The organism is Arenibacter sp. ARW7G5Y1, assembly GCF_003201775.1.
Taxonomy (GTDB): Bacteria; Bacteroidota; Bacteroidia; order Flavobacteriales; family Flavobacteriaceae; genus Arenibacter.
The window spans coordinates 1-115,343 of the sequence record NZ_QJJZ01000009.1; the positions used below are offsets into that span (position 1 = coordinate 1).

Genomic DNA, 115,343 nt, shown 5'->3' on the forward strand with positions numbered 1-115,343 from the left:
CCCCAGTTACCAAAAAGAACATTATAAGCAGCCAACTTTATTTCAACAGATGCCTCAGGTCGTTTTGGATCAACTTTCTGTTTATTTTTAGGCTTGCATGAAATTATTGCAATTACCACTAGGGTCAAAGTTGCTAGAACTGTTGATTTTGTCATGAATTCTCTTCTTTTTATTTTACCTGTTTCAATTGTTAATAATCAAGCTTGGATTCAATCTTTCAATGGAATAAAGCGTTGCAAATGTAAGTTGAAATTATCATGTTTGCCAGCACGAAGCAATATCGTAAGCTTTACCTAGTTGATATTTGTTTAGTTTTCCAGTTGTAAGTCCTTTTAAAATTTTCGATATAAAAGATTCAGAATACCGCCTAATTACTTTGTCATTTTTGAAGCCTTGGCCATGGAGTTGGGAATTAGCCAACAAAGCGTTTCTTTAATAGAGCAAAGTGAAACTATAGAGAAAGAAAAACTGGAAAAGGTGGCCAAAGCTTTGGGCGTTACCGCCGAGGCGATCAAGAATTTTTCTGATGAAGCGGTTTTTAATATTATTTCGAACACTTATAATAATTCTAGTAGTGATAGTTCTACCATTATGGCAAGTTCTCTGAATTATCAGCCGACATTCAATCCAATTGATAAAATCATGGAGTTGGTTAAAGAAAACAGAAAGCTTTATCAAGAATTACTAAAAGCAGAAAAAGATAAGGTGTCCTATCTGGAAAAGCTATTGAACAAAAAATAGATTTCTCTTTTTATAGAGAGCTTAGTATTTTAAGATCATACCCGATTTAATTCAAAAGGGAACCGGTTATGGTTTTCTTTTTTATTAAAGATCATAAGTTCTTTGCAACCAACGGGAGCAAAGCAAGATCGTCTTTGTTGCAACAAAGACACATCTTGAATTCTCTATTTGCCGTAAAAAATTGCCTAAAAATGGGGCTTTCGGAAGCTTTTGCCGTAAAAATCTAATATTAACCTAGACTTTTTTCAGTTAATTATTTGATAGTCAATATTATACATGCAGTAACACCGCTTCAGCGTGTTACCCTCTTGCTATTCTTAATATTAAAATTAAAAAACTAAATCTTTTTCGTGTTCTATAGGTTTTCTTAATGCGTAGTAAAATAAACATTTAGTATAAAACAAAAAAAGTCCCACCGAAGCAGGACTAAAGGTTTTCACCTACGGCATATAGCCTTATTGTGATAAGATTAAGGATTAGAAGTTTTAATCTTATGCTAAGATACTAAAAATTGTAAATATGGGTATTACGGAAAACTGTAAAATGTTAAAGTAAATTTTCTTATGTTTAGTAATAATAAAATGTAAAAAAATGGCAAGAATTTTAGGTTTGGATTTAGGGACAAATTCTATTGGATGGGCGATTGTTGATGATATGGATAATAAGATATTAGGTATGGGAAGTAGAATTTTTCCAATGGGAGTTGAGAATTTAGGAGAAGGTGAAGGAAGGGAAATTTCTAAAAACGCAGGAAGAACTGGTGCAAGAGGAGTTAGAAGACAATTTTTTAGAAGAAGATTACGAAAGAAAATATTATTAAAAGCACTTTCTGAAAATAAGATGTGTCCAATGATTGCTTCGGATTTTGAAGATTGGAAAAAAACTAAACAATTCCCAACTGAAAAATTAGCTAATTGGTTTGCCTTAAATCCTTATGAATTACGTCAAAAAGCTTTGAATAGAAAATTATCTTTTGAAGAAATTGGTAGAATTTTTTATCATTTAATTCAAAGACGTGGATTTTTGAGTAATAACAGAAAAGGTGAAACTGATGACGGAGCCATTTTTAAAGGAAACGAAAAAGAAGGTAAAATAGGAATTACCAAAACACAAGAAAGTATTCAAGATAAAACTTTAGGGTCTTATTTATTTGAAATTTATCCAAAAGAATATCAACCTTTTCAGAATAGTTTGGAGAGAATTCGTAATCGTTACACAACCCGTAAAATGTACATTGATGAATTTGAATTGATTTGGAATAAACAATCAGAATTTCATTCAAATTTGAATGAAGATTTGAAAACACTATTTGGGGGAAGAAAATTAGATGGCTATAGAGAAGATGGTATTTTATTTCATCAACGACCTTTACGTTCTCAGAAACATTTGGTTGGAAATTGTTCTTTTGAACCAACTAAGACAAAATGCCCAAAAAGTGCCATTCCATTTGAAAAATTTAGAGTATGGCAATGGGTAAATACGGTGGAGTACAACGGAAATAAAATTTCACTAGAAGAAAAAGAAAAAATTATAACATTCCTTTATACCAATGAAAAACCCAATTTTAAAAAAATAAGAAAAGTTATTGGGAAGGAAAGTGCAGAATATAAATTCAACTATAAAAACGATGATAAAATAGTGGGTACGCACACTATTTCAAACTTGTCAAACAAGAAGTATTTTGGTAATAAATGGTTTGATTTTTCAGAAAAGGAACAAGAGGATATTTGGCACACTTTGTATTTCTTTGATAGTAAATCCAACCTAAAAGAATACGCAGTTAAAAATTGGAATTTTACCGAAGCAAAAGCAGAGGCTATTTCAAAATTTAATGTAAAAGATGGCTATTCCAGCTTAAGCCGTAAAGCAATACATAACATTTTACCTTTTTTACAGTTGGGCTTTACCTATGATGTTGCGGTGGTTTTAGGTGGAATTAAAAATACTTTTGGCACGGATTGGGAACAATTATCAAATAAAAAAAGAAACTTTTTAATTAACAATGTTGAGGATATAGTCAGATTTAAAAGCATTGGCGGATTTATAGGAGTAATTAAGGATATTCTGCGAAAGGAGTATAATTTGTCCGATTCTCAATTGAGAAAATTATATCATCATTCGGCAGATATTACTATAAAGGAGTTATTGGAAAAATTGCCAGTTGGCAAAGATGCCGACAAAGAAATACAATCTATTAAAAACCCTATAGTTATTACAGCTTTATTTGAGTTGCGAAAATTGGTTAATGAATTAATTGATGAACACGGCAAAATTGATGTGATAAAAGTGGAAATGGCTCGGGATTTAAAAATTTCAAAGTCGCAGCGAAATAAAATTAGAAGTGAGCAAAAAAGATTGGAACGTGAGAACGATAGGGTAAAAGATAGATTGAATGAAGTAGGTATTCGAATAACACATGACAATCTTTTATTGTACAAACTTTGGGAAGAGTGTAAAAAAACCTGTCCATATACAGGTGAACCAATTTCTATAACCAAATTGTTTTCTGGTGAAGTTCAAATAGAACATATCCATCCTTGGAGCCGTTCATTAAATGATAGTTTTTCAAACAAAACTTTGTGTTATGCTGATGAGAATAGAAAAAAGGGAAACAAAACACCCTATGAATATTATGGAAATGACAATGCCAATTGGTCTGCAATAAAAGAACGTGCTTTAAAGTTGTTTTCTGACACCAAGGAATATCCAAATGCTTACCAAAAGTTTAAACGATTTGTACAACAAAAATTTGATGATGATTTTTCCACAAGACAATTAAACGATACCCGTTATATTAGTAAAGAAGCAAAAAACTATTTATCAAAAATCTGTAAAAATGTAATCGTCTCGCCTGGACAAGCCACTTCAAATTTGAGGCAAAAATGGGGCTTGAATTCTGTTTTAAATATTGAAAATACAAAAATAAGGGAAGATCATAGGCACCATGCAGTTGATGCATTGGTTATGGCTTGTACAAAAGTTTCGTTTGTGCAAGAACTTTCAAAATGGAATAGGTATAATAGAAATTCCGAATTGAAAAACTTCCCTATGCCTTGGGAAACTTTTAGGTATGATGCCGAAAAGGCAGTTGATAAAGTTTTGGTTTCCCATAAAAAGGTTTCAAATGATATTACCATTAGAATTCATATCACTGAAAAGAATGGTAAAAAATATGACAACACCGGTGTAGCAGCAAGAGGGCAACTGCATAAAGAAACTGTTTTTGGAAAGCGTAATTTTAACGGAGAAGAAGCTTTTCACGTGAGGAAACCGATTGATGGTTTAACAACTGTAAAACAAATTGAAAAAGTTGTTGATGAAACTACTCGCTTATTGATTTTAAAAAGGATTAATGAATTGGGGGGATTTATAAAAGATAAAGTTCCTGCAAATACTTTTTTTGTAGTGGATGAAAATGGGGTAAAACAGCCCCAAATTTTCTTACCTAATAAAAACGGTGAAGCTGTTCCAATTTTTAAGGTAAGAGTGAAAGAAAATATTGGTGGTGCGGAAAAGCTAAAAGAAAATGTAAATCAATGGGTAAATCCTAGAAACAACCACCATGTATTGATTTATAAAGATGAACAAGGAAACCTAAAAGAAGAAGTAGTGACTTTTTGGACGGTTGTAGAGCGAAAACGCACAGGGGATTCAGCCCATAAATTACCAATTGATGGAAAAGAAATAGTAACAACGTTACATATTAATGATATGTTTTTATTGGGTTTAAAAGAAGAGGAAATCAATTGGGAGAATCCAGATTATGAAGTTTTGAAGGAGCATTTGTATAGGATACAAAAGTTGTCTTCTAAATTTTATGAATTTAGGTTAAATACTGAAGCTTCAATTCAGAATAATTTTCAACCCTTTTATGTAAGAATCCATAGCTTTGGAGAAGGAAAAACAGGATGGCTAACATTTAATCCGATAAAAGTAAAAATTTCAGTTTCTGGGAAAATCCAAAAAGTATAATTTGTCCTCCCTCATTACAATCTTAGATTATAAAAAAAGTTCTTTGATATAAAGCTTAAAATCTATAAATGTGGTATACATGTAGCCTTCACTAAAAATCACGATATTGTACCATTGTAGAGAACGTGACAGGGAGGGGTTGTGGTTTGATTAAAGATTAGAAGTCACGATATTCAACAACTTATTAAGGTGTGCCTCTTCCCTGTTGTGGTTTGATTAAAGATTAGAAGTCACGATATTTTTATGCCTATACAGATAAGGACCTTGCTCGTTGTGGTTTGATTAAAGATTAGAAGTCACGATATTCGAGGATGAAGAGGAAGAAACGTTCTACAGGTTGTGGTTTGATTAAAGATTAGAAGTCACGATATTAGCAAATAAAGTATACAACATGCTTAACAGTTGTGGTTTGATTAAAGATTAGAAGTCACGATATTAAGAACCTCTATCGGTATCCATAACAGCGTGTTGTGGTTTGATTAAAGATTAGAAGTCACGATATTTGGGATGATGCCAGAGCCTTACATACCTTCGTTGTGGTTTGATTAAAGATTAGAAGTCACGATATTTAGTCCTAAATAAGACCCTTGCACGCATCCGTTGTGGTTTGATTAAAGATTAGAAGTCACGATATTCGTGCAATCAATTAAGACTTATGACAACACGTTGTGGTTTGATTAAAGATTAGAAGTCACGATATTCACAACTTTTGTTGCTAAAGACAACGCTGCGTTGTGGTTTGATTAAAGATTAGAAGTCACGATATTGATGATAGGTTTAAGGATGAGGAGGGCAATGTTGTGGTTTGATTAAAGATTAGAAGTCACGATATTTTTTGAAAAGGAAATGATGTTATCCATTCCGTTGTGGTTTGATTAAAGATTAGAAGTCACGATATTTAATTTCACCCAATCCCATACGTTGTTGACGTTGTGGTTTGATTAAAGATTAGAAGTCACGATATTCAAATCCTTCTCATATTGATTAACATCCTGTTGTGGTTTGATTAAAGATTAGAAGTCACGATATTAGTTGTCTTGTGGCCTTCTGGTAGTCAGCAAATTAAGAGGTAATATCGGGATAAAAAATGCTCCTTTTTAGCAGTGATAAGGCTAGATTGGGGCATTTTTTGGTTTAGAAAAAATGGCACTTAAAGAAAATTTGATATTATGCCATAAAAAGGGTACAAGAAGGCTATTTTAAAGGAGGCACTATTTTAAAATAATTCTAACTGCGTAGGTTGCGGCTCTGTAGGGACTTCAAGTTTTCCCCAGAAGTTTAGGGTATTTCCGAATTGTTTATCGGTAATGCGCAATATACTGACTTTGCCCAAAGGGGGCAGTAGGCCATGAACACGTTTTTCGTGTACGTCGGCACTTTCACTACTTGCACAATGTCTCATATACACCGAATATTGCATCATCGTAAAGCCATCCTTCAATAGATCCTTTCTAAAGCCGGATGCATTCTTGCGGTCTTTTGCAGTGTCGGTTGGTAAATCAAAGAATACAAATAACCACATAATTCTATAACCGTTTAATTCCATAGTTGGGGGAACTTGATCTTTTTCCGTTCTCCCGTATAGCATTGTTGTAGGGAGCTGGCAGTTTTTTGTAAGCCTACCATTAAGGGGCTTTTTTCACTTTTAAAATATACAGTGCGTGTTAGCAAATTAAGCATTTCGGATTTGATGGAAGTGTTTAGTTCTTGTATATCATAGGATTCTATTAGGGTGTACACCAGTTCATCTACCAATGGCCTGTATGGTTCCATAATATCATCTGCAAGGGCAAAGGCATTGTATTTATTTTTATGGTGTATTCCTAGGGTGTTCAACAAGCCGCTGCCAGATAATGCCCTAGCGGTGGCCGCCCTTAGGATAGCATAACCGTAGTTTAAAAAATTATTGGGGTAATTTCCGAATCGCTCCCTTTTAAATGGTTGTTCAAAAAAGGAACTCCAATAAGCACTGGCGGCAACCCCTTCCATATTGGAGGTATCACCGCTTAAAACCTTGCTCGATAAATAATCGAATTGATTTTTCTTTTGTGTCATCCTCTCGAGAAGTATACCCTGATTGTTTATTTTTTCCTTTACGGTTTGTTGCCATAACTTCTTTTTTAACGGTACACTGGCCTCCAATTGGTATTTGAACAATTGTTGTTGAATATGGTGTCCATCCAAATTAAGGAACATACCACTGGGCATATGGACCTTATTACAGATAATTATGGAGGTATTTTTTTCTATAAGATGATTGAGTGCAGGGATGCTAATAAAGGTTTCCGGGTGGTCTATTACCAAAAAGCCAATATCTTCCATTGGAATAGTAGCCGTTCGTTCTTCGGTTTCAATGAAAAGCTGTAGGTTTCGGCATATGATTTTAGCTTTCTTCTCTATTAAAATAGATCTTTTTATCATTTTTACGGTATTAGAAAACAAATAGGTTTTTTCTAAGATAGAATATTGAACCGCTCAAGTTTTACGGATTTTCGTAAGGACAACTGCCTCTTTTTTAACTATTTTAGTATCCTAATACATACTGGATGTTAAAAAATCTACTTTTTATATTCCTTGCCCTTCTTCACTTTAATTTTTATTCCCAGAAAGATAATATCAAACTGGTATCCTGGAACATACGGGATTTTGGACAAACAAAAAGCAGTGAGGAATTGGATGAAATTGCCGAAATTGTTCGGGATGTGGATATTATAGCCATACAGGAAGTAGTGGCCGGTTATGGGGGTGCTCAGGCCGTGGCAAAACTGACCGATATGTTGAACAGAAAGGGCAATAATTGGGATTATGTGATCAGTAACCCCACGAATAGCTCAAAGTATGTTACAGAACGTTATGCTTTTATCTGGAAAACCAAGCACATAAAGATCAAAAATAGGGGCGGGCTGGTTGCAGAATTGGATTCTCAAATAGATCGGGAACCCTTTTTATTGGATTTCTATTTGGGTAAAAGAAAGTTCAGTATACTCAATTTTCATTCAAGACCCTTTAATAAAGATCCAGAAAGTGAAATTAGGGCCTTGACCAAGTTTGTGACTAACACGGCCAACACAACTTTGATACTTGCAGGGGATTTTAATGTAGACGAAAAGGAAGCTGTATTTAGCGAGCTTAAAAGGAAAGGTTTTGCCGCTGCGGTTTCGAATCAAAAAACAACCTTAAAAAGAACATGTGATCAAAACGATTACCTCAATTATGCCATTGATAATATTTTTTATTCCAAGGAGGTCTATAAATTGGAAGGTAGGGTTATAGATTTTGTGAAGTTCTGTGAAAGTCTGGAAAAGGCAAGAAAAATATCCGACCATTTACCGATTTTCCTAAAGTTTAGTTTGAGATAAGGCTTTCTATATCTTCCTTCTTTAACAGGGTCTTGTTCTATTTTATAGCCTGAGGTGTTTGATTATTTATGGTCATTATTTTACACTCCATTTGGGAACATAAATTGTAAAAGCAAAAATACAACGGATAATAATAGCAATATATTTAATAAACACCCACTATTCTTAGTTTTGGAAAAAGTCTTACGGTAAGTTAAGCCAGGTATTCCGGTTCTTACCGAATATCCCTTTGAACTTAAACTTCCTCTTCCGGTTCTAAGACTGGGTGTTATTCCAGATTTGCTAATGTTAATTCCTAATCCTTTAATTAGGTTGACTCTTTTATTAAATCTGAATGCCATAGCTTATTCATTTAAAATAAAATCACGTATCACATTTTCTATATTTGAAGGTAAATCGGCTTGTTTTATTTCGAAATTGCTTACATTCATTTCAGTCAGCCATTTGGTCCAGTAAGTTCTTATAATATCTTCTTCATAAGGATTTTTGGCATCAGGATTTATACCCAATACTAGAACCTCAAGCTTATTCAGGTGTTTATTGGCCGTTACAAATCCGAAATCTTGTTGATCAAATTTGTCTTTCCAACCTGGTTTGTTAAATGTATAATGCTTTACATCTTGCGGAGTTAAATATGTTGTTCTATTTCCTTCCTTAATTTTGGTATCCTTATGGTAGATATAGCCATCCGTTAAAATTATTAGAATATTTCTGTAGCCATCAGTTATACAGTAATCGTTAACCTTATTCTTAAAAAAACGCCAAATATCAGAACCAACATAGTGGTTGTCTTTAATGGCAGCTTCGTAAATCAAAGTAGAGATACTGTCATATTTTTGACAAGTGGCTAAAATTCCTTTTTTTGTAACTGTGTTCTTATCAAAAGAAATTTTAAGTACCTCCAATTTTTTGTTTAGAGTTTTATCTGAAGGTTCTGGGTCAATAAATACTTGAATTTTGTCGTCTATTTTTATTAATTTTTTATTCATGATATGAGACTCAAAATTCTCTGCAATAGTTTTTAAATAGCCGATATCTCTTTGATAAAATTCCATTGCTGGAGCAGGATATTTTTCTGGGTTTATCCTGTCTGACAAATCCAAAAGTATACTAATGTTTAGATCATCTTTTGCTAAAACCTTTGGGAATTCATGTTTATGAATAAGCTCATCATACTTAGGGCTATCTTTACAAGAGACAACAGTAAAAGATAATAGCATTAATATTATTGAGGACTGGATATAATTTTTCATTTTATTAGTTTACTAGTTTGTATAAACGTCCTTCATAGTTTTCATCGGCAATATCATGTTCTTGCAAATGCTTTTTTTCTTCAGTAGTACAAAGAGATAATAATTCGTCTTTTCTTTTTAAATCGTCGAAATTATCAGCTATTCCAAGAAACCACCCTTTAACATATTCAGCATGATAAGTGAGATAGTGCTTATTGGAAAATACAAAGCCATCTATAGTTCGTTGTAAATCGTTTATTTTACCTTCAAATCCTGAAATTTCTTCTTTTATAGGGTTTAATTTTTCTATTTGAGATATGATTTCCTGTTCACAGTTTTTGATGTCTTCTCTTTTGGATCTTATAAATGTCTTGATTTTATCAAAGTTGTCATATTCTTTCATAATAAAATCGAAAACCAACCCCCAAATAATATAGACTACAAAACCTGCGAAAATAATACCCCAAAATTCAGCTTTTGTGAAAGCTATTTGAGCGTTAAAGTCAGGGGAATTAAGTGTCTTCTCTATATCATAAATTTTCTTTTCAATTTGATATGCTAGAATTGAGTCAAAAATAAAAGTAACTATAAACAAGGTCGCTATCTTAACATAGGAAAGCCAGTTTTTATGTTTTTGAAACATATGGATTAAATATCCCAATCCCATAAAGGCGAAAGGAATAGTCGCAACAAACACTCCTTCCAACCAACCATCTTCTATTGCTTTTGTTAAGGCATTGGCATCAAAAATTGCATTGGTAAGTTGGTCAGTATCAAATGTTTTAAAAAAGGCAGAATAGGAGGCAGAAATATAGAAAACTAGTAAATAAAAAGTGATAGGAATCAGGACAGCCAAACCAAGATAAAATTGTGCTTTTGGCTTCTTGTCAACATCCTCTACAAATTTTTCAGGATTATGCTTTACTTCCGATATTTCACTTTTAAAAATTGAAATCTTACTTTCCAAAGCAGCAATACATTCCTCGATAATACTTTTTACTGTTTTTCTTTTCTTTAATTCAATTTCATACTTACTTCTTTCTTGTACATAAGGTTCCTTTAATTCTTTCTGGAGCTTTTCATCTTCACGACATTTACCCTTATAATCCATATAAACATTTTGCAAACAAGCCTTGAATATTGTATGATTACCTGATGCTTGTTTTGATGAACCATAGCCACTTTCAAAAAATGAAAGTTTTATTTTTTTAACATCTTCCTCTTTAGGTTTTTCAATTTCCTGAGGAATACTTTTTTTTATGGAGAATATATTTTTTAAAGTACTCATATCATTCTTGCATTTTGGTAATTAATTCTTTTAAGGAGGTTTTTTCTTTTGCATTTTCCAAAAGAAACTCACATATACCATCAATGTTTTCTTCTAAAAACTCAAATTTCATACAATACTTTTTTAAGGTATTTGTTTCATCTTCCGTGACTATACCATCTGCCCAGATCATTAGAGCTAAATCATATAGATATTCAATCTTCTCATCTAAGGATTCGGGAACTAAAGACTCCTGTGAAGGGTTTAATAAAATTTCATTCAATTGATCTTTACTAAGCCCTCTTTCTTCTGCAAAATTGTAAAGCATCTTTAATTCAAGAACATTGAAATTATCATCTGCAAAAGCCATTAGATATAATCTTAAAAAGTGACTTTTTAATTCGGTTGATATATTCATTTTAACTTCTATTTAATTTTCACAAGCGATATTATCATTGTCTCTATCTAAATTGGAATAACAATCTTTATCAGTTTCAAATGTTGATTGGGCCTCTGCTTGCGTAGCGAAGTCTGAATATTTTTTGGACTCGCAAGTAGATTCTGAGTTACAGGAGAGACCTGTCAATGCAGCCAGTATGATGAGAAAAATACCTAAACAACCTTTTTTGTTATTTCTTTTAAAAATTTTATTTGATCGACCTTTGCTTACAAAATGTCCTTGAACATAGGTTCCATCTTTCTTAAAATATCCTTTTCGATAACTCATTTTAATACGAACTAAAAATTACTTTATGATAAGTCTATCACTTCTGCATTAGAAGCATCTCTTTTTACAGCGTCAATACCATCTTTGCAATTCTGTTTTGCATTATACATCTCGCTCGTCGCTATAACCTCTCCGTTACCTTTTGACCTTAGATTGAAGTAAAATTTACCGTTTGAACTTTTTTTGATTTCAAATTTTGGATTAGCCATGATTATTTTATTTATTAATTATTCAAACCTAAACTCTTTGGAAGAGAATACCTTACAGATTTCCGTAATAAAAAAAAGAACTGATGTTAATAGTTCTTTTTGATTGACGGTATTAAGGGTATTTTCTAATCCTCTGAACCATATAAGGTTCTACCCATTTCTTTTTATAACTTCATAGGGTTTTGTAAAACAATTAGAGAGTCCTCTAAGTGCTTTTTTGAAATGTTACTTTCCTATACATATATAGACTTAGGTGTCAATGAAGCTAAGATAAAAAGGAGTTAAGAATGTTACTATGATAAATAGTTTAGACATTCTTTAATTATACGGAGTTTTAGTGTGATTTATTTTTTAATCATACGTCACTTTCTAAACGGCGCAAACATGTTGTTCTAATGTTTTGTGTCTTTTGATGACTTAGGATCATTCCCAGGTTTAACCGTGTCAGAGTCTCTTATTTTACCATCTAAGCCATGTATTCTAACCTCTCCACCGCCAGAATTAGAAGATAATTCTTTTGCCCTTTTTTCGGCTTCTTTTTGTGTGTTGGCATATTCACTAACTTTTTCTCCTCCCTCTTTTTGAATTCTCCATTTATCTTTATTGTTGTCTTTTGAAACATGATAATTTGCCATAGTATTTAGTTTTGGTTATTATTTATTGTAGATTCAATTTTTACAGCCATTTTTATCACATGTAATCCTTTCTGAAGTATTTATCCAATGATTTGGATTTTCTGTTGTGTTGAACCCGCAACCTGTTTTCCCTCCTTTTGTTCCTGAATGAACTTCATTTGTTGGTGTATGCTTAACTGCCATAATATTTAATTTTAAATTAATAATATACAAACCTAAACCCATTAAAAAAGAATCCCTTACGGATATCTGTAAGGGATTGGTAATTTTTGAAAATAAATATGTATTCAAATCAGTCCATCACGGGTGAGTAGGGCAATTAGTTGGGTTGTATTTTTTGCTCCAAAATCATCAAATAATTTGCTCACTCTTTTATCAATGGTACTTTCGCTATTAGGGGTAATATTATGTTGTTTGAATTTTTCCGCGATTTCCTTTTTGCTTAGACCATTGGCCAGCTCTGTTAAAATAAGGATGTCAAATTCATCTAATTCGAATACATTGTTGCCGGATACCATGTTTATTTGAGGGGAAACATAGGTTTGGCCCTGATTCACCATGTGGATTGCTTCCACAAGTTCGGTTAAACTATGGCGTCCCTTACAGACATAACCATTAATTTTTTGTTCTTGAAAAAGGGATTTTATTTTGGCAGGATTGTCTTCCATAGAATTAACAATCACCTTTATATTGGGCTGAATTGCTTTTATGGAATTAATAAGATTTATACCCGAGGTAAGTTTACGGTCTACATAACTCTCCTTAAAGGACAGGTCCGTAATTAAAAGTTGAAAAGGAACTTTATTTGTAAGTGCTAGTTTAAGTCTGTTATACGCCTTATCACAATAGAGTTCTTCTTGTATTTCAGGGATATTCAGTTTGTGTGATAAGGTAGTTGCAATACCCGTATTGGTATCTTGAAAATCTTCGGCGATCAAAATTTTTTTGAACATAGTGTAGAACGTTTTTAATTTGGAGTTTTAATCTGGGCCTTAAATCCTTTGCCTTTTTCAGTTTCAAATATAATTGTTCCCCCAATTGCCCGAATACGCTTTTCTGTATTACGAAGTCCATTTTTATTCCCCAATTGTACTTTGGTAGCTCCTACACCATTATCGGAATATTGGATTTGTAAGAGATCCGACGTTTTTTTGAAAGTTATGTTTACTGCACTTGCCATACTGTACTTGGTCATGTTTATCATTAATTCCCTAAGCACTTTGTACAATGTTATTTTGGTCAATCCATTTACTGTTGACCAATCTATTTCCTTACTTCCCCTAAGGATTAATTTGACGGTCTTAGGAGTATGCGAACGCAGCATTTGCAAAAGTTCCTCCCTAAAGTTGGCGTCTAACTCTATCTCATTGATTTCCCTTGAAAAGTCCCTACTTTGATTATAAAGTCCTTCCAAAGTATCTAGTATGGTTGGTTTATCTGTATTATTTTGAACCATGATCATAGCGTGATTTAGTTTTCCTCCAAAGTCATCATGTAGTTTTCTGGATAATTCAGCCTCGGTTTCATATGTTGCTTCAAGTTTTGCAAACTTGTTTTGTTCCAATAAACGTTTGTTACGTTGTTTATAGAAGATGAACATAAAACCAATGATCATTAAAAGTAATGCCAAACCAAATAGAGCCAAGGTTTTCTGGTTGCGCTGTCTTGCTACATCCAGTTGTTCTTCCGCCTTTTCTTTTTGTAAAAGCAGTATGGATTCCAGCTTTAACCTATCATCGTATTTGTATTTGGCAAATTGGGTTTTCACCTTTAATTCTTGGGTGTAAAGACTATCTTGTAAAAAAATGTAGCGATCTCTAAATTCAATGTTTTTAGGAGTTAATTGTATAAGAAACGTTAAGGCATCTTTTTCTGCCTTGGGAATTTTAAGGGTTTTGGATAATTGTATTGCCAAATCAAAATAGGAAATCGCTTTTTTAATGTCGGTTTTTGAATAAAACGCACCTAAATGGGTAAAGCTGGCAATTTGTCCTCGCTTGTCATCATTCTTTACCCTAATTTCCAAGGCCTCCTTAAAAATTGCTTCCGCATTTGTAGTAGTATTGTTTAACCATTCTGCATAAGCCAAGTTGTCCATTGACCGGGCGTATTCTTTTGGACTTTTTAGCAGTAGTGTATCATGAACTATATCTTTAAGAATGCCAATAGCCTTTTCAAATTGGTTAAAGTCCGAGTGAGTAGCCGCTAAGTTGTTCTTATAGACCAACCTGTCCTCTTTAGAATCCGTAGTTTCAATTGCCTTATAATAATAGCCAATGGCATCATCGTAATTCATTAACTTTCTGTGATTGGTGGCCAAGGCATTATAGCAAGATGATAAGAATTGGATATCCTCTTCTGAGTTTAGAAACTGTATGGCCTCGGTTAAAGTTTCCTTACTTCCATAATGGTCATTCTGATTTTGTTGAATGAGACCCATGCTTAAAAGGTTATTTCCTACCCAACTACTATCCTGAATGTATTGAAAGTGACTTTTTGAAAGGTTATAATTGATAAATGCACTATCAGGATTATGGGTAATCTCATCAAAATAATATGCCCTTAAATAATGGTATCTTCCTAAAATGTATTTGTTTTCCACCTGATCGGCAAGCCTTTTTAGAAGATTACCAAAGATATTTAAACTATCGTATTGTTGCTGAGTATAATGAAGAAGGGTTTTCTGATAAAGTATTCTTAAAAATAAACTATCACTACCCATCATTTTTGCATAATGCAAAGACATGTTTACATCTGATTGCCTTTGGACTAGTGAACGATTCTTGTTTTTGGAAGCCTTGTAATAAAATATAATACTGTCCTGTATTCCTTCATTTTTTAAGGAATCTGTCCGATGACTATGTCGGCAGGAGCAAAGCAGACTAATAAAAAACAAAATTAATATTTTTCTCAAAATGCCATTTTCTCTTTAAATGTATTCAAAAAAATGAACCATACCTTAAGGTATGGTTCAAATCAGTAAAGATTATTTATTCTAATCTTCATCATCAGGTGGTGGAGGGGGGGGTTTAACTTGGCCATCATCCCCCTCGGTAGCTTGGTTTTCATATAATGAATCGTTCCCTGAGACAGAATCGTCGGTACAGGAAAATAAAAACATATTAAAAGCGAGTACCATTACGGCAATTATTACTTTTTTCATAATTTGTGATTTTGAGATTAAACAAAGGGGTTGCTGTCCGTGCTTTCGTTCGAAAGGTTTTTGGGTACAACAACCCGTTGAAAATGTTAGGATCGCTCCTTTGTTTTTGAGAAGTAGAAAATGTAATGCAGTAGTTTTAACTACTTCTCAACCGGCCAATCACCAACTGCATTACATATTTCCGTAAGAATGATTTTTGTACATTGGCTATGTTAGCTTTACACAGCGGTAAATCAATCTTGGGGCAAAGTAAATTGAAGATCAAAAAGGAATTGCAGACAAAGAATAGACTTGTGTCGGACATTTTTTGGACACTAATGATAGTAGGGGGTTTCAAGAGGTTGTGTCTATATGTTGTCTGGGAATAATTTGTATTTTTAGAGTAATGAACGAGCGTTTTATAAAAGAAATAGTTTGTGAGGCCTTTGAAAAAGCTAAGGGGAGTTGTGCCATACACTCAAAATATGCATTGTCAAAACATATTGGCGAGGCAGTCCATTTAAGCTCAAAAACCCTTGAAAGGGCATATGACAAATATGTTCAGGAGAAAAAGAAGGCTAAAGCTATAAGCGAGACTAGTTTAAATCTATTATGTGAATATCTTGGTTATACTAACTATGAGGGTTACATGACCGAAAAATCCAATGATGAAGAAAAAAGGAAGGAAATACGATCTATAAAAGTTAGGAAAGATGAGGAGAAAAAAGAAAATGGAGGAAGTGGGAAACCTAAATTTCCAATAACGATTGGTGTTGGTGTTGTATTTGGAGTTGTTTTGTTGGGTATATTATACTTAGGAGGCAGAAAGGAAATTCGCTGTATGACATGGGCAAAAAACCATTTTGAAGAAATATCCTGTGGTACAAAACCTTATTCTAAATATGGAACCGATGTTGTACCTTATGAAGAAGTAAAAATTAAAAATTTTAAGAAAATTGAGGTAAACATGGCAACTGAATTTTTTTCTCGAGTGACTCATAAGCCATTAATTTGGTATGTTAAAAATAAAGATGGAGAAATTGAATATTTTACCAGTCCTGGTCTTCATCCTCTGACCGGCAAAACCTTAGATGAAATTACTCCCTATATCATCCAAAAATATGTGCCACTTCATTCTAATAATAAGGATTCGTTTGTTGACTAAAGAAATGGTATGGGAATTGATTATTCAAAAAACAGTGAAGAACAATTAACAGATCGGAGATTAGTTTTGAGTTAATTAACTCGTATCTTTATAACACTAAAGAATAGCAAATAACATCTTTATAGTTCTTATTTGGTTTTGAGTGTACAAATAGGTGTGCAAAACGAAAAATAATATTGTAAAAAATTGTAAAACAGTGTTTTGGGTATAGGTAGTTAGGTCTGCCACCCCGACCAAGAAAATCCGATCACGAAAGTGATCGGATTTTTTGTTTTCCAATGCGTAGCGCCACTAGGTGCTAAAGTGTTGGAAAACAAAAAAAGACGCACAGGCACGAGCCTGTGCCGGATTGTCTTGAGCAACGATCCATAAGCAGGATCACCGAACGCAGTGAGGTAATCCTCAACGTACAACCAGAACCAATGCGTAGCGCCGTCAGGAGCTAAAGCGTTGGAAAACAAAAAAGACGCACAGGCGGGAGCCTGTGCCGGATTGTCTTGAGCAACGATTCATAAGCAGGATCAGCGAACGCAGTGAGGTAATCCTCTACATACAGTCAGGACCAATGCGTAGCGCCGCCAGGAGCTAAAGGGATCATGGATCGCTAAGGTTCAAGGAAAGGGATCTTCAAACTGTTTGGGTTATTTTTTATCAGATAAGGGCATAAAATATTCAATCGCATAGATATTGTAACTCGACATAATAAAGCAAAGACTATTTACTTTGAGTTTTGCTTAAGAACAGTTGGGTTTTAAAGATATACAATCGTTTTTCATTCATTCTATTATTTTTATATCTACCGATGTTCTGCTTTGCCACCCTGTTTCATCGATTACCGAAAAGGAACAATGGTAATCCCCGGTATCAATATTGTGGGGTATCGTTAGGCTGATACCAATTTCATAGTTGGTCAACCCGCCTTCTATAGAATAATTTTCTATAAAAATCCATGGATTTGTGGGTGTTTTTTTAGGGTCCAGACTGCACTCTCCATCTTGATCATCATGGGTGTGATGGTCAAAATTGTGATGGATATCCAGACTATAAGAGGCCAATTCCGCATTATCAGAGACCATCGCCTTAAAGGAATAGGTCTCCCCTCTTACAACTTGTGAACAGGCTTGGGGAAACCCTTCATCATAATTGATGTCAATGGTTGGTTTTTGTTCATCCTTATCTGCATTCTCATCGGTGGTACAGGAGCTGACTACTAGGATAAGTATCGCGATGTAAAAATATTTTGTTGAAAATTCCATAATGTAAATTTTAAACCGCATGACATCAATGTGTCCATGTCATGCGGTATTGTTATAATATTATTATGCGGTAACGTCTATATGATCTTCGTACTCAAAGATATTCCCGTCTTCATCCTCAATGGTAAAAGTAACATGGTATTCGCCAGCTGGAGCTGTTGCGGGAACGTCGAAATGTTTATGGAATTCCGCTTCGGTCTCTTCGTGGAAACCATCCTCAAAAACTTCTTCATAGTCCCACTCTACTTCCCCGTCACCTATTGCAAGTCCATGGGCATGGATATCTACGCTTATATTATGTATACCATTAACCGCAGCAATCATATATTCAACATGAAAATCACTTCCTCTTGCCACTGTTTCATCCATATCAAAATCACTAATAGCGATAGGATCCAAGATGTCCAGATGTCCCTCAACCTCTGTGCTATTTCCAAGTTCATCGGTTACCGTTAATAAAATATGGTATTCACCTGCCGGAATGTTGGATGGAATATCGATATGTTCATGAAAGGTTGGGTTGATGACAAGATAAGAGGCATCTGTCCAAGTCAGTTCATAATCCCATTCCACTTCACCTTCGCCGACCACAAGATCATGGGCATGTATGTCTATAGAAATACTACTAACGATTCCTTCTGCGTTTATTGCCGCTTCCAGATGAAGGTCGGACCCCTTGTAGGCAAATGGTTCTGTGGAATGATCGCTTCCTTCTCCAAATTCGAAATCGGTAATTACTGGGGCCGCTGCATTGGTAGCACCGTCGTCATCACTACTACAAGACTGTAAAAAGAGTCCTAAAAAGGTGACAATGGCCAAAAATTTAAAATTTGATTTCAATGTGTTTGTTTTCATGTGTTTGATTTTAATTGTTATTAATTTATTTATGTTTACTATTTATTAAAAAGGTATTGTTACTGAGATGGATAGGTTTCTGCCAGGTTCTGGGACATCTATCAACCGGTAAAAACTGGTATGGTCATAAAAGTGTGTGTTCAACACATTGTTTAGTTTTACCCGCACGTCAAAAGGCTTGGCGCTTTTAAAAAGGTTCATTTGAGCTGTAAAGGACATGTTGAGCACCTGATATCCCTCCGTTACTTCTTCGGGAGGTACTATTTCATTTTGTGCTGCCGTAATCCTATAGTCTGCTCTTACTTGAGGTTTTCCAAGAAAGAGAAAGTCCTTGAATTGATAACTGGCCGAGAACAGTCCAGCCAATGGGGGTGAAAACGGAAGTGTAAAGCCCTGCTTGGGTCCACTTGTTTGCCTGGAATAAACGTACTCCGCAGAAGCATCCAATTGTAGATTTTTTAATAAAGTGGTACTTGCCCTGATCTCTCCTCCGGCTCTAAACACCTTGCTCTGAGTGTACTCATAAATCTGTAGGGTTTCATAATAATTGGAAGTTGGATTTAGGTAGATGAAATTCTCAAAAAAATTTACAAAGGGACTGGCTCCAAAACTAAATGAAGTAGTGGTATGGTCTATATCAAGATCCAATTGATAAGAGGATTCAGGGTCAAGATCAAGATTTCCCCTTTCGTACCGATACATATGATAATTTACGCCGTCCGAGGCCAGTTCGTTGGCCAAAGGCATTCTAAAGCTTTTTCCTAAATTGACTTTATAGGTAGTATTTTTATGTATGTAACTTATCCCAAGGGAAGCACTGATATTGCCGAAATCCAAGGTTTTGTTTTTGGCTCTCTGAAGATAGATGTAGGATGTTGATCCATCACTGTTGTTCACTGTTGAGGAATACCAGTCATAATGGGATTTACTTTCCAGCGCCCCATAGTCATAACGCAAGCCTCCTAATAAATGGAGATCTTGATGAACCTCGAATTGGTCATAGGCAAAAGCTCCAATGGTAAAACGGTTATATGCAGGAATCAAAAAGCCCCATCCCCCTATGTTATTGTCTTGATATTCCAAATTTACACCTGCTGCAACATCATGTCTTTGATAGGGGCTAAAGGAATCCTTAATATTTAGGGTGTAGGTATTTTTATCAAATATCCGTTCCTTGCTATCTGGTGGCGTTGGCATATATCCGTGTGGAACAGGTTCTGATAGTTCCTCCCTGTGGTTGTTTTGATATCCCAGGTCCAGTTGAAGGGTATGGTTTCCAATACCTACGGTGGTATTGTTGGTAATTTTAAAATGGTTTACCTTATGATAGGGTAAATCGATATCCCTGTTGGAACTATCGTAATCAATGCTGGAACTTCTGACCTCCAAGCCATGGGCATTGGCAAAAAAACCATTTTTGGCATTTACATTGCTAAAATTGGTTTCAGACTTTATGTTGCCTGAAATAAAACCGATTCCCAAGCTGGCATCAGCTTCCTTCCCGGCTGTATTCCTCAAGTTATTGTCATGCAGTTCAAAAATGTAATTCTCATAATTGATTCTATCCGCTGGCACTTTGTAATCGCCATAATCCCTATACGTTAATCGCCCGCGATAAAACCACTTGTTTTTACGCCCTTGTATGCCTGTTGAAACCCCCAAAAGATCATTATTGGTTTCTCCTAACATGTTTACCTCTCCCTTAAACGAATTTTTACCTGGCAATTTCGAAGCCTGAATATCTACCACCCCCGAAATGGCATCGGAACCATATTGCAATGAGGCGGGACCCTTTATAATCTTTACGGATTCGACCCCGTATTGGTCAATTTCCAAGCCATGGTCATTGCCCCACTGTTGGGCCTCGTGTTTTATACTGTTCTGTACTACGACTACCCTATTGAACCCCAAGCCCCTGATTACCGGTTTAGATTGCCCAGAACCAATATTGATGGTGCTTACGCCGGGTATATTTTTTAAAGTCTGCATCAAACTGTTTTCCCTGTTGTTTTCCAGGAAATCTTTAGAGACGGTGTGCGATACAGTAGCCAGTTCTTGGGCCTCCCTTTTATGGGTTTTACCATTGACTTCCACATCTTGAAGCTCGGTGACAGACTCCCTTAAGTAGACCTTTAAGGTGTCCATTTTTGGTCCTACCCTAATAGATACTGTTTCGGACGAGTAACCAATATGGGATATAGTTATGGAGTAGGTACCCTCAACTACATTTTTTATGGTAAATGTCCCGGTTGAAGAGGAAGTTGAAAAAAGGCCATTACCAAAAATATTGGCGCCTTCTATAGGCTGTAAAGTGTTGGCATTTACAACGGATCCTTTTATTTGGAAAGAATCCTGTGCAAACGTTATGGAGATTAGGCTAAAATATAGCCATACCCCCAGCATTTTATGGATCATGATTTAATTACTATAAGTTTGAACAATTGCCCCAGGGAGAGGGGCATTACAAAACCTATACCACTAATCCTATATGGAAATTGATAACTCTGTCTTGGTTTTTAGCAGCTAGCCAAAAGACCTTGAAGCCTACGATTGCTAATTGCAAAAAACGATTATGTGCAATAACCTATATACCATTCTCCGTCACGAAAAAGGTATAGCAATAATGCATTGGAATTATCCAGGATATCCAGAAAGAAATAAGTGCAAGGGAAACTTAAAGTAAAGAGGGGGGAGGTCGTGAAAAGAGCTGGTCGGTAGCAATAGTACTTGAAACAACAAAATCGTAATGTTCAGAATTCTCTAATTGAGGAATGGATTCTGTGTTTTTAATCCCATATTCCGGTATATCCGCTGAAATTGCCGGAGTTAAATTATTAGAAACGGCATGGTCACAAATGTAACAATGCAATGCATGCTCCTTATCGTCCGTATGGGAAAGCACATGCAGCCCCGCCATTTTCATCGAAAGGAAAAGAGCAAGGAACAGAATGCTGATACTATTTTTTAGACGACTATTTTTCATCAATAGCAAACATACTAAATTAAAAAAATTACGGTGTTAAAATAATCTTAACAAAATTTAATGTATATGATTTACCCTGTATCTGAGTATTTTCCAGTTATGATAGTGGGCCAGGGAGACTAACAAGGTACCTATTATTGTATTAGCTATTTCCCATGTTTCTGTAAGTTGGAGCCTTCCCAAACCAATAAATAGAAACCCCAGAATAGCAAACCGCAAGGGTCTCCGTATACCGTGAACTTTGTAATAACTGGGCCATAAAGAAGCTAGGACCAAGACAAAGCCTAGGCCAATAAATGCCTTTTCTATAATTGGGTTGGCCAAAAAATGGATACTTCCAAAAGTGGTAGATGTAAGTATTATAGGGATAGTGGCGCAATGTATTCCACAAATAAGGGAGCTTGTAAGGGCTATAAGGTCTAATGTACTGTTCCTAATTTTCATTATTTAAGTTGTGGGTTTAGACTTTTTGTTTTCTGGCAGACGATGAAGAAGAATGGTTGGTCTTCATTGATCTCTATTATTTCACAAAGACCTACCACACCAAATTCGTCCTCTACAGATTTCTCGTCGTAATAAAATACTTGGGCGCCTTCGTGAAACTCATAGCGATCTGTGCCAATATGTTTTCCCTTTCCAAAATTTGGAGCTTTTTTTGTTATGGCCGTAAAAATCATATAACCATTTTCCGATAGTTGGTTATAGCAATCCAAGATTAGTTTCTTTCTCTCTTTTTTGGTAAATAAGTGAACCAGTGCATAACAAAAAATTCCTTCATAAATTTTGGAATCAAATGGCATATCGGTCACGGAACCGTGGTATATGGTCATATTGGTTCCATAATGCTTTCTAGCCAATTCTATAGCGGTTTTGGAAATCTCTATACCCGTCACCTCAAATCCATTGTCTTTGAATAGTCGTGCGTTCCGTCCATAGCCAATACCTGGAACAAGAATGTTTTTTATACTTTTGTCAAGGAAAAAGTCTTTTGCCAATAGGGCTGATTGGGCAGGTTTTAATCCCCACATTTCCTGTTTTTCCTTAAAGTTTGATTCCCAAAATTCTGTCATATCACTGTCTGTTTCCTGCATAGTCTATCTTCTAGAATTTCACATTCAAAGCCAAGGGTATTGACTTCTTTTGTAAAAGTTTCTGCCAAAACCGTATTGCCTTCAACCCTTAGTATGCTATGATCGCAAGGGTAATTGATGATTGTTCGTTCTTTATCAAAACTAATTTTCAAGCCTAAGAATTTATTTTCAAGCACACTTATAATTTCATCAGCTTGATGTTTGTTAGGGATATTTGTAGTGAAAACTTCAACCATAATTAAATTTGTTTAAAATTGTTCGTCCGATAATTCTTTATTGACCATGGCGCCCGCAATATTTCCTGTTGCTACAGCGAAGGCTACCGAACGCATGGGACTGGAATTATCTCCACAGGCGAAAACACCATCAGCAGTGGTTTGCTGAAGAAAATCTACTTTGATATGACCCTGTTCCGTTAATTTGCACCCTAGGTCAAAAGAGATGGAAGTATGCTGTTCAAATGGAATTGCTGCATAGGCTGCAAGGAAACTTTCTTTACTACCATCTTTGAAAACTATTTTTTGGATATGACCCTTTTCATGTTCTATTTCCATTATTTCCTTTTCTATTATTTTAATATTGTTCTCTTTGAGCTTTTTTAATTGCGATTCTTCAAAATCTATTTTACCATTGGTCAAGATGGTCAAATTATCGGTAAGGTTATGAATTAAAGGTGCCATATGAAAAGCTCTTTCACCATTGGTGATAAGGGCTGTTTTTACCGCTTTATGCTCATAACCGTGGCAATAGGGGCAGTGTATTACAGAAATTCCCCAGCATGCTGAGAATCCTTTGATGTTTGGCATTATGTCCTTAATTCCGGTGGCAAAAATTATTTTTTTTGCTGTAAATGCCTTGCCGGTTTCTGTTTTAATTTCAAAACCTACAGGTATCTTTCGTCCATGTACGGCCAGGTCATTTAAGAAAGAAACGGTGTTGTATTGTTCAACCTGGTGTTTGGCTATATTGGAAATTTCTTTTGGTGTCTTGTCATCTTGTGTCAAGAAATTATGGGAATGTGGTGTTTGGCTATTACAGGGTTTTCCACTATCGATTATTAGCACATTTCGTAAAGAGCGGCCTAATGCCATGGCTGCTGAAAGCCCTGCATAACTCCCGCCAATAATAATCACTTCAAAAGTTCTATTTTCTTTCATAACGTTAATGTTGGCTTTTGTAAAACTGGTAAATGAACTAAGTAAAGTAATGGACAGAGCGGCTAGACTTCCTTGCTTGATTACTTCTCTTCTAATCATCCAAATTGTTTTAAATGCGAATGTATCGCATTAAATTAATTGCAAATATATCTTTATTTCGTAATATTGCAATACTATCGCAATAAATAATTGCGAATTAATCGCATTAATTTGAAAAAAAGAAGGAACACACCCACTAAAGAAGCTGTTTTAGAGGTCTTGGCCACGACAGGGAGAGCAATGAGTCAAGATGCCATTGAGAAAAAGATAGACATTGATATTGACAGGGCTACCATCTATCGTGTTCTGAACCGCTTTTGTGAAGATGGGGTTTTACATAAGGTTGTTGCCGAAAATGGTAAACAGTATTTTGCCTTATGTATGAAATGTGATGAAAATAAAAGGCCAATGCATCATTTTCATTTTAGGTGTATAAAATGTGAAACGATAGAGTGCCTTCCAGTAGAAGTAAATTTTTCAATTCCAGATGATTACTTGGTTGAAAATGTAAATTGTGTTTTAACTGGAACCTGTAAGGAATGTTCATATAATTAGAAGCAATGCTGGTTGCATGCCCAAGTTTGTTAATCAAAAACTCAGGCTAGGATTACAATATTTAACTTCGTCTTTTAGGCTTAATTTCGGTGTTGTGATCATTCAGGTAATATTAAAGTTATCAGGTTTAAAGTTCTTGCCACGATGCTAATTGCGGCGGTTACTATTTGCTTTGTACAATTCATCACTTTTAAACCAGCCCTATTTTGATCCTAAAGAAATCTTATGGTTGAAATTGATATTTTTCATACTTTAGAATTATGAAAATGAGTGTTATTTTAGTTTTGTTCTACACATTTAGTGTTTGCGTTTATTCACAGGACAAAGAATTTAAAGGTTGGCTACCAGCAGAAATTAATTACTATAATAACCTCAAAGGGTTGGCTGAATATGTAAATGGGAAGTCTGATGTTAATATTGGCCAGGACTCCATTATTCACAAATTCCTAAAAATCGAGGAAGCATCTAGAGATTCAGTTAACAAGAATACGGTTTACAGTATTGAGTATAGGAATGGTGTTTTTACATCTTTTGTTAATAAAATCAATAGTCATGGGCTGGATAACCTGGATGCCAAGCCACTCCGATTCTATAAGGAAAACGATTCATTATACCGTCCATTTGTTTCGGCCTTAAAAGAAGTAGCTCCCAATGTAATGGTATACTATAGGAAGGAATGTCCCGAAAAACCTTTGGGAACACTATTGTTCGACAACGAAACCCATAAATTAATATCATGGGTTTTACTGCAAGGTGCTGGTGCATCGTATTTCTTTTGAGTTATTTGATAAGAGTTGTAAGAAATTTGGTAAAATTTTTTGGCACCGCCAACTGAAAGCTATATTCCAATCTTTTTAATCTTATTGAGATAATCCTTTGTAATTGACAATGGTTTTATTTTTTGCCTAATGACTTTAGGGGTTTAAGGGGTGGACAATAAAACAGGCATACAGGCACGTGTCTGTGCCGGATTGTCTTGAACAACAATCCATAAGCGGGATCACCGAAGGCCTTGAGGTAATCTTATATACCTGGCCAGTGCCAATGTATAGGGCCACAAGTAGCTTAAACATTGGAGAATAAATTGTATACCTAATAGAATCAGTAACAAAATTACTTGGTCACACCAAAATTACTACCACTCAAATAAATGCCTTACTAGCTTAAAAAATAGTAACTGAGAGTGTGAAAATAATTCCAAACCAACGACTAACGTAAAGAAAAAAGTAAATTTTTAAAATCTTCCTATATATTAAAATTGGACTTTTCAGCAAAGTAGGTTGAGATATTTTTAAAGAATTTTGGTCCATAAATATTGAAATAATGGAAAATAATTCAAAAAAAATCAAAAATAAAAAGAATCCAAAAAAATCAATTTTAATACGATCGATTCATGTTATGGGCATTCTGGTGTTATCCTTCACCCTGCTTATCGTTGGTTCTGCGGTCTATATCGCCATCAATGACAAAGCAGCATCAGCACCAACATATACTGGACCAATTATCAATGATGAACGTCAAAAACCCCTTGTTAATAATTTTCATCATCATACAGAAGCTATGGATGTTGTAGAAGGGCTTGATTTAAAAGGAAAAATAATTGTAATGACCGGGGGGCATAGCGGAACAGGGATAGAAGCTACGAAAGCATTTGTCAGTAGAGGAGCTACGGTTGTTGCCCTAGCTAGAGATGTAGGGTGGGCAAAAAATAATTTAGCGGAACTCCCTAATATCGAAATTGAATATGTAGATCTGTTGAAACCAAAATCAATTGAAACATTTACTCGAAAATTCTTGAGGTCCGGTCGGCCTATTCATGCACTTATAAATAGTGCAGGAATATACAATATTCCATTAACTAGAGACCAAAGAGGGTACGAGTTGCAATTTGCAACCAATGTTTTAGGACATTACGAGCTCATTGTTAAACTACTTCCGGCTTTGAAGAAAGCAAATGGCGCACGCATTGTCAACTTATCATCTAGGGGCCATAGGTTAAGTAATGTTCTGTTGAACGATGTTAATTTTGAACAAACCGAATACTCTGGAATGAAGGCGTACGCCCAAAGTAAAACAGGCCTTATTCTATTGTCTGTGAAGTTGGATGACCTATTAAAAGATTCAAACATTAGAACTTTTGCGGTACACCCTGGTCCAATTCCGTCCTCAGATCTTTTCGCTACTTCACAAGTGGGAATAGCTTCGAACACTAAGGTCTGGCTAATGAGAGCTACTGCTGAATTTTCTAGGGCAATTAATTACACTGGCTTGCTGAACTTTTTTAGAAACCCCAATAATATTGGCGATGTCTATAAAACCGTAAAAGAAGGGGGAGCCACAACGACCTGGGCCGCCGTTAGCCCCGAGCTATCGGAAAAAGGGGGGGTGTATTTGGAAGATTGTAATATTTCAAATGTTGTACCTAACCATAGTGACGCCCCATTTGGTGTTAGGCAATATGCTTTGGATATGGAGTCTGCCGACAAGGTCTTTGAAATTTGTGAAAAAATGACGGGTATTACTTTTAAAAAGAAGGTAGATGGAGAAGAGTAATTTAAACACAAAAGTATTGGTAACAGGTGGAACAGGTTTTCTAGGAGCCTATACCATTCTTCAACTGATGCAAAAAGGATATTTCGTTAAAACAACAATTCGTTCTCTGAAAAGAAAAGTAGAGGTGTTGGACAAGCTTAAAAACGGAGGTCTGGAATCATTTGAGAACCTCGAATTTATAGAAGCCGATTTGACCAAAAACGATCATTGGGACGATGCTGTGAAGGATTGTAAATATGTTTTACATATTGCTTCGCCATTTCCTTCAGCAGAACCTAAAGATGAAATGGAATTAATTATTCCGGCAAAAGAAGGTACATTGCGCGTGTTGAAAGCGGCACAAAATGCTTTTGTAAAACGTGTTGTAATGACCTCTTCCTTTGCCGCAATAGGTTATGGTATTAATCCAAGAAACCATGTTTTTACGGAAGAAGATTGGACAGACCCCAATGCAAAAATTGGAGCATATATTAAATCAAAGACCATTGCGGAACGTGCTGCTTGGGAATTTGTTAATAGTTCGGATAACAAAATGGAGTTGGTTGTCATTAACCCTGTGGGGATTTTTGGGCCTATTTTGGGTAAGGATTTTTCAAGTTCTGTACAATTGATAGAACAACTTATGAGCGGTAAAATGTCCGCAACTCCAAAAGTGAATTTTGGAATAGTGGATGTCCGGGATGTGGCGGACGTTCATATTAAAGCAATGACAATTGAAGGGGCAAAGGGCCATCGTTTTTTGGTTACATCTGATGATGTTACTTCCTTGCCGGAGATTGCTGGAATTCTTCGCCAACAGCAAAACCATTTTGCAAACAAAGTTACCAAAAGAGTGCTGCCAAATTGGATTGTGAAAATTCTGGCTTTTTTTAAACCGGAGTTAAAAGCTGTTTCTGACCAAGTAGGGATCATTAAAATGTTATCGAACAAAAAAACTAAGCATACCTTGGGTTGGCAACCAAGAAACAAAGAAACTATTATCGCAGATACTGCCAAAAGCTTGATTAAATTTGAAATTATAAAATAGAAATGGATATACAATCTTGCTATATCGGGCCAGAAATCTCACCTGAGCAATTTATTCCGGAGCATTTCTTTCTTTTTTTAATAAAAGGCACTTTGAATGGATATGATGGCAGTAAAAATGTCACACTGAAACCCGGGGAATATTGTATTGTACGTAAAAACCATTTGGTGCGATACAATAAGCAAAAAGCGGAGGACAAGTTTGAAAAGGTAGTCATACTATTCGATGAAATGTTTCTTAAGCAATTTCAAATAAAACATAAACCACATATAGAAAATCACTCGATTTCCGGGGCCATTCTGCATATGAATAAAAATGAGCTGATAGCTGGCTATATCAACTCATTAATTCCATATTATACTGGGGCCGGAAGAATTGAAAATGCTTTTCAGGATATTAAGCGGGAAGAACTCTTACTTATCTTATTAAAGATACAACCCGAGTTATCAGGTATATTTTTTGATTATGGTAAACCTGAGAAAATAAACTTGGAGGAGTTTATGAACCAAAATTATAAATTCAATGTGGGTATAGAGCGTTTCGCATTTTTAACCGGACGCAGTTTATCTGCATTCAAGCGGGATTTTAAACAAGTTTTTAATGAAACCCCCAATCGCTGGTTAATTCAAAAAAGATTGCAAGAAGCTCATTTCCTTATTGATAAAAGGAAAAAAAAACCATCCGATATTTATGTGGATTTAGGCTTTGAAAACTTATCCCATTTTTCATTTGCTTTTAAAAAACAATTTGGAATTAGCCCAAAGAATTTATTGTGTTAATTATTTCAATTTAATTTTATTTGGCTAACTTTATTGGACGCTATCTAAGCAAATGATTTCAATGGATTCAAGAGTAATATTGGCCCAATACCTCAAAAATTATGTTGATTTGAATGAAGATGAAAGCCATCAATTCGTCAGCTGTTTTGAGGAGATAAAGGTTAAAAAAAGACAATTCATTGTGCAACCTAATTTTATTGCACATCATGTACATTTTATCGTTAAAGGAGCTTTCAGATCTTATGTTGTAACAGAAGATGGTAACGACCATACAACTTCTTTTGCCATTGAAAATTGGTGGATTACGGACTACAATAGCTTTATATACCAACAGCCGGCAACATCATTTGTTATTGCTCTTGAGGATAGTGTTGTACTAAGGGTACATTTTGAAAAACAAAAAGAGCTAAAACAAGCTAATCATAAGTTTGAAACTTTTTTCAGAATTATTGCAGAAAGAGGCTTGGCTTTTTTTCAGCGAAGAATAACAAATAATTTGACTTTATCGGCCGAAAGGCGTTATGATCAATTTTTGAATAAATATTCACATATTGCGCAACGCTTACCTCAATACGCATTAGCATCTTTTTTGGGAATGACACCTGAATTCCTATCCAAGATAAGAAATAACAAGGTTCAAAAAAAATCTTAATCTACTTCAACCATTTTTCCTAATCTACTTCATTGGAACTAGGAAGCGGTTCATTGCACTTTTGTAACGTCAATATTGACGTATAATAATTTAAACAAAAGTAAAATGAAAATAATATCACTTATTCTAATTATTGTCAGTGCACAAATAAATGCTCAAGTAAAAGATTACTTGAATGATGAACACATAGACAGTGGCACCAAAGAATTTTTAAAAGTGCTTAACACTCCCAACGGCCCTGGGTTGGAAACTTTAACTAAAGAAGATGCCCGTCAGGTTCTAATTGGAGCGCAGGCATCAATAGATGTAGACCTTTCAGGTATTGAAGCATCTGAAAAAACCATTAATCAAGATGGATATGAAGTAAAACTAAATATCGTTCGTCCGAGTGGTATTAAAGCAACGCTACCAGTTTTTATGTTTATCCATGGTGGAGGGTGGATATTAGGAGACTACCCAACACACAAAAGGCTGGTGAGGGATTTAGTAGTTCGTTCAGGTGCAGTAGCGGTATTTGTAAATTATACGCCTTCACCAGAGGCACAATTCCCTACTGCGATCAATGAAATTTATGCGGCTACTAAATGGGTGTCCAAACATGGAGAAGAAATTAATGTAGATGGCCGGAAAATTGCGGTAGTTGGGAATAGTGTTGGTGGTAATATGGCAGCAGTTACTGCTATTAGGGCAAAAGAAGAAAAGGGTCCGCTATTAAAAGCTCAAATATTATTGTGGCCAGTAACAGATGCCAGTATGTCACAAGAGTCTTATAAGACTTTTGCTAAAGACCGATTTTTGACCACGGCCATCATGGAATGGATGTGGAATCAATATACCACGAACACCAAAGAACGTAATTCAATTTACGCCTCACCACTTAATGCTAGCTTGGAACAGTTATATGGATTGCCGCCAACCGTAATACTGGTAGCAGAAAACGACATTTTAAGAGATGAAGCAGAAGCTTATGGCCGTAAACTTGATAAAGCGGGAGTTGAAGTTGCGACTGTAAGGTATAATGGTACAATCCATGATTTTGGAATGCTCAATGCTTTGGCAAGTATACCATCAACCCAAGCAATGCTTGACCATGCTGCAGCAGAAATAAAAAAATATCTGAAGTAAATATTTAATAATCCAAAACAAGTATAACCGTCAGTAATGACATAAATAAATTTAAAAATGAAAACAGCAGTAAAAACAAAATGGAATTTAGATGTAGCACATTCTGAAATAAGCTTTAAAGTTAAGCATATGATGATCTCTACAGTAACAGGACACTTCGAAGACTTCAGCGCAACAGCTGAAACTGAAAACGAAAATTTCGCAAATGCAGATTTTAAATTTGTAGCAAATGTTGATTCTATCAATACTAAAAATAGTGACAGGGATGCACATTTAAAATCTGATGACTTTTTCAATGCGGTAGAATATCCAGAATTGACCTTTAAGTCCAAATCTTTTGATGGGGATAAATTGGTTGGAGATTTAACGATTAGGGATAAAACCAAGGAGGTTGTATTGGATGTGGATTTTAATGGATTGGCGATAGACCCTTATGGTCAAACCAAAGCAGGTTTTGAAATTACCGGAAAAGTGAATAGAAAAGATTTCGATTTAACTTGGAGTGCGGTAACAGAAGCAGGAAGTATAGTGGTAAGTGATACTATAAAGCTTGTTGTTGACCTACAATTTGTTAAGGAATAGTTTTTGGTCAGTACTTTTTGTTGAGGCTGAACAATTTGTTTCAGCCTCAATATTCGGTAAAGTAAATGGTAGCAAATAGGAACATCTTGGAAAATAATAAAATGGAAGATCAAACAAAATCAAAGGGAGGATTAAACACCTTGGCCTTATATAACGTTGCTTTTGTGGTGTCTAATATAGAAGATTCCATAAAATGGTATGATAATATCCTGGGGTTTAAATTATTGATGAAACAAGCCATTCCCGTAGAAAAAGGTGAGTTGCAAATGGCCTTTATGGAAGGTGCGGGTATGAAAATTGAAATGCTTCAAAATTCAGATAGTCAATTAATCCATGCGATTGTCGAGGACTCAAAAATGGATGCTCCACCCACAGTAATAAGTAGTAAAGCTCTGGTGTTTCAAGTAGAAGATTTAAAGGTAGCAACAAAAGAACTTGAAGATAAAGGAGTGGAGTTTTTATGGAAAGAGAGATATCTAGCAGAGGGGGCCTTGTTTTGTACCATGGCTTTGGACCCGGACAATAATCGTATAAATATTTTTCAATCAAATACAGTAATTCAATAATGGAAACTACTAATATTATCACCAAAATAGATCATATAGGTTTAAATGTACCGGATATTAATATTGCAACCACCTTTCTACAAGAGGCGTTTGATGCCGAGATTATTTATGAATCCTACAGCCGGGCGCTTCCACCTATGGAAGCATCTGAAGAACTCGCATCAGCATTGAACCTGGCGCCCAAGGCAACCCTGTATTCGTGTAGAATGATTAAGATAGGAAGTGGTGTTAAAATAGAATTATTTGAAATTCACGTTGATGGTCAGAGACAACCCGTAAAATCAAGCGATTTGGGTTTAATACACTTTGCTTTGTACACGGATAATATGCATAAGGCAATCCAAAAATTTGAAGCTGCAGGAGGAATAATGTTATCGGATCCAAATCCCTTTTTATTCCCGGCAGAGAAAGGAGATAAAAATTTCTTCTGCTATGGTTTAACACCTTGGGGAACAACCATTGAGTTTATCACCTATCCAGAAGGGATGCCCTATGAAAAGAATATTAATCTTTTTAAATAGCAATTTTCAATACAAACCGATATTAAAAATAAAAACATAAGATTATGAAAACGGCAATTATAGGAACAGGAAAAATTGGAGAAGCAATAGCCAAAAAATTAATTAAGGCCAAGCATAGTGTTTTGCTTACAAACAATAAAGGAGCTGCTAGTTTAAAAGAAAAAGCAGCAAAGCTGGGCAGTCTTGCAATTCCGGCGGAATTAAGTGAAATAACTCGGGCAGATGTGCTTTTCCTTACAGTTAGATGGTCCCATTTGAAACAAGTAGCAGCAGATGTCCCTAACTTGGATGGTAAGATTTTAGTTGATGTTACCAACCCAATCTTGGATGATATGAGTTATGACAATTTAAAAGGAAAAGCGGCTAGTGAAATTGTACAAGAACTTTTTCCAAAGACACGGGTAGTAAAGACATTGAATCATTACTTTTTGAAATGGATAGATGCAGACCCAAAAGTTGACAATGGTAAACGAATTGCTTTTGTATCAGGTGATGATACTGAGGCTAAGAACACAGTTGTGAATCTACTTAATGAATTTGGTTTTAAGTCAATTGATTTGGGAGACCTGGCCACAGGAAGTAAACTACAGCAAGCTGGTGGACCATTGGCCGCGTTAAATTTAGTAAGCTATCCTGCTTAAATGATTTTTTGTTCCCCAAAAAGGAAAAAACAATAGCCTAAAGTACTTGTTTTAATGTACATTTAGGCTTATTTTTTTGCAATATTTTCAGAGTTAAATTTTTAACTTTGTAGTATAATGTTGGAAGTTTTCAAGAAATATATAACCGATAAAGTATCTATATCCGAGGATGAATTAAATGAGATACTTTCTTATGCCATATTAAAAAAATTGCGTAAGAGGCAATTTCTATTGCAAGAAGGGGATGTTTGGCGTTATAATGCTTTTGTTAGCAGTGGCTTTCTTAGAAAATTCTCAGTAGACGACAAAGGAACAGAGCACATAATGAGCTTCTCTCCTGAAAACTACTGGACTGGCGACAGGGAAAGTCTAGTTAATGAAACACCTTCAAAATTTAATATAGAAGCTCTTGAAAATTCAGAAATTCTGCTATTTAAAAAAGAGGACTTTGAAATGCTTTGCAGGAAAATCCATGTTTTTAACAATATGGTCAATAATATATTACACAGGAGCTTCATTACTTCTCAAAGTAGAATCCATTCCAGTATTAGCCTCAGCTCGGAAGAAAAATACAATAATTTCGTTTTAAAATTTCCATCCATCGCAAATCGTGTTCCTCAACACATGATCGCTTCTTATATAGGTATTTCGCCAGAAACCTTAAGCCGCATTAGGTCCCAAGCAAATAAAAAGTAAAATCATTGACATTTATCAATAGTTTTTTCATTTAAATGTCAATGGAAAAAGGGTCACTTCAGTGGCATCTTTGTCTCATTAATAATTTAAAATTTTATAAAAATGGGCAAAGTAATTTTTATCACAGGAACAAGTTCAGGTTTTGGTAAATTAACAACCATCACCTTATCAAAAGCAGGTAATACAGTAATTGCAGGTATGAGAGGCGTATCGGGCAAAAATAAAGAAGCAGCTGACGAACTTTCGGCTCTGCCAAACGTTGAAGTAGTGGAAATTGATGTGACCGATGACCATTCGGTATCAAATGCATTTCAGCAAGCTCTCACAAAACACGGAAAAATAGATGTATTGGTCAACAACGCAGGTGTGACCGGTTTTGGGCTTTTGGAAGCCACTTCAATTGAACAAATCCGTAAAATGTTTGAAGTAAACTTTTATGGTGTTATTAGAAATTATCAAGCCGTTTTACCAAGTATGCGTAAAGAGAAAAGTGGTCTTATAATCAATATAACATCAGGAGCTAGCGCACATACATTACCATTTATGATCCCCTATTTAGCTTCAAAGTTTGGTGTGGAAAGTATTGCAGAAGGTCTCCAAGTAGAGTTGGCCCAATTCAATATTGAAAATGTAACCATACAACCGGGTGTTTATCCTACCGAAATGAACAATGGCAGTAAACAAGGAATTGGTGCAGACAAGCCAGATGTTGCAGCAGCTTATGATCCTATTGCAACAGATATGTTTAACGCTATTGGAGCAGGATTATTTGGTAAAATGCAAGAGTTTGATATGAACCCACAAACAATTGCTGATGGAATATTAAACCTGGTAAGCATGCAAGATGGAACCAGACCATTGAGATACCCACTTGATGCCATTGCACAAGGTACGGACATTGAATTTATCAATGCGAGAGCGGAGATAAAAGAAAAATGGTTGGCTAAGTATAGCGGATAATTGTTCAATCAAACACGCTTATCCCAACACCTGGGATAAGCGTTAAAAGCCTTGGATAAAATGGAAACTATAGAAGCAATGAAGTGGCGTTATGCTACCAAGAGAATGTCAGGTAAAACAATACCGGATAGTACCGTAAATAAAATTATAGAAGCTATGCACTTAGCTCCTTCGGGAATAGGTTTACAACCTTATGAGATCATCAGTATTACCAATAGCGAACTGAAAAGAAAAATAGAGCCCATTGCTTTTAACCAAAAACAGATAATTGAGTGTTCGCACCTACTTGTTTTTGCCGCTTGGGATACCTATTCAAAAGAAAGAATTGATGGGGTTTTCGATTATTTGGCAAAAGAGCGTAATCTTCCTATTGAAAAGACTTCAGGTCAAAGGAATTTTTCGAAACAGTTTTTTGGTGCTATGAGCGATGAAAACAATTTTCATCATGCAGCCAAGCAGGCACATATTGCATTGGGAATTGCAACACTTACCGCAGCCCTTGAAGGGATAGATGCTACTCCAATGGAAGGTTTTGATCCGATGGCTTTGGACGAATTACTGGGTTTGAAAGAAAAAGGATTAAAAAGTTCAATGCTATTGGCTTTGGGTTATAGGGATGACAGTAACGACTGGAATTTAAACCTTAAAAAGGTAAGAAAACCATTGTCTGAATTTTTAACAGAAATTAAATAAACCATTGTGAGATGAGTCAAATCAATTCTGGAAATCGACCAAAATGTTGATTGGCAAATTACATCTGACCATTTTAAAATAAATAAATATTAACAGATGAAAACAAAAATTTTAATCTTGATGATTGGGTTGGTCGCAATGTTTAATACCCAATCGGTCGCGCAAAATTTCAATGTAAAAGGAGTGGGCCATATAGGTATAAATGTGCCGGACTTAGACGGGGCATTGACTTTTTTTTCAGATGTTTTAGGTTTTGAAAAAGCATCAGAACTTGAACTATTGGAATTGGACGAGAGTTGGAAAAAGCGTTATAAAATTCACAAGGAAGCCGTAATAGAGAGGATTGTGGTAATTCAATCTAGCAGCGGAAGCAAAATAGAATTATTTCAATACAAGTCAGAGAAAAGTAATAAGAAATTACCTTTTGGCGAAGATCCGGCTTGGTATCACATAGCATTTTACACCGACGATATTTATAAAAGTGTGGCCTATTTAAAATCAAAAGGAATCACATTTCTAGATGATCCATTTGTAAATAGTAATGGAGAACTGTGGTCCTATTTTACATCTCCTTGGGGATTGCAAATGGAATTGATCTCTTATCCCAAGGAGAAAAACAATAACGAAAAACGTCTAACATTAAAAACACGAACAAAAATGAGTAAAGTAGATATAGAAGCCTTAACGAAAAGGCATTTGGAAATATGGACAGAAAAAAATGCTGAAAAGCGAAATGAGTCCATTAAAGAAGTATACACAGAAGATGTAGAAATAATTGACCCATTCTTTGTAATAAATGGACATTCCAAACTAAATGATTTTATTGAGGACTTACAAAAAAAGCATCCTGGATTTGATTTTAGTTTAGCAAGGCCAATTGAAAGTCATAATAATATAGCTAGGTTATTCTGGCAGTTTGGTACAGCATCTAAACCAAATGAGATAACAGGACAGGACATTTTTACCATAGAGAATGGTAAAATAAAGTCGCTTTACATTTTCATTGATGGATTAAAAAATTAATAATAAAACTATTTAAAAAATATAATCATGAGTACAATAGTAAAAATCTCCAATCTCCTTTTTGGAGATCGTAAAAGCAATAGCTTTGCTTCCATAGGTTTATTGATAATACGTTTAATAGCAGGTTTTGGTTTAATTATGCACGGATTGCCAAAGCTCGCAGCCCCTATGAGTTTTGCAGGGGAAGCCTTCCCTGGTATCTTACAATTATTGGCTGTTATAAGTGAATTCGGAGGTGGTATCGCATTGATACTCGGCATTTTTGTGCCATTGGCATCATTGGGAGCCTCTATAACTATGTTTGTGGGAATAGTTTTTATGCATATTCCCTTTAAAGACCCTATTTACCGTATTACCGTAAAATATTCGTTTGAAGGCGACGGAGATCCTTTTTTCGGGTTTCCGCTATGGTTGGCAAAAGCTGATGGACATAGTGTAGCCGGTTCGGGTTCGGCGGAACTGGCACTATTATATTTTGTAATAACATTATGTTTGTTTTTTGTTGGTGGCGGATATTATTCCTTGGACCATTATTTAAGATTTAAAAGACAATATTAATTTAGTAAGCAAATTATCCAACACGGATATCTTGCTTTTTAATGTATTGATATGTCCTTGACAACAACGTATATGCCCAACAAACATGTTTGAGCTTTTGAGCAAAGTTTCACCCTTTATATCACGCTATTTTTGCATTGCATTTAAAAAAAATAAGATATGAGCAAAATAGTTTTAATAACTGGAGCTTCTTCAGGAATAGGTAAAGCCACCGCTAAATTGTTGTTAAAAAAAGGATATATAGTGTACGGTGCCGCGCGAAGGCTAGATAAAATGAAGGATTTGGAACAGTTGGGAGCAAAACTCCTTCATATGGACCTAACTGATGATAGTACAATGGTATCCGGTATCGAAGAAATTATCACATGCGAAGGGCGAATAGATGTATTGATTAACAACGCAGGTTTTGGATCCTATGGTGCTATAGAAGATGTAGCTATTGAATCTGCCCGTTATCAATTGGAAGTTAATGTGTTTGGAGCGGCAAGATTAATGCAATTGGTTTTACCATATATGCGAAAAGCCCAATTTGGTAAAATTGTTAATATATCCTCTATTGGAGGGAAATTGGCAAATCCTTTTGGTGGTTGGTATCATGCGAGTAAGTTTGCATTGGAAGCCTTAAGTGATAGCCTGCGTATGGAGATAAAACATTTTGGAATAGATGTAATTCTCATAGAACCAGGGGGGGTCAAATCTGAATGGAGTGATATAGCGATGGAAAATGCCCGTAAGGTTTCTGAAAAGGGAGTTTATGGAACAATGGTTGATAAAATGATAGAAACAGGTGAAAAGTTTAAAAATAAAAATACCGATCCTGCGGTAATTGCCACCCTTATTCTAAAGGCAATTACAGTAAACAGGCCTAATACAAGGTATAGTGGTGGCTTTATGGCAAAACCTTTACTTTTAATGAATAAGGTGTTATCTGATAAAATGATGGATAAAATAATTTTGAGCCAATTCAAAAAGTAATGGCAATGGGAGTGCAGAACTATAATATTCTATATTCCTGTGTCTATGAAAAAGAAAGGGGTAATGAGCAATTTGTAGAAGAGAATGCCTTGGGAATTGTCCTTTCCGGCGAATTGCACCTTTATTCAAATGGTGGTACCGTTGTTTTTAAAAAAAATAGTATAGGGCTAATCCGTAGGAATCAATTGGCAAAATCCATGAAATTACCAGAGGCTAAGGGTAAGCCTTTTAGGGCAATAAATATTTTACTGGATCAAAATGCATTATGGAAATATGCGTCCACCCATGCCATTGAAAACAATAATCGATATCATGGTGATTACATCATCGATTTAACAAAAGATGTTTTGTTGAAGGATTACCTCGAATCTTTATTGCCGTATATTGATAATCCTCAAATGTTAACTAGAGCAATTTCTGAACATAAGATATTGGAAGCTATTGAGTTACTCTTAAAAGTGAAGCCGGAGCTCATCAGTTTTTTATTCGATTTTAATGACCCCCATAAAATAGACTTGGAAGCATATATGATCCAAAATTTCACCTTCAACGTTCCGCTTGAAAAATTTGCCAAACTTACAGGAAGGAGTCTAGCCACGTTTAAACGTGATTTTAGAAAAACATTTAACGATTCACCAAGGCAGTGGTTAACAAAAAAACGTCTTGAGGAAGCACATTTTCTTATGAACACTAAGCATAAAAAGCCTTCTGAAATATATCTGGATCTAGGTTTTGAAGATTTGTCCCATTTTTCATACTCTTTCAAAAAAATGTTTGGTATTGCACCGTCAATGATTTTGAAGAGGTGATTATAGAACAGTGCCTAATGAATGCCTGTGTATGTCGATAATAATGGACAGTTATACATATAAGACATATCTATTTGGGCCAACAGTAACATGGAAGGGTTTTAAGGTAAGGATTGCATCAAGGGCAGGTCGGAAGATCCGGACCCAAAAACCTATTTGGCCATACCAAACTTCTACGGAGATATATCCCTATTGTCCATGAGGACCCATTATACGGGACTTTTCCATCTTGTTGTAAAGTATCACATGAAGGACAAGAAGATTGGAATCAAATCAATAGCAAACGGAATAATACGGACAAGCTGGTCAAAAGTGCCAACGCGGCCCTGTCACAATAGGTTTCGAAGAACTATTGGGATTACTTTACCCAAATGGATTCCTCCCAATATGTTGATAACGTGATAGGTAATTGAATATCTAACCTTGGCATAAGTCTTCTGCCTGGCAATCTTGTCCTTTATTTTTTATGTATGGCAAAAAATATATAATTAGTGATGGGATGGAATTGGTTGTAATTCCATTCGTCCCAAATCCCGCAACATTTTAAAGTGTTCGAAAATTGCCGAGGCAAAAGATCCGTTGGAGTGATACGGTAAACCAAACTCTTCCGCGGTACGTTGTACGATTGGTGCAATTTTACGATAATGTATGTGTGAAATGTTAGGAAAAAGATGGTGCTCTATCTGATTGGTTAGTCCACCGACCAACCACGATAATAGTGCACTGTTTGGCGCATAATTACAAGTGGTCTCCAATTGGTGGGCCAAACGCTCGGATTCCAAATTTCCATTGTTGTCTGGTAGAGGAAATGAAGCATTGGGCATAATGTGCGCCGTCTGAAAGACCAATGTGATGCATAGGCCAGTTACAAAGTGCATGGCCAAAAAGCCCAAAATTATTACCCAAGGAGAAATAGAGGTCAATAGTATGGGTAAAGCCAAAGCATATGAAAAATAGATTATTTTCCAAGCCATAATCTTAAGAATTCCTTCAATATAGGTCCTTCTGTTTTTAACCAGTCCCATTTTGTAATATCTGGTATATCGGACAAAATCTTTAGAGGTGACCCATGAAATTGTTGATAGACCATAAAAGAACCAAGCGTAATAATGTTGATACTTATGAAGTTTGTTCTTTTTGGCGTGAGGTGAAAACCTCAAGAAAAATGGTGCGTTTATATCATCGTCATGTTCCTCGATATTGGTATAACTATGGTGCAAAACATTATGTTGCAACCTCCAGACCTTGTCATTTGCACCAATAAGGTTGATGGTATAGCCCATAATTTTATTGACCATTTTATTCTTGGAAAAGGACCCGTGAATGGCATCATGCATTACTCCCATGCCTATACCGGCCATACCCAAACCACTCAAGATGTACAATCCGAACAATAACAGGATACTTGTGGGAGGAAAGAAAATAATAGTTGCTAAAGGGGTAAAAAACAGCAATAACATTACGATGCTTTTAAAAAGCATTTGACGGTTGCCATGCCTAGATTTTTTAGTGCTTTTGAAATATTCGGAAACACGTTTTTTTAGTGTTTTTGAAAAATCGGAGCCTACTGATGTTGGAAAAGATAGATTTTTAATAAATGAAAAAATTAGTTAAACAATAAATTACTTCAAAATGTGTAAAAAAACGAGAAGTAAAATCTTGTGATAATTGCTTAACGAACTACTGCAAATTGGCAATAGGTAATACTATTTTGACTGTTCTGTAGTGCAGAACATGTACAAAGTTACCTTAATTATGTTGAATTACCTAATGTTAACTGCAAATAAGGTTCTCGATTCCGTTTGTACATCATCGTTTTGGTGAGCCAAATCGATTTTAAAAAAGGAGATGTAAACTTGATATAGGGGGCAACCGATTATCAAATAAACATTACCTAACCACTTGACGATGGTAAATAGAACAAAGGGCTATTTAAGACAATAAAAGGACAGATAATACATGTGATGGAAGATCGGAAATGAAGTTAAATAGACCAATAAGCAGGTGGCATAATAGCTATTTATGAATATGAAAAATCCTACTTATGAAAAATGATATAAAATTATTTTTGTGTTCTTTTATTATCATATTATTGGTGTTTTTCGATAAATGATGAATTAAATTTACTGAAACTAACAATTATCAGAGTAAAACACAGCATTTGGTAAATATTACTGAGGTGCTGGCAAATTTGTTAGGCCTGGATTATCTAATATTGAGCACTATGAAAGATAGAATGGATGAAATGGATTTCAAAATTTTAAGTTTACTGGCAGATAATGCCCAGATGCCTTATACCGAAGTAGCGAAAAAGGCAGGTATTTCACCAGGGACAGTCCATGCAAGAACCAAAAAAATGATAAACCTTGGGTTGATAAAAGGTTCAACCCTTAATTTGGACTACAGTAAAATAGGGTGGAAAATGACTATTTTCTTAGGAGTTTATCTACGGGAAAGTTTTATGTACAAACAGGTTATTGAAGCCTTACGCAAGGTACCGGAAATAGTTAAAATTCATCATAGTACCGGTAAATTTGATATTTTTCTTAAAATGCATGCCAAAGATAGTATGCACTACAGGAAGGTATACCAGGATGCTATTTTAACCATTGAAGGCATAAAAGGGGTAGAATCCTTTATGTCCGTTGAGGAAAATATGAGCCGACATATAGTTTTCGAGTGATAGGTGTTTCCTAATCTGTTAGACGCTACCCAGCCATAGATAGGGCTAAATGGGACTCCCATCTTTTTTGATAGCACTTTTTACTTGAATCTGGGACAAATACTAAGGCATTATCCTATATGATCCAAGTGTTAATAAGGGGAGTGCTCCGCAATTCCCAGATGCAACTACCTTTAAACTCCCTAAACTGGAAAACACAATCCAAATCCTTCAAAGTGATTCTCCTTATACAATAGGTCAAAATACTACGAAGGGGATGATTACATGTTTTTCAATTCGGCCACCAAATCAGTCAGCGCAGCCTTGGCGTCTCCGAAGAGCATGGAGGTTTTGGAATTATAGAAAAGCTCATTCTCTATCCCGGCATAACCCGCGTTCATGCTGCGTTTGTTTACGATGATATGTTTGGCATTTTCCACATCCAAAATAGGCATACCGTAAATTGGGCTCGCTGGATTGTTATGTGCAGCAGGGTTAACAACATCATTAGCTCCAACAACCAGCACTATATCGGTATTGCTAAACTGGGGATTGATATCTTCCATTTCAACCAGCATATTGTATTCCACATTGGATTCCGCCAATAGTACATTCATGTGGCCCGGCATACGCCCTGCTACCGGATGAATGGCATATTTTACGTTCACCCCCTTTTTTGTCAATAGCTCTTCCAACTCATGTATTACATGTTGGGCCTGTGCCACTGCCAGGCCATAACCAGGAACTATCACCACCTGGTTGGCGTAATTCATCATAATGGCCGCATCACTGGGATTGGTGCTCTTTATAGACCCTAAGGCCTTATTTTCGCCTATGGCTGTAGCTGCTCCTCCAAATGCACCAAAAATTACGGAACCCAAAGTCCTGTTCATGGCCCTGCACATGGCTACCGTTAGAATAATACCGGCAGATCCTACCAAAATACCCCCAACGAGCATCACCATATTGTTATAAAGTATCCCTGTAATGGCAGCAGCAATACCTGTCAAAGAATTCAATAAAGAAATTACCACTGGCATATCCGCTCCCCCTATGGGAAGGACAAATAGAATGCCATAGATCAGGCCTGAGGCCAAAAATGCATATAATAGTAGTTGACTATCTACGCCTGTAGCGACCATAAATGCCGCAAAAATGACAATTCCAATAATTACAAGGTTGTTTATGATATTGTAGTAGGGTATCCTCACCACACTTTTTAACGAGCCGTTTAGTTTGCCCCAGGCAATTAAACTGCCGGAAAATGTAATGGCCCCGATTATTATGCCAGAAACTATGGTGGTAGACTGGGTAATGTTATTTACATTTTTACTGTATTCTACCAACCCTATAAGCGCTGCACTGGCACCGCCAAAGCCGTTGAACAAAGAGACCAATTCCGGCATTTTCGTCATTTCCACCTTTATTGCTATCAGCCAGCCAATTAAGGAGCCTATAAGTATTGCCGCGGCAATCAGGATATAAATTAAAGGTGGAACCTGCTGTTCATGTACAAAAACGGTACCCACAATGGCCAAACCCATCCCGGCGGCCGCAATTAAGTTACCTTTTTTTGCCGTTTCCGGGTGGCCTAGCATTTTTAGGCCAACTATAAAGGTAACGGTTGCGATCAGATATATTATATTCAATAAAATCCCCATTATTTTTTTCTTTTAAACATTTGTAACATTCTGTCGGTAACAGCAAAGCCACCAACTACATTTAAGACCCCCAAAACTACTGCCACGAAACCCAATGACAAGGCTACATAATCAGTAGGGTCTGCATGAAGCATTACTAAAATGGCCCCTACTATAACCACACCGCTCAAAGCATTGGCCCCTGACATCAAGGGTGTGTGCAAAACTGCGGGAATGCTTTTTATTACCTCTACACCAACAAATATGGCCAGGATAAGTATGTATGTAATCTGTAGGTTGTTTCCAATAAATTCCAAAATCTCATTCATCATTTATTTATTTTAATTTTTTCTAATGGTTCCATTTTTAACAATCAGGGTCTCATCTGTAATTTGTTCATCCAGATCCCATTTAAAATGGGTTTCTTCGGTTAAATGCATAATGTAGTTGTAGATATTTTTTGCATAAAGATCACTGGCATTGGTAGAAACGCTTCTTGGATCAATACTGGTGCCTATGACTTTTACTCCATTTTTGACAATGGTCTTGTTTATCTGACTTACTTCGCAGTTTCCACCTTGTGCGGCGGCCAAGTCGATGATTACCGCACCGTTTTTCATTTGCATTACCTGTTCCTCCGTTATTAGAATCGGTGCCTTTCTTCCAGGAATATTGGCCGTGGTAATAACCAAGTCTGCTTGGAACAATGATTTATTTACAGCCTCTTTTTGTCTTTTTTGATAATCTGCCGAGGCTTCCTTGGCATAACCCCCTTCCGATTCCTCTCCCTCATTGTTGACCGAGATAAATTTTGCTCCCAAGGATTCTGCTTGCTCCTTGGTTTCGGATCTAATATCAGTGGCCTCAACAATGGCCCCCAATCGTTTGGCTGTGGCTATGGCTTGAAGACCTGCAACGCCAATACCATATATCAATACTCTTGCGGGTGGTATGGTTCCCGCCGATGTCATCATCAAAGGAAATATTTTGGTCATTTCAAAGGCTCCCAAAATCACCGCCTTATAGCCTGCCAAATTGTTTTGTGAACTCAGTACATCCATATCCTGGGCCCTTGATATCCTTGGAATGGCATCCATAGAAAAAGCGGTTACCCCTTTATTGGCAATGGCTTGGACTAGTTGGGGGTTCGACTTATGGTACAGTTTACTGATCAGAATCTGACCTTTGTCCACAAGTTTTAAATCTTCTTCATCAAAGGGGTTGATTTTCAGCAATATCTCTGCTTCGTGAAAAACGACCGCTCTTTTTTCAACAGCAACCTCAACATTTTTATAATCCGAATCCTTAAAGGAAGAGTTCTCACCAGCACCTTCCTCTATGAGAACTTCAAAACCCGAGGCCCTTAATTGTTTCGCAATAATTGGCGTAATGGCAACCCGTCTTTCACCATCCAAGGTTTCTTTTAATATGCCTATTTTCATTTTGGTCAATGGTTTGGTTAAAAATGATTTATGTTAACTAATTGGTTAAAAATCACTAAAAAATGTCAAAACTAGTGAATCGTTAAAATTATTGATACGTTTTAATAAAAGATTACAATTTTCGTGTTAATTGTTGAATTATTTACAATAGGGCGGTAAAACAAATGTCTTGGATCTTCTCCTAAGGTAACCTTAAGTTTTATACTTTTTTATCAATGTTTCAATTGCCCATTCGAAACAACAGTGATCTGTTTAATGAGTTTTTTTATTATATCCTTTACAGTCTTGTTTTTAGATCCATTAGGATGGAATATACTGTAGGTTCCACGGGAGGCGGCTTATGTAAATGGCTTAACTAGGAGTTTGGTGTTCGTACATGTGAACTGGAGCTAAACATAGTTGATATACTAAACTATCACTTGAAATCCTTTTATGATCCCGTTCAGGGGGAGCGCCGAAATGATATCAGTAGTTCCTTCCGATGCTCTAAAGGCATGTCTATAGGTGGTTGGTTACTAAGATTTATGACTTCTTGGGTAGTTTGTGGGCCGCTCTCAATTGATCGCTATCCCAATGATTGTCAAATTCAATAATCCCTCTTTTTAAATCTTCCTCCAATTGTTTTTCTTGTTGTTTAATCTCTTCTTTGGCCTTAAATATATATTCGTCCCTAGTTTTGGGTTTATCGGCCAAACGTCTCAGGCCTTCCTCATCGTATTGAATAAATTTCTGGGCCTGTCTGTATATGGTGTATTTTCTAAATCCCAAATGGTTTAGGGCATCACCTGCCATTTTAACGGAGGTTTCCAAAGATTCCCTGTACACATCCTCAACCCCCATATTAAGTAGGTCATAAGCGTCATATCTATTTCTCGCACGGACCATCAATTTTACGTTTGGATATTTTTCCTTGACCATTTTTGTCAAATGGATCACATTATCACTATTGTCGATTGCCGAGATTAAAATTTTGGCCTCTGCTATTCCGGCCGACTCCAGAAGATCTATTCTGGTGGCATCCCCATAGTAGACTTCAAACCCCATTTTCCGCAGAAGATCTACCCGGTTGGAATCGTTATCCAAAATGGTGGCTTCAATACCGTAGGATCTTAGGAACCTTCCAACCGTACTACCGAAATGGCCAAAACCTACCAGAATAACTTTGTGGGTCTTTGCTATATGATCTACCTGTCTGCTTGACACTTTTTTGGTTCCAACACGTGGTAGGATCATTCGCTCATTTATTATTCCAATTATGGGGGTAAAGGCCATGGTAAGTGCGGTTACCACCAGCATCATATCCAATTCAACCCTATCCAGAATATTCAATTGAAAGGCAAAGGAAAGTAGTACAAATGCAAACTCCCCAATCTGCGCAAGCCCAACCGTTAGCAGTAGCCTTTGATCGGCCTTGAGCTTAAAAAGGGCCCCGACCAAAAATAGGATTAGGGCCTTTAATACGATTACGCCGACCACTAAACCACTAATCATTAAAGGATTGTCCCCAATAACAATAAAATTGATGGATGCCCCAACCGCCATAAAGAACAGGCCCAACAATAGGCCTTTAAAGGGTTCCAAATTACTTTCCAGTTCGTGTTTAAATTCACTGGTAGCCAACACCACACCGCCGAGAAATGCACCCAATGCCGGACTTAAACCAACCAATTCCATAAGATAGGCAAGGGCAATTACAATAAGCAGGGCAGAGGCGGACAATAGCTCCCTCAGCCTGGTTTTGGCCACAAGCCGTAACATGGGTACGAAAAAATAACGGCCGGCTAGTATTACTAAAACAACCGACAGGAAAATGGCCATGGCCTGAAAACCTAATGGCAAATTTTCTAGTAGATATATATGATCCGAATGACCGTCGGCAATTGTAGTTTTTTCCGAATCCGTAAGTAGGGGGATAACCGCCAACATCACAATAACTATAATATCCTGAAACAGAAGAATGGAAAAGGAAGAGGCTCCATAGGTGGTATTCATTAAACCATTTTCCTTAATGGTCTGTAAGGTTATGGCAGTGGAGGAGAGGGATACTGCCATGGATATGATCAGGGAAACTTTCCAATCGAATCCAATGGTGTTAAAGAGGAGAAAGGAAACTATCATGGTACCCAAGACCTGGGCTCCACCCATACCAATTATAGTTTTCCTCATTTGCCAAAAGCTCTTTGGTTCTATTTCGAGGCCTATAAGAAAAAGCATCATGACCACACCAAATTCGGCAAAGTGAAGTATATCCTGGCCTTCATCGCCAACAAAGCCCAAAATATAAGGTCCTATTAGTACTCCGGCCAACAGATAGCCAAGAACAGAACTTAATCCAAATTTCTTGGCGATGGGTACGCAAATAATGGCACCGGTCAGGAATACAATTGCCGCGAACAGAAAGCTACCATTCATTGTGTAATTACTTTATTTAGTTGGGGAGTGTCATTTAAGAATTCACAGTTTGCGATCTCATCAAAAGGAAGATTCTGCCTTAATCCAACAATTAATTGTTCGTATTGGAGGGTGTATTTGTCCAGTTCTTCGTTGGATATGTTATGGGTCCCCATAACCGTAAACGGAGGAAGATATTCCATTCCACAAAGTCTGGCCGTTTGCTCAAAAGGGCGTAAAAATTCGTTTATCGAGTAGTTGTTGGAGCCCGTTGGGCAATAGACTTCCCTGGTACCCCCAGTGGTGATTACATTTAAACACTTTTTAGTATGTAGTGCATTTGCCTTGGGGCCGTAGGCCCAACCAAATTCCAGGACAACATCCATCCATTGTTTCAATAAGGGCGGACAACTGTACCAATAAAAAGGATGGTGCCAAACAATGACATCATGCTCGTCCAAAAGTTTTTTTTCTCCAATGATATCTATGTTAAAATCCGGATACCGTTCATATAGGTCATGAAAGGTAACGCCCTCCTTGTTCTCAATCATTTTGACCAAAGCTTTGTTTGCCCTGGATTGTTCAAACTTTGGATGTGCAAACAAAATCAATATTCGTTTCATACATTCAATTTAATGGAAAACTCTGGAACAAAGGTTTCGTTTCCGATAATTTTGGTAAATCTATCTATTATTGCGGTCCTTGCTTCTTAAAGTTCCCTTTGTCCAATACATCGTTAAATGAAGTTGGTAGTTCAAATACCTCCAACTCAAAATATGGCAGTGCGGCCAATAGATGGTCAAATATATCGGCCATTATGTATTCGTAGTTTTCCCAACGTTTGTCACTGCTAAAGGCATAGATTTCCAAGGGTATCCCTTGGGGGGTAGGAGGTAATTGCCTGGTCATGAGGGTCATGGTCTGGTTAATTGCGGAATGGTTTTTAAGGTAAGTTTCCACATATTTTCTAAAAACACCCAAATTGGTGAGATTCCTTCCATTTATGGCCAATTGTTTGTTGATATCGTGTTCTTTATTATAGGTTTCTATATTTGCATTCCTAGTCTCCAGATATTTGGAAATTATCTGAATACTTTTTAGGGTTTCAATGTTTTCAGAAGTAAGGAATCTAATGCTTTTCTGTTTTATAAGCAGCGCCCGTTTAATTCTTCGACCCCCGGATGCCTCCATACCTCTCCAGTTTTTAAACGAATCGGAAATTAGGGAATAGGTGGGAATAGTGGTTATGGTCTTGTCAAAATTCTGAACTTTCACTGTGGCAAGGGAAATTTCCGTAACATTACCATCGGCCCCAAATTTCTCAAAAGTTATCCAATCCCCAATGCGGACCATGTCGTTTATACTCACCTGAATACTGGCTACCAAGCCCAATATGGTATCCTTAAAAATTAAAAGGATTACAGCAGAGGCCGCACCCAAAGCGGTAAAAAATTTCCAAATGGTGGTATCGGTCAATACCGCAAATAGAGTTAATAGGCCGCCTATCCAGGCAAATATCATAAACACCTGGATATAACTATCCAAGGGTTTATCTTTCATATGGGGCAGGGTCTTTAGATAATCCTTAATGCTTCGCAACAAACTTCGTATCAAAAGAAGCACCAAAATTATGGTTAGGATTTCAATGGCCTTCAAAATAATGCCCTCAGTATTTTCAAAATCTAGAAAGGCTAAAGGTAGATATCGGTACAACAGCCATAGCGGTATAATGTGCGCCACAAGTCTAGGGACCTTATTGAACACTAAAAAATTGTCAAAATTGGTCTTGGATTGCCTAGCAAACCTTACCGATAAGAATCTCAATAGTTTCCAAAGGAAATAATCCATTACTAAGGCCACTAAAATTATTCCAACGAATAGTATTAGGGCATTTAGGTAGGCGGCCGTGTTGGCTTCCAAACCCGACTGGATAAGGTACTCGTAAAGTAATCGTCTTAAACCGTTGTTCATGACCGGAATGCAATGTTGAATATTTTGCAAAAATAAGGATTGAAGATCAGTTCTGGCAGTAGATATAAAAAAAGTATGGAAGTCCTGGGCTAAAAACTATTTTAAACCCCTTAACAGGGCTTGGGAGATTGTTTGCAATATCTGTAAAAAAGGGTGCCATAAAATGTACAGTTGGTATTTCTTACCTTCTTATGGTTTCCTTGTTCACAACATTCCCATCTACGTCATAATGTATAAATTCAACAATAGGGGTATTCCCTTCCCGATATACTTTTACAGCCAAAAAACCTCCCTTTACCCTTAGAAATTTGTGTTCGGGTCTCTTGTCATTTTGATCCCAACCTTGGGCGTGGGAATCACTGGAAGGTCCTTGACTAAATTCCATTAACCCGGTTACAGGGTCAACGGAGACATATTGCCAATGCCTGTCCCCATTGATTACGAACATTTTTTGTTCGGATAGATATTTGCGCAACCACTCGCCTTCCGTTTTAAAGGAAGCATTGGAATGGTTGTCAGTTTTACCTTTTGCCCTATCGGGTCCAACTACAGGTGTAGGCGAACTAAGTATTTTAAAAGTTGCATCGGATGCCTCTACGGTTTGTTTAAACCACTCTATTTGTTCCTTGCCCCAAATACTTTTTTCCATTCCATCGGGCGCCTTATTGTCACTTCTAAAATCCCTGCCTTCCACCATCCATATTTGAAGGTCTTTTCCCCATCTGAATGTTCGGTAGGATTTATCCATTATCGGTGCTTGCTCGTTCCAAATTAAGAGACCATCCTCAAAACTCAGCTCCCCAAAAGGGGAGGAGGTAGGCATGGCATCGTCCTTTAATAAATCGTGATCGTCCTTTTGCAGGTAGAGGGGCGTATTGTTGTAGAAATTGTTCAAAGAGGGCCAGGAATTAATGGCGTGCCATTTATGTCTTGCCAACTCCAGATTATAGGCCATGGGCCCGGGTTTGTCGTAATAAACATAATCGCCCGTTTGGCAGTGAAACATGGGATTTAATTTTAGCATGTTATCGTATACCTTAAACCCTCTTTTGGGATCGTCATAGGACCAAAAGTATTGACAAGTGGAAGAGGTGAAAAGTACTGGCACCGCTTCATTGGCCTTGGGGGCCGTGGTAAATACTCCCTGTATTTGGGAAATTGGCGCTTTGTTATACTTCCTACCCCTAATGGTTACAGAGTAGGTTGTATTGGATTTGAGCCCGGAAAGCCTATGTTTGAAGGTAAAGTCTCTATACTCGGAGACATATTGCCATGGCGTGTTTATCACAGTATCTTTGGACCGCACTTCAATACTGATCTGCCCAAAGGAGCCCTCCACGGCCCCGTCCATTTCATTTACCGGCATATTATTGTCAAAATCGATGGGACTTCTAAAGGGAGCGCCTTTTTGCGTATGTTTTATGGGTACCGGTTTTTCGGAACTACACAATCTGGTCCATAGTATTGCGGAGGAATCGGTTAATTCTCCAATCTTAAAGCCATTGGTAAAATATACCTGCTCACTATTCTGTCCTTGCGCTGGTGTTACTAAAACAGCAAAAATCAGTACTAACACTAAAAACGTTCTCCTCATTGTATTTATTGGTTGTTAGGGATTTGTTATTGTCCTTGGTAAAATTCATTCCAAATACATTTTTTTATATGGCCGTAAACCATAAACACTCAGGTTGCGGTTTGGCCCATTTACGTGTATCGTATTCAAAACATCATTTTGAAATTCGTTGGATTTGATTTGAATTAATCTTCCCGAGTAAAGGTACGCCATCAGTTTTAAAAAGCCCCTATGCCTGTCTCCTCCGTTGTGCAATGGTACCTCTAGGGGACTTCTGTACATTCAAATATATGTTATTTTAACAAATCCCACTTTGCCCTAAAGGGTTGTATCCAAAAGGATATGGGCTTCGATATTTTTTGAATATATTTAAACGTCACTTTTCATTTTAGTAATAAAGATATCTTGAAGTATGGCCAATTCCTTTTTGTATTTTAAGTCGGACCGCGAAGCGAAGTAGAGGATGTTTTCTGTAGGGGCAGTTCCCTCCCATACCAATTCAATCCCATGGTTGGCAATGGCTTCCTTACACAGGAAATCAGGCACCAAAGCCAAGCCATTCTCATGGCTCAAGCATCGGATGATCGAATTAATACTTGGCAAAATATAATTAGGTTTAAAAGAGGGGCGCTTGTTAAAATTTTCATACCAAAACCTTCTAAAGTGTTCCATTTCATTGGAGGCACTATACCATCTGTGCTGCTGCAATTCCTTTTCCAAGGCCACCTTATCTTGGTTTTTGAGGAGGATATTTATAGGGGTGGTATCTGTTTGTTTTCCCGCAATCAATACAATCCTTTCCTTGGAGAAGGGGGTATAGGTAACCAATGATGTTTTGTTGGTATGTTTCTTAGGGGTAATGACCAAATCCAATATACCGTTGTTCAGGTCTTTTATCAAATCCATATGGTTTCCAAACTTGGCCACTAAATCAAATTGTAATTTGGGTACCTCGGGCTCAATAATAATTTGAAAGGTTTCGGAGCACATACCAACATGCAGGGAAGGATTTTTATCTAGAGTTGTTTTTTTAAAGTGCTGTTCCGCTATTTCAAGTGTTTTTATGGAATCTATTATATACTCATAAAGAAATTTACCTTCTTCGGTAGGAATCATTTTCCTTGAAGTACGTTCAAAAAGTTTTTTGCCAATATAGGCTTCAAGTGCATTTAAATGAACACTTACTCCAGGTTGTGAGGCATATAAGGCCACAGAAGCCTTTGTTAGGGTGCCGTTCTCATAGATTTCCTTAAAGGTCCTATACCATTCCAAATTCACCATTTCTATTAAAATTTTAATACAAAGGTATGATTTGTATTATTTTTAAAATACATATAAGCCGACTAATTTTGTGCCATATTAAAATCAAAACAATGAAAAAGATATTTATCATAAATGGCGGCCACCCCTTTGCTCATTCTGGAGGTAGGTTTAACGAAATCCTGTTCAATACTACTATTTCACATTTTACATCCCAAGAGGGGTATACCGTAAAATCAACAGGGGTGGGTGAAAACTATGATGCGAAAGAGGAAGTCGAGAAATATAAATGGGCGGATCTTATAATTTACCATACTCCAATTTGGTGGTTTCAACTTCCCTTTGGTTTTAAAAAATATATTGATGAAGTATTTACCGAAGGTCATCAAAATGGAATTTACAAGAGTGATGGTAGAAGTAGAAAAAATCCAGCAATAAATTATGGAACCGGGGGCCTGTTAAAGGGCAAAAAATATATTTTGACCACTAGCTGGAATGCACCAAAGGAGGCATTTACTTTGGAAGGGGAATTCTTTGGTCAGACCTCTGTAGATGATGGTGTAATGTTTGGTTTTCACAGAATGAATGCCTTTGCCGGTTTGGAAAGGTTGTCGACCCATCACTTTCACGATATAGAAAAAAATGCAGACGTTCCAGCGGAATTGAAGAATTATATAAATTTTTTAAAGGAATCGGTCAATTGATTTGTAGGTAGTGGGGTAAAACAGCACAGATATTGGAAAATCCTGTTGTTCCATTGGTGTACACCTACCCATAACTTTGCAACTATATTCTATAAATACTTCGTTATGAAAAAATTGAACTTTTACCCCAAGACCTGGCAAGTGGTACCTTTGCTTTCCGATAGGTATAGAATGGATTCAGATGGAAAATGTATAAAGGATTTAGTATTGTGTAATTCATATGTCACGGATATGAAAGTGTCCGAAATGGATTTGAACATCACCAAGTTTTCTGCTATAGATATTAATGGACGGGAGCATTTTATTGCCAACTTCCCAGGCCAGGCTTCCATACCTATCAAAGGCATGCATACCGGTCTTTTTTTAAAATCCAAAAGCGTACTTGCCTTGGAACCTGGCTCATATAGGGAATTTAGATTTTATCTTGCGAAAACTGGGAGCAGAATCACCTATAGTGATAGGTGTATTGAGCGTGCGGAAGGAATTGAATTCATGGATTTCGAGATAGCGAACGGATTGACCATTATGGGAGAGGAGTCACCTGAAGCCATCCTCCGGTTTAATTTTGTACCCTTTAAAACAATGGGGCCTTTAAAATCCTTTTTACAATTATTTAAAGGACCTGGCTTATTCTCAGGAAAATTGGCACACTCTTAGGTTTAGAAATTCAAAACCTCCATTAATTCTGGCATAAATTTAGTTTCCAGAGAAGTGGGAACTTAAGTATTAAGAACATCAAAGAACCCTCAAGACTTAAAAATAATGCCTTGAGGTTTTTTTTACTTATTATTCCCTGTTATAAGGGATAGCTGTAAATTGCTCAATGATATCGATAGCTGATAATTATCATAGTTAAAATACAGTAATTCCCGAACTTTGTCTATTGCACTTATCCCAGTAAACAAAATAAAAAGGTAATATGTGGAATACGATTTTTCTTAGTCTTTATTTACTTATTGCTTTAGCCATCATTATAAGTATCCTTTTACACGGTGCCAGACCTTCAAAAAGTTTGGCCTGGCTTTTGGCCATTTTCACCATTCCCGTGGGTGGGATGTTCCTGTATCTTCTTTTGGGAAGAAATCGGAGAAAGAATAAATTGTTAAAATTAAAAAAGAAGGCATTTTTGAACCTGCCGGAACCCTTGATGCAGCACATGGCCTCCATGAGCGGAAAGTACCGTAAGCTGATGACCTTGGTATACCGAAGTTCCCATTTCCCTCCCACGGAATTCAACAAACTAAAACTCTTGAAAGATGGTAAAACAACCTTTGAATCTATCTTTGAAGCTTTGGAAAATGCCCAACACAGAATACACTTACAATATTACATTTTTGAAGAAGGGGAACTTACACAAAGACTATTAAGGCTTTTTGAACGTAAAATTGCACAAGGTGTGGAGGTAAGAATGATCTATGATGGTATTGGTAGCTTTTCATTAAGTAAGGCCTATTTGAAGAAATTGGCAAACATTGGTGTAGAGGTATATCCTTTTCTGCCCTTTAAGTTCGGACGTTTTTTTTCCTCTTTAAACTATAGAAATCATAGAAAGATAATTGTTGTAGATGGCCAGGTGGCATTTACCGGAGGGATCAACGTATCGGATAAATACCTGAAAGGTGATGTGGAACTGGGCAACTGGCACGATATGCACCTGAAACTTGAAGGAGCCGCTGCCAGTCATTTGGACTTTGTTTTTGCAATGGATTGGTACTTAGTGTGCCAAAAGACCATTACTGTGCTGCCCTTGGAACCAGGTGTGGATAAAATTGAAAAAGTTAAAGGCAAGCTTGTCCAGATTGTAGCTGGTGGACCGGACGATGATTTTCCTTCCTTGGAACAGGCGTATTTTACCATTATCAATAAGGCTAAGGACTATCTGTACATTACCAACCCTTATATCATCCCTGGTCAGGCCATAATGCAAGCGTTGCAGACCGCTGCTTTGGGCGGGGTAGATATACGTTTGATGGTTTCCGAGAATGCGGACAACAAAATAGTAAGCTGGAGTGTACGGTCTTATTTTGAGCCCCTTCTTAAATCCGGGGTGAAGATATATTTATTTCCTGACGGCTTTTTACACAGTAAGATCATTGTTAGTGACGATGCCATAGCTACCATAGGTACGGCCAATTTGGACGACAGGAGTTTTGAGCAGAACTATGAGGTAAATGCCATTGTTTATGATGCTCCTTTTGCACAACTTTTGAAGGAAGATTTTCTTAAGGATGCCTACTCAAGTAGAATGTTGGACTATGAAGATCATATTAAGAGACCTTGGGGAGAAAAGCTAAGGGAAGGTTTCGGAAAAGTGTTTAGTCCGTTGTTATGAATGGATGGTCTCAAGACCCAATTCATTGGTGCATGGTTTACCTTTTTCCCAACTATTTAGATTTTCAAAGGTAACTTCGGCTATATTGGTCAACGCCTCTTTGGTTATAAAACCTTGGTGTGGTGTAAGCAGTACATTGGGAAAGGATAACAATTTTTTTAAGAGTTCGTCTTTGATCCCTTCGGTAGAATTGTCCTTAAAGAACGACCCTACTTCTTTTTCATAAACATCTGTACAGTAGCCACCAATTGCCTTTTTTTCCAAAGCACTGATCAATTCCTTGGTTTCCACTAAGGCCCCTCTGGCAGTATTTATCAATATAACATCGGGTTTCATTAGGGCTAATTTTTGTTTGCCTATCAAATAATAATTCTCTTGGGTAAGCGGTATGTGAAGGCTTATTATATCGGATTGTTCACATAGCTTATCCAATGAGGTATAGGTTACGTCGTACAATTGAACAAGTCTGTAATCCGGTTCGAGGTCGTGGGCCAGTATTTTACAACCAAAACCGTGCATGATCTTCGTCATAACACTGCCAATTTTGCCCGTTCCAACAATGCCTACGGTCTTTCCGTTCAAATCGAAGCCCATCAGATTATTTTGTAGAAAATTATAGGAGTGTACCTGCTTATCTGCCAAAATAATCTTCCGGTTAAGAGTCTGCAATTGGGCAACGGCATGTTCGGCAATGGAGTAGGGGGAATACTCAGGAACATTGGCTACCTTAAGCCCAAATTTATGGGCTGTTTTTAAGTGTACGTTGTTATACCCGGCCGAACGCAAGCTAATATAACGAACTCCCAGATCTGATAATTTTTCCAATACCAGGGAAGAGGCATCATCGCCTGAAAATATGGAAACCGCCTTATGGCCAACGGCTTGGATGGCCGTCTCGGCATTTAAGGCATCTTTTGTATATGTAACTTTATGACCGTTGTTATTGGCCTTATTTAAAAAAGGGATTTCAAAATCTTTAGCGCTATAGACCAGTAATTTCATTTTTTTCTTCTTTGATAAATATTAGATCCTGGTCTTCCATGGCCAGTATAACAAGCTTTATATAATCCTTAATGGTTTTTTGAATGTTCTTGGGGTCTGAGATGTCGATGCTTCCCCTCCAGATCATAGACCTTTCCTTGCCTTCACATATACAGTACAGGGTGGTTTCGGCATGGTATACCGTAAATTTATCATAGTACCCTTGGTCGTAATAGATGTCCTGGTGACTTAAATAATCATCATTGAACCTACCTTGGTAATTGTTCCATCTGGAAATGGATTTCAAAAAGCTTTCCTTGTCCTCGGAGCCAACGACTTTGGTAAACAATATGGCATCAAAATCCTTGTCCAACAGACTTTGTTCCACATCATCAAGTTCTTTTTCGGTCTTTCTGGAATCGGTAAAGGAAACGTCAAAAACATCAAGGCTACGCATGGCTTCAATATTCCGCTTGCTAAATTCTTTCTGCATGTTCGTTTCAAAATCCAACCTGGCCTCCTCGTTTGATGCCATGCCTACGATCAATACCTTATTGGCATGGAACAGTACAATGTCCGGGTTTTTCCAGTTTTCAACCAGACTCGTGGAAGTGCATCCCGTTAGTAATATTGCGAATAGAATTAATATATTTTTCATGGTACAGGCCTTTGTAATGACAATTTATCTTTTTTATGTTCAGGAATAGTCGCCAAGGTAGTAAAAGTGACTGAAAAATAATATGACGTTGGTCATTACTACCCTTATTTCACTTTGGGCTTGCTCTATATAAGTAGGCTTCCGGTATAGTTAAAAATTTCGCTTTTTAGATCTTGATAATCCCCCTGACATTCATCGACCTTCAATTGTAGACTATTACTTTTTTTAATGTCGTCCGCACCAATGGAGTTGTCCCCTACATTCAACTCGCTGCCCAAATTGTTTTCGTGCAAGGAAATTTGGGCCCTTACGGCAGCATTTCTCTTGTCGATTAATTGCAACCGGGTTTTAAAATCCTGTAGACGTTCAAAGAGGTTGGGGATGTTATCCTTAAAGGCGTTGGAATCCAATAAACGTTTAATAAAAACAATTTCGTCATCCATTAATTGAAACTTCAATTTCCATTGCTGTATTTTCCAGTGCCATGAGGCAGCTTGTTTTTCTTTGTCCATAATAGGTTCTTTATTTTTCATAATTCTGGAGATCGGATAAATTTAGCGACTGGAAAAAACACTTGCAATGAGAATTGTCATCTTCATTTTAGATAAAAGGTATTAAACCTCAGGGCAGGCCTGTCTGCCGATAAAGGTAGGCCTGTCTTCCGACAAAGGCAGGCCCTGAACCCAATGATAGGAATCGACCCTAGGGTCGAGGTATTGAACCTAGATCCCGCCGAAAAATGTGGGATTAGTTCAACCTGCAATTTTAAGTGCGTCTTACCGAATTCTCAAAATTGAGTTTCACTAATAAATATCTTAACTATTTCATTCAATTTAGGAATGTGCACCTTCCAACTGTGAACATCCTTTATCTTCACCCTAAATGCATCCAAGGAAGTAGGTTCGCCATGGATAAGGAAAACGGTTTCCGGAATATTTTCAATTTCCTCCATCCAATGTAACAACTCACTTTGATCGGCATGGGCCGATAGACTTTCCAAATGATGAATTTTTGCTTTAACCGGATAATATTTTCCAAACAGCTTTATTTCATAGGCCCCTTCCAGAAGTTGGCGGCCCCGGGTTCCTTCCGCTTGGTAACCTACTAATAGAACCGATGTTGATGGGATGTCTATCAACTGTTTTAAATAGGTAAGAACCCTGCCTCCGGATACCATGCCGCTTCCAGCAATAACAATTTTGGATCTGGGATCGTCAATGGTCTTCCAAGTGTCTGCATAAGAGGTAATGATATTGAAATGATTGCACATGGCATTATACTCGTTCGTGGACAGTTTATGCCAACGTGGAAATTGTTCAAAAACAGCTAGCACATTGTTGCCCATAGGGCTATCGATAAAAATGGGAATATTGGGGATTTTATTTTTCTTATACAATTGCCAAAGCAGATACATTAAAGATTGTAGTCGCTCTACGGCAAAGGACGGGATAATCAGGTTTCCCTTTTCCCGAAGGGTTGTTTTTATGAGATTGCTGAGTATTTCCTCCACATCTTCCTCTGGATGTAATTTATTCCCATAGGTGCTTTCCACAAAAAGATAATCGGCCCATTTAGGACGTTCCGGGGTTTCCAAAAGGTAGTCCTGCAATCGGCCTACGTCCCCAGAGAAAACGAACATTTTTCCAAAGATTTCCAGTTCAATAAAGGTGGCACCGATGATATGGCCATTATATCTGTATTTGAGACGAATATGCTCCGATAGGGTAATCCAAATATCCTTCTCCTTGGATTGAAACAAATCGATAGTACGCTCGGCTTGTTTTACCGTATAAAATGGGAGTGCAGGGTTGTGCTTGCTATACCCTTCCTTATTGGCACGTTCGGCTTCCTCTTCGTGTATCTTGGCACTGTCCAAAAGAATAATCCGAGTAACCGCCAAGGTGGGGGCCGTACCTATAATCTTTCCTTTAAAACCTTCTTTTAATAATCTGGGCAAGTATCCTGTATGGTCGAGATGTCCGTGGGTCAATAAAACCAAATCTATTTTGGAGGCATCTATTGGAAGGGGGGACCAATTAAGTTGCCTAAGTTCCTTTAGACCTTGGAACATGCCACAATCGATCATTAGGTTTAATTCTGGGGTTTCCAAATAAAACTTTGAGCCTGTTACGGTTCCCGAGGCCCCCAGAAAATGTATTTTGATAGTATTCATGTTTTAATGGTTACAGAGCTGTTTAATTTCGTTTAGGATTTTTTCCTTTCTGGTGTTCTTAATGCCCATATGGTCCAAAAAGAACTTATCTTTCCATAGTTGCCTACATAGCACAACATTCCTGCTCAACAAAAACTGTTTTTCCCTATTGCTGAGTAGGGTGGATACGGTGATGGGGTAAAGCCCCAGACGATCTATACGGTCCTTAAGACCGTCATTTAAAGGTAGGTCCCAACTCAATAGATACATGCCTGCACATTTACCGTAGGCTATGGCATCGCCGGTAAAACGGGTATTGGTTACCACCCAGCCTTTATCCAGAGGCCTATTTTCCCCTTTCTTGGTGGCCCAATGTGCTTTTACATCATTATATCTGGAATGGATGTAGAGGGGAATCTTAACGTTGCAGTTTCGCCCTTCTTCCGAATGGAACTTACACTCTATTATAGTGACAGTGCCATTTTTTTCTGCTATTACATCAATTTCATGGGTTACACAGATACCGTTCATAATTTCATCTACCCGGGTTTGGTAGCCCGAATACTCCAAGATGGCGGCCACAAAGCGTTCAAAGGGAAAGCCTGTTGGTCCCAATTCGTATATGGCTTTTTTTAGTTTATATTTTGAAGCAAAGACCGATTGGTTTTTTTCAGAAGGGCATAGGCCCTATTATAAATCTCATTAGTAGAGATGCCGTCGTAGAGTTCATCCTTTACCCGGCCTACGATTTGTTCCACTAGATTATGGTCGGCCCCACTGTGCTTAAGGGATTTACGCAGTTTATCCAATGAAAATATGGCGCGTTCCCCAGAGGATTTTAGTATTTTAATGTCCATTTCCTTTTCCATATCAGTGCTTAAGATTAATATCCAGTTCAGGTATTTTTAGTAGTTGCAGGGTGGTGGAAGCTAGTTTTACTTTGTCATCCGTAGCCACAAGTGCCTGTATAATTTGCTGGAACAATTCGTGCTTAGTAATACGCCTTAATTTATAATCTGTGATATACCTTAAATTTATAGTGATCCAATTATCCGTTGGACTAATGGCCAGGGTAGGGGCAATTTTGGCATTTTCTATATAATAGTGCTCCACCATTTCCTCCCATTTTGCCAACGATTTCTTGGTGTATTCGGAAAGATAATCCGTTGCTTTTTCCAAGACCAGTTCTTTGGCAAGCGCAACATCCGAATCATAAGTTATAAATATATTGAGTTCATCCCATACAAAGGGGAAATCCATGGAATAGTTCTTTATGGGACCCTTAAAAACAAAAGCATTGCTAATTTTGACGATCCTGCCCGAATAGTTGTCACTACTAACCCATTCCCCGATCTCCATTAAAGTAGTATAGATGCTATCTATATCTATTACATCTCCTTTAATACCGTTAATTTCAATACGGTCCCCTGGTTTATAGACCTTTACAAAAAAGATATAGAAGGATCCAGCAATACTGAGGATCAATTCTTGAAGGGTAAATGTTATACCAGCTGTAAACAGACCTATAATAATGGTATAGTCCTTAATATTTTCAACTGTAAATGCCATTAGGATCAAGAGCGAGATTAGTACGTAACCAATAATCTCCACCCCTTTTTGAGCCTTATATCTAACGGAGACGTTCTCTATTCTTTTTTTAAGTGTCCTTCTAAGAAACCCAATAAAAAGTACAATGGCCAGTATCCACAGAAAAAGTTGGGCAAACCGCATTACTATGGGGTCGTTTATAAAGTCTAGGGGACTGTTCATGGGCAAAGGATTTTAAAAAGACCGCCAGAACAATATTTGCTGCAGCGGTCTCCAATTAAAAAATAACCAACTATTTTTTTGGGTCAAAAAAGTCACGAACCAAGGCTTTGGTCTGGTTCTCTGTCATGCTATCGGCTTTGGTGACGGCTTTTACTCTTGCTGCCAGGCTTTTGTGGTGTTCCAACAGTTCTTTTCTAAACTTTTCATTGGTATCTGCCGGGCCAAAAAGCGCTATGGCATCAGCATCGCCTATGGCATCTACTAGTTTTTTAAAATATGATTTTAGTTGTGCCTTCTCCCTTTCCAAATAGGTGCGGTCATGGGTAACATCCTGGGTTGCACCGGATTTTACCCTAGGACCCGATGTTCCCTTACGGTTAAAAAATTCTACTTCAGAAAAAATGGTTTCCATATTTTCGTCTTTATGATCCAAACGAATGATATGGGCTTTTTCCCTATCCATCCATATTCCAATATTTTTCATCTGATTATATTTATTTGTTAGTAATAAGACCTTCCGACAACTATCGGGAGTAATGCGCTAATCAACAGTAAAGCAAGATCCTTGTATATTTATAATTGGTATTCTTAAACCTTTGATTTCGGTTGACATCAAGGACCAATATGTATTACTTTTGGTAAAACATTGTTTTTTAGGATTCGTTCAAAGCCAAAATGGGAACGATGGCATCATAACCAATTTCTTTGACCAATGGCCTGGAAAATATACTACCGAACAGAAAATGTTTTTTGTTGATGAATGCTATCATGTCACTGTTTCTACTCTCTACGAAAGAGGTGATGCCCTGGGCGATGTCCTTGTCCGTAAGTGTGTGAAAGCTATGGTCTACACTTTTAAGAATATCGTCCAAGAGTTGTTTGTGGGTTTCTTGACCTGCATCCAACCCAGTTTTTTTGGAAAAATGTAAAATACGTATTGACGTATCGTGCATTTTAGCTATTTCGATTAAATAATTCAATTCCTTACGGCTATATGTAGATTTGTAATTGGTGGGAAAGACAATTTCCTTGGGGGTTGAAAATCGAAATTCTTCAGGAATAGCCATTACTGGGCACTCCCTTATTTTCTCCATGGCATTTACCGTATTACTGCCAAAAATAACTCCCTTGGTACCCGTAGCTCCCTGGGTGCCCATAATGAGCAGGTCTATGTCATTGCTGGCAATGGTCTGTTTTATGGCTTCTGAGAGGAAATTAAAGGAAGAAATTGTGTGATAACGATGTTTAGGGTTGTCATGGTGTAGTTCCAGCATGTCCAATAATTTGGCAAAGGCTTCCTCCGATGCCCCTTTGGCAGCTTCGTATTCTGCACTGCCAGGTTCTGGCATTATAAGGGTGTTTGTAGTATAACTATCCAAACGGAAAACGTTCAAAAAATAGAACTCGCAGTTAAGTCTTGCATAAAGATCCAAGGCATAGCGGGTGGCGTTCAGGGCATTTTTGGAGAAATCGGTAGGAATTAATATTCTTTTGTCCATGGCAATGCTTCTTTCGTTTTATTAAAAATAATACCCTTTCGAGACATTTACTATGACAACGGTCAGTCTTGGGAAGGGAGAATGAGGAATGGGATATCGGAATACATGCTTAGATCTTTTACCACTGGTTCCCGGGTAAGTTTTTCAAAAAGATTGCGCTTTTCATGAACCATGGCGAACAGGTCCACTTTCAATTTTTCCAAAAAAACATCTATTACTTTGGCTTTGTCGTCAAAATTCTTGATCCATTGAAATGAGTGTCCTACCTTATTCAGTCCAACCTCCAACTTTTTTCTGTTCTCCTCCTGGCTCTTGTTCAGTATATGTTGTTCCTGAACGTGAACGACTCTGATAGTTGCATTGGACAAAGAAGCAATTTCCAAGAGCTGGTCAATAATCTCTTGGCCGCAATCCTTTCTCAAATCGGTAACAAAGGCAATTTCTTTAATGGGATGAAAATCCATTTCGCCTGGAATGGCCAATAGGGGGCATTTTAAATTATCGGCAACCTTAATGGTATTGCTCCCAAAAAACACATCGGTTGCTTCTGTAAGTCCTTTGTTTCCCATAGTTACCAAATCGATCTTAAGCTCCTGTATTTTTTGCGCTATGATATTTACCAAGTCGCCTTTTTGGGAAATGGTCTTGAAGGTATGTAGGGGATTTTCATTGTCCAATACTATTTTATGCTTGGTATGCGTTAACTTTTCCTTGGACTCGGTTTCCAGTTCCTTTAGATGTTTTTTGATATTTAGGATGGGGAGTGTTCTGCCGGGGGAAATGGTTAGTTCCGAATAGGTGTTTAGAATATAAAAAGTACAAGTTTCCGATGCTAAAAGCTTTGTTGCATAGAATAGGGCACAATAGGCATTATTGGAAAAATCGGTGGCAACAAGTATATTTTTCATTATCTACGATTTAAAATTGTGGAATTACCAAAAACGGTATGGTAACGTGAAGTCCTATTTTTTTGATCACTGGTTCAATAAAAAGTCGCTCCATAAAGGTATGTTTGTTCTGTACCATGACCAGGAGGTTAATTTTTTCCTTGGCCTGGAAGGTATTGATGGCGTCTATAATTTCATTATTGGGTACATCATGGAATAATGCCTTGTGGCCCAACATTTTTTCAAGGCCTTTTTTTTGTTTTTTTTGATCCGGCGTCAGTTCATAGCCTGTGGATACGTGCAACACATTTATTTGGGATCCATGCTCATTGGCTATCTCCAAAAGTGGATTTAACCTCTCCTGTTGGTATTCAATTTCATAGTCGGTAGGAAATAGGATTTCCAAAGGATTCTCATACTCGAAATTGGGGGGTACCACCAATACTGGGCAGTTGGCCTTTCGTATTACATGTACGGTATTGGTTCCAAAGAGGATTTCCTCGGCCCCTGTGGCGCCTTTGGTGCCCATTACTACCAAATCTATACCTTCGGATTCAACGGTTTCCAACACTTCGTTCACCAAGGTGTTAAATGCAGTTTGAACAACAAAGCTATGATTAGGATTGTTGTATTCCATTTCAAAATCACTTTTTAGTTTCTCCAGTTGGGTCATGGACGTTTCCTGCATTACGTCACCCAAGCCTATAAGACCCGGACTTCCAACCAGATATTCCGCATTGTATACCGGAGGTAAATAGGTATTCACAAGATAAAATTTACATTTGGTATTTTTAAAGATCTTCAAGGCATAGCCAATAGCCTTAATGGAGTTGTCTGAAAAATCAGTGGGTAACAATATTCTTTTCATGGTGCTTTTTACTTTAATATGGTAAATCTAAAGCGGAAGAATTTTGAAAACCATGATATTCGTCAGTTTCATATTCCCTCTGTTTAGGTAATTTTACTTTCTAAAAATTAAATTATGAAGGACAGTTTTAACAATATAATCAATTCCGATACCCCGGTGCTAGTCGACTTTTACGCGGATTGGTGCGGACCCTGTAAAATGTTGGCGCCCATTTTAAAACAGGTAAAGGACGAATTGGGAAGTACCCTAAAAATTATAAAGATCGATGTGGACAAGAATCAATCCTTGGCCAACACTTACCAAGTAAGGGGAGTACCCACCATGTTGTTGTTTAAAAACGGAAAGCAGGTTTGGCGACAATCCGGAGTACTTCAAAAGAATGACATTGTTGGGGTGGTGCAACAGCATATTTAAAGGGATACCCCAAGGATTGCCCCGCAATTGAGATCCAATATGCTTATTCGTGTACTATTAGAAATGGAATCTTGGTATGGTAACTGATTTTTTCGACCGCTGGTTTAAATAGGATGCGCTCCAAGAAGTTTAGGTTCTTGGCCACCATAACCAACATATCCAAATCCCTACTTTCAACGAATGCCTGTACCGCATCATCCAAATTTTTTATAGTAAGGGTATGAAAGGAATGTTCATTTTCCCTAAAATAGTTCTTTATAAATTCCTTGTTCTTCATTTGTAGATCACTGAGGTCCTTCCCTTTTTGAGACACATATAGAAAGCGCAATGCGGAGTTATGCATTACCGCAAGTTCCTTGATATGGTTCAGCACCTTTATATCATAACTTAATTGGAAATCTGTGGGAAACCCTATTTCACGTGGGTTGTTATATTCAGCGTCCTCGGGCACGGCCAAAACCGCACATCGTACTTTGGTAAGGACATTGCCCGTATTGCTTCCCAGGGAAACAGCTTTAAGGCCACTGGCACCTTTAGTTCCCATAATGATCAGGTCTATATTTCTGTCCTTTACTTCTTGCTTTATATGATCTGTAAAAAACCCGTACAATGCAGTAGTATTAAAGCTATGCTTAGTGTTTAAGGGCAGACGTTCGATCTCATTAAGCAAATTTACCAATTTCTCCTTACTCTCCTTTAGAATATTTTCCTCCAAGAGTTCTGCCGAGGCATACATGGCTGCCTCACCACCGGAATTATAGGAAATAGGATTTATATGGACGATATGAAAAGTACATCTGGTTTTGGAATACAATGCTGTTCCATACTTAATGGCATTCCACGCATTATCAGAGAAGTCGGTAGGTATCAATATATTTTTCATAAAAGTTGATTTAACGGTTCAATAAGGTTCCCTTTAACGAACTAAAATTAATTGCTCTTTATTTGCTCCCCAATGACATATATCATATTGGCTGTAATAATTTCATGATGATAGCGGTCTTCAGGGTTCAATTAACGGAAATATTAGAAAAGGTACTTCGGTATTGAAAGCTACCCTATTAATAACGTTTTCGTTGGTAAGTTTCTCGAAGAAACTATGCCAATAATTTACCATGGCTATCATTCCTATATTGTCATTTACATGGGTATAGTTATTTATTGCCCCTGAAATATTCTTATGTCCCTTAATTTCTTCAAAACCGTATTTTATGTCAAGGAACCTTTTGGGCAATAAATCCTTGGCAGTTTGTTGGTGGGGGTGCAATTCTTTACCGATACCGATATGCACAATGGTAATTTTAGAGTCCCATAATTTAGCCAATTCCAAAAGCGGTACCAATTCTACCTCACTATATATATGTTCAAAATTTGTGGCAAAGGCTATTTTCTTCGGAGCCTCAAAATCATATTTCCCAGGAACGGCAATAATAGGGCAGAAGTCTATTTTTTGTATCACCCTTAGCGTGTTGCTGCCCATAAATACTTCTTTGAGAGCAGAGGAACCTTTGGTTCCCATAAAAATATATTGTACATCTTTATCTATGGTGGTTCTGCCAATGGCGTTTACCAAGGAGTCGGCGATACTCAATCCGTTGAAGGAGTGCAAGCTATTTTTGTTTACCGATTCCAATTCGTCCATTAGGGATTTTATGTCTCTCTGGGATTCATCTTTTATAGCTCTAAATAAGCGAGTGTCTTTAGCCTTGCCCATAGTACTGCTCAAATTGGACGGGCCAACTTCAAAGGCATGTAAAATATGGAAAACACATTCCACTTTTTCAAATAGGTATACTGCGTAGTCTATGGCATTGCGGGCGTTTGCAGAGAAATCCGTTGGCAGGAGTATATGTTTTGCTTTCATACTTTTTTATTTACCGTGTATTTGGGGCCACCCTGTGCAAATTGTTCTACCTGGAGGGTGTAGCCTTTAGGGGTTTAATAATAGTAAGACCGTTTATGAACTAATTTTCGGAAACATGGGACCATATCAATGGTGGAACAGCTTTTGATTGTCTTCCTAGGTTTGCCCGGGAAGGAACAAGACCGGCACCATGGAATGGAAGGCTATTTTTTTAACAACAGGCTCCTCTATAATTCTTTCCCAAAAGCTATGGTGGTATCTCACCATGGCAAGTAGGTCTGCCCTGGATTTGTTAACATACTGCTCAACACTTTGCACAATATTGGTGTCGAATCTTACTTCATTAAGGGAATATGTGGTATCGGCCAATCGTTCTTCCAGAATATGCAGGTTCGCTTTCTGGACATCGGTGAGAATAAATTCTACCGCTACATGGATTACCTGTATTGTTGCATTCCAAAGGTTTGTTAATTCTGTCATGGGCAATAGCCCAAACTTTTCAAACTTTCTAGTATAATCCGTTGGAAAGACCAGTGTTTTTAACTTTTGGAAGTTATAGTTCTTGGGCACTACTATTATGGAAATATTTTTAAGTTGTTTTAAGACTCTTACCGTATTGCTTCCCATAAAGATTTCCTTTGCCCCGGTGACGCCTTGGGTGCCCATTACTATGAGGTCTATGTCGTTATTAGAAACTATATCCTTAACGGATCCTTCCAAAGTGTCGGATTTGGAAATGGTTTCAAAAAAGTGGTTCGGGTTGTTGTGGTTTTGATTGAGGTAAGCTAAAATTTTATCTAGTTCCTGGGCCGAATACTGTGCTAGGGAGTCATAAATGACGCCCAATCGCTGTTGACTTTTTTGCCCCAACATGTTCATGGCTTTTGGTTCGTAGGCATGTAAAATGATAAACTTGCATGGGACATCCGCATAGAGTTTTAATGCTGTAAATATGGCATTCCAGGCATTGTCGGAAAAATCGGTAGGCAATAGAATTTTTTTCATCCTTTTAGCTATTAAAATTATCTGGGTAGATTCTGCATCACCAAAAATGGCAGTTTTAATCGTAGCCCAATTTCGTCTACCGTGGATCTGTAAAGCATATCCTCCAGGAATGAATGACGCGAGTTTACCATGACCAATAGATTGATGTTATTTTTTTTAATGTAATCCATTATAGCTTCCGCCTTATTCTTGGTGGGGCGTCGTTCAAAAAATAAATACGCCTCTGCCAAAGATTCCTTAAGGAAGCGTTGGTTATCTATCTGTCTTGTGCTTAAATCATCAAAGTCTGAAAGGTGTAGGCAATGTATTTCCGATTTAAATTCGGATGCCAAGGTATTCAACAACTTCAATTCCCTTCGCTTGTAAGGCAGCATATAATCTGTGGGAAACAATATTTTCTTTGGCTGTTGGAACTTATAGTCCAGTGGTACAGCGAGCACGGGGCACTGTACGTATTTGAAAACCTGCACTGTATGGCTGCCAAAAGTAATTTTTTTGTCGGCAGTTTTACCTTTGGTACCCATAATTACCAAGTCTACATTTATTTGGTTGACAAAATCATTGACAGCATCTACCAAGGTGTCGAATGCAGAGAGTGTTTCATAAGAGTGTTTTGGGTTGTTCTCCCTAGCGGTAAGTTTTTGAATCAGGTCTTTTAATGCCTCATCGGTATTCTTTTTTACCGTTTCTTTTTGCACTTGTATGGAGGATTCCCCATTGGTCTTGTACGGACCATAAACCTCGTCTGCATAAGCGTGCAAAAAGTAGAAATTGGTGCGTTCACATTTATATAGATTTAGTGCATAATCTATGGCATGCATTGCGCTGTTGGAAAAATCGGTAGGAATCAGAACTGTTCTCATAGGTTTTCTTTTGTGTACTTACCAAAGTTATTGGTAGCGACCTATAAAACCTATGACATTTATCAGTAGCCCAACATCGATTTATTTGGATAAATTTATTCGTGCAAAACCAGTAGGGGAACGCTGGTCTGAAAACTAATCTTTTTAATGGTGGTGTCGAACAGCAGTTGTTGAAGGAAGTTGAGGTTTTTGGCCACCATGATTACCAGATCTATTTTCTCGTTGACCACAAATTGTTCAATGGCACTTTTAACCCTATCGTGTTTTAGATGGTGGATGCTATGCGATTTTTCATAAAGCTCCAACAAATAGTCCTTCAAATAGGTCATATTCTGATTTTGGACATTGTTTAAAGGAACACCGGGCTTGGAGACATTAACAACTCTTAGCTTAGCTTGGGTGAGATGGATCATTTGGGAAATTGCCTCCAGAATAGAGTGGGAATAGAAGATATTGTAATCGGTAGGAAAGGCAATTTCTTTGGGATTTTTTTGAACGGCCTTTTCTGGAATCATCAATAGATTACAGGGTACTTTGGTCAAGACATTGCCGCTATTACTCCCTAAGATGGATTCTTTTAAGCCCGAGGCCCCTTTGGTGCCCATGACAATCAAATCTATCTTTTTGTCCAATACGGTCTTGCGAATAATATCTATGAGATTTCCAAACTCATGGAGGGCAATAAAGTGATGTTCCTTATTGGTGCTAAGGGTCTTTATGTGTGCAAAGGTAGCAGCAAGGTTATCCCTATGGGGTAAATTGGCTACTTTGGGCGGCATAATAAGGGAATTGCTATCCACACCGGATTGACTCAATGCATCAACATGGAGTACGTAAAAATTACAGGGAGCATCTTTAAACAGCTTTATGGCATATTCAATGGCATTTCTGGAATTTTGGGAAAAATCGGTGGGGAACAGTATACTCTTCATTCAATATTATATGTCCATTTGGGAGCAAAATTATACTTAAGGCCAAAAATGAAATATGACATTGGTCAGTTTGAATAAAATATAGAGTAAGAATATACTTAATTTATGTACTGCAGGGCCTTTAATTCCTTGATACGGATATTCCTTCCTTCGATATCTATGAGCCCTTCTTTTTTGAATCCGGAAAGCGTACGAATAAGGCTTTCGGTAGCAATACCGGCTACACTAGCCAAATCATTTCGGGAGATTTTAATGGGGTCTTCGGTTTTTTTATTCATTATTTCTGCAAATTGCAACAAGGTTTGGGCGGTTTTTTTACGAACGGAACTGTAGGCCATTTGCAACAATTGTTGTTTTATGTCCTTAATATTTCCAGAAAGCAGTTCCATTAGTTCCAAGGAGATATTGTGGTTCTTTTCCAGTACTTGCTTTAAATTTTCCTTGGAAATTCCGGCCAGTTCCGTATCCTCAATGGCAGTTGCCGATTCTTGGTATGGAATATTGTCTATAAAGGAGGTAAATCCCAAAAAGTCATCGGCCCTATAAAGGGAAGTAATCAGCTCTTTTCCATCCTCGTCCATTGTATGGCATTTTACTACCCCTTTTAGGATAAGATATATTTTATGCGAATAGGTACCTTCTAGGTAGATGGAGCTTCCTTGGGGGAAACTACTAGGTTCGCCATTGTCGTCAAAAAAATTCTTCAACTCGTTCAAGGTACGAATCTGATCTTCCGAGTTGGAGGGGTCTGATTTTGCGTCCTGTGCCATTCGCCCCAAGAGTTCCACTTTGGCCAAACGACTTTCAATGGCATTTACGAGGTCTTCCTCTTCAAAAGGCTTGGTAAGGTAATCGTCCGCTCCCAGATCCATTCCTCGCCGTATCTCTTTGTGTTCGGTTTTGGCAGATAGGAATATAAAGGGAATATGTTTGGTTTTTTCATCTGACGACAGGTCTTTCAATACACCATAACCATCTACTTCCGGCATCATAATGTCACAGACGATAATATCGGGTAGTTTTTCCTTTGCCAATTGAATACCAATTTTACCGTTGGGGGCGGTAATCATACTATAGCCTGAAAGCTCCAAAAGCTCTTCGGTGTTTTCACGTAAGGCCCTATCGTCCTCGATCAATAGAATAGTCTTCATTGTTCTTTCAATTTATATTTTCTAAAGGGATCACTATGGTAAAAATAGATCCTTTGTTTTCTTCACTAGTGAATTCAATGGTGGCGCCAAGATTCTCCAAATGCTGTTTGGCAATGTTGAGTCCAATGCCCGTGCCTTGGTTCAATAATGCATTTTCCGCCCTGAAATATCGATTGAAAATATGTTTTTGGTCCTCGACAGGAATACCAATCCCACGGTCTATGACTTTAATTAATACATTGTTTTTTTCCTTACTGACCGCTAGGCTAATGGTTGTATCTTCAGGGGAATATTTAATGGCATTGTGGATCAGGTTGGACAAGGCCAGTTCCAATGTTTTTTCATCAAATCTGATAAAAATGTCGTCGATATTCTCTGGATATTGAATGGTTTGGCCCGCCTTAAGGAGCATGTTGGCACCATAGACTACCTCGTTTATAATTTTGCTTAGGGGGAAGGTTTCGATCTTGTAATTTACCTTTCCGGAATCCAAGCGTTCCACGGAAAGAAAATCGGTTAAAATGGTATCCAGATAACGTACTTTGTTCTTTATGGTTTCCACATGTTTGTCCCGTTTATCCTGTTGGTGACTTTCGGTATACTTGGCCAATAAGGTTATGGAGGTAAGTATGCTGCTCAAAGGGGTTTTGAATTCATGGGAAACCAAGGAGAGGAAGCGAGTTTTAAGTTCGTTCAATTCCTTCTCTTTGGCCAGGGCTTCGGTAAGTTGTTTGGTGCGTTCCTGGACTTTTTTTTCTAGTTTTTCGGTATAATTCCTACGTTCCGTAATATCGAGGATTATGGCAACTATAACATCCCTTTCACCAAATGTGGATAGCTGCAAATGTACTTCCACGGGATATATGGATCCGTCCTTTCTTTGATGGTCGGTTTCAAATTTCACCTTGTCCCTTGCCCCGGAAAGCAAAGGCTCTATAAGCCCTTGGAATTGTGTTGCATCCATATAGGGCTTTATATCCAAAGGCTTCATGGCCTTAAATTCCTCCAAGTCATAGCCCATATTTCGAAGGGCCTCTTTGTTTACACTTACAAAATGTTGTGTAAGGGCATCGAAAACGTAAATTTCGTTTAAGGACTCATCAAATATTCTGGCCCAATGGCTAAGTTCCCTTTCTTTGATCTTACGTTCGGTAATATCTATTACCAAGGCCATTACATAGGTTTCGCCATATAGCTCAAAAGGGTTTAGGCCCGCCTCAACTGGAAATTCCTCGCCGTTTTTTCGTACTCCATGCAAATCCCTTCCCTTACCCATTTGCCTGCGTTCACTTTTTTCGATAAAGTCTTCCACATGGTCTCCATGATGCTTGTGGAACCTTCTTGGAATAAGGGTGTCCAAGGGTTTTCCGAGGAGCTCGCCCTTATTATAACCAAACATTAATCCGGTAGAGGAATTAGTGGCTACTATAATCTGTTGGGTATTTACAACAATAATTCCTTCGGATACCCCTTCGGAAAGTAGATTGAATATGTCACTGTTTTTTTGAAAGGCCTGCATTATCCAAAGATAAAATTTTTAAACTGATTATTGTCATATAAAAAAATAGGGTTATGCGCTAATTTTAGCTTGTTATCTTCAACAATAAGAAAATGAAAAATTCAAAGGCAATAGGTAAGAAATTGTATGAAAACCTTGGAAAATTATTCTATGCCATCGCCAAGGCAGACTCCCGCGTTCATGGTAAGGAAATAAGCAAGCTTAGGTCGTTCATTAGAAAATACTGGTTGGAGGTTGATGGGTTGGAGGATGAATTTGGTACGGACGCGGCCTTTCAAATCGAATCGGTATTCGATTGGTCTATGGAAAATGATCTGGATAGTGAAGTGTGCTATGAAAGTTTTAAGGAGTTCTATAAAGACAATGGGGGGTTGTTCACCGCGTTTATCAAGGTGCTTATTTTGGATACGGCCCATGCCATTTCCAATAGTTTCGCAGGAAAAAACAAGGCAGAATTGGTAATGTTGGGCAAATTGGAACTTTTGCTAAAGAAATAGAACTTTGGATGGGGTTGGGATTCCGATTCCTGTTCAGATCTTAAATGTCATAACCGGTAGTCCGGCTTTGTTTGCAATATCCTCACCAATACTTCCAAGCAAGAAATGTGAAAGGCCTTTTCTGCCATGTGTTGGTAGTGCGAGGAGATCAAAATCTTCGGTCTTGCTGAAATTCAGTATGCCAACTTCCACGCTGTGGTCATTGTATACCTCTACTTTGGATTTGGTGTCCCCGGCCTTCAACATAAATTTGGCTATGCGATTCTCAGCTTCAGGTGTACTCAAAAAATCCTGATAGGGGGTGTTGATGTAGACCAATTTTAGTTTGGCCGAAAATTTTTCTGCCATTAGCTTAACATTTTTATACGCCACGATCATATCTTCCGAATAACTGCAGGCAAATAGGATATTTCGTATGGTGAAATTGGAATTTTGTCCTTTTATAACCAAAACGGGGACATCGGAAGTGCGTACTACCTTTTCGGTATTGGAACCGATAAAAATTTCATTGAAGCCCGTACTGCCGTGCGAACCCATTACGATCAGATCTATATTTTGTTCCTTGGCAACATTATTGAGTTCACTGAATACCTTGTAGTTCTGCACTATTTTACGAATAGTGATATCTTTTAAATAGGGTTTGTCCAAGAAGCTTTTAAATTTTTTCTTTGCAAGTCCCATAAAGTATTTGGCTTCCTCATACTCCAATAAATCATCTTCGGCAATCACTGCTTCTGAAATTCCCAGCATATGGATTAGGGTAATATCCGCGTTTTGCTGTTTTGCAATGCCGGCAGCTACCTCTAGGGCATAGGCGGAGTGTTCTGAGAAATCTACTGGTACCAATAAGTGTTTCATTATATTTTGTTTATGGTTGTACTCCTCTTAGGTCTATTTTTGTCAACTCTGTCAATTTATTAGTGAAACTCAATTTTGAGAAGTCGGTAAGACGCACTTAAAATTGCAAGTTCAACTAATCCCGCCTTTTTCGGCGAGATCTAGGTTCAATACCTTTTATTAATGGGTAGTTGTGGTCCCCTTTGCAAAATCGTCAATTGTGGTTGGTCCAGACCCAAGTGATGGTATAAGGCTTTGATCTACCGAAACAAAAATAAACAGTAGCCGAACCATTTAAAATGACATTGGTCACTAACCCCAATTTTAATTAAAACATTTTGAGGATACTTGGACCGGTAGGGCACAACATTCCTTTATGCTTTGTATGCACTTTATAAAACCTTTAAAAAGGGCGGGGGACCGAGCTGGTAAAAGTTATTTTCGGATTACTGACATTGGTCATTTTATACTGAATTTTCATATACTACTTTAGTGGAAATAAAATTCAAAGCCATGAAAAAAATTATAATAACAGTATTTGTAATGTTAATGCTTCCCAATGTATTCCATTCCCAAACCATTAAAAATATTGATGAAATAGCTCCATTTAGTGAAGGACTCGCGGCTGTTCGACAAGGGGATCAATGGGGGTTTATTAACGAAGAAGGTCAAATGGTCATTAATTTTCGCAGCGACATTTATTGGAACCGTGATGCAGATACCACAAAAAAGGATATTTCAGGGGTCCAATATCCCATGTTTAATGAAGGAAGGTGTCTGATCACCAAAATGGTGGAGGATGGTGTGCCCGTTTACGGATTTATCGATACCAAGGGAAATGTAGTACTGGAACCCCAGCTGCTAAATGTTTACCCCTTTGATAATGGTTTTACCACAGGGGTTCTTTTTGAGAAATCCATGAAGGGAAAAAATGAATTTAATCTAGATATTTACGAATTTAAGTTTCACGATGTTATGCTGGATACTTCAGGGGAAATTGTGGAGTTCTTCAATAGAAGGAACAATATCCAAATGACCAAAAAAAGGTACAGGAGGCCTTCGGTAGGGGTAAAACAATTATCGAAAGGTTTGGTCGGGGTATACTCCCAGGATGAAGGTTGGGAAGTGAGGAAAATAACTTTAAATAATTGATTATGTTAAGATTAAAGGATAAAGTTGCCGTTATTACGGGTGGTGCTGGAGGAATTGGATTGGCCACGGCTAAATTGTTTTTACAGGAAGGTGCCAAGGTTGTAATTGTGGATATCGATAGGGAAGTTTTGGAAAAGGCAACCCTGGCCGTAGATGACGAGAATTTGTCTATTTGTGTTGCCGATGTTTCAAAAGCGCTGGACAACGAAAAGTTTGTAGAGACAATCCTTGAGCGTCATGGGAGGATAGATATATTTTTTGCCAATGCAGGGATTGAAGGTACTTCCAAACCAATTGCCGAATATCCGGAGGAGATTTTTGATAAGGTAATCGGGGTCAATCTTAAGGGGGTGTGGCTAGGTTGCAAGCATGTAATTCCAAAAATGAAACAAGGTGGAAGTGTAATAATCACTTCTTCCGTGGCTGGCTTAAGGGGTTTTTCCGGATTGGGGGCCTATGTGGCCAGTAAACATGCCGTAGTAGGCTTAATGAGGGTAGCGGCCAAAGAAAATGCCAACCGTAATATTCGCGTGAATACCATTCATCCGGGTCCTGTCAATAATAATATGATGAGACGGCTGGAAAATGATATGTCCCCTGAAAGTCCCAATGATATTATGAAAGGCTTTGAAGCAGCGGTACCTTTAAAACGATATGCAGAATCTAGTGAGATTGCGGCTATGGCGCTTTTTTTGGCCTCGGACGAGAGCAAGTATATCACAGGTACTACCCATGTAGTGGATGGGGGTATGTTAAGTTAAACAGTTACTTTTCTATTTTATACTCAAGTCCACCGGTAAATTATAGCTTTTTGATGTTTGGGTATGGGCTAAATAAGGACGTGGTCAACAACAGCATTCCCACATATGATAATTGTCATTGTCTAAGTCGCTTTACAGAAATATCTTCATCAAAATTTTGATTATGAAGGGTTTTTTAAAGTTGGGAAAGGTGGCAGGTATCCGATTGGAGGTACATTGGACATTTGCCTTATTATTGATTTGGGCTGGTTTTATTGAGTTTCGGAATAGCGGAAACCTCGAAAGGGTAGCAGTTAACCAAGGATTTATTTTGGTGTTAATGGCTTGTGTAGTACTCCATGAACTGGGTCATGCCCTGACCGCCAGAAAATTTGGGATTAAGACCCAAAGAATTATATTACTGCCAATTGGTGGTGTGGCCACTTTGGAAAAAATGCCCGAAAAACCTGGGCAGGAACTGCTTGTAGCCTTGGCGGGCCCAGCCGTTAATGTAGTAATAGCCATTGTATTGGCTCTAATAATTCCTGTTAAGAGCTATTTTAATTTTGATAATATTTTGGTGGAGGAGATGCTCTATGCCCCCAACCTGCAGAATTTCCTTTTTTATCTTTTTATAGCCAATGTAATGTTGGTAGTGTTTAATCTTATTCCTGCATTTCCGATGGATGGTGGTCGGGTACTTAGGGCCTTATTGGCCTTTAGATTGAGCCGAGTGGAGGCAACAAATATTGCAGCCAGTATTGGCCAGGCCTTGGCCGTTGTTTTCTTTATACTCGGATTTTTCGTTAACCCTTTTTTAATCCTGATTGCCTTTTTTATCTTCTTCGGGGCACGTGGAGAGAACCAAATGGTGAAGCAAAACTCCCTGCTGCAAGGGCATCTGGTAAAGGAAGCTACATTGACCAATATAACGGTACTGCGTCCGGATAATAATGTGCAGGAGGTTATAGATATTCTTCTGGCAAGTACGGAAAAGGATTTTGTGGTAGCCCAGGACAAGGATATATTGGGAATAATAACCCAGAAAGATATAATAAAGAACGCCAAGACCCCTTCAATTCTGGTAAGGGATATAATGGACAAAACATTCACGGCAGTTGATGAGTCTACAGAAATCCTTAAAGTATTGGAATTGGTAGGAAAGGAAAAGAAGAGCTTTTTTCCCGTTACACGGAATTCAAAGTTAATAGGTGCCATAGACATGGTCAATATTGGGGAGTTTATTTTGTTTAAATCTGTATCTTGGAATAAAATAGATAATTCATGATCATACACGGTTTAGGGGAAAGAAATTCACTACTTAATAAATTTGTTTCGGAAATTAGGGATGCCAAGATACAGCTCGATAGCATGCGCTTTAGGCGAAACATTGAACGTATTGGGGAAATTCTGGCCTACGAACTAAGCAAAACCCTGAACTATAAGGACCATACAGTTGTAACCCCTCTGGGAACCAAAGATATGTCCATTCCCATTGATGATCTGGTGCTTTGTTCCGTTTTACGCGCCGGACTTCCTTTACACCAGGGTTTGTTAAATTATTTTGACAATGCGGAAAATGCTTTTATTTCGGCTTTTAGACACCACCGTGGAGATGAGGATGCTTTTGAGGTCATAGTGAATTATTTTGCCGCTCCATCCTTGGAAAATAAAACCTTGGTACTTACTGATCCAATGTTGGCCACCGGTAAAACCTTGGAAAATGTTTTAAATGCCTTAAGGGACCATGGCAGGCCCAAGCAGATCCATATTATATCGGTAATTGGTTCCCAATCAGGAATAGACCATATTACGACAGTTTTTCCAAAGAACACCCAATTGTGGATAGCAGCCATAGATAATCGGTTAAATAGTAAAGGCTATATTGTTCCCGGTATTGGGGATGCTGGGGATTTGGCTTTTGGGGTGAAACTATAGCCAACCTTCTTTCTGGAGATCCAAAGCACTATCTTAATTTTCCCTTGGCCCGTTTTACCATCTTCACTATTTCATACCATAGCACAGAGACAATGCCTACAACAACAGAAATCCCCAGTTGACCACCGCTTAAGGCTTCAAATTGAAAAAATCTTGTAAATGGGGGCATATAGAGTAGTAGTGCCGATAAGATCAAGGTAATCCCAATAATCAAGGGGACCAAGTTGTTCTTATATTTTAAAGTGGTCCAAATGGAGTAGAGGAAAGAGCGGTTTATCAAGGTCAGGAATATATTGGATGAGATCAATACCATAAACACCATCGTTCTAGTCAGCGATTCATTATATCCTTCATAAACGGCGTATTGGTATACCGATAAGGAACCCATAGTAATTACCAATCCCTGTACGATACTGGTTATCAATTCCTTAAAATTAAAAAATGTTGTTGTAAATGGCCTTGGTTTTTGGATCATTGTATTTTTTTCCATGGGCTCGTTTTCATAAATGATGGAACAGGTGGGTCCCATAATCAATTCCAATAAAATAACATGGGAGGGTGAAAAAATGGCGGGATAGGCCCATCCCAATGCCAGGGGGATAAATACCGTTAGTATGATAGGGATATGGATGGATATGATATACTGAATGGCCTTTTTTAAATTGCCATAAATTTTTCTGCCCATGGCAATGGCATCGACCATTTTGGAAAGGTCATCGTCTACCAAGATCAAGGAGGCGGCCTGTTTTGCAATTTCGGTTCCTTTTTTGCCCATGGCTATACCAATATGTGAGGCTTTTAGCGCGGGTCCGTCATTTACACCGTCTCCCGTCATGGCAACTATTTCCTTATTGGCTTTTATGGCGTTTACAATTCTTAATTTGGCTTCTGGGAACATACGTGTAAAGATCTGGGTTTCCATGACCTTATGTTGTAGTTCCCCATCCTGTAATTTCATAAGTTCTTCCCCGGTCATGCTTTTTTCGTAGCCGGGAAAATCAATTTGTTTGGCAATGGCCATAGATGTCGCGGGATTATCACCTGTAACTAGTTTTACCTGTATTCCAGCCTTGTCAAAATCTTTAAGTACTTGGCGAATATTTTCCTTAGGAGGATCATAGAAGGCCACTAAACCCTTAAATTCAAATTGAAAATCCTGTTGTTTTTCAGGAAAGTCGAACCCTTTTAAATCGGCCTGTCCCACCCCTAACATACGGTATCCTTCCTGCCCTAAATTGTTCAATACGTCAGTGATCTGTTTTTTTTGGGCATCCGTAAGGTTGGAAGATTCCAAAAGAGCTTCCGGGGCCCCTTTGGCAGCAATGATACGGTTGCCTGCACTATTTTCGAACAGATGGGTCATCATAGGAGGTTTTCCGCTTAGGGGATACTCATGTATCATTTTATAATTGGGCCGCTGGTCCACAGAAGCAATGCTACCATAGGCCTCATGCAAAGCCTTTTCCATAGGATCGAAAGGTATTGGCTCACTGGCCCACATCGCTATGGTGACCAACTCCTTTTGATAAGTATTCAGAGGGGCATTGGCCGAAACTATCTCTCCGGTATCCAGGGTGAAGAGTTTTGCAAGTTTCATTTTATTCTGGGTTATGGTACCTGTTTTGTCCGTACAAATAACGGTGGCACTTCCCAGTGTTTCCACAGTTTTCATTTGTTTTACAACAATGCCCATTTTCATCAACCTATAGGCGCCTAGGGCCATAAAGGTGGTAAAGGCCACCGGTATTTCTTCTGGCAGCACACTCATGGCCAAGGTCAATGCCTTTAACAAGCTTTCCAATATCTCCCGTGTTTGCAGATAATTGATTCCCCAGACCAAGAGAAAGATTATACCGCCCCAAATGGACATATGCTTTACGAAATTGGAAATCTGTTGTTCCAAAGGTGTCCTTTCTTCTTCAATACTTTCAAGACTTTTTCCAATTTTACCCAATTTTGTGCTGTTGCCAACATCTGTAATGGTGGCGATTGCCAACCCACTGGCAACTGTGGTACCACCAAATATCTTATTGTCCAATTTTGAAGCATCCTTAAAAACAGAAAACGATTCCCCAGTAAGTATGGATTCGTTTACGGAGAAATCGTTGGAATGTACAATGGTGCCATCCGCAGGAATGGTGTTGCCTTCCTCAACCATGAGACTGTCGCCCACAACCAGTTCATCACTGGATATTTCTACAACCAGGCCGTTCCTAATAACCTGACTATTGGGTTGGGTTAGATTCTTTAATTTTTCCAGGGCCATCCTACTTTTGGAGTCTTGGTAGAGGGATATGGAAGCTACCAGGATTATAGCGACGACCATAAATATACCATCACCATTATTTCCTGTTATAAAGTAGATGGAGGAAGCCACCATCAATAAAATGAGCATTGGTTCTTGAGCTATACTTTTTAAGGCATCCAAGAAACCATTTTCCTTTTTATAACTGAGGCTATTTTTGCCGTACTTTTTCCCGGAGCTCTTTACCTCCTCATCCGTAAGCCCTTTGATGCCAAAATCGATTGGATTGATCATATAATTGGATTAGTGAATTATGCCAGCTCACCTTAAAGAAAACAGTAATCGCATATGAATGAAAAGGGATTAACAGCCTTGTTGGAGCTCAATGATAATGATACTGTAAAAATAAATTTAAATAAATTTAGAGAGACTGACCTATGTCATTTTTTTACATTGTTCTTGAAAGTAATTTAGGGCTATAATATATGTATAACCCTAAAAAACACAGTATTATGTCACTTGTAAAATTTAAAAGAAGACCATTTGGAAATTTAGTGAACCAGGATTTTTTTGATTTGGACGATTTTTTTGATAATCGTGCTTGGGGAAGGGATATGTTGCCCGATAGTTTCTGGAACGGGAAAAGATCGGAACCAGCTTTGAATATTAAGGAAACCGATGACCATTTTGAAATCGAGTTGGCCGCTCCGGGATTTCAAAAAAAGGACTTTGAAGTAACCATTGATGATGGATGCCTAAATATTGCTGCCGAGAAATCACAATCCAAGGAGGAAAAGGAGGACAAATTTACACGTAGGGAATTTAGCTATAATTCCTTTGAGCGTTCCTTACAATTACCTGAGAATGTAAAGCAGGAAGAAATTAAGGCTGCCTACAAAGATGGTATACTGAGCTTTAACCTTGCCAAAAAAGAAACGACAAAAAAAATGCCTCCTAAAAAGGTACAGATAGGTTAGTTAGTTATTGGTTATTTATTTGGTTAGCAATTGCCTTCCTGTCTTAACCCTAAACGTGTCCACACAGGGTATATTGGACAGGAAGGCTTTTGAATTCCATAATTTGGCTGGGTTACATCATGTGGTGATAAGTAGGGGTAAAGAAGCAAAATACCTATAGAGATATTTTACCTTGTATATTTCAGCCTAGTATAAAAATCTTGATAACAAGTGATGATTTTTGTGGGGGATCAATCTTTTGGATTCCCTTTAACCGCAGTGTCCAGAGAAAAGCCATTCATAGCTTCCAATTCTGCCTCCGACAGTAATTCCGAAGAAATGGGGTTGTTTTTTAAGGCGTTTATGGTGGCAATATATCCCAGTTCTAAGATTATGTCCAGGTTTTTTAAGGAGAACATACTGTATTTATCCATGTTAGACGGGCGAATCAATAAATCACAATCCTTGAATTTCTTGGTCGTTTCATTGGCCACCATTACATGATAGGCCCTTTCCAAAACTTTGTTAACGTGGTTCAGATCCTTAATGCTTACAGGACTGAAAGGGTTTACATAAACACCTACGATAAGATCGCAATACTTTTTAATTAGATCCACAGGGAAATTGTTTAAAGTGCCACCGTCTACGTAATATCCTTTTTCAATTTGTACAGGAGCAAATAATCCAGGAACCGCTGCAGACGCCAATACTGGTTTTATAAGTTCTCCTCGACTAAAAATATGGAGTGTGCCATCGAGCAAGTTAGTGGCTGTAACAAAAAGTTGCCTTTCCAAGGATTCAAAGGTATCAACCGGTATGTAGGCCTTTAATTGACGATGGAATTTTTCTGTGTCCAGAAAACCAGGTTTTCCCATCGCATAATTGGTAAGACTAAAAATTTCCGTAGTCTTAAAAAAATCCAACATTTGCTCCCAAGTACAGCCCGAAGCGTATAGGGCACCAACAATGGCACCTGCACTTGTTCCCGCTATATGCGAGGGGTAAATACCATATTCCTCCAAGGCTTTTATTGCTCCCAAATGGGCAACGCCCCGGATTCCACCCCCGGATAATACCAAACCTGTAGTCATTGATCGTACTTTTATATTTAATCTCAAAATTATTGCATAATTGGGAGTATGGATATGACTATTATCATGTTAAGGGAATCTGGGCTCAGGTTATGACCGATATCATTTCTTTCGGATTAGGTGAACAATACATTTGTGTAACTGAGTGCTAAAAAACCAGGATACAGGCCTTAAGAGGGGGTATATTCAACTAAACTCCTACCGTTCTTCCTTTTTGGTTTGGTCAAGACCATTAGTAAAAATCAGTAAAGGGGGCAATGACCGAAAAAATAACAAATAGCGATCTTTTTCAATCCATTTTTGAATCATCTTTTATTGGATTGATTGTGGTAGACCAATTTGGATGCATTCTCACCTCCAATCTGTCGGCGGCAAGAATATTCGGCTATGATGGGGGCGAATTGAAGGGGAAGCATGTTCAATGGATTGTTCCAGATTGGGAGATCAACACTATTGCCGTTCCAATGGATGGTATTGTTGAAGGGGCCAAAAAGTTTTACGGTCTAGGTAAGGATGGGATCAAATTTCATATCGATTTTAGGATAGTGCCAACTGTAGTTAAAGGACAGAATTTAAAGGTTATATATTGTAAACCGGCCAATGTTTCCGTATTTGAAAGCGATAGAAAGTTTCGAACCCTGATCTCCAATGTAGCGGGAATAGTATATCGTTCCAAAATTGATAAACCTTGGAATTTTGATTTTATTAACGAAGCTTGCCTTTCCATTAGTGGGTATTCTCCTGAACAATTTTATGCCAACTTGGAACATACCTGGGAATCCATAATTCACCCAGAGGATAGGTCATGGGTTTTGGCAAAGGTAAAAAAGGCAATAGTAGGGGAAAGACCGTATCAGCTCACCTATAGGATTGTTACGGCCAACAAAGAAATAAAATGGATCTGGGAACAGGTTTCCTGTGTTTTGGACCAACAAGGCATAGCCTACAGTTTGGAAGGTTTTATGCAGGATATTACGGAGCGTAAGGAAATGGAAATTGCACTTAACAAGGAAAAAAAATTACTACGTCAGTATTTGGATAATTCAGCTTCCATGTTTTTGGTGATCAATAAGAATTATTCCATTGAGCTTGTCAATAAAAAGACCTGTGAGGTTTTAGGTTATGATCGGGATGCAATTTTACACAAGAACTGGTTTACCGGCTTCGTTCCGCCAAGGGAACGAAAGGGACTAATGGCACTTCTCGATACTAGTTTTGCGGATTACGTGGATCCCCCCGATTTTTATGAAAACCATGTGTTGACCAAAGATGGTAGGGAGCGACTTATACAATGGCGAAATGCTATCTTACGGGATGGAAACGATCAAATTATTGGGGTTGTAAGTTCTGGTGTGGATATCACAGAAACCAAGTTATTACAAAACACCTTAAATATAAGGAATAGTGCCTTGGAACTTGCTGGAAACGGAATTATTATTGTAGATGCCCAAAATCCAAAACTGCCAATAATCTATAGCAATAAGTCCTTTACTAAAATAACGGGGTATGCCCGTGATGAGATTCTAGGAAGAAATTGTAGGTTTTTACAGAATAAGGATCGGCACCAACCCGAAATTGCAAACTTGGCAAAGGCTATACAAAGTGGTAAGCCCTGTAGGGTGGTACTCAGAAATTATCGTAAGGACGGAACCCTTTTTTGGAATGATCTGGCCATTACGCCCTTATATGACAAAGAGCAAAAATTGACACATTTTATAGGGGTTCAGAACGATGTTACCGAAATTCAGCAAAACAAAAGGAAATTAGAGGAATATGCCCAACAATTGGAGGATAGAGTAAAGGAACGGACACGGGAGGTAGAAACTACAGTGCAGAAATTGGCAGCCACCAGTTTAGATCTGGAAGATCAGGTGGTGGAGACCCAAAGGGCGGAAAAGAAGGCGAAGCTAAACAAGGCATTGTTTTCTGCCATAGCACATAATTTCCCCAATGGAATCATTATGGTCTTTAATTCCGATTACGAATTGGTTTATGTGGAAGGGGAGGAGATGGACCGTATCAATGTTAAAAAGGCGGATTTTGAAGGAATTCCCCTAGATGACATCCCCGTTTTTTCAAAAGGCCAGATCAAAAAAATAAAATCGGATATTCGAAAGACATTAAGGGGAAGCAATATTTCTTTTGAAGTGGATTTTCATGATCAATGCTATGCCGTAAATTCGACACCGCTCTATTCCGATGAAAAAAAAATAATGTGGGCCTTGTTTGTTTACAACAATGTTAATGAGCAGAAAGAGGTACAACATAAGTTGGAAAGGACACTGACAGCGGAAAAGGAACTAAATGAGCTCAAATCCCGATTTATTTCGATGGCCTCACATGAATTCCGTACCCCGCTAAGTGCCATACTTTCCTCTGCTATCCTAATAGGAAAACAGAATGAGCCAGGGAAAGAGGACAGGAGATTGAAACATGTCTCGCGGATTAGAACCAATGTAAAGGATCTAGTTGTTATTCTGAACGACTTCTTATCCTTGAGCAAGTTGGAGGAAGGCAAGGTACAGGTAAAACCACAGTCTTTTGAATTGATTCAATTTATAAAAATGTTGCTCGATGAAATGGAGCCAAACAAAAAGGATGGTCAAGACTTTGTCTTAAAGTGTCCCGAACCTTCCATATCGGTTTTTCTTGACCCCAAATTATTGAATCATATCCTTATAAATCTTCTCTCCAATGCTATAAAGTATTCGGAGGAGCAACAAATAATCATCATAAAAATTGAGGTTAAGGGAGAAATACTATTTATAGAGATTAAGGATAAAGGCATTGGAATACCCAAAGAGGAGCAAAAGAACCTGTTCAATCGCTTCTTTCGTGCAGAAAACGCCACCAACTTCCAGGGCACGGGTCTCGGGCTTCATATTGTTAAACAGTATACGGAACTATTGGGTGGTAGTATAAGTTTTAAAAGTGAAGTGGGTGTTGGAAGTACCTTTAATATTGAACTTCCCGTAAATATAAACGGATATGAAAAGAATTCTATTGATTGAGGATAACAAGGATGTGCGGGAAAATACAGCAGACATATTGGAATTGGCCAATTACGAGGTCACTACTGCCGAGAATGGTAAAATAGGGGTAGAACGCGCTGAAATATTTAGGCCAGATGTGATTATATGCGACATTATGATGCCCGAATTGGACGGTTATGGAGTCTTGGAACTGTTGGGTAAAAACAATGCAACCTCAAGTATACCCTTTATATTTTTGACGGCAAAAACCGATAGGGCAGAGGTGCGGTTGGGAATGAATTTGGGGGCAGACGATTATTTGACCAAACCTTTTGAGGAAAAGGAATTATTGGAGGCTATTGCCTCCCGTTTGCGCAAGAGCGATTTTCTTAAAAAAGAGATTGCAAAAAACATGGAGGGACTTAATAATTTTCTGGATGAGGCTACCCAATACATGGATATGAAGAGTCTTTCCAAGGATTACCCCCTTAAGAAGTACCATAAAAAGGAGATTATTTTTTGGGAAGGCGATAATGCACATTCCTTGTATTTCATAGAATACGGTAGTGTGAAGACCTATAAAAGCACCGAATCTGGAAAGGAATTCGTAACGGGTATTTTAGGCCCGGGCGATTTTATTGGGCAATTGTCCTTGTTGAATTCCAATAAAGTGTATGTTGAAAATGCCACTGTGTTGGAAGATGCCGAATTGTGTGCCATTCCCAGGAAAGATTTTACTAAATTGCTTTATGGCAACTCTGTGGTTTCTCAGAAATTTATAGGTATGATATCCAATAATATAATGCACTTACAGGAACAGTTGGTGGATATGGCTTATGCCTCGGTAAGGAAACGGGCAGCCAAGGCACTATTGGACCTTTATGATAAGCAGGTAATACTGGATAAACCCAACGGGGGCATAGGGATTCCACGGGAAGATTTCGCAGGTTTGATCGGTACGGCAACAGAAACCGCTATCCGTACCTTATCGGACTTTAAGGAAGAAGGTTTGATTGCCACCGACCACGGAAGAAGGATTACTATAACAAATGAAAAAGGACTTAGGGAAGTAGCCGATTTTTAAAGTTGCCAATGTGTAAAGGGTCAGAATCGTGGAAGCTACCTTCGGTTAAAAATGGCTTTGAGTTTCCTAATGGCATAGACCAACAATATTTGTTGTATGCTTCCCTTCAGGTTCCCTGCCAATTGCAATGGTCTTAGATTTGCCTTAACCTGATTAATATTAAGTTTAAGGCTTTCAATTTCAATTTGGCGCTGTAATTTCAAGACTATTAGCCTTTCATCAATTTCTTTAAAAGAGTTGTATTGCTTCCCCATAGTCTTAATCAAAAAAATGTTTGGAAAATGTACGTAATAATGGCCCATTGAGCTTATTCCTAAGATAATAACTTATGAAAGCTATGAGAATATAGGCCATACCAACCACTAAATACCCAAGGTAAGTGCTTTCCATAACTGTGTTAAGAGCGTTTGATGCTGCCCAAGACAACAAAACCAAGGCAAGTAGGGCCAAAGCCCCAATTAAAAGGGTTTGTGCAAATACGGTCACCAGCTCCATGAGCACCTTAAATATTTTTAGCTTGGCATACTCTTCGCTATTTTCTAGATAAGACCTTACATCGGCTTCCGCCTCTGTAAGGTCTCTCTTAATTTCTTCCAAGGCCATATTACCTTATTTTTGAAGTTGTGCGTTTTTCTTTTTTAAGTCTTCCAATTTGCGCTCCAAAGAAGCAATAATATCATCTGCCTTGTAGCTCATAGTGGAAATGGCTTCATCCAATTTTCGGTCGAAGGCATCTTTTTTCTCGTTGGCAGTTTTGGTAAGTTCTTCCTTGGCGTGCGATATTCTATCAGATATATCATGGGTGGTTTCCCCAACTTTTTGCTTTAATTTATGTCTGGTCTCAATACCCTTGTCCGGGGCATATAAAATTCCAATTCCTGCACCTATGGCAGCCCCTGTCAATAATGCCAAAAAAATATTCCCGTCGTTGTTTGTCATGATTTTTGATTTTTAGATTACTACATGTTTTAGAATAATAATCAAATGTAGCCCTAACAAAATCGATTTGAAATGATTTAAATCATATCCTATTCCCAAATAGGTACTTAAATTAGGTTTCAAGTTTTGCAAGGCTTTGGCCGACCTATTAAAAAACCGGAAGGAAGAAGGACAACTGATATAAGTCATTTTATATAAGCGTTGAAGTTTGCATTTTTGAAGGAAAGTTACTTAGTATATAAATAAATTCAACATGGAAGAATCAGTAAATATTTATGAAGGCAATAGGGAGTTTCACTTATTTGTAGCCAATACGTACAAGGATTTGATACGGCTCAAAAAGGAAGGGGATCTTTCATCATTCAATAATCTTTTGGTAAAGGCGATACCTAAAGTGAAACGGTATGTTAATAAGGAACTTGACAGGGCATTGGCCAGTGGCAAAATTGATAGGAACAAATATAGGGCAGATGATTTCATTGATCAACTCTTTATAGAGATGTATGATCATATTGATGAAATTGAAAATGAAAAGGAACTTTACCCTTGGATGTTTAAAAAGGTAGATGAGTTATTGGGGGATATTCTTGTTGAAGAGGAATTTGATTCCTTATTCTTAGAGAATTTGGATAACTATTCCAAGCCCGAATGGGATGAAATGCAGGAGAAATTTTCTACCGATGGGGATGGTGATTTGGTGATGAAAGAAGAATGGGACGATATTTCCTATGCGAAGAACGATTATGTACTGAATCATGTTTTTGTCGAAGACGGGGATGAGAAAATCATAGTCCAATTGGACAAGGAACTGGGAGATGAGAATATTAGGAAACACACCGAATTGGTATTAAGGCAGTTACCAGTACCCATGCGAAGGGTGTATGAGCTTTTTACAGAACATCAGTTTGATGTGGCCGAAATTGCTAAAATACGCAACAGTACCATTAAGGAGGTAGAATCCATTTTGGAGGCAGCTAGGAAAAGCTTGCGTAAAAGTTTCTTAAGTAGGTATGTGTCCTAACTAGGGATAACTTAATAAAGATCTATGAGCGCCAAATTATCGAGTCCGAAAAAAGAAATATTGTTGGGTAGTGCATTGGATATGCTACACAAGGAAAGTAAGGAATGGACCAATAGCATAGCATTTTGGAAGGATGAAGTTAATTTTTTCAGCGATTTGTTGGATCATGAGCAGGTGAATGCCTCGGAATATGGACAAATGCTGCAATACTTGGACAAGATCCACGCATCGCTATTTGATTATTTGGCAGCAGATATACTAGACCATGAAAGGTTACTTTCCAGACTGGTAAAAGGAGAGGAAGGTTTATCCGATCAGGATTATAGGGGAAAACATGCGGTCCTTAAAGAACAAATGGATTTGTTTACCAATGACTTTAAGGAATTAAAAAAAATGGTATTTGGGTACGCCAAGAAGTTGTAGCCATAACGTTTGCAGATGTGCCTTAGGGGGAATGAGTCCAATAATCTTTGTCCATGAACAAAATGACAGCGTTCAAATATATATGAAAGTTATGGAAATTTCAATTTACACTTCGGAAAATAAAACAATGGATAGTATTGCCAATTTTTTGGAATTCTACTATGGATTTCGGTTGAAACATCTGGCCAGCGATTTGTTGGCACATGGTTTGTCGCCCACACAAATTACTGAGGCGGTGGTCAAGGCCATGGCTGTAGGGAAATCTTCCGGTCTGGATATAGATCAACATTTTAGGCCGGTATTCACTGGAATTCAAGAACAAGTGGTGAGCGATTGCAAGCTATCACATTTGGCCTTTGGGTTGGTGCTTATGAATGCCGATGCCGATCTACAGGTCGTAGGGGATTTTCAAGTTAGTGTCCTGCAGGAATATTTAGGGCAAATCGGATCTGTCTAGAATTCTATTTCCAAGGAGATGGGACAATGGTCGGAACCAAAATAATCCGATAGGATGTCAACAGACTTTATACGGTCTACCAAAGACTTGCTTACCAAAAAATAATCTATGCGCCAGCCTGTATTTCGTTCCCGCGACTTAAAACGATAGCTCCAATAGGTATAGGCTACGGTATCTGGATGAAAATACCGAAACGAATCCACAAATCCTGCTTGGGTAAAAGCGTCCATTCCGTCAATTTCAGTTTGGGTGTATCCTGCTGTTTTGTTATAGTTACTTTTATCGTTTTTAAGGTCTATGGCCCTGTGGGCCACATTAAAATCCCCACAAGCTATTACGGGTTTGGTCTTTTCAAGGTTTTTAAGGTAGTTTAGGAAATCCGCATCCCATTGTTTACGGTAATCCAAACGGTCCAATTGCTGGCCGGAATTGGGTACGTAGACATTTACCAAATAAAAATCATTATACTCCGCACATTGTATTCTACCTTCACTATCGTGCTCCGATATTTTCATATCTTTTGTAACGGCAATTGGTGCTGTTTTGCTTAGCAGTGCAGTGCCGGAATAACCTTTCTTATCGGCCGAATTGTAATGGATAATATAATGTTCCATTGCCGAAAGTGTCTCCTCTACCTCATGGTCCTGTGCCTTGGTCTCTTGAAGACAGAGAATATCAGGTGCCATTTTGTTAACGGATTCAAAAAAATCTTTTTTGGCAATGGCCCTAATGCCGTTGACGTTCCAGGAAATTATTCTCATTATATGGATTTTATTTAGGACACGATCTAAAAAAATAATTCGGAATAAAGATAATGATTCCGAACTGTTTTTATAAAATGATCAATTAAAGTTTTATCCATTCCTTCCCCAACCTTCGGAAAGAGCAGTAGAAGGTTTAATCCTTCTTACTCCTGTAGATTGAAATAAGAATAACCAATCCAATAATGGCGGACAGACCAAAACCTATTGCTCCCAATACGGGTATTCCACTAACCTTCGGAGGCATATCGGCCATTACCAAAAGAGCGGAGCCTATGGATAGGGCAGCAATAATTACAGCATATACCAAACGATTAAAAGCAGTCTTTAAGGTTTTTCTAAATTCGTCCAAGCCTTTGTGTTCATGTACAATGACCAATTTGCCATCTTTGATCTTATCCACTATTTCATTAATGTCGTCCGGCAATTTGTCCAACAGGGCATTGTAATCTTGAAATCTATTCAGGTTCTTTTTAAAAAGTCGTTTTAGGCCAAACCTTTTACGGGTAATCTTGGCCATATAGGGTTCTAAGTTATCCGTTATGTTGAATTCAGGGTCCAATTTTAGACCTACGCCTTCTATTATTACCAAAGCCCTTATAAGGATATATAAGTAATGTGGTATCGTAATTTTATTCTCGTAAAGAACATTTTTAAATTGTTTCAAGGTGATTCCCAACTTAATGTTACGGATAGAGGTATTGCTTATACCTTCAACCAATTCGTACAGATCATACTCCAGTTTTTTTTCATCCGGGATTTCGGACCTTATGGCAATTTTTTTTAGTACCGGAATTAGTTTCCTTACATCTTTTTTTAAAAAACATAGCAGCAGATCTATTAGTGCCTCCTTGTCTTTAGGCATAATGGTACCCATCATACCAAAATCTATAAAGCAGATTTTTTGGACTTCGGGCAATACAAATAGATTTCCGGGATGTGGGTCGGCGTGAAAAAAACCATGTTCCAATACCTGTTCCAGATATAGATCTACCCCAACTTTTGCTACGGCACTGGAATCAATATTTTTGGCTTTTAATTTTTCCAGTTCGGAAACCTTGATTCCGTCTATCCATTCCATACAAATAATATGGTCATTGCTCAATTCCCGGTATAATTTTGGGACATAGATATCATTGTTGTCCATAAAGTTTCTGGCGAAATGTTCCATATTGTCCATTTCCCTATGAAAACTAAGTTCTTCGTTAACACTTTTTTCAAAGGACTCTACCAATTTTGCGGGCTGAAAGGCCTTTACCTGTGCACTATATTTTTCCAGGGCCTCGGCAACTTCCTTCATAATGGAAATATCCGAAGCAATGACCTCCGCTATATTGGGACGCTGAATTTTTAGGGCTACCCAATCTCCATTCAGTAGTTGCGCCTTATGTACTTGGGCCAGAGAGGCCGCTGCCAATGGTTTGGGGTCAATGGAAAGGAAATATTGGGGGCAGTTGATATTCAGTTCCTGTGACAAAACTTTTTCTACTTCAAAATTCTGTAGGGTGGGAGCATGGTCTTGTAGTTTTTCAAGTTCCTTAACCAGGTCTGGAGGCAACATATCGTCCCGGTTGCTCATAATTTGCCCCATTTTCACATAGGATGGGCCCAATTCTTCAAGCACCATACGGATACGTTGAAATGTAGACCCTGATAACCGCTTTTCTGTATCAGGGTGTTTTAGAAGGTATTTTTTGGGGATGAATTTTCTAGCTTGGCTGTTGGCCATAATATCCTCAAACCCATATTTGGTAAGAACCATGAATAGGGCATTGTACCTTTTAAGATTTTGTTTCTGTGGAAGTTTTATACCAAACATATAATTTAGAGGTACTTGGTCAAAAAACGAAAGAAGTCCTTTTTAAGATCCGCATAGATTTCTTCCTGTACCTCCATTTTTTTTCGGAACTCTATATGTTTTTTTACCAATTCGGTGTCCATGGCGTCATGCGATACCAGATCTTGACCGGCCATGCGGGTTTCATGGATTTCTATTTCTTCCAATAAATCCTCAATTACTCCACCGTGTAGTATAAATTCGTTCTGAAAGTGGTCCAATTGCTTTAATACCTCCTTTTTGGTCCATCTAGTAACTAGTTCGCTAAGCCTGTTATTGAAAATGATGAGTTCATCCTTCCAAAAGAAGAGTTCCCTCCTCCATATTTCGTGTTCAAAATGCAGGTTTGAATTATATATGATCTCTTTTTCCATGATAATTGTATTTAAATATTATTAATGTGGCACACTCCAAAATTATTTAAATGTATCCACCCCTCAAATGACATATATCATTTGTGGAATTTTACATATCCACTTACTTTGCATTGTTGGAACATCAAATGGAGGAAACCGAAAAAAGGTCTGAACCCAACAAGGAAGTGTCAATATATACTTGTGGTAGTTTGATGTTTGCAAATAAAAAACATACAATGCCTGAACAATTGAATTGACATTTGGTAGTGGGCCTTGCAATTTGTATAATATAAATTAATAGTTATGAGGAAAAATATGGGTAATTTGGACAGAACCTTGCGTTTTGTGGTAGCGGCGGCATTGATCGCTCTTTATTATAATGATGTTATTTCCGGAACGTTGGGCATTGTACTGGTGGTTTTGGCCATTGTCTTTTTCCTGACCAGTTTTATAGGCTTTTGTCCGCTCTACCTTCCTTTTGGAATTAGAACATGTAAAGCGAAAAAGTAATAGGCCTAGGTCTTAACAAGTGTGAATTCCAAGAAGTGGCTATAAATCTATGATATGATGTGAAAATCATAGTTTTCGGGATAGTCCATAGGCCTGTTTTGCTATTTCCAGTTCTTCATTTGTGGGGACTACCAATATTTTGACTTGGGCATTTTCGTTTCCAATTTCCCTGATGTCCGAGGATTTTAATTCATTTTTGGTAGGGTCCATTGCAATGCCCAAATATTCCATGTCGGTGCATACCAGGCTTCTGATCGTGCTGGAATTTTCCCCAATGCCAGCGGTAAAGACTAGGGCATCCAATCCGTTCATGGCAGCCGCATAGGCTCCTATATACTTTTTAATACGGTATGCGTTCATTTCCAAAGCCAATAGGCATTCCGGGTTTCCGGCCTGTGCTTTGGCTTCAATATCCCTAAGATCCGTATGCCCCGTTAGTCCCAGCATGCCGCTTTTTTTGGAGAGTAAGGTATTGACATCTTCTAGGCCATAGCCTAAACTATTTACCAAATAAAATATAAGGGAATGATCTATGTCCCCACTTCTAGAACCCATGATAAGTCCATTGGAAGGGGTAAAACCCATGGAATGATCAACACTTTTGCCATCCTTTACAGCAGTAATACTACAACCATGGCCCAGATGTACCGTAATCATTTTGGAAGATTTTAATCTTAAGAAGGAAGTTGCCTTCTCGGACACATATTTATGACTGGTACCATGAAAACCAAAGGCTTGGATACGGTGATCTGTATATAATTCATTGGGCAAGGCATATTTCTTGGCCTTCACTGGCATGGTCTGGTGAAAAGCGGTATCAAAAACGGCAATTTGTCTGGCAGTGGGAAAGGCTTCTTCGGCCAATAATATTCCTCCCAAATTATGTGGGTTGTGTAAAGGTGCCAATATGGCAAGTTGCCCTATATTATCTTTTACCTCCTCTGTGATCACCGTAGTATCGGAAAAGGTGTTGCCACCATGTACTACCCTATGGGCCACTATGGCAATATCATTGACATTTGCAATAACACCTAGGACGGGATCCATCAGGATTGTGGCCATTTTCTTGAATCCAGCACTGTGGTCGGGTATCACCATAACCTCCTCCATATCCACGGTATTGGTTTTATATTTTACAGTTGCATTTTTGGAGCCGATTCGCTCTATTAGACCCTTGCCGATTAAAAGCTCGGAAGGCATTTGAATTACTTGGTATTTAATGGAAGAACTACCTGCGTTAATTATCAGTATGTTCATGTTTTTGGTTTTTTGGTATTGGTATTATATGCCTTGTGCCTGTATGGCAGTAATGACTACAGTATTATAGATATCCTCTACAGTACAACCGCGGCTTAGGTCGTTCACTGGCTTATTAAGACCTTGTAGCATGGGACCAATGGCCAGAGCACCTGTTTCCCTTTGGACGGCCTTATAGGTGTTGTTTCCAGTATTTAGATCTGGAAAAATGAATACACTGGCTTGGCCTGCCACTTCCGAATCCGGTAATTTACTCTTACCTACATTGATATCTACTGCTGCATCGTATTGTATGGGACCCTCTACTTTTAAATTGGGCTGTTTTTTTCTAATAATATCTGTGGCTTTGCGCACTCTATCCACATCTTCTCCCACTCCTGAAGCACCGGAGGAATAGGATAGCATGGCAATTTTAGGTTCAATACCGAATGCCGAACTGGTAGCTGCCGAAGAAATGGCTATTTCGGCCAATTGTTCAGCGGTGGGGTTTGGATTTATGGCACAGTCCCCGAATATAGTGACACGATTGGGGAGACACATAAAGAACACAGAGGAAACAATGGAGACCTCCGGTTTGGTTTTGATAAACTGTAAAGCAGGTCTAATGGTATGTTGAGTAGTATGTGCCGCACCGGACACCATTCCATCCGCATGGCCTTTGTAGACCATCATGGTTCCAAAATAGGAAACATCCTCCATTAGGTCTTTTGCCATGGCCAAGTTTACATTCTTTTCCTTGCGAAGCTCGTACAGCGTGCTAGCATAATCCATAAAATAGGGCGATGATTTGGGGTCTATAATATTGAAGCTATTGGTATCCAGATTAATATCCAATTCTGAAATTTTTGCTATTATTTGTTCGGCATCTCCCAACAATGTAATAGTAACCGCATTGGTGTCCAAAAGTTTTTTGGTGGCCTTTAAAATGCGTTCGTCATTCCCTTCAGGGAGAACAATATGCTTCTTGGCCGATTTTGCCCGTTTAAGCAGATTGTACTGAAACATTCTAGGGGTAATTCCTTCAGCCTTGAAAGTAATAAGTCGCTCTGCCAATTCACTTGTGGGAACATATTTTTCAAATTCGTGTATAGAGGTCGATATTTTTTCTTTGTTCTCCGGATAGATCCTAGGTTTAATTGTGCCAATACGGTTGGTTACTGAAAAAGTACCATCGGCAACCGAGATTATGGGGATAATATCGGAAAGGCCCTCAATAAGTTTTATAATGGAGCCCTCTGGTAAAAGCCCCCCCGTTAATACAATACCCGAGAGATTGGGATAATTGGTAGAGATGTTGGCCTGTAATGCCCCTAGAATAATATCAGCCCTATCTCCTGGTGTTATGACCAAACTATCCTTTTTTAAATGGGTAAGATAATTTCGGAGCTGCATGGCACCCACACTAAACTCCCCGGCCTGATTATTAATAAAATTTTCACCGAACAAAACCTTGGCCGAAAGCGCCTGCGCAATTTCCTTTACGGTAGGATTTCCCAAAATTGGGTTCACAGGGATGGCGGCTATCAATACTTTTTTGGGTAGTTTGGTCTTGAGACCGACTACTGCCTGGTCCAAATTCACTGGAGGAACTTTGTTGGCGACGGTAAGTAGTACTTCAACACCCTTTTCCCTGAAGGAATCATAGGCCATATAGACATTTCCGATCAACTCTTGAACGGTCTTGCCCATACCGTTGGCTATGATGATTGCAGGAATTCCCAAATTTTTGGCGATAAGTACATTAATATCCCATTCAATAATGGCACCCTCCCCCGAAAAATCCGTTCCTTCCACCAAAACAATGTCAAACCTATCCTCAATGGCCTTGTACTTATTGATGATATTACCAATAATTTCATCATCCTTGTCCATGTTTTTGAGTTGTACCACTTGGCTACGGGTATAGGCATAGGAATCCTCGAATTTTTGATCTACTTCAAAATGCTTTAGTACAGTGTCTATGTGGTCATCAATCCTGCCTTTATCAAAGTCATCGATAATTGGACGGAAATAACCCACCTTGGCGGTTTTTCCCAATAATAACTGCATCATGCCCAAGGTTACGATAGATTTTCCGCTATTGGGCTCTGTAGTGGCAAGATATATGGCTTTGCTCATGAATTACTATTATTCTTTGAAGTTATATAATAAGGATTTTTTTTCAAGTTGCGAAGTTCGGGTATAGAAATAGTACCATATATGATAGAAGTCATTTATGGATACAGCACTTGACCTTAATTTTAACTTAACAACTTTATCCCATTAACAATTTAACTTCTTTAAATAGGCAAGTATTACGGGGTTTACCCCAATTGGAATATTTGGTTTCTTGCAAGTTGTGTTGATAGATTACAATTATAACAAAATGAAAACATTGCTTTATGCCACGGATTATTCCGAAAACTCGGTCTCTGCTTTGCAGTTTGCCTATAAATTGGGTCAGGACTTGGGTACCCGACTGGTTATTACCCATACATTTACTTCCCCTACTGTATTGGGTGTGGGGGTAAAGGGTGCCCCACCTATCCATGAGGGAAATCCGTTTAAATTTCATCGTAACGAGTTGGAGAAATTCTGCACAGAACACCTTGGGAACAAGTGGAACAATCCCAAAATACAAATGGAGCCAGTACAGAACAGTTCGGTAATCAAAGGAATTATATACAAAGCGGAAGAATATCACGCCCAACTCATCGTGGTGGGAACCAAAGGAGATAATGGTCTGGAGGAATTGATCTTGGGTAGTACTACCAAGAAGTTAATAGAGAAAGCACCTTGTCCTATAATAGCCATTCCCAAAGATGTATTGCCTAGAAATTTGGATACCATGGTCTATGCTACAGATTTTGAAGAAGAAGATATACATGCCATTGAAAAGCTTTCACAAATAGCCAAGCCTTTAAAAGCAAAGATTAGGGTAGTACATATTTCAACCAGTGGGGAATACGCGGGAGATTTGCGAATGGAGTGGTTTAAGGACATGCTAAAATCCAAGGTGGATTATCCAGAAATAGAGTTTGAACTGTTGTTTTCTGAAGATATATTTGACACTCTCAGCATTTATTTAGGGGTGGTAAATGCGGATATGGTAGTGATGCTGGAAAGGGAAAAAAAAGGATTTCTAAAAAAATGGTTCTATAGTGATTTAGTAAAAAAAATGGAGGATTACGGCGAGGTAATATTGATGAGTTTTAATGAGCATAACCATAAAACCTTATTTTTTTAGGCGTATTTGATGCTGGTTTTTAGGATGGGACAAAGTATGTGGATTGAAAATATATAGCTATGCCATATTCTTTTTATGTTTGATGGAAAACAACATTCTTTAGCTTTTTTGCAAAGCCATAGTACCATAGTAGGCGGCTCCCAACAGTGCCGTTTTTTCATTTAGGATGACCCTGACCGGTATCATTTTCAAAACGGGGTTTAACCTCCCCGACTGCACAAAGTTGTTGTAAAAAACGTCCCGATTAATACCTGCTATTATTTTTGGCAAGATTCCCCCGCCTATATAAATACCCCCTGTAGCCTTGAATTTTAGAGCGAGCTGTGCCGCTTCTATGGCCAGGAAACGAATAAAGTTATCCAGGGTTTCGGAACAAACGGAATCCTTACCTTCCATTGCCGTCCCGGTAATTACTGCAGAAGGATTACCCTTGGACATTTGATCACTCAGCCATTGAGGCTCCTTTACACCACTTATTTGCCTTAGGAACACATAAAGATCCATGATTCCGGGACCTGATAACAACCTTTCCCAGCTTACATGTCCAAATTTCTTTTGGAAGTGCTGTAGAATTCTTATGTCCATTTCATTGCGAGGACTAAAATCGCAATGGCCGCCCTCACAGGCAAAGGGGTGGTAGTGCGATCCATCCCAGAACATTCCAGCTTCCCCCAGTCCCGTACCTGGCGATAGTAGTGCTGCATTGCCAGGTATTTTTGTGCCGCACTTAAGGGTTTCAAAGTCTTTTTCTTGTAGGGCAGCCAATCCGTACGCATTGGCCTCCATATCGTTGATCAATGAAACAGCCCTTATTTTAAATTCCTTACTAATTGCTTCACTGTCAATTGCCCAAGGAAAATTTGTGCCATCTACCTTGCCTTGGATTACGGGTCCGGCAACACCCAGACATATACCATTTATCTTGGGCATGTCTATGGTATGGAAGGCAGATACCATTTCCAAAAAGGATTTGTATTGTTTAGTGCGATATGATTTTTCCTTTAATGGAACTAGGTTGCCATCCTGAATTTGAAAAAGGGCCAAATTTGTTTTGGTGCCACCAATATCCCCGGCCAAAATAACACCTTTGTCCTTGGATATTCCTTTATTCATAAAAGCTAAGGGAATCTCTCCTTTATGGATGGCGGGTAACGAAAATTTTTGAATATTGTCCATAAAGTCTATCTTTTTTAATATGGTTGCGTTCTATACCACTAGAATATTTTGAATTAAATTAAGTAATCCATGCTTATCTTTCAAGCGTTTTATTGTCCTAGGATCCATTGGTACAAATTATCGGCATCATCTTTATTGCACAGTTGGGTGCCCTCATGCATGGTAGCCGCTGTACCACAGGCCACTCCGTATTTTACCATTTCGCTGTTTGTTTTGCCTTTGAGCAAACCCACTAACATACCGGCCACCATACTGTCGCCTGCACCAATGGTACTTTTTTGGAGAACCGTGGGCGCTGGAATATGTTCTATGAGATCCTTGGTGGCCAAGAGGGCTCCTTTCGGACCCAATGATACAACAAGTATCCCACAATCGTGCTCCTTCAAAAATTTTTTGGCGAGGGGTTCCAATTCCAGAGCAGAGATTGATGAAACACCACATAAAGTACTCAATTCCCCAAGGTTGGGCTTTAGCATAAATATTTTGGATTTGGTAGCCTGAAGCAAGGCCTCCCCGGAAGTGTCCAATATAAAGTGTACTTTTTTTCTTTTGGCTATTTCCGCTACCAGAACGTAGAAATCATCCGGCATTCCCGGGGGCAATTTACCGCTGGCCACCAAATAGTCCCCATTTTCCAGATTCTCATCCAGTTTTACTAGTAGGGTTTCCCACTCCTCCTTTGCCACCTGTGGTCCTGGCACTCCAAAGCGGTATTGTAAGTTGGTAGTGGTATCGGTAACTGCAAGGTTATCCCGTGTCCATCCCTTAATGGGTATTACCAATTGATCAATATCTACCTTGTCCAAAATTTGCCTTAAATGTTCTCCTGTGGGTCCCCCGGCCAGATACATGCAGAGTGATTTCTCGCCCAATTTTTTAAGAGCACGTGATACATTGATACCACCACCACCCGCATCGTAAGTTGGCGCGGTACAGCGTAGTTTGGTGTTAGGGCTTATACCTGCTACCGAGACATTCTTATCTATTACAGGATTTAAGGTAAGGGTTACAATTCTCTTTTGCATCTTGGTTATAATTTATGATTGTTCATGGTCCTATGTCTTTTGATCTGGGCAGAAACTGGACATTCCTAGCCTAGGTTTCCTTTTTCAAAGGAAAACGCCAAAAAGTATGTATAGGTTTATAGAATACCATAGGGTGTCCCACTTGTAATCACAAAGGAAATAGTTAAGAAGGTGGTGAAAAATGATATTAATCATCATTCCATGTACTTGAGCTTATATTTTTGTTGGTTGGGCCAGAATATTGGTTATTCAATTTTAAGGGGTGGTTCAACTATCTGCATTTTATTGTCTGCAAAAGTTGCTTTAATGGAGTTAATTGATCATAAAGGGAATGTTACCATCGCCGATATCGCTACCATTAGGCTTTTTCGTTACATTTTCTAAAAAAAACTAAGGACGAACGGGGAAGCGGGAACCTATTTGGTTGTTTCTGTACCTTAGTTAGCGAATAAGTGGATCGGATTATTGAAATATCACGAAAATAAATCTCTATTTCCAGGATATGAATTTATTAGTGAAACTCAATATTGGGAAGTCAGAAAGACGCACTTAAAATTGCAAGTTGAACTAATCCCGCCATTTTTGGCGGGATCTGGGTTCAATACCTCGACCCTAGGGTCGATTCCTATTATTGGGTTCAGGGCCTGCCTTTGTCGGCAGACAGGCCTGCCTTTGTCGGTAGACAGGCCTACCTTTGTTGGTAGACAGGCTTGCCCTGAGGTTTAATACCTTTTATGGTTACTGGGTCATATATCAATTACTGCTTTCCGCCATTCCAAAGCTGATCTTACTTTGTTCCGCCATATTTATATTGTTGATTCCATCAATGAGCGCATCCGGACTAAAGGAGATGGAGTTGATACCCTTTTCTACAAGAAATTGTGCAAACTCAGGATAATCACTGGGAGCCTGTCCGCAGAGTCCAATTTTTGTATTTGTTTTATGGGCCGAGGCAATAACCATAGAGATCATTTTTTTTACTCCCGGATCATTGGCATCAAAAATGTCGCTTAAGAGTTCCGAATCGCGATCCACACCCAAGGTCAATTGGGTAAGATCGTTGGAACCTATGGAGAAGCCGTCAAAAAAATGTGCGAACTCTTCGGCGAGAATAACGTTGTTGGGAATTTCGGTCATCATATAGAGCTGCAGGCCATTTTCGCCTCTTTTCAATCCGTTAGCTGCCATAAGATCTACCACTCTTTCTGTTTCTTTAAGGGTACGACAGAAGGGAATCATAATCTTTACATTATTAAAACCCATTTCCTCCCTAACCCTTTTCATGGCCTTGCACTCCAATTCAAAAGCCTCCTGATATTTAGGATGATAGTAACGTGATGCTCCCCTAAAACCGATCATAGGATTGGATTCCAACGGTTCAAATTCCTTACCGCCTATTAGATTGGCATATTCATTGGATTTAAAATCACTGGTACGTACAATAACATCTTTAGGATAAAAGGCGGCTGCAATGGTGGCAATTCCCTCTGCTAATTTTTGTACAAAATAATCGGCCTTGTCCGGATAGTGGTGGGTGAGTTTTTCAATAAGTGTTTTGGCCGCAATATCTTTCAAATCATCAAAATGTTTTAGGGCCATTGGATGGATTTGAATGGAATTGTTGATGACAAATTCCAATCGCATCAGACCAACTCCGGCCGTGGGATAAAATGATAGTTTAAATGCCTGTTCCGGATCTGCCAAAATGAGCATGGGTTGGGTTATAGGGGTTTTAAGTGACTTGGTATCCACCACTTTTTCATCCCATGTCAATATTCCCTCGTAGACCACCCCAGTGTCCCCATCCGCGCAGGATATGGTAATATCCTGACCGTCCTTGATCGTTTTTGTGGCATTAAGGGTGCCAACAATGGCTGCTGCACCAACTTCCCTGGCAACAATGGCGGCATGACTTGTGCGTCCCCCTTGGTCTGTAATGATGCCGGCCGCTTTTTTGAGGATGGGATCCCAATCGGGATCGGTCTTTTCCGTGACAAGAATTTCCCCTGCTTGCAATTTATCGGATTCAAGTGGACTATGGATGATGCGTGCTTTCCCGGCCGATATTTTGTTGCCAAGACCCATTCCCCTCGTAATTTCCTTACTTTTTTGAAGTAAGGAATAGGTACTGATTTTAAGGTTGTCTTTTTTGGCGCTTTGTACTGTCTCGGGTCTAGCCTGGACTATAAACAATTCATTGGTCAATCCGTCCTTTGCCCATTCTATATCCATCGGACGTCCATAATGGTCTTCAATGATTATGGACCATTGGGCTAGTTTTATCACTTCCGCATCGGCAAGTACAAATTTTTCCTGTTTTTCTATTTTGGTGTCAAGGTTAAGGATACCACTGCCCGAACTGTCGTATACCATGGTTTTTTCCTTGCTGCCCAATTTTCTTGAAATGATGGGCTGTGGAATGCTATTTTTTAGACTAGGTTTATATACAAAGTATTCGTCGGGATTTACACTACCCTGAACAATATTTTCACCTAGGCCCCAAATACTGGAAACAAGAACTACCTTGTTAAACCCCGTGTCCGGATCTAAGGTGAAATTTACTCCGGAGCAGGCAAGATCTGAGCGTACCATTAACTGAACACCAATGGACAGCGCTACCTTGGTCTGGTCAAAATGATTGTCTTCTCGGTATTTTATAGCCCTATCGGTAAATAAGGAAGCATAACACCTATGACAGGCAGCTACCAATTCATCAAATCCCTTAACATTGAGATAGGTTTCCTGTTGCCCGGCAAAACTGGCATTGGGAAGGTCTTCTGCCGTAGCACTACTACGGACTGCCAAGGAAATATGGGGTCCGTATTTTTTAACCAATGCATTATATCCTTTTTCAAGGGAAGATTTGATGGCTTGTGGAAATTCCGCATTGGCTATACTTGTTCGTATAGCGCTCCCAACTTCCCGTAAATTTGAAAATCCTTTTTTATCCAGTTTCGCAATTTCGGTGAATATGGATTCCTGTAATTGGCCCTCTTTCAAGAATAGCCAGTATGCGTCAGAAGTAGTGGCAAATCCGTCAGGAACTTGTACCCCCTTTAAAGTCAGTTTCTGGTACATTTCGCCCAGGGAGGCATTTTTGCCTCCCACTTCGGGAATATCGCTAATGTCTATTTCGTTAAAGTGTCTTATGTAGTTTTTCATCTCCAATATATTGTGAGGGTTGTTGAAATTGATTTTATAGAGATGTACAGCCAATTGGCAGTAGCTGGAAAATGTAGAAACCAAGCCCGTTGAATACCGATCTAGGTCTCTTTTCTTTTTCCTGTAATCTCTAATATTTTGATGCGATATACGGTTGGAATCCCGCGTGAGTATAATTTGCCGGAAAACTCACTAATAAATTCGGTCTCCCTATTCTCCTTGGAGAGAATAAGTCCTTTTACTCCTTCAGTAAATTGATGCAACTTAAATTTGGCATCGGCACCTTTAAGTTCTTCGTACGTACCATGAGCCATGACCGATTGCCAATTGTTGGATGATTTTATTTCCTCCACTAATAAGGTAACCGCAGCATTTTTGCGCATGGCTTCTATCTTATGACCATCTGCAGAATAACTTATTAAGGAGTGGTCATCCTTATCATAGTAATAAGTAATGGGAAGTACATAAGGCTGTTGTTGGGATATATATCCCAAATGACCAGTATAATTATTCCTGAGTAATCGTATACTTTCGCTTGTGGTTAAATTTGTCATTTTATTTTTGATATAGTCCGTTAACTTGGCTGCAACATGCAACAATTGTAATTACTGCATTTAAAAGTCATTTCTGCCAAACCTCGATAGGGTCAAATCTAGTCCCTTCTTTTTTTGTAAAATATGATATCGGTCAGTCCATTACCTTTTAGAAAAACTACCCATATATTCTAATAGGTCCAATAGACTATAGGAGCAAGGTTTGCTGGGATTTGGACAGAAATAGACCAATCATGATTTTTCTCATATTCCAAATAGTTTAATTCCCTTTATTTTGTGCTACCGTATTTTATATTTTCTATGAGGAATTTTATATTGATTCAGTGTCTTTTTCTATTGTTATCCTGTGGAGACAAACCGGAAAGGACTTTTCCGACAAAAATCCATTTAACCGAATCTGTATATGCATCCGTAACCGTGCAGCCAGATAGTCTATATCAGGCCTATGCCCCTGTAGCGGGTATTTTGGATCGTAATTTATTGGAAGAGGGAGACTTGGTAAGGGAAGGAACGCCCATTGTTCAGATAGTTAACAGTACCCCAAGACTCAATATGGAGAATGCCAGATTGACCCTGGAATTGGCAAAGGCAAATTATAATGGAAGTTCGGCGGTCTTAAGTTCATTGGAGGATGAGATTCGATCGGCAACCTTATCCTTTAAAAATGATTCCGTTAATTATTTAAGACAAAAGAGGCTTTGGGATCAAAATATTGGTTCAAAGGTGCAGTTCGAGAACCGAAAACTAGCTTATGAAATTTCGGGAAATAATTTAAAACAACTTAAAAATAAGTACGTCCAGACCAAGAACGAACTTTCAACCCAAGTTCAGCAAGCGATCAACAATTACAATACCTCCAAGCTTTCCACCGAAGACTTTACCGTTAGCAGTAAGATCAATGGAAAGGTTTATGCCCTTTACAAAAACCCCGGGGAGATAGTCAATTCCATGGAGCCTTTGGCAGCGGTGGGAAGTGCATCGGATTTTATTATTGAGTTGTTGATAGATGAGGTCGATATAGTAAAACTCCAGTTGGGCCAAAAAGCCCTCATTACGCTGGATGCCTATGGAGATATGGTGTTTGACGCCAAAGTAAGCAAAATATATCCCAAAAAGGACGAGCGTTCCCAAACGTTCAAGGCAGAGGCCATTTTTAATAATCCTCCAAAAGCACTTTATCCCGGTTTGGCAGGGGAGGGGAATATAATTATTTCTGAAAAGGAAAATGTCTTGACCATTCCCAAGGAATATTTGTTGGAGGGGAATAAGGTAAAGACCCCAGACGGACTTGTTGAAATTGTTCCAGGGCTACAAAACCTGGATCGTGTCGAAATTATAAAAGGCATCAATGAGACCACAGAAATTCTAAAACCTGAAGAATGATCAATTGGAAGGTCATATTGAATATCGCCAAAACCCATCTGCTCACCAAGATGAAATCTACGGTCACCGCCTCCCTAGGCGTTACTTTTGGTATCGGGGCCTATATAACCTTGGTCAGTTTTATGACGGGGCTCAATGAAATGCTGGACAGCCTAATTTTGAACCAAACACCCCATATCCATATTTACAATGAAATTGAACCCTCGGATGAACAGCCCATTGCCCTTTACCAAGAATTTGAGGATGCCTTTAATGTAGTGAATTCCGTTAAGCCAAAACAAAGTCAGAAGAAGATTCACAACGGTCTACCCATCCTGAATTATCTAAAAAAGGACGAAAAGGTGTATGGTGCCACCCCACAACTTAGGGCGCAGATCTTTTATCTGTCCGGTTCCATAGAACTGGGCGGAAATTTGGTAGGGGTCGATATTATGGAGGAGGCAAGACTCTCGAACATTGGTGATTATATAGTAGAGGGAACGGCCCAGGATCTGAAAAATAGTGATAACGGAATACTTTTGGGTGACGGTCTTGCTCAAAAAATGTCGCTTAAAAAAGGGGATCGTGTACAGATAAGCACTATAAAGGGGGATGTTTTTCCCCTAAAAATTGTGGGAATCTACCAAAGTGGCATTGCAGAAATAGATAATATTCAAAGTTATGCCAATCTAAAGACGGTACAACGTATTTTGGGAGAGGCCCAGAACTACATTACCGATATCAATGTAAAGTTGTACGATATTAACGAGGCCACTACTATGGCAAAAAGCTTGGGAAAACAGTTTCAAGTAAAGGCGACCAGCATTAACGAGGCCAATGCCCAATTTGAGACGGGATCCAATATTCGTAACCTGATCACCTACGCTGTGTCCATTACATTATTGATAGTTGCAGGTTTTGGAATATACAATATCCTTAATATGCTCATTTATGAGAAAATGAAGGATATCGCAATTTTAAAAGCTATTGGATTCTCAGGCAATGACGTGCAGCTTATATTTATGTGTCAGGCTATGATTATTGGCGTATTGGGTGGGATTCTTGGGCTTATTGTTGGGTTTGTTCTTTCCAAACTAATAGATAATGTAGCCTTTGAAACCGAGGCGTTACCAACCATTACCACCTATCCCATTGATTATGATATTTGGTACTATGTCATCGGAATTTCCTTTGCCCTGATTTCGACCTTTGTTGCTGGTTGGTTGCCTTCCAATAAAGCAAAGCACATAGACCCTGTGCGTATTATTAGGGGAACTTAATCAAGAAAAATGGACTTCGTTTTAGAGACAAAAAATATCAACAAATACTTTGACCAGCCTGTGAAATTTCATGTGCTCAAAGATATCTCATTGGGAATAAGGAAGGGGGAATTTGCCTCTATCATGGGTAAATCTGGGTCAGGTAAGTCAACCCTGCTTTATATTTTGTCTACCATGGATACGGATTATACCGGGGAATTATTTTTAAACAATGAATTGATTACGGGCCAAAAACACGGTAAACTTTCACAAATACGCAATAAGAATATAGGTTTCGTGTTCCAGTTTCATTATTTGCTGTCCGAGTTTAGCGTATTGGAAAATGTGATGCTACCGGCAAAAAAATTGGGAGAGAAGTCCTTAGCGGAAATAGAACACGATGCCATGGAAAAATTAAGAATGTTGGACATCCTAAAGTTGGCCCATCAACGGGCCTCGAGAATATCAGGTGGGGAAAAACAACGGGTGGCCATTGCCAGGGCTTTGATAAACAATCCCGCGATTCTGATGGGCGACGAACCTACCGGGAATTTGGATAGCCATAATTCTGAAAACGTCTTCAGTATATTTAAACGATTAAAGGAGGAGGAAGACCTCTCTCTCTTGATAGTGACCCATGATGAGGACTTTGCCAAACGTACAGACAGAATTATACAGATGGAGGATGGCCGTATTTTGGATTAATTTTTATTTATCGCAAACTTACATGGGACAGCCATAGTTCTATTTAAAATCGTGGGGATGGGGATGCTTCCATGGGGAACGATATTCCCTTTGTAAAAGCGCTGTTGCCTCCACATCATTTACCACCATAATATTTTTAGGATCATAGACCAAAGGTCTTCCCGTGGCCATGGCCATATTGGCCAAGATACAGCTTGCGGTGGATATGTGGCCTTCCCGAATATCGGCAACAGGTAAATTGCCCTTTTCAATGGCAGCAAGAAAATCCAGCATATGTAATCTGGTGGCCGGAGCTGCGTTCAGTTCTATATCTTTTTCGGTAAGGTCCTCTGGATATTTTTCCTTTTCATAAACAACATCCAAATGTATCTTTTCTCCATCCCCGTGCGGAACAAAGTCGGCCCTCATGGTGCTTCCGGACAGTGTGCCTTTCTCCCCATAAAGTTTAAATGACCAAGGGTAATCCGGGTCTGCGGGGGTTCCCCAACTTCTATGCTGCCAAACGCAATTGAGTTCCTCATATTCAAAGATGGCGGTTTGGGTATCGGCAATATTGGATTTCCCGTCTTGTTGGACATAGATGCCGCCTGTAGAACTAATCCTTTTGGGCCAATCCAACTCCAGCATCCATCTAACGGTATCCAACATATGTACGCACATATCGCCCATAATGCCATTGCCGTACTCCATAAAGGTTCGCCACCAACGTCTGTGGGGGATTCCATCATAAGGACGCAGTGGTGCTGGTCCAGTCCACATTTCGTAGTCCAAAAAATCGGGAACCTTTTCTATGGGAGGGTTGCCATTGGCCCGCATATGATAGTAACAGCACATTTCCACATGGGAAATTTTCCCCAATAAGCCTGCGTCCACTATGTTTTTTTTGGCTTCTATAAGATGTGGGGTACTCTTACGCTGGGTTCCCACCTGAACTACCCTGTTGTATTTTCTAGCGGCCGCTACCATAGCTTCCCCTTCCATTACATCAACACTTATTGGTTTTTGTACATAAACATGGGCTCCGGACTTTAAGGCCTCTATGGCCTGCAGTGCATGCCAATGATCTGGGGTGCCAATAAGTACAATATCCAAATCCCTTTCTGCGAGCATTTTCCTATAATCCTTATAAGTTCTAGGGGTTTTACGCGATGGCTGCCTAAGACTGATTAGGTTTGCAGCTTCTGTTAGTAAACGTTCGTCCACATCACAGATAGATACAACATCTACTTTAGTGACTTGCATTAGCCTAAAAAGATCACTTTTTCCATACCAACCTGTACCTATCAACCCCACCCGTAGCGGTTTATCCCGGTAAATGAGTTCCATGCCATAGGATCCAAAAGAGGAAAGAGCCAAGGATGCGGCTGCCCCCTTCATAAAGTTTCTTCGGTTGATATTAAAAATTTTGGTATCCATGGTCGGGCTAATTATTTGATGGTTTATTGGTTTTCAAAAAATACAAAATAACTTCAATCCTTGACGAATATTCTCGGTTAAATTTTGAAATGTATATTTAATACACCCTTACCCTTTAACTTTTCTGTTGTCCTTTATCTGCCTCATGATATCTTCCATCATTTCAACTTGAACTTGTTGTATATTCAATAATTCCTGTTGTTGATGCATAATAAGGTGGTCCAATTTTTCGTGCAGGACGCGAATCTCAAGTTCTGCTTTTAAATTAATCATATAATCTTGTTTGGCACGCTCCCTGTCCTTTTCCTCCTGTCTATTTTGGCTCATCATGATTACCGGGGCCTGTAATGCCGCCAAACAGGATAGAATTAAATTGAGAAGTATAAAAGGGTAGGGGTCAAATCCGCTATCCAGGAGGAAAACAATATTGATGATCATCCAAATAACAATAAAAATGCCAAACAAAATTATGAACCTCCAGCTTCCGCCAAAGCTTGCTACCTTGTCTGCCAATCGCTGGCCAAATGAATATTCCTTTGCAGTAATCAACCCTTCCCTCTGTGTGGTAATTATTTGTTCTTGCTCTATCGTTTTAAGTACGTCCTCTTCCAAAGTGGATAATTCACCAACCTCATGGATAAGATAGTCCGACAGGTATTTTTGCCGGTATAAATTAAGTTCTGAAACAGATATGGATTTTTTCGAGTGTATTTCTGGATGCTCCTTGTGGATAAGGTCCATAATTGATTTTCGAATTGTTTTTACAGGAACCTGTTCGCTGATCGGATATTCTTTTAGGGATAGGGCGCTTACAAAGGTCTTCATGTCCATATTGTTTTATCTATTAAATGTAAGGTATTTTCTAGCCTATTTGAAGATAAAGTTGTGCTGTTACCCTTATCTTTAAATATGAATTCAATCTCCTAATTATTTTTCGATGAAAAAAAAATTGAATCAACTGGAAGCCACTGCCATATGTGGTAACGACATTAGTTCATCGTGTCTATATGTTTCCGCATTGGCCATAGTTTACTCCGGTCAGTATGCTTGGATTTCCCTTTTGGTAGTGGCATTTGTCCTGTTTCTTTTTAGGAAAATTTATGGAGAGGTAGTGGGGGCACTACCATTGAACGGAGGTGCCTACAATGCTTTGTTGAATACTACTAAGAAATCGACAGCATCCCTTGCTGCAGCATTGACCGTTTTGTCGTATATGGCAACAGCTGTGATATCGGCTAGTGAGGCTGTAAAATATGCCTATAGTATATGGCGCTTTATTCCTGTTTTGCCAGTGACCATATTCTTGATGTTTTGTTTTATGGCATTGGTTATCATTGGAATTGGTGAGTCTTCCAAGGTGGCAATAGTTATTTTTTTATTTCATCTATTTTCATTAACCTTATTATGTGCTTTCTGTATAGTCTTTTTTGCTCAAAATGGATTTGGGACCTTGTTGTCAAATTATAAGGTCCCATTGGAAGGTAGTGTCTTTAGCGCTTTGTTTTTAGGGTTTTCTGCGGCAATGTTGGGGATTAGTGGCTTTGAAAGTTCGGCCAATTATGTAGAGGAGCAGAAAGCAGGGGTTTTCCCAAAGACCTTGCGCAATATGTGGGTGGTGGTAACTGTTTTTAATCCCTTGATAGCATTTCTTGCCCTAGCCATTATCCCGCTACATGTAATTGAATCCAATCAAGATGCCCTGCTTTCCCACATGGCCGATGTATCCGGAGGTAATTGGCTTTCCATTCTGGTGGGCATTGATGCGGCATTGGTTTTAAGTGGGGCCGTACTTACCTCTTTTGTTGGGGTAGGGGGACTTATGGAACGTATGGCCTTGGATAGGATTCTACCCAAATTTTTATTGAAGAAGAATAAGTCGGGAAGTTCATATTTGATCTATACGCTTTTCTTTATACTTTGTGTATCCATATTATTGGCGACCAAAGGAAATTTGGCAAAATTGGCAGGGGTTTATACCATAGCCTTTTTATCGGTTATGGTATTGTTTGGATTGGGAAACATGATGTTAAAAATAAATCGGGACAAATTACCACGCCCGGAAAGATCAAGTTGGGTGGGCCTTATAATTGCCATACTTGCGGTAATTACAGCCATGGCAGGAAACATAATTTTAAACCCTTCTTATTTGGGGATTTTTACGGAATACCTCATTCCCACTCTTCTTGTAGTGTTTTTTATGTTGTACCGCACCTATATTTTTAGGGGATTTCTAGATATTCTAAGTTTTGTCTTTCCAGATAAGGGCCATCTATTTAAGACCTTGAATGTGCAGACCAAAAAATTACTGGCGGCAATAAATAAACAACAGTTTGTTTTCTTTACCAACCATGATGATGTAGCTACCTTAAATAAGGTAATGCTTTACATTAAGAACAATGAACCAACTAGGATACTTAAAATAGTAGCGGTAGTAAATGAAGGGCATATTATGGCCCCCAAATTAAAGGAGGATATTGAGGTGTTGGATAGGGCTTATCCTGACATTCATATCCAATTTGTTGAAGAAGTAGGTGTGTTTGGTCCAGCAAAAATAAAGGAGCTTTCAAAACGATGGGGAATTCCTACCAATTTTATGTTCATTGGCTCCCCTGGGGATAAATTCCCCTATAAAATTCAGGAATTGGGCGATGTAAGACTCATTATCTAATGATTGTTGCTTTTAAAGTTATGATAATTATCACCTTTGTCCTTGCTTGTTTTTGTAAATTTATAACAGGTTTACGGGATTTAAATAGATTTTGGTTTTAAGATGCGTAGGCCAATTAATTATTTATAGATAAATAGAAATTAAATATGAGTATTCTATCAGAAAATGTAATTCCCGGCAATCATGGAAAAGTTTTTGGAACCAATGCCAAGGAGGCCAATGACCTCAGGAGAATTAGGGAGAACCTATTAAAGGTTGAAGGCGTAAAAAATGTAGTTTTTAATGATGACTTTCCAATTGAGTTTACAGTACATACTACTCAAATGGTTGAAATAAAAGAGGTGGAGAAGATGGTTAAATCCCTAGGATTTCATGCAATACCAAAGGGACTGTTTTCTTTATAAGGTAATAACCAAATTCAATTTTTAATTTTTTTTAAGGTTTGGTTCCTGTTCCGTTGATATTTCCCGTTCAATTTTGTCGAGCCCATAATCTATGTACAATTTAATAATGGCCGCAACAGACCAAGCTTGATGAATACAACCTTTTCCCTCTTTGGGGTTGCTACCATTAAAAATCTCGGAAATACAATGGATGCCATTGTCCTTGTAGAAATGTTGACGTAAGGGTTCCAATTCCAACATTACTTTTTTCCTATTACTTAAAGAGGTTCCGTAGATTTTGAAAAAGGCCTTAAAATATTCATGTAATAGAAACGGCCATACGGTTCCTTGGTGATAAGCATGGTCCCGTGACCACTGGTTACCTTCATAATTCGGCTTGTATTCAGGATTATCCGGGTTCAGGGTGCGAAGACCAAAGGGGGTGTAAAGTTTATTTTCCACAGTCTCAAGAATGGATCTTTGTTGGTCGTTATCCAGAACTCCGAAAGGTAAGCTTAGGCAATATATTTGATTGGGACGCAGGGTATCGTCCTGTGAGGTCCCTGGGATGATCACGTCATATAAGGATCCATGAGGATTGGTGAAGAATTTGGTGAAATTCAATTCAAATTTGGTTATTAATTCCAAATATCTGGCTTCAACATCGGCATTGAGAATCTGGCAGAAATTTTCATAAATTTTAAGGGCATTGTACCAAAGCGCATTGACCTCCACAGGACAGCCAATTCTAGGGGTAATGACCTTACCGCCTACTATGGCATCCATCCATGTCAACTGTACCTTGCATTCCCCGCCGTAAATAAATCCTTCCTTCGTAATGTGAATGTTGTAACGGGCCCCGGCAATATGCTGGTCCAAAATATTCTTTAATATTTTTATATGATCCTTTAGGAATGCAATATCTTCAAATTTTTTGTGGTATTCATAACTGGCCACAAATAGCCACAGTGTGGCATCCATGGTATTGTAATGAACGGGGTCTTTGGCATTATCGGGAAATCGGTCCGGGATCATTCCCTGATCCACACTCTTGAAAAAAGTATTCAAAATAGATTTGGATAGCTCTTTTTTACCAGTAGCAATGGTTAATCCGCGCATAGCGATCATGGTGTCCCTTCCCCAATCCGTAAACCAGTGATAGCCAGCAATTACGGACATACTTTTGGTGGAATTTCTATGGACTATAAATTGTTCTCCGGATAACATGAGGTCTTTAAAAAAACCAGGTGCGAACTTTTTGTTGCTCCTCCTTCGTTTTTGGCCGTCCAGTGATAGATTTTTTTTTATTCCTTCCCTAACTATGTCCTCCTCTATGGTGAAGTACAATATAAGTTCTTCTCCAGGCTGTAGTTCATGTTCGAGGTATCCAATTCTATAGTAGTCGCAGACCGACCCTAGGCCTCGAGCTTTTCCCTTGGAGAGGATGATATTTTTAAACCAACTACGTGCCTCATAATAATGTCCTGCCGTCCACCCGGTAAAAACCGGATTACTTCCGTATTCCGGGTATGATTTTAAGTGGTCCTTATTGAGCTCTGTAAAGAAATTATACCGCGAAGCTTCGTGAAAGGTAGTGTGATAGTCGTTGTATGCGTAAAGTGGGTGTAACTCCAATACAAATGGATTCTTTCCACTGTTGGTGTAGGTGAGTACAGTGGTGTTGGATCCCGATATCATTTGTATATTTTTGCGCAGTTCCCAATTAGGATCGGCAAACAGCCAAGTAGGATTCGGGTCAACAGTAAAATTCTTTAAATATTGACCTCCATCGGGAAAAACCACTTTGGGATATTGATTGGTGGAAATATGGTAGTGTTGGCCATCAATTAGTACGCGTTCTTCAATTTTTGCCACCACTACTGTGCGGTCGGTAGGCGGTTCAAGGGCGGCGACCAATAGACCGTGGTACTGTCTTGTATTGGCACCGTTGACAGCGCCTGAGGCATAACCGCCCAGTCCGTTGGTAACCAACCATTCCTTAGTGAACAAATTCTCCAAATTACAATTATATTTCTTCCATTAAATTCACTACCAAAGCGGTCCATCCCGTTTGATGCGAGGCTCCTACACCTCTGCCACTGTCCCCATGAAAATACTCATAAAATAAGATAAGGTCCTTAAAGTGGGGGTCCCGGTATTTTTCTTGATGCAATTGGTGAATGGGTCTATTGCCATCCGCATCCTTTTCAAAAAGCAGTATCAGCCTTTTGCCAATTTCATCACCAATATCCTTTAGATTCATCATGTTACCATTACCTGTGGGATAAGGAAATGCCAACTTATTTCCAAAATAGCTATGATACTCCCTTAGGGAATTAATAAACAAATAGTTCATTGGCATCCAAATAGGCCCTCTCCAGTTGGAATTTCCACCAAAAAGTCCAGAGGTGGACTCCGCAGGTTCATAATTGATCCCATAGGCTTTTCCATCTATGTTGATGGTGTAGGGTTTTTCATGTATTTTGGATAAGGATCTGATACCGAATGGGGAAAGAAACTCCTTTTCGTTTAAAATACTTCCTATCAGCTTTTGCAAACGGTCCTTGGGTACTAGTGATAGAAGTACATCCTTATTTTCAGAGTATTCTTCCATTACCTGATATTTTGCGTTCTCTATCCGGTGTCTACGGAACCATTCCATACTTTTTCTGAATCGGGGTAGCTTGTCCAAATATTCTTTCTTGATATTCAATACTGCCGTTAGGGATAACAAACCCGAAATGGAACGTACTTTAATGGGAACGGATTCTCCATGGGGCAATATCAACTTATCATAGAAAAAACCTTCCATTTCATCCCATGAGCCGTTATAATCCTGACTTATTGCGTTTAGCGCTTCTGCAATAAAGACAAAATGGCCAAAATATTTCATGGTCATATCCTCAAAAGATTGGTCTTCCAAGGCAATTTCCAAAGCCATTTCCAACATATTAAGACAATACAGGGCCATCCATGAAGTTCCATCCACTTGTTCCAGGACTCCACCTCCGGGAATATCACGGCTACGATCAAAGACCCCAATATTGTCCAGCCCCAGGAATCCCCCTTCAAAAACGTTGTTTTCAAGACTATCCTCCCGGTTCACCCACCAGGTAAAATTTAGGGCCAGTTTGTTGAACATTCGCTTTAAAAAAATAAGGTCCCCTTTACCGGTCTTCTTTTTCTCCATTTGATAAATCTGAAGGGACGCCCAAGCTTGTACGGGTGGATTTACATCACTGAAATTCCATTCATATGCAGGTATCTGGCCGTTCGGTGCCATATACCATTCCTTGGTAAACAACAACAATTGATCCTTGGCAAAATTGGAATCTACCAGGGCAAGGCTAACACAGTGGAATGCTGTATCCCAAGCAGCGAACCAAGGATATTCCCATTTGTCCGGCATAGCAAGTATGTCGTGGTTTCTCAGTGTTTTCCATTCCTTGTTTCTTCCGTTAAATCTATTTTGTGGAGGAGGCAGCTCCTTATGGTCGCCGTTCAACCACCTTTCCACTTCGTAATTGTAATATTGTTTGGACCAGAGCAGTCCGGCAATGGCCTGTTTTTGAATTTCTTTGGCATCTTTGGTTGCCGTTTTAAAAGTAGCATCCAAAAACTGTTGGGATTCTTGGATTCTTTTAGAAAAGATGGTGTCAAAACCCTTGTCGAATGGGGTTTCCAAAGAAGAGTTGGTCAACCTTAATTTAATTGTTTTTGTTTCCCCCGCTTTAATATTCAGCTTGTACAAGGGTGCAAATTTGGTGCCTTGATTATTTTTGGAAATTATGGAATAATCGTTGTTCACCACGGAATCGTGAAAAAGATCCTTTTTGAAGGGATGATCGTTAGGTTGTGCATAAACCTTTTCCATATTGGTCTCGTTCTCCGTAAACAACAATCGGGAAGCTTCTTCAAAATAGAGATGGTAGCTCCCTACATATATGTGTTTTAGGGAGACAAAGGTTTGGCCTTTTTGGGTTTCTTTTTTTATGATCGGTTTTTCGGACATACCTACAAAACTCCAAAGATTTCTGGTCCATAGAGTTGGTAGTACATGAATAGGAGCCGTATTTAAACTTCTATTGCTAATAGATATTTTTATGAGAATATCTTCGTTGTCTGCCTTGGCATATTCAGTAAGGACGTCAAAATACTCATTGTTGTCGAAGATGCCGGTATCCAAAAGCTCGTACTCCAAATCGTTTTTTCCCCGTTTTCTGTTTTCTTCCACCAATTGACGATATGGAAATTGGTTCTGTGGATATTTGTACAGATGCTTCATATAGGAATGGGTAGGGGTATTCTCCAAATAGTAATAGAGCTCCTTTACATCCTCTCCATGGTTCCCTTGAGGTCCCGTAAGTCCAAAAAGTCGCTCCTTTAAGATTTGATCCTTTCCGTTCCATAGGGCTATTCCAAAGCATACATTACAATATCTGTCTGAAATTCCGGCAATACCATCTTCTCCCCATCTATAGGCCCTACTGCGGGAATCGTCGTGCGAAAAGTAGTTCCAGGCATCCCCATCCGGACTGTAGTCTTCCCTGACCGTTCCCCATTGCCGTTCACTTAAATATGGGCCCCATTTATGCCAATCCTTCACTTTTGATCGGGAATCATCCAATCGCTTTTGTTCTTGGGCCATTCTTTCTTTAGTCATTAAATTTTATCATATATAAGGGTACTGCGGTTAACCATTATCGTGTGCATCCGGCACTTTCATATTCTACCATTAAAGATAGCATATGTTTAACACATTTTTAACCTGACAACGGTTTAAATAATGTCTCGGATGGCATTTTTTTTGAGGCTAATGATGTAAAAACAGAGGTTTAATTAAAATTTTTTAATATGAAAAAATTTGTGTTTACCCTTTTGTTGGGTTTGATTTTAGTTGCATGCCAGGCACAGGACGATCGCGGTACATCCAAGCTTGAGCTTGCCGAGAGAAGCACGGACAGTATTTCTAGGGATACACCGAAAATAAGTTGGAAGGTCGATAAACAATACGATGAGGAAGGAAATGTTATAGGCTATGACTCCATTTACTCTTATTCATACAGTAATCTGGAGAGCCTGCCCAAGGAAATGAATCTGGACAGTATCATGGGGGCTATGAAATTTTTCTCAGAGGATAATTTATACTCTTTCATGGAAGACCATAATTTGGGGCGGTTCATGGATATAGATTCCCTAATGGGTAGAGGCCCATATTTTAATGATTTTTTTGAAAGGCAACGCAACAACAACTTTTCGGACATGCGAAAAATATTTCAACAAATGGATTCCCTGCAAGAAATGATGATGGAAAGGCATAGGCATTTTAAACCGGAGGCTTTGAAAGAAAAGTCTAAATTATAAATGAAATTTTCTGTTACGGATACCGTATAATGACGGTTGAATTTTAGGCGTTGAAAAAATTTATGTTCGTTATTCTGGGATATCAGGAAATATTTAACATAATAGGTGCTATTCCGTACAAATGTACATTGTACGTTTCCAAATAAATCTCTATCTTGACCACGCATTCCTGTTCCCCATTTTTTTGATATGGGGCCGTGATTGTGCAATTTTTAATTTTATATCATAAAAACTAAACAAACAAGTAATACCATGACCAATATTAAAAACAGTAGAAGAGATTTTGTTAAGAGCAGTGCTCTGGTAACAGGAGCTATGATTTTACCAACCATGCAAATGAATGCTATGGTAAATGTAGCTAATGACAAGAAATTAAAAATAGCCTTGATTGGTTGTGGTGGTCGTGGTACAGGTGCGGCGCAACAAGCCCTGAAAGCGGATCCCAATGTTGAATTGATTGCGATGGCCGATGCTTTTGAAGATAGGTTGCAGGGAAGTTTAATGAATTTGCAGAAGGAGTTTAAGGATACCAAGAAGGTAAATGTTCCCAAGGCGAATCAGTTTGTTGGTTTTGATGGGGCGGAAAAAGCCATAGACATGGCGGATGTGGTTATTTTGGCCACCCCTCCAGGATTTAGGCCCCAGCATTTTGAATATGCGGTAAATGCAGGAAAGCATGTATTTATGGAAAAGCCGGTTGCAACGGATGTACCTGGAGTACGAAAGGTATTGGCAGCGGCGCAAGTAGCAAAGGATAAGAAATTAAATGTGGTCGTTGGCCTTCAAAGACATTACCAGGATAGTTATTTGGCAGCTTTACAGCAAATCAAGGATAATAAGATAGGAAAAATTGTTTCAGGACAAGTATACTGGAACAGTGGTGGAGT

General features: G+C 38.3%; 111 protein-coding genes, 2 pseudogenes and 1 CRISPR repeat array (1 of these 114 running past the window's edge). Of the genes and pseudogenes, 47 read left to right on the forward strand and 66 right to left on the reverse strand.

Annotated elements, in window-relative coordinates; translation table 11 throughout:
* Positions 1-387 precede the first annotated feature (387 nt).
* Positions 388-741, forward strand: a pseudogene (locus C7972_RS13475) (helix-turn-helix domain-containing protein); the annotation flags it as partial.
* Positions 742-1,332: 591 nt separating this feature from the next.
* On the forward strand, positions 1,333-4,713 hold the full coding sequence (cas9, locus tag C7972_RS13480; RefSeq protein WP_110356707.1) for a type II CRISPR RNA-guided endonuclease Cas9: 3,381 nt from the start codon (positions 1,333-1,335) through the stop codon (positions 4,711-4,713).
* A gap of 72 nt (positions 4,714-4,785) precedes the next feature.
* Positions 4,786-5,743: a CRISPR direct-repeat array (repeat unit 36 nt; unit sequence GTTGTGGTTTGATTAAAGATTAGAAGTCACGATATT).
* Between the two features lie 186 nt (positions 5,744-5,929).
* Here the strand turns inward: cas9 and cas2 are convergent.
* Together cas2 and cas1 are read right to left on the reverse strand one after the other, a co-directional pair.
* Positions 5,930-6,259, reverse strand: coding sequence for a CRISPR-associated endonuclease Cas2 (gene cas2 / locus C7972_RS13485; protein WP_110356708.1), 330 nt, complete (start codon positions 6,257-6,259; stop codon positions 5,930-5,932).
* A complete protein-coding gene (cas1, locus tag C7972_RS13490; RefSeq protein ID WP_110356709.1) occupies positions 6,250-7,134 on the reverse strand; it encodes a type II CRISPR-associated endonuclease Cas1 in 885 nt (294 codons plus the stop codon). The genes cas2 and cas1 overlap by 10 nt, the downstream gene beginning before the upstream one ends.
* A gap of 125 nt (positions 7,135-7,259) precedes the next feature.
* Between cas1 and C7972_RS13495 the strand changes: the two genes are divergently transcribed.
* Positions 7,260-8,072 carry an endonuclease/exonuclease/phosphatase family protein gene (locus C7972_RS13495; protein WP_110356710.1) on the forward strand — a complete coding sequence of 271 codons (813 nt, stop codon included), beginning with the start codon at positions 7,260-7,262 and terminating at the stop codon, positions 8,070-8,072.
* A gap of 80 nt (positions 8,073-8,152) precedes the next feature.
* On the opposite strand, the gene C7972_RS24435 is transcribed toward C7972_RS13495, so the two are convergent.
* From C7972_RS24435 to C7972_RS23860, 11 genes are all read right to left on the reverse strand, one after another.
* Positions 8,153-8,413 (reverse strand): DUF4236 domain-containing protein, encoded by a 261-nt coding sequence (locus C7972_RS24435; RefSeq protein WP_110356711.1) that lies wholly within the window; start codon positions 8,411-8,413, stop codon positions 8,153-8,155.
* Between the two features lie 3 nt (positions 8,414-8,416).
* A complete protein-coding gene (locus C7972_RS13505) occupies positions 8,417-9,325 on the reverse strand; it encodes a hypothetical protein (RefSeq protein ID WP_146216322.1) in 909 nt (302 codons plus the stop codon).
* Between the two features lie 4 nt (positions 9,326-9,329).
* Positions 9,330-10,592 carry an ABC transporter permease gene (locus C7972_RS13510; protein ID WP_110356713.1) on the reverse strand — a complete coding sequence of 421 codons (1,263 nt, stop codon included), beginning with the start codon at positions 10,590-10,592 and terminating at the stop codon, positions 9,330-9,332.
* A 1-nt stretch (position 10,593) separates the two neighbouring features.
* Positions 10,594-10,989: a hypothetical protein gene (locus tag C7972_RS13515; RefSeq protein WP_110356714.1), complete on the reverse strand. Its 396-nt coding sequence runs from the start codon at positions 10,987-10,989 to the stop codon at positions 10,594-10,596.
* 12 nt (positions 10,990-11,001) lie between these two features.
* Positions 11,002-11,298, reverse strand: coding sequence for an excalibur calcium-binding domain-containing protein (locus tag C7972_RS13520; RefSeq protein ID WP_110356715.1), 297 nt, complete (start codon positions 11,296-11,298; stop codon positions 11,002-11,004).
* Positions 11,299-11,321: 23 nt separating this feature from the next.
* Positions 11,322-11,507: a YegP family protein gene (locus C7972_RS13525; RefSeq protein WP_110356716.1), complete on the reverse strand. Its 186-nt coding sequence runs from the start codon at positions 11,505-11,507 to the stop codon at positions 11,322-11,324.
* Positions 11,508-11,899: 392 nt separating this feature from the next.
* Positions 11,900-12,142 carry a DUF2188 domain-containing protein gene (locus C7972_RS13530; RefSeq protein ID WP_110356717.1) on the reverse strand — a complete coding sequence of 81 codons (243 nt, stop codon included), beginning with the start codon at positions 12,140-12,142 and terminating at the stop codon, positions 11,900-11,902.
* Between the two features lie 33 nt (positions 12,143-12,175).
* Positions 12,176-12,433 carry a hypothetical protein gene (locus C7972_RS24105; RefSeq protein WP_110356718.1) on the reverse strand — a complete coding sequence of 86 codons (258 nt, stop codon included), beginning with the start codon at positions 12,431-12,433 and terminating at the stop codon, positions 12,176-12,178.
* Complete coding sequence (locus C7972_RS13540) at positions 12,430-13,095, reverse strand: response regulator transcription factor (RefSeq protein ID WP_110356719.1); 666 nt, start codon at positions 13,093-13,095, stop codon at positions 12,430-12,432. Before C7972_RS13540 ends, C7972_RS24105 begins: the two co-directional genes overlap by 4 nt.
* Before the next feature lie 14 nt (positions 13,096-13,109).
* On the reverse strand, positions 13,110-15,056 hold the full coding sequence (locus C7972_RS13545) for a tetratricopeptide repeat protein (protein ID WP_110356720.1): 1,947 nt from the start codon (positions 15,054-15,056) through the stop codon (positions 13,110-13,112).
* 81 nt (positions 15,057-15,137) lie between these two features.
* Positions 15,138-15,305: a hypothetical protein gene (locus tag C7972_RS23860; protein ID WP_181422901.1), complete on the reverse strand. Its 168-nt coding sequence runs from the start codon at positions 15,303-15,305 to the stop codon at positions 15,138-15,140.
* 385 nt (positions 15,306-15,690) lie between these two features.
* On the opposite strand from C7972_RS23860, the gene C7972_RS13550 reads away from it, so the two are divergent.
* Positions 15,691-16,449, forward strand: coding sequence for a hypothetical protein (locus C7972_RS13550; protein WP_110356721.1), 759 nt, complete (start codon positions 15,691-15,693; stop codon positions 16,447-16,449).
* A gap of 776 nt (positions 16,450-17,225) precedes the next feature.
* Here C7972_RS13550 and C7972_RS13555 read toward each other — a convergent pair.
* The 8 genes from C7972_RS13555 to C7972_RS13590 all read right to left on the reverse strand — a co-directional run bounded on the left by C7972_RS13555 (position 17,226) and on the right by C7972_RS13590 (position 23,791).
* A complete protein-coding gene (locus tag C7972_RS13555) occupies positions 17,226-17,705 on the reverse strand; it encodes a DUF4625 domain-containing protein (protein ID WP_110356907.1) in 480 nt (159 codons plus the stop codon).
* A 63-nt stretch (positions 17,706-17,768) separates the two neighbouring features.
* The gene (locus tag C7972_RS13560) at positions 17,769-18,560 is read right to left on the reverse strand and encodes a DUF4625 domain-containing protein (protein ID WP_110356722.1); all 792 of its coding nucleotides are present in this window, start codon (positions 18,558-18,560) and stop codon (positions 17,769-17,771) included.
* Positions 18,561-18,605: 45 nt separating this feature from the next.
* Positions 18,606-20,975 (reverse strand): TonB-dependent receptor, encoded by a 2,370-nt coding sequence (locus C7972_RS13565; protein ID WP_258364864.1) that lies wholly within the window; start codon positions 20,973-20,975, stop codon positions 18,606-18,608.
* 259 nt (positions 20,976-21,234) lie between these two features.
* A complete protein-coding gene (locus tag C7972_RS13570; protein ID WP_146216324.1) occupies positions 21,235-21,543 on the reverse strand; it encodes a hypothetical protein in 309 nt (102 codons plus the stop codon).
* 57 nt (positions 21,544-21,600) lie between these two features.
* On the reverse strand, positions 21,601-21,987 hold the full coding sequence (locus tag C7972_RS24440; RefSeq protein ID WP_110356724.1) for a MerC domain-containing protein: 387 nt from the start codon (positions 21,985-21,987) through the stop codon (positions 21,601-21,603).
* Positions 21,987-22,634: a bifunctional 2-polyprenyl-6-hydroxyphenol methylase/3-demethylubiquinol 3-O-methyltransferase UbiG gene (locus C7972_RS13580; protein ID WP_258364865.1), complete on the reverse strand. Its 648-nt coding sequence runs from the start codon at positions 22,632-22,634 to the stop codon at positions 21,987-21,989. Before C7972_RS13580 ends, C7972_RS24440 begins: the two co-directional genes overlap by 1 nt.
* Complete coding sequence (locus C7972_RS13585; RefSeq protein WP_110356725.1) at positions 22,610-22,870, reverse strand: hypothetical protein; 261 nt, start codon at positions 22,868-22,870, stop codon at positions 22,610-22,612. Before C7972_RS13585 ends, C7972_RS13580 begins: the two co-directional genes overlap by 25 nt.
* A 12-nt stretch (positions 22,871-22,882) precedes the next feature.
* A complete protein-coding gene (locus tag C7972_RS13590; protein WP_110356910.1) occupies positions 22,883-23,791 on the reverse strand; it encodes an NAD(P)/FAD-dependent oxidoreductase in 909 nt (302 codons plus the stop codon).
* A 210-nt stretch (positions 23,792-24,001) separates the two neighbouring features.
* Between C7972_RS13590 and C7972_RS13595 the strand changes: the two genes are divergently transcribed.
* From C7972_RS13595 to C7972_RS13680, 18 genes are all read left to right on the forward strand, one after another.
* Positions 24,002-24,385 (forward strand): Fur family transcriptional regulator, encoded by a 384-nt coding sequence (locus tag C7972_RS13595; protein WP_220020908.1) that lies wholly within the window; start codon positions 24,002-24,004, stop codon positions 24,383-24,385.
* A 266-nt stretch (positions 24,386-24,651) separates the two neighbouring features.
* The gene (locus tag C7972_RS13600) at positions 24,652-25,164 is read left to right on the forward strand and encodes a hypothetical protein (RefSeq protein WP_146216325.1); all 513 of its coding nucleotides are present in this window, start codon (positions 24,652-24,654) and stop codon (positions 25,162-25,164) included.
* Positions 25,165-25,708: 544 nt separating this feature from the next.
* Complete coding sequence (locus tag C7972_RS13605; protein ID WP_110356727.1) at positions 25,709-26,938, forward strand: SDR family NAD(P)-dependent oxidoreductase; 1,230 nt, start codon at positions 25,709-25,711, stop codon at positions 26,936-26,938.
* Positions 26,925-27,965 (forward strand): aldehyde reductase, encoded by a 1,041-nt coding sequence (locus C7972_RS13610; RefSeq protein ID WP_110356728.1) that lies wholly within the window; start codon positions 26,925-26,927, stop codon positions 27,963-27,965. Before C7972_RS13605 ends, C7972_RS13610 begins: the two co-directional genes overlap by 14 nt.
* 2 nt (positions 27,966-27,967) lie before the next feature.
* The gene (locus tag C7972_RS13615; RefSeq protein WP_110356729.1) at positions 27,968-28,744 is read left to right on the forward strand and encodes an AraC family transcriptional regulator; all 777 of its coding nucleotides are present in this window, start codon (positions 27,968-27,970) and stop codon (positions 28,742-28,744) included.
* A 52-nt stretch (positions 28,745-28,796) separates the two neighbouring features.
* Entirely contained in the window at positions 28,797-29,396 is a 600-nt protein-coding gene (locus C7972_RS13620) for a Crp/Fnr family transcriptional regulator (RefSeq protein ID WP_258364866.1), read from the forward strand.
* 105 nt (positions 29,397-29,501) lie between these two features.
* Positions 29,502-30,521 (forward strand): alpha/beta hydrolase, encoded by a 1,020-nt coding sequence (locus C7972_RS13625; protein WP_110356731.1) that lies wholly within the window; start codon positions 29,502-29,504, stop codon positions 30,519-30,521.
* A gap of 57 nt (positions 30,522-30,578) precedes the next feature.
* Positions 30,579-31,103 carry a YceI family protein gene (locus C7972_RS13630; protein WP_110356732.1) on the forward strand — a complete coding sequence of 175 codons (525 nt, stop codon included), beginning with the start codon at positions 30,579-30,581 and terminating at the stop codon, positions 31,101-31,103.
* Between the two features lie 86 nt (positions 31,104-31,189).
* Positions 31,190-31,669 carry a VOC family protein gene (locus C7972_RS13635; RefSeq protein WP_181422892.1) on the forward strand — a complete coding sequence of 160 codons (480 nt, stop codon included), beginning with the start codon at positions 31,190-31,192 and terminating at the stop codon, positions 31,667-31,669.
* Positions 31,669-32,190, forward strand: coding sequence for a VOC family protein (locus tag C7972_RS13640; RefSeq protein ID WP_110356734.1), 522 nt, complete (start codon positions 31,669-31,671; stop codon positions 32,188-32,190). The genes C7972_RS13635 and C7972_RS13640 overlap by 1 nt, the downstream gene beginning before the upstream one ends.
* 44 nt (positions 32,191-32,234) lie before the next feature.
* Positions 32,235-32,831 (forward strand): NADPH-dependent F420 reductase, encoded by a 597-nt coding sequence (locus tag C7972_RS13645; RefSeq protein ID WP_110356735.1) that lies wholly within the window; start codon positions 32,235-32,237, stop codon positions 32,829-32,831.
* Positions 32,832-32,948: 117 nt separating this feature from the next.
* The gene (locus tag C7972_RS13650) at positions 32,949-33,527 is read left to right on the forward strand and encodes a Crp/Fnr family transcriptional regulator (RefSeq protein ID WP_110356736.1); all 579 of its coding nucleotides are present in this window, start codon (positions 32,949-32,951) and stop codon (positions 33,525-33,527) included.
* 102 nt (positions 33,528-33,629) lie between these two features.
* A complete protein-coding gene (locus C7972_RS13655; protein WP_110356737.1) occupies positions 33,630-34,487 on the forward strand; it encodes an SDR family oxidoreductase in 858 nt (285 codons plus the stop codon).
* 60 nt (positions 34,488-34,547) lie between these two features.
* Complete coding sequence (locus tag C7972_RS13660) at positions 34,548-35,180, forward strand: NAD(P)H-dependent oxidoreductase (protein ID WP_110356738.1); 633 nt, start codon at positions 34,548-34,550, stop codon at positions 35,178-35,180.
* A 96-nt stretch (positions 35,181-35,276) separates the two neighbouring features.
* A complete protein-coding gene (locus C7972_RS13665) occupies positions 35,277-36,203 on the forward strand; it encodes a VOC family protein (RefSeq protein ID WP_110356739.1) in 927 nt (308 codons plus the stop codon).
* A 27-nt stretch (positions 36,204-36,230) separates the two neighbouring features.
* Positions 36,231-36,761, forward strand: a complete 531-nt coding sequence (locus C7972_RS13670) for a DoxX family protein (RefSeq protein ID WP_110356740.1) — start codon at positions 36,231-36,233, stop codon at positions 36,759-36,761.
* A gap of 159 nt (positions 36,762-36,920) precedes the next feature.
* Positions 36,921-37,736, forward strand: coding sequence for an oxidoreductase (locus C7972_RS13675; protein ID WP_110356741.1), 816 nt, complete (start codon positions 36,921-36,923; stop codon positions 37,734-37,736).
* A gap of 5 nt (positions 37,737-37,741) precedes the next feature.
* The gene (locus tag C7972_RS13680) at positions 37,742-38,545 is read left to right on the forward strand and encodes an AraC family transcriptional regulator (RefSeq protein WP_181422893.1); all 804 of its coding nucleotides are present in this window, start codon (positions 37,742-37,744) and stop codon (positions 38,543-38,545) included.
* Between the two features lie 488 nt (positions 38,546-39,033).
* Here C7972_RS13680 and C7972_RS13685 read toward each other — a convergent pair whose 3' ends face one another.
* Complete coding sequence (locus C7972_RS13685; protein ID WP_110356743.1) at positions 39,034-40,005, reverse strand: acyl-CoA desaturase; 972 nt, start codon at positions 40,003-40,005, stop codon at positions 39,034-39,036.
* 764 nt (positions 40,006-40,769) lie between these two features.
* On the opposite strand from C7972_RS13685, the gene C7972_RS13690 reads away from it, so the two are divergent.
* Positions 40,770-41,228: an Lrp/AsnC family transcriptional regulator gene (locus C7972_RS13690; protein ID WP_110356744.1), complete on the forward strand. Its 459-nt coding sequence runs from the start codon at positions 40,770-40,772 to the stop codon at positions 41,226-41,228.
* 260 nt (positions 41,229-41,488) lie between these two features.
* Here C7972_RS13690 and C7972_RS13695 read toward each other — a convergent pair whose 3' ends face one another.
* The 8 genes from C7972_RS13695 to C7972_RS13735 form a co-directional block, all read right to left on the reverse strand.
* On the reverse strand, positions 41,489-42,868 hold the full coding sequence (locus C7972_RS13695) for an NAD(P)(+) transhydrogenase (Re/Si-specific) subunit beta (protein ID WP_110356745.1): 1,380 nt from the start codon (positions 42,866-42,868) through the stop codon (positions 41,489-41,491).
* Positions 42,868-43,179 carry an NAD(P) transhydrogenase subunit alpha gene (locus C7972_RS13700; protein WP_258364867.1) on the reverse strand — a complete coding sequence of 104 codons (312 nt, stop codon included), beginning with the start codon at positions 43,177-43,179 and terminating at the stop codon, positions 42,868-42,870. Before C7972_RS13700 ends, C7972_RS13695 begins: the two co-directional genes overlap by 1 nt.
* 9 nt (positions 43,180-43,188) lie before the next feature.
* Complete coding sequence (locus C7972_RS13705) at positions 43,189-44,289, reverse strand: Re/Si-specific NAD(P)(+) transhydrogenase subunit alpha (protein ID WP_110356747.1); 1,101 nt, start codon at positions 44,287-44,289, stop codon at positions 43,189-43,191.
* A gap of 522 nt (positions 44,290-44,811) precedes the next feature.
* The gene (locus C7972_RS13710; protein ID WP_110356748.1) at positions 44,812-46,701 is read right to left on the reverse strand and encodes a monovalent cation:proton antiporter-2 (CPA2) family protein; all 1,890 of its coding nucleotides are present in this window, start codon (positions 46,699-46,701) and stop codon (positions 44,812-44,814) included.
* Positions 46,698-47,303, reverse strand: coding sequence for an NAD(P)H-dependent oxidoreductase (locus C7972_RS13715; RefSeq protein WP_110356749.1), 606 nt, complete (start codon positions 47,301-47,303; stop codon positions 46,698-46,700). Before C7972_RS13715 ends, C7972_RS13710 begins: the two co-directional genes overlap by 4 nt.
* Before the next feature lie 67 nt (positions 47,304-47,370).
* On the reverse strand, positions 47,371-48,651 hold the full coding sequence (locus C7972_RS13720) for a mechanosensitive ion channel family protein (RefSeq protein ID WP_110356750.1): 1,281 nt from the start codon (positions 48,649-48,651) through the stop codon (positions 47,371-47,373).
* A gap of 181 nt (positions 48,652-48,832) precedes the next feature.
* A complete protein-coding gene (locus tag C7972_RS13725; RefSeq protein ID WP_110356751.1) occupies positions 48,833-50,245 on the reverse strand; it encodes an alkaline phosphatase in 1,413 nt (470 codons plus the stop codon).
* A 348-nt stretch (positions 50,246-50,593) separates the two neighbouring features.
* On the reverse strand, positions 50,594-51,505 hold the full coding sequence (locus C7972_RS13735; protein ID WP_110356753.1) for a LysR family transcriptional regulator: 912 nt from the start codon (positions 51,503-51,505) through the stop codon (positions 50,594-50,596).
* A 92-nt stretch (positions 51,506-51,597) separates the two neighbouring features.
* Between C7972_RS13735 and C7972_RS13740 the strand changes: the two genes are divergently transcribed.
* The 3 genes from C7972_RS13740 (at position 51,598) to cls (ending at position 54,520) form a co-directional block, all read left to right on the forward strand.
* Positions 51,598-52,188 carry an NAD(P)H-dependent oxidoreductase gene (locus C7972_RS13740; RefSeq protein ID WP_110356754.1) on the forward strand — a complete coding sequence of 197 codons (591 nt, stop codon included), beginning with the start codon at positions 51,598-51,600 and terminating at the stop codon, positions 52,186-52,188.
* Between the two features lie 105 nt (positions 52,189-52,293).
* Positions 52,294-52,845, forward strand: coding sequence for a hypothetical protein (locus C7972_RS13745; RefSeq protein WP_110356755.1), 552 nt, complete (start codon positions 52,294-52,296; stop codon positions 52,843-52,845).
* A 262-nt stretch (positions 52,846-53,107) separates the two neighbouring features.
* A complete protein-coding gene (gene cls / locus C7972_RS13750) occupies positions 53,108-54,520 on the forward strand; it encodes a cardiolipin synthase (protein ID WP_110356756.1) in 1,413 nt (470 codons plus the stop codon).
* Here the strand turns inward: cls and C7972_RS13755 are convergent.
* The 10 genes and pseudogenes from C7972_RS13755 to C7972_RS13800 form a co-directional block, all read right to left on the reverse strand.
* Complete coding sequence (locus tag C7972_RS13755) at positions 54,515-55,522, reverse strand: 2-hydroxyacid dehydrogenase (RefSeq protein ID WP_110356757.1); 1,008 nt, start codon at positions 55,520-55,522, stop codon at positions 54,515-54,517. The two genes, cls and C7972_RS13755, sit on opposite strands and share 6 nt — an antisense overlap.
* Entirely contained in the window at positions 55,503-56,159 is a 657-nt protein-coding gene (locus tag C7972_RS13760; protein WP_110356758.1) for a hypothetical protein, read from the reverse strand. The genes C7972_RS13755 and C7972_RS13760 overlap by 20 nt, the downstream gene beginning before the upstream one ends.
* Positions 56,160-56,284: 125 nt before the next feature.
* Positions 56,285-56,692: a hypothetical protein gene (locus C7972_RS13765; protein WP_110356759.1), complete on the reverse strand. Its 408-nt coding sequence runs from the start codon at positions 56,690-56,692 to the stop codon at positions 56,285-56,287.
* Positions 56,693-56,946: 254 nt separating this feature from the next.
* On the reverse strand, positions 56,947-58,332 hold the full coding sequence (locus tag C7972_RS13770) for an MBL fold metallo-hydrolase RNA specificity domain-containing protein (protein ID WP_110356760.1): 1,386 nt from the start codon (positions 58,330-58,332) through the stop codon (positions 56,947-56,949).
* A gap of 3 nt (positions 58,333-58,335) precedes the next feature.
* Positions 58,336-59,180, reverse strand: a pseudogene (locus tag C7972_RS13775) (restriction endonuclease).
* A 1-nt stretch (position 59,181) separates the two neighbouring features.
* On the reverse strand, positions 59,182-60,081 hold the full coding sequence (locus C7972_RS13780; RefSeq protein ID WP_110356761.1) for a mechanosensitive ion channel family protein: 900 nt from the start codon (positions 60,079-60,081) through the stop codon (positions 59,182-59,184).
* A 70-nt stretch (positions 60,082-60,151) separates the two neighbouring features.
* The gene (locus tag C7972_RS13785) at positions 60,152-60,565 is read right to left on the reverse strand and encodes a hypothetical protein (protein ID WP_110356762.1); all 414 of its coding nucleotides are present in this window, start codon (positions 60,563-60,565) and stop codon (positions 60,152-60,154) included.
* Positions 60,566-60,734: 169 nt separating this feature from the next.
* Positions 60,735-61,580: a universal stress protein gene (locus C7972_RS13790; protein ID WP_110356763.1), complete on the reverse strand. Its 846-nt coding sequence runs from the start codon at positions 61,578-61,580 to the stop codon at positions 60,735-60,737.
* A gap of 62 nt (positions 61,581-61,642) precedes the next feature.
* Positions 61,643-62,488 carry a universal stress protein gene (locus C7972_RS13795; protein ID WP_110356764.1) on the reverse strand — a complete coding sequence of 282 codons (846 nt, stop codon included), beginning with the start codon at positions 62,486-62,488 and terminating at the stop codon, positions 61,643-61,645.
* A 10-nt stretch (positions 62,489-62,498) separates the two neighbouring features.
* Positions 62,499-63,335 (reverse strand): universal stress protein, encoded by an 837-nt coding sequence (locus C7972_RS13800; RefSeq protein WP_110356765.1) that lies wholly within the window; start codon positions 63,333-63,335, stop codon positions 62,499-62,501.
* A gap of 114 nt (positions 63,336-63,449) precedes the next feature.
* Here C7972_RS13800 and trxA point away from each other — a divergent pair, with 114 nt between their 5' ends.
* Entirely contained in the window at positions 63,450-63,749 is a 300-nt protein-coding gene (gene trxA, locus C7972_RS13805; RefSeq protein ID WP_110356766.1) for a thioredoxin, read from the forward strand.
* Positions 63,750-63,792: 43 nt separating this feature from the next.
* Here trxA and C7972_RS13810 read toward each other — a convergent pair whose 3' ends face one another.
* The 7 genes from C7972_RS13810 to C7972_RS13840 all read right to left on the reverse strand — a co-directional run bounded on the left by C7972_RS13810 (position 63,793) and on the right by C7972_RS13840 (position 71,083).
* A complete protein-coding gene (locus tag C7972_RS13810; protein ID WP_110356767.1) occupies positions 63,793-64,632 on the reverse strand; it encodes a universal stress protein in 840 nt (279 codons plus the stop codon).
* Positions 64,633-64,752: 120 nt separating this feature from the next.
* Positions 64,753-65,613 carry a universal stress protein gene (locus C7972_RS13815; protein ID WP_110356768.1) on the reverse strand — a complete coding sequence of 287 codons (861 nt, stop codon included), beginning with the start codon at positions 65,611-65,613 and terminating at the stop codon, positions 64,753-64,755.
* A gap of 156 nt (positions 65,614-65,769) precedes the next feature.
* The gene (locus tag C7972_RS13820; RefSeq protein WP_110356769.1) at positions 65,770-66,618 is read right to left on the reverse strand and encodes a universal stress protein; all 849 of its coding nucleotides are present in this window, start codon (positions 66,616-66,618) and stop codon (positions 65,770-65,772) included.
* Positions 66,619-66,635: 17 nt separating this feature from the next.
* A complete protein-coding gene (locus C7972_RS13825; protein WP_110356770.1) occupies positions 66,636-67,481 on the reverse strand; it encodes a universal stress protein in 846 nt (281 codons plus the stop codon).
* A gap of 95 nt (positions 67,482-67,576) precedes the next feature.
* The gene (locus C7972_RS13830) at positions 67,577-68,413 is read right to left on the reverse strand and encodes a universal stress protein (protein WP_110356771.1); all 837 of its coding nucleotides are present in this window, start codon (positions 68,411-68,413) and stop codon (positions 67,577-67,579) included.
* Between the two features lie 98 nt (positions 68,414-68,511).
* The gene (locus C7972_RS13835; RefSeq protein ID WP_110356772.1) at positions 68,512-69,564 is read right to left on the reverse strand and encodes a response regulator; all 1,053 of its coding nucleotides are present in this window, start codon (positions 69,562-69,564) and stop codon (positions 68,512-68,514) included.
* A gap of 7 nt (positions 69,565-69,571) precedes the next feature.
* A complete protein-coding gene (locus C7972_RS13840; protein WP_110356773.1) occupies positions 69,572-71,083 on the reverse strand; it encodes a PAS domain-containing sensor histidine kinase in 1,512 nt (503 codons plus the stop codon).
* 92 nt (positions 71,084-71,175) lie between these two features.
* Between C7972_RS13840 and C7972_RS13845 the strand changes: the two genes are divergently transcribed.
* On the forward strand, positions 71,176-71,580 hold the full coding sequence (locus C7972_RS13845) for a hypothetical protein (protein WP_110356774.1): 405 nt from the start codon (positions 71,176-71,178) through the stop codon (positions 71,578-71,580).
* A 33-nt stretch (positions 71,581-71,613) separates the two neighbouring features.
* Here the strand turns inward: C7972_RS13845 and C7972_RS13850 are convergent, their stop codons facing one another.
* On the reverse strand, positions 71,614-72,438 hold the full coding sequence (locus tag C7972_RS13850; protein ID WP_110356775.1) for a universal stress protein: 825 nt from the start codon (positions 72,436-72,438) through the stop codon (positions 71,614-71,616).
* A gap of 492 nt (positions 72,439-72,930) precedes the next feature.
* Here C7972_RS13850 and C7972_RS13855 point away from each other — a divergent pair, with 492 nt between their 5' ends.
* The 4 genes from C7972_RS13855 to upp all read left to right on the forward strand — a co-directional run bounded on the left by C7972_RS13855 (position 72,931) and on the right by upp (position 76,247).
* Positions 72,931-73,569, forward strand: a complete 639-nt coding sequence (locus tag C7972_RS13855; RefSeq protein WP_146216326.1) for a WG repeat-containing protein — start codon at positions 72,931-72,933, stop codon at positions 73,567-73,569.
* 2 nt (positions 73,570-73,571) lie between these two features.
* Entirely contained in the window at positions 73,572-74,330 is a 759-nt protein-coding gene (locus C7972_RS13860; protein ID WP_110356777.1) for an SDR family NAD(P)-dependent oxidoreductase, read from the forward strand.
* A 163-nt stretch (positions 74,331-74,493) separates the two neighbouring features.
* Positions 74,494-75,597 (forward strand): site-2 protease family protein, encoded by a 1,104-nt coding sequence (locus tag C7972_RS13865; protein WP_110356778.1) that lies wholly within the window; start codon positions 74,494-74,496, stop codon positions 75,595-75,597.
* Positions 75,594-76,247, forward strand: a complete 654-nt coding sequence (gene upp, locus C7972_RS13870) for a uracil phosphoribosyltransferase (RefSeq protein WP_110356779.1) — start codon at positions 75,594-75,596, stop codon at positions 76,245-76,247. Before C7972_RS13865 ends, upp begins: the two co-directional genes overlap by 4 nt.
* Positions 76,248-76,275: 28 nt before the next feature.
* Here the strand turns inward: upp and C7972_RS13875 are convergent, their stop codons facing one another.
* Positions 76,276-78,786, reverse strand: a complete 2,511-nt coding sequence (locus tag C7972_RS13875; RefSeq protein ID WP_110356780.1) for a cation-translocating P-type ATPase — start codon at positions 78,784-78,786, stop codon at positions 76,276-76,278.
* Between the two features lie 218 nt (positions 78,787-79,004).
* Here C7972_RS13875 and C7972_RS13880 point away from each other — a divergent pair, with 218 nt between their 5' ends.
* Entirely contained in the window at positions 79,005-79,469 is a 465-nt protein-coding gene (locus tag C7972_RS13880; RefSeq protein WP_110356912.1) for an Hsp20/alpha crystallin family protein, read from the forward strand.
* Positions 79,470-79,699: 230 nt separating this feature from the next.
* On the opposite strand, the gene C7972_RS13885 is transcribed toward C7972_RS13880, so the two are convergent.
* Positions 79,700-80,539 (reverse strand): patatin-like phospholipase family protein, encoded by an 840-nt coding sequence (locus C7972_RS13885; RefSeq protein WP_110356781.1) that lies wholly within the window; start codon positions 80,537-80,539, stop codon positions 79,700-79,702.
* A gap of 257 nt (positions 80,540-80,796) precedes the next feature.
* Between C7972_RS13885 and C7972_RS13890 the strand changes: the two genes are divergently transcribed.
* Positions 80,797-83,550 carry a PAS domain S-box protein gene (locus C7972_RS13890; protein WP_110356782.1) on the forward strand — a complete coding sequence of 918 codons (2,754 nt, stop codon included), beginning with the start codon at positions 80,797-80,799 and terminating at the stop codon, positions 83,548-83,550.
* The gene (locus tag C7972_RS13895) at positions 83,528-84,595 is read left to right on the forward strand and encodes a response regulator (RefSeq protein WP_110356783.1); all 1,068 of its coding nucleotides are present in this window, start codon (positions 83,528-83,530) and stop codon (positions 84,593-84,595) included. The genes C7972_RS13890 and C7972_RS13895 overlap by 23 nt, the downstream gene beginning before the upstream one ends.
* A gap of 35 nt (positions 84,596-84,630) precedes the next feature.
* On the opposite strand, the gene C7972_RS13900 is transcribed toward C7972_RS13895, so the two are convergent.
* Genes C7972_RS13900 through C7972_RS13910 form a run of 3 tightly spaced genes read right to left on the reverse strand, consistent with a single transcriptional unit; the run spans position 84,631 to position 85,534 of the window.
* The gene (locus C7972_RS13900; protein ID WP_110356784.1) at positions 84,631-84,849 is read right to left on the reverse strand and encodes a DUF6327 family protein; all 219 of its coding nucleotides are present in this window, start codon (positions 84,847-84,849) and stop codon (positions 84,631-84,633) included.
* 4 nt (positions 84,850-84,853) lie between these two features.
* Positions 84,854-85,198, reverse strand: coding sequence for a hypothetical protein (locus tag C7972_RS13905; RefSeq protein ID WP_110356785.1), 345 nt, complete (start codon positions 85,196-85,198; stop codon positions 84,854-84,856).
* Between the two features lie 6 nt (positions 85,199-85,204).
* Entirely contained in the window at positions 85,205-85,534 is a 330-nt protein-coding gene (locus tag C7972_RS13910) for a YtxH domain-containing protein (RefSeq protein ID WP_110356786.1), read from the reverse strand.
* A gap of 253 nt (positions 85,535-85,787) precedes the next feature.
* Here C7972_RS13910 and C7972_RS13915 point away from each other — a divergent pair, with 253 nt between their 5' ends.
* The 3 genes from C7972_RS13915 (at position 85,788) to C7972_RS13925 (ending at position 87,435) form a co-directional block, all read left to right on the forward strand.
* Complete coding sequence (locus C7972_RS13915) at positions 85,788-86,555, forward strand: RNA polymerase sigma factor (RefSeq protein WP_110356787.1); 768 nt, start codon at positions 85,788-85,790, stop codon at positions 86,553-86,555.
* Between the two features lie 24 nt (positions 86,556-86,579).
* Positions 86,580-86,978, forward strand: a complete 399-nt coding sequence (locus C7972_RS13920) for a hypothetical protein (RefSeq protein ID WP_110356788.1) — start codon at positions 86,580-86,582, stop codon at positions 86,976-86,978.
* Positions 86,979-87,069: 91 nt separating this feature from the next.
* Complete coding sequence (locus C7972_RS13925) at positions 87,070-87,435, forward strand: hypothetical protein (protein ID WP_146216327.1); 366 nt, start codon at positions 87,070-87,072, stop codon at positions 87,433-87,435.
* Here C7972_RS13925 and C7972_RS13930 read toward each other — a convergent pair.
* The 3 genes from C7972_RS13930 to C7972_RS13940 form a co-directional block, all read right to left on the reverse strand.
* Entirely contained in the window at positions 87,432-88,196 is a 765-nt protein-coding gene (locus C7972_RS13930) for an exodeoxyribonuclease III (protein ID WP_110356790.1), read from the reverse strand. The two genes, C7972_RS13925 and C7972_RS13930, sit on opposite strands and share 4 nt — an antisense overlap.
* Before the next feature lie 136 nt (positions 88,197-88,332).
* Positions 88,333-90,015: an AarF/ABC1/UbiB kinase family protein gene (locus C7972_RS13935; RefSeq protein WP_110356791.1), complete on the reverse strand. Its 1,683-nt coding sequence runs from the start codon at positions 90,013-90,015 to the stop codon at positions 88,333-88,335.
* Positions 90,016-90,020: 5 nt separating this feature from the next.
* Positions 90,021-90,407 carry a hypothetical protein gene (locus tag C7972_RS13940; protein WP_110356792.1) on the reverse strand — a complete coding sequence of 129 codons (387 nt, stop codon included), beginning with the start codon at positions 90,405-90,407 and terminating at the stop codon, positions 90,021-90,023.
* 285 nt (positions 90,408-90,692) lie between these two features.
* On the opposite strand from C7972_RS13940, the gene C7972_RS13945 reads away from it, so the two are divergent.
* A complete protein-coding gene (locus tag C7972_RS13945; protein ID WP_110356793.1) occupies positions 90,693-90,899 on the forward strand; it encodes a DUF2892 domain-containing protein in 207 nt (68 codons plus the stop codon).
* 66 nt (positions 90,900-90,965) lie between these two features.
* Here the strand turns inward: C7972_RS13945 and C7972_RS13950 are convergent, their stop codons facing one another.
* Together C7972_RS13950 and pta are read right to left on the reverse strand one after the other, a co-directional pair.
* Positions 90,966-92,156, reverse strand: coding sequence for an acetate/propionate family kinase (locus tag C7972_RS13950; protein ID WP_110356794.1), 1,191 nt, complete (start codon positions 92,154-92,156; stop codon positions 90,966-90,968).
* Positions 92,157-92,180: 24 nt separating this feature from the next.
* Positions 92,181-94,274: a phosphate acetyltransferase gene (gene pta / locus C7972_RS13955; protein WP_110356795.1), complete on the reverse strand. Its 2,094-nt coding sequence runs from the start codon at positions 94,272-94,274 to the stop codon at positions 92,181-92,183.
* A 247-nt stretch (positions 94,275-94,521) separates the two neighbouring features.
* On the opposite strand from pta, the gene C7972_RS13960 reads away from it, so the two are divergent.
* The gene (locus C7972_RS13960) at positions 94,522-95,382 is read left to right on the forward strand and encodes a universal stress protein (protein ID WP_110356796.1); all 861 of its coding nucleotides are present in this window, start codon (positions 94,522-94,524) and stop codon (positions 95,380-95,382) included.
* A gap of 99 nt (positions 95,383-95,481) precedes the next feature.
* Here the strand turns inward: C7972_RS13960 and glk are convergent, their stop codons facing one another.
* The 4 genes from glk to C7972_RS13980 all read right to left on the reverse strand — a co-directional run bounded on the left by glk (position 95,482) and on the right by C7972_RS13980 (position 101,299).
* Positions 95,482-96,558 (reverse strand): glucokinase, encoded by a 1,077-nt coding sequence (gene glk / locus C7972_RS13965; RefSeq protein WP_110356797.1) that lies wholly within the window; start codon positions 96,556-96,558, stop codon positions 95,482-95,484.
* 89 nt (positions 96,559-96,647) lie between these two features.
* The gene (locus C7972_RS13970) at positions 96,648-97,583 is read right to left on the reverse strand and encodes a 1-phosphofructokinase family hexose kinase (RefSeq protein WP_110356798.1); all 936 of its coding nucleotides are present in this window, start codon (positions 97,581-97,583) and stop codon (positions 96,648-96,650) included.
* A 753-nt stretch (positions 97,584-98,336) separates the two neighbouring features.
* Positions 98,337-100,745, reverse strand: coding sequence for a phosphoenolpyruvate synthase (gene ppsA / locus C7972_RS13975; RefSeq protein ID WP_110356799.1), 2,409 nt, complete (start codon positions 100,743-100,745; stop codon positions 98,337-98,339).
* Between the two features lie 101 nt (positions 100,746-100,846).
* A complete protein-coding gene (locus C7972_RS13980; RefSeq protein WP_110356913.1) occupies positions 100,847-101,299 on the reverse strand; it encodes a pyridoxamine 5'-phosphate oxidase family protein in 453 nt (150 codons plus the stop codon).
* Between the two features lie 300 nt (positions 101,300-101,599).
* Between C7972_RS13980 and C7972_RS13985 the strand changes: the two genes are divergently transcribed.
* From C7972_RS13985 to C7972_RS13995, 3 genes are read left to right on the forward strand one after another with little or no spacing between them, the layout of a single operon-like run.
* Positions 101,600-102,682 (forward strand): efflux RND transporter periplasmic adaptor subunit, encoded by a 1,083-nt coding sequence (locus C7972_RS13985; RefSeq protein WP_110356800.1) that lies wholly within the window; start codon positions 101,600-101,602, stop codon positions 102,680-102,682.
* Positions 102,679-103,941, forward strand: coding sequence for an FtsX-like permease family protein (locus C7972_RS13990; RefSeq protein ID WP_110356801.1), 1,263 nt, complete (start codon positions 102,679-102,681; stop codon positions 103,939-103,941). The genes C7972_RS13985 and C7972_RS13990 overlap by 4 nt, the downstream gene beginning before the upstream one ends.
* A 9-nt stretch (positions 103,942-103,950) precedes the next feature.
* Complete coding sequence (locus C7972_RS13995; protein ID WP_110356802.1) at positions 103,951-104,625, forward strand: ABC transporter ATP-binding protein; 675 nt, start codon at positions 103,951-103,953, stop codon at positions 104,623-104,625.
* 39 nt (positions 104,626-104,664) lie between these two features.
* Here the strand turns inward: C7972_RS13995 and C7972_RS14000 are convergent, their stop codons facing one another.
* Complete coding sequence (locus C7972_RS14000) at positions 104,665-106,041, reverse strand: Gfo/Idh/MocA family oxidoreductase (protein WP_110356803.1); 1,377 nt, start codon at positions 106,039-106,041, stop codon at positions 104,665-104,667.
* 108 nt (positions 106,042-106,149) lie between these two features.
* Entirely contained in the window at positions 106,150-106,866 is a 717-nt protein-coding gene (locus C7972_RS14005; protein WP_110356914.1) for a DUF1003 domain-containing protein, read from the reverse strand.
* 112 nt (positions 106,867-106,978) lie between these two features.
* Here C7972_RS14005 and C7972_RS14010 point away from each other — a divergent pair, with 112 nt between their 5' ends.
* Together C7972_RS14010 and C7972_RS14015 are read left to right on the forward strand one after the other, a co-directional pair.
* Complete coding sequence (locus C7972_RS14010) at positions 106,979-108,709, forward strand: APC family permease (RefSeq protein WP_110356804.1); 1,731 nt, start codon at positions 106,979-106,981, stop codon at positions 108,707-108,709.
* A 146-nt stretch (positions 108,710-108,855) separates the two neighbouring features.
* Positions 108,856-109,113, forward strand: coding sequence for a heavy-metal-associated domain-containing protein (locus C7972_RS14015; protein ID WP_110356805.1), 258 nt, complete (start codon positions 108,856-108,858; stop codon positions 109,111-109,113).
* Between the two features lie 21 nt (positions 109,114-109,134).
* Here the strand turns inward: C7972_RS14015 and C7972_RS14020 are convergent, their stop codons facing one another.
* Positions 109,135-111,102, reverse strand: a complete 1,968-nt coding sequence (locus C7972_RS14020) for an amylo-alpha-1,6-glucosidase (RefSeq protein ID WP_220020910.1) — start codon at positions 111,100-111,102, stop codon at positions 109,135-109,137.
* Between the two features lie 16 nt (positions 111,103-111,118).
* Positions 111,119-113,755: a glucosidase gene (locus C7972_RS14025; protein WP_110356807.1), complete on the reverse strand. Its 2,637-nt coding sequence runs from the start codon at positions 113,753-113,755 to the stop codon at positions 111,119-111,121.
* A gap of 191 nt (positions 113,756-113,946) precedes the next feature.
* Between C7972_RS14025 and C7972_RS14030 the strand changes: the two genes are divergently transcribed.
* Together C7972_RS14030 and C7972_RS14035 are read left to right on the forward strand one after the other, a co-directional pair.
* Entirely contained in the window at positions 113,947-114,456 is a 510-nt protein-coding gene (locus tag C7972_RS14030) for a hypothetical protein (protein WP_110356808.1), read from the forward strand.
* 252 nt (positions 114,457-114,708) lie between these two features.
* Positions 114,709-115,343 carry the 5' end (the start) of a Gfo/Idh/MocA family protein gene (locus C7972_RS14035; protein WP_110356809.1) on the forward strand. Its footprint extends 682 nt past the window's final position, so only the first 635 of its 1,317 coding nucleotides appear in the window; it begins with the start codon at positions 114,709-114,711; the stop codon falls past the right edge of the window.

Coding starts and splice junctions, on each gene's coding strand:
- C7972_RS13605 (WP_110356727.1), top strand. CDS start 25,709: ATGGAAAATAATTCAAAAAAAATCAAAAATAAAAAGAATCCAAAAAAA.
- C7972_RS14010 (WP_110356804.1), top strand. CDS start 106,979: ATGAAAAAAAAATTGAATCAACTGGAAGCCACTGCCATATGTGGTAAC.
- C7972_RS13530 (WP_110356717.1), bottom strand. CDS start 12,142: ATGGCAAATTATCATGTTTCAAAAGACAACAATAAAGATAAATGGAGA.
- C7972_RS13610 (WP_110356728.1), top strand. CDS start 26,925: ATGGAGAAGAGTAATTTAAACACAAAAGTATTGGTAACAGGTGGAACA.
- C7972_RS13790 (WP_110356763.1), bottom strand. CDS start 61,580: ATGGACAAAAGAATATTAATTCCTACCGATTTCTCCAAAAATGCCCTG.
- C7972_RS13745 (WP_110356755.1), top strand. CDS start 52,294: ATGAAAAAATTGAACTTTTACCCCAAGACCTGGCAAGTGGTACCTTTG.
- C7972_RS13755 (WP_110356757.1), bottom strand. CDS start 55,522: ATGAAATTACTGGTCTATAGCGCTAAAGATTTTGAAATCCCTTTTTTA.
- C7972_RS13540 (WP_110356719.1), bottom strand. CDS start 13,095: ATGTTCAAAAAAATTTTGATCGCCGAAGATTTTCAAGATACCAATACG.
- C7972_RS13680 (WP_181422893.1), top strand. CDS start 37,742: ATGGGAGTGCAGAACTATAATATTCTATATTCCTGTGTCTATGAAAAA.
- C7972_RS13810 (WP_110356767.1), bottom strand. CDS start 64,632: ATGAAAAATATATTGATACCTACCGACTTCTCTGATAATGCGTGGAAT.
- C7972_RS13950 (WP_110356794.1), bottom strand. CDS start 92,156: ATGAACATACTGATAATTAACGCAGGTAGTTCTTCCATTAAATACCAA.
- ppsA (WP_110356799.1), bottom strand. CDS start 100,745: ATGAAAAACTACATAAGACACTTTAACGAAATAGACATTAGCGATATT.
- C7972_RS13645 (WP_110356735.1), top strand. CDS start 32,235: ATGAAAACGGCAATTATAGGAACAGGAAAAATTGGAGAAGCAATAGCC.
- C7972_RS13700 (WP_258364867.1), bottom strand. CDS start 43,179: ATGATGAATGAGATTTTGGAATTTATTGGAAACAACCTACAGATTACA.
- C7972_RS13920 (WP_110356788.1), top strand. CDS start 86,580: ATGAGCGCCAAATTATCGAGTCCGAAAAAAGAAATATTGTTGGGTAGT.
- trxA (WP_110356766.1), top strand. CDS start 63,450: ATGAAGGACAGTTTTAACAATATAATCAATTCCGATACCCCGGTGCTA.
- C7972_RS13585 (WP_110356725.1), bottom strand. CDS start 22,870: ATGGTTGAAGTTTTCACTACAAATATCCCTAACAAACATCAAGCTGAT.
- C7972_RS13865 (WP_110356778.1), top strand. CDS start 74,494: ATGAAGGGTTTTTTAAAGTTGGGAAAGGTGGCAGGTATCCGATTGGAG.
- C7972_RS13860 (WP_110356777.1), top strand. CDS start 73,572: ATGTTAAGATTAAAGGATAAAGTTGCCGTTATTACGGGTGGTGCTGGA.
- C7972_RS13740 (WP_110356754.1), top strand. CDS start 51,598: ATGAAAAAGATATTTATCATAAATGGCGGCCACCCCTTTGCTCATTCT.
- C7972_RS13670 (WP_110356740.1), top strand. CDS start 36,231: ATGAGTACAATAGTAAAAATCTCCAATCTCCTTTTTGGAGATCGTAAA.
- C7972_RS13570 (WP_146216324.1), bottom strand. CDS start 21,543: ATGAAAAATAGTCGTCTAAAAAATAGTATCAGCATTCTGTTCCTTGCT.
- C7972_RS14030 (WP_110356808.1), top strand. CDS start 113,947: ATGAAAAAATTTGTGTTTACCCTTTTGTTGGGTTTGATTTTAGTTGCA.
- C7972_RS13660 (WP_110356738.1), top strand. CDS start 34,548: ATGGAAACTATAGAAGCAATGAAGTGGCGTTATGCTACCAAGAGAATG.
- C7972_RS13690 (WP_110356744.1), top strand. CDS start 40,770: ATGAAAGATAGAATGGATGAAATGGATTTCAAAATTTTAAGTTTACTG.
- C7972_RS14025 (WP_110356807.1), bottom strand. CDS start 113,755: ATGACTAAAGAAAGAATGGCCCAAGAACAAAAGCGATTGGATGATTCC.
- cls (WP_110356756.1), top strand. CDS start 53,108: ATGTGGAATACGATTTTTCTTAGTCTTTATTTACTTATTGCTTTAGCC.
- C7972_RS14005 (WP_110356914.1), bottom strand. CDS start 106,866: ATGAAGACCTTTGTAAGCGCCCTATCCCTAAAAGAATATCCGATCAGC.
- C7972_RS13495 (WP_110356710.1), top strand. CDS start 7,260: ATGTTAAAAAATCTACTTTTTATATTCCTTGCCCTTCTTCACTTTAAT.
- glk (WP_110356797.1), bottom strand. CDS start 96,558: ATGGACAATATTCAAAAATTTTCGTTACCCGCCATCCATAAAGGAGAG.
- C7972_RS13990 (WP_110356801.1), top strand. CDS start 102,679: ATGATCAATTGGAAGGTCATATTGAATATCGCCAAAACCCATCTGCTC.
- C7972_RS13655 (WP_110356737.1), top strand. CDS start 33,630: ATGGGCAAAGTAATTTTTATCACAGGAACAAGTTCAGGTTTTGGTAAA.
- C7972_RS14000 (WP_110356803.1), bottom strand. CDS start 106,041: ATGGATACCAAAATTTTTAATATCAACCGAAGAAACTTTATGAAGGGG.
- C7972_RS13555 (WP_110356907.1), bottom strand. CDS start 17,705: ATGGAATTTTCAACAAAATATTTTTACATCGCGATACTTATCCTAGTA.
- cas9 (WP_110356707.1), top strand. CDS start 1,333: ATGGCAAGAATTTTAGGTTTGGATTTAGGGACAAATTCTATTGGATGG.
- pta (WP_110356795.1), bottom strand. CDS start 94,274: ATGAGCAAAGCCATATATCTTGCCACTACAGAGCCCAATAGCGGAAAA.
- C7972_RS13515 (WP_110356714.1), bottom strand. CDS start 10,989: ATGAATATATCAACCGAATTAAAAAGTCACTTTTTAAGATTATATCTA.
- C7972_RS13580 (WP_258364865.1), bottom strand. CDS start 22,634: ATGCAGGAAACAGACAGTGATATGACAGAATTTTGGGAATCAAACTTT.
- upp (WP_110356779.1), top strand. CDS start 75,594: ATGATCATACACGGTTTAGGGGAAAGAAATTCACTACTTAATAAATTT.
- C7972_RS13795 (WP_110356764.1), bottom strand. CDS start 62,488: ATGAAAAATATACTTGTTGCCACCGATTTTTCCAATAATGCCTATTGT.
- C7972_RS13510 (WP_110356713.1), bottom strand. CDS start 10,592: ATGAGTACTTTAAAAAATATATTCTCCATAAAAAAAAGTATTCCTCAG.
- C7972_RS13960 (WP_110356796.1), top strand. CDS start 94,522: ATGAAAACATTGCTTTATGCCACGGATTATTCCGAAAACTCGGTCTCT.
- C7972_RS13525 (WP_110356716.1), bottom strand. CDS start 11,507: ATGGCTAATCCAAAATTTGAAATCAAAAAAAGTTCAAACGGTAAATTT.
- C7972_RS13815 (WP_110356768.1), bottom strand. CDS start 65,613: ATGAAAGCAAAACATATACTCCTGCCAACGGATTTCTCTGCAAACGCC.
- C7972_RS13980 (WP_110356913.1), bottom strand. CDS start 101,299: ATGACAAATTTAACCACAAGCGAAAGTATACGATTACTCAGGAATAAT.
- C7972_RS13715 (WP_110356749.1), bottom strand. CDS start 47,303: ATGAAACGAATATTGATTTTGTTTGCACATCCAAAGTTTGAACAATCC.
- C7972_RS13760 (WP_110356758.1), bottom strand. CDS start 56,159: ATGAAAAATATATTAATTCTATTCGCAATATTACTAACGGGATGCACT.
- C7972_RS13930 (WP_110356790.1), bottom strand. CDS start 88,196: ATGAGAATAATTTCCTGGAACGTCAACGGCATTAGGGCCATTGCCAAA.
- C7972_RS13925 (WP_146216327.1), top strand. CDS start 87,070: ATGGAAATTTCAATTTACACTTCGGAAAATAAAACAATGGATAGTATT.
- C7972_RS13615 (WP_110356729.1), top strand. CDS start 27,968: ATGGATATACAATCTTGCTATATCGGGCCAGAAATCTCACCTGAGCAA.
- C7972_RS13600 (WP_146216325.1), top strand. CDS start 24,652: ATGAGTGTTATTTTAGTTTTGTTCTACACATTTAGTGTTTGCGTTTAT.
- C7972_RS13830 (WP_110356771.1), bottom strand. CDS start 68,413: ATGAAGAGTATACTGTTCCCCACCGATTTTTCCCAAAATTCCAGAAAT.
- C7972_RS13780 (WP_110356761.1), bottom strand. CDS start 60,081: ATGAACAGTCCCCTAGACTTTATAAACGACCCCATAGTAATGCGGTTT.
- C7972_RS13720 (WP_110356750.1), bottom strand. CDS start 48,651: ATGAACAACGGTTTAAGACGATTACTTTACGAGTACCTTATCCAGTCG.
- C7972_RS13855 (WP_146216326.1), top strand. CDS start 72,931: ATGAAAAAAATTATAATAACAGTATTTGTAATGTTAATGCTTCCCAAT.
- C7972_RS13800 (WP_110356765.1), bottom strand. CDS start 63,335: ATGAAAAGAATATTGTTACCCACTGATTTTTCAGACAACTCCATTAAG.
- C7972_RS13970 (WP_110356798.1), bottom strand. CDS start 97,583: ATGCAAAAGAGAATTGTAACCCTTACCTTAAATCCTGTAATAGATAAG.
- C7972_RS13620 (WP_258364866.1), top strand. CDS start 28,797: ATGATTTCAATGGATTCAAGAGTAATATTGGCCCAATACCTCAAAAAT.
- C7972_RS13665 (WP_110356739.1), top strand. CDS start 35,277: ATGAAAACAAAAATTTTAATCTTGATGATTGGGTTGGTCGCAATGTTT.
- C7972_RS13825 (WP_110356770.1), bottom strand. CDS start 67,481: ATGAGAACAGTTCTGATTCCTACCGATTTTTCCAACAGCGCAATGCAT.
- C7972_RS13505 (WP_146216322.1), bottom strand. CDS start 9,325: ATGAAAAATTATATCCAGTCCTCAATAATATTAATGCTATTATCTTTT.
- cas2 (WP_110356708.1), bottom strand. CDS start 6,259: ATGGAATTAAACGGTTATAGAATTATGTGGTTATTTGTATTCTTTGAT.
- C7972_RS13910 (WP_110356786.1), bottom strand. CDS start 85,534: ATGACAAACAACGACGGGAATATTTTTTTGGCATTATTGACAGGGGCT.
- C7972_RS13725 (WP_110356751.1), bottom strand. CDS start 50,245: ATGAGGAGAACGTTTTTAGTGTTAGTACTGATTTTTGCTGTTTTAGTA.
- C7972_RS13895 (WP_110356783.1), top strand. CDS start 83,528: ATGAAAAGAATTCTATTGATTGAGGATAACAAGGATGTGCGGGAAAAT.
- C7972_RS13550 (WP_110356721.1), top strand. CDS start 15,691: ATGAACGAGCGTTTTATAAAAGAAATAGTTTGTGAGGCCTTTGAAAAA.
- C7972_RS13995 (WP_110356802.1), top strand. CDS start 103,951: ATGGACTTCGTTTTAGAGACAAAAAATATCAACAAATACTTTGACCAG.
- C7972_RS13590 (WP_110356910.1), bottom strand. CDS start 23,791: ATGAAAGAAAATAGAACTTTTGAAGTGATTATTATTGGCGGGAGTTAT.
- C7972_RS13945 (WP_110356793.1), top strand. CDS start 90,693: ATGAGGAAAAATATGGGTAATTTGGACAGAACCTTGCGTTTTGTGGTA.
- C7972_RS13705 (WP_110356747.1), bottom strand. CDS start 44,289: ATGAAAATAGGCATATTAAAAGAAACCTTGGATGGTGAAAGACGGGTT.
- C7972_RS13835 (WP_110356772.1), bottom strand. CDS start 69,564: ATGAAGACTATTCTATTGATCGAGGACGATAGGGCCTTACGTGAAAAC.
- C7972_RS13935 (WP_110356791.1), bottom strand. CDS start 90,015: ATGTTTGGTATAAAACTTCCACAGAAACAAAATCTTAAAAGGTACAAT.
- C7972_RS13630 (WP_110356732.1), top strand. CDS start 30,579: ATGAAAACAGCAGTAAAAACAAAATGGAATTTAGATGTAGCACATTCT.
- C7972_RS13840 (WP_110356773.1), bottom strand. CDS start 71,083: ATGCAGGCCTTTCAAAAAAACAGTGACATATTCAATCTACTTTCCGAA.
- C7972_RS13940 (WP_110356792.1), bottom strand. CDS start 90,407: ATGGAAAAAGAGATCATATATAATTCAAACCTGCATTTTGAACACGAA.
- C7972_RS13880 (WP_110356912.1), top strand. CDS start 79,005: ATGTCACTTGTAAAATTTAAAAGAAGACCATTTGGAAATTTAGTGAAC.
- C7972_RS13875 (WP_110356780.1), bottom strand. CDS start 78,786: ATGATCAATCCAATCGATTTTGGCATCAAAGGGCTTACGGATGAGGAG.
- C7972_RS13915 (WP_110356787.1), top strand. CDS start 85,788: ATGGAAGAATCAGTAAATATTTATGAAGGCAATAGGGAGTTTCACTTA.
- C7972_RS14015 (WP_110356805.1), top strand. CDS start 108,856: ATGAGTATTCTATCAGAAAATGTAATTCCCGGCAATCATGGAAAAGTT.
- C7972_RS13650 (WP_110356736.1), top strand. CDS start 32,949: ATGTTGGAAGTTTTCAAGAAATATATAACCGATAAAGTATCTATATCC.
- C7972_RS13770 (WP_110356760.1), bottom strand. CDS start 58,332: ATGAATACTATCAAAATACATTTTCTGGGGGCCTCGGGAACCGTAACA.
- cas1 (WP_110356709.1), bottom strand. CDS start 7,134: ATGATAAAAAGATCTATTTTAATAGAGAAGAAAGCTAAAATCATATGC.
- C7972_RS13625 (WP_110356731.1), top strand. CDS start 29,502: ATGAAAATAATATCACTTATTCTAATTATTGTCAGTGCACAAATAAAT.
- C7972_RS13900 (WP_110356784.1), bottom strand. CDS start 84,849: ATGGGGAAGCAATACAACTCTTTTAAAGAAATTGATGAAAGGCTAATA.
- C7972_RS13785 (WP_110356762.1), bottom strand. CDS start 60,565: ATGAAAAATATTGGAATATGGATGGATAGGGAAAAAGCCCATATCATT.
- C7972_RS13735 (WP_110356753.1), bottom strand. CDS start 51,505: ATGGTGAATTTGGAATGGTATAGGACCTTTAAGGAAATCTATGAGAAC.
- C7972_RS13890 (WP_110356782.1), top strand. CDS start 80,797: ATGACCGAAAAAATAACAAATAGCGATCTTTTTCAATCCATTTTTGAA.
- C7972_RS13985 (WP_110356800.1), top strand. CDS start 101,600: ATGAGGAATTTTATATTGATTCAGTGTCTTTTTCTATTGTTATCCTGT.
- C7972_RS13885 (WP_110356781.1), bottom strand. CDS start 80,539: ATGACTACAGGTTTGGTATTATCCGGGGGTGGAATCCGGGGCGTTGCC.
- C7972_RS13685 (WP_110356743.1), bottom strand. CDS start 40,005: ATGTTATTGCTGTTTTTTACCCCTTTAGCAACTATTATTTTCTTTCCT.
- C7972_RS13640 (WP_110356734.1), top strand. CDS start 31,669: ATGGAAACTACTAATATTATCACCAAAATAGATCATATAGGTTTAAAT.
- C7972_RS13905 (WP_110356785.1), bottom strand. CDS start 85,198: ATGGCCTTGGAAGAAATTAAGAGAGACCTTACAGAGGCGGAAGCCGAT.
- C7972_RS24440 (WP_110356724.1), bottom strand. CDS start 21,987: ATGAAAATTAGGAACAGTACATTAGACCTTATAGCCCTTACAAGCTCC.
- C7972_RS13520 (WP_110356715.1), bottom strand. CDS start 11,298: ATGAGTTATCGAAAAGGATATTTTAAGAAAGATGGAACCTATGTTCAA.
- C7972_RS13675 (WP_110356741.1), top strand. CDS start 36,921: ATGAGCAAAATAGTTTTAATAACTGGAGCTTCTTCAGGAATAGGTAAA.
- C7972_RS13850 (WP_110356775.1), bottom strand. CDS start 72,438: ATGAAACACTTATTGGTACCAGTAGATTTCTCAGAACACTCCGCCTAT.
- C7972_RS13845 (WP_110356774.1), top strand. CDS start 71,176: ATGAAAAATTCAAAGGCAATAGGTAAGAAATTGTATGAAAACCTTGGA.
- C7972_RS13710 (WP_110356748.1), bottom strand. CDS start 46,701: ATGAATGGTAGCTTTCTGTTCGCGGCAATTGTATTCCTGACCGGTGCC.
- C7972_RS13560 (WP_110356722.1), bottom strand. CDS start 18,560: ATGAAAACAAACACATTGAAATCAAATTTTAAATTTTTGGCCATTGTC.
- C7972_RS13765 (WP_110356759.1), bottom strand. CDS start 56,692: ATGAAAAATAAAGAACCTATTATGGACAAAGAAAAACAAGCTGCCTCA.
- C7972_RS23860 (WP_181422901.1), bottom strand. CDS start 15,305: ATGAAAAAAGTAATAATTGCCGTAATGGTACTCGCTTTTAATATGTTT.
- C7972_RS24435 (WP_110356711.1), bottom strand. CDS start 8,413: ATGGCATTCAGATTTAATAAAAGAGTCAACCTAATTAAAGGATTAGGA.
- C7972_RS13820 (WP_110356769.1), bottom strand. CDS start 66,618: ATGAAAAAAATTCTATTGCCTACCGATTTTTCCGACAATGCCTGGAAT.
- C7972_RS13695 (WP_110356745.1), bottom strand. CDS start 42,868: ATGGGGATTTTATTGAATATAATATATCTGATCGCAACCGTTACCTTT.
- C7972_RS13565 (WP_258364864.1), bottom strand. CDS start 20,975: ATGATCCATAAAATGCTGGGGGTATGGCTATATTTTAGCCTAATCTCC.